108 protein-coding genes and 3 pseudogenes are annotated in these 110,641 nt (G+C 63.2%); 55 read left to right on the plus strand and 56 right to left on the minus strand.

Annotated elements, in window-relative coordinates:
• A pseudogene (locus NKH12_RS05460) lies at positions 1-100 on the plus strand (IS481 family transposase); the annotation flags it as partial.
• Here the strand turns inward: NKH12_RS05460 and NKH12_RS05465 are convergent.
• The 5 genes from NKH12_RS05465 to NKH12_RS05485 form a co-directional block, all read right to left on the minus strand.
• Positions 97-1,035: an ABC transporter substrate-binding protein gene (locus NKH12_RS05465; protein ID WP_352952189.1), complete on the minus strand. Its 939-nt coding sequence runs from the start codon at positions 1,033-1,035 to the stop codon at positions 97-99. The pseudogene NKH12_RS05460 and the gene NKH12_RS05465 sit on opposite strands and share 4 nt — an antisense overlap.
• 78 nt (positions 1,036-1,113) lie before the next feature.
• Positions 1,114-2,112: an ABC transporter permease subunit gene (locus NKH12_RS05470; RefSeq protein WP_352952289.1), complete on the minus strand. Its 999-nt coding sequence runs from the start codon at positions 2,110-2,112 to the stop codon at positions 1,114-1,116.
• A 20-nt stretch (positions 2,113-2,132) separates the two neighbouring features.
• Complete coding sequence (locus tag NKH12_RS05475; protein WP_352952190.1) at positions 2,133-3,677, minus strand: sugar ABC transporter ATP-binding protein; 1,545 nt, start codon at positions 3,675-3,677, stop codon at positions 2,133-2,135.
• Positions 3,674-5,053 (minus strand): FGGY-family carbohydrate kinase, encoded by a 1,380-nt coding sequence (locus NKH12_RS05480; RefSeq protein ID WP_352952191.1) that lies wholly within the window; start codon positions 5,051-5,053, stop codon positions 3,674-3,676. Before NKH12_RS05480 ends, NKH12_RS05475 begins: the two co-directional genes overlap by 4 nt.
• Complete coding sequence (locus NKH12_RS05485) at positions 5,050-5,832, minus strand: DeoR/GlpR family DNA-binding transcription regulator (RefSeq protein ID WP_352952192.1); 783 nt, start codon at positions 5,830-5,832, stop codon at positions 5,050-5,052. The genes NKH12_RS05480 and NKH12_RS05485 overlap by 4 nt, the downstream gene beginning before the upstream one ends.
• Positions 5,833-6,031: 199 nt before the next feature.
• On the opposite strand from NKH12_RS05485, the gene NKH12_RS05490 reads away from it, so the two are divergent.
• The 4 genes from NKH12_RS05490 (at position 6,032) to ggt (ending at position 10,931) form a co-directional block, all read left to right on the plus strand.
• Positions 6,032-7,075, plus strand: a complete 1,044-nt coding sequence (locus NKH12_RS05490; RefSeq protein ID WP_352952193.1) for a class II aldolase/adducin family protein — start codon at positions 6,032-6,034, stop codon at positions 7,073-7,075.
• Position 7,076: 1 nt separating this feature from the next.
• Positions 7,077-8,378, plus strand: coding sequence for an FGGY-family carbohydrate kinase (locus NKH12_RS05495; protein ID WP_352952194.1), 1,302 nt, complete (start codon positions 7,077-7,079; stop codon positions 8,376-8,378).
• Positions 8,375-9,229, plus strand: coding sequence for a TIGR01459 family HAD-type hydrolase (locus NKH12_RS05500; RefSeq protein ID WP_352952195.1), 855 nt, complete (start codon positions 8,375-8,377; stop codon positions 9,227-9,229). The genes NKH12_RS05495 and NKH12_RS05500 overlap by 4 nt, the downstream gene beginning before the upstream one ends.
• A 115-nt stretch (positions 9,230-9,344) precedes the next feature.
• Positions 9,345-10,931: a gamma-glutamyltransferase gene (ggt, locus tag NKH12_RS05505; RefSeq protein ID WP_352952196.1), complete on the plus strand. Its 1,587-nt coding sequence runs from the start codon at positions 9,345-9,347 to the stop codon at positions 10,929-10,931.
• Here ggt and NKH12_RS05510 read toward each other — a convergent pair.
• From NKH12_RS05510 to NKH12_RS05530, 5 genes are all read right to left on the minus strand, one after another.
• On the minus strand, positions 10,925-11,725 hold the full coding sequence (locus NKH12_RS05510) for an ATP-binding cassette domain-containing protein (protein ID WP_352952197.1): 801 nt from the start codon (positions 11,723-11,725) through the stop codon (positions 10,925-10,927). The two genes, ggt and NKH12_RS05510, sit on opposite strands and share 7 nt — an antisense overlap.
• Positions 11,722-12,732, minus strand: a complete 1,011-nt coding sequence (locus tag NKH12_RS05515; RefSeq protein WP_352952198.1) for an ABC transporter ATP-binding protein — start codon at positions 12,730-12,732, stop codon at positions 11,722-11,724. Before NKH12_RS05515 ends, NKH12_RS05510 begins: the two co-directional genes overlap by 4 nt.
• The gene (locus tag NKH12_RS05520; RefSeq protein WP_352952199.1) at positions 12,729-13,559 is read right to left on the minus strand and encodes an ABC transporter permease; all 831 of its coding nucleotides are present in this window, start codon (positions 13,557-13,559) and stop codon (positions 12,729-12,731) included. Before NKH12_RS05520 ends, NKH12_RS05515 begins: the two co-directional genes overlap by 4 nt.
• Positions 13,556-14,542, minus strand: coding sequence for an ABC transporter permease (locus tag NKH12_RS05525; RefSeq protein WP_352952200.1), 987 nt, complete (start codon positions 14,540-14,542; stop codon positions 13,556-13,558). Before NKH12_RS05525 ends, NKH12_RS05520 begins: the two co-directional genes overlap by 4 nt.
• A gap of 265 nt (positions 14,543-14,807) precedes the next feature.
• Entirely contained in the window at positions 14,808-16,418 is a 1,611-nt protein-coding gene (locus NKH12_RS05530) for an ABC transporter substrate-binding protein (RefSeq protein ID WP_352952201.1), read from the minus strand.
• Between the two features lie 280 nt (positions 16,419-16,698).
• On the opposite strand from NKH12_RS05530, the gene NKH12_RS05535 reads away from it, so the two are divergent.
• A complete protein-coding gene (locus NKH12_RS05535) occupies positions 16,699-17,889 on the plus strand; it encodes a M24 family metallopeptidase (RefSeq protein ID WP_352952202.1) in 1,191 nt (396 codons plus the stop codon).
• Between the two features lie 27 nt (positions 17,890-17,916).
• On the opposite strand, the gene NKH12_RS05540 is transcribed toward NKH12_RS05535, so the two are convergent.
• Genes NKH12_RS05540 through NKH12_RS05550 form a run of 3 tightly spaced genes read right to left on the minus strand, consistent with a single transcriptional unit; the run spans position 17,917 to position 20,415 of the window.
• On the minus strand, positions 17,917-18,336 hold the full coding sequence (locus tag NKH12_RS05540; protein WP_352952203.1) for a cupin domain-containing protein: 420 nt from the start codon (positions 18,334-18,336) through the stop codon (positions 17,917-17,919).
• Positions 18,337-18,352: 16 nt separating this feature from the next.
• Entirely contained in the window at positions 18,353-19,207 is an 855-nt protein-coding gene (locus NKH12_RS05545; RefSeq protein WP_352952204.1) for a phosphoenolpyruvate hydrolase family protein, read from the minus strand.
• An 11-nt stretch (positions 19,208-19,218) separates the two neighbouring features.
• A complete protein-coding gene (locus tag NKH12_RS05550; RefSeq protein WP_352952205.1) occupies positions 19,219-20,415 on the minus strand; it encodes a Tm-1-like ATP-binding domain-containing protein in 1,197 nt (398 codons plus the stop codon).
• A 115-nt stretch (positions 20,416-20,530) separates the two neighbouring features.
• Between NKH12_RS05550 and NKH12_RS05555 the strand changes: the two genes are divergently transcribed.
• The 7 genes from NKH12_RS05555 (at position 20,531) to NKH12_RS05585 (ending at position 27,216) form a co-directional block, all read left to right on the plus strand.
• Positions 20,531-21,214 carry a TetR/AcrR family transcriptional regulator gene (locus NKH12_RS05555; protein WP_352952206.1) on the plus strand — a complete coding sequence of 228 codons (684 nt, stop codon included), beginning with the start codon at positions 20,531-20,533 and terminating at the stop codon, positions 21,212-21,214.
• 355 nt (positions 21,215-21,569) lie between these two features.
• Positions 21,570-22,886 (plus strand): extracellular solute-binding protein, encoded by a 1,317-nt coding sequence (locus NKH12_RS05560; RefSeq protein WP_352952207.1) that lies wholly within the window; start codon positions 21,570-21,572, stop codon positions 22,884-22,886.
• Between the two features lie 66 nt (positions 22,887-22,952).
• Positions 22,953-23,858, plus strand: a complete 906-nt coding sequence (locus NKH12_RS05565) for a carbohydrate ABC transporter permease (RefSeq protein WP_023797334.1) — start codon at positions 22,953-22,955, stop codon at positions 23,856-23,858.
• A 1-nt stretch (position 23,859) separates the two neighbouring features.
• Entirely contained in the window at positions 23,860-24,819 is a 960-nt protein-coding gene (locus NKH12_RS05570) for a carbohydrate ABC transporter permease (RefSeq protein ID WP_352952208.1), read from the plus strand.
• Entirely contained in the window at positions 24,816-25,025 is a 210-nt protein-coding gene (locus NKH12_RS05575) for a hypothetical protein (RefSeq protein WP_352952209.1), read from the plus strand. The genes NKH12_RS05570 and NKH12_RS05575 overlap by 4 nt, the downstream gene beginning before the upstream one ends.
• A complete protein-coding gene (locus NKH12_RS05580; protein ID WP_352952210.1) occupies positions 25,022-26,131 on the plus strand; it encodes an ABC transporter ATP-binding protein in 1,110 nt (369 codons plus the stop codon). The genes NKH12_RS05575 and NKH12_RS05580 overlap by 4 nt, the downstream gene beginning before the upstream one ends.
• On the plus strand, positions 26,131-27,216 hold the full coding sequence (locus NKH12_RS05585) for an ABC transporter ATP-binding protein (protein ID WP_352952211.1): 1,086 nt from the start codon (positions 26,131-26,133) through the stop codon (positions 27,214-27,216). Before NKH12_RS05580 ends, NKH12_RS05585 begins: the two co-directional genes overlap by 1 nt.
• Before the next feature lie 52 nt (positions 27,217-27,268).
• Here NKH12_RS05585 and NKH12_RS05590 read toward each other — a convergent pair whose 3' ends face one another.
• Entirely contained in the window at positions 27,269-28,240 is a 972-nt protein-coding gene (locus NKH12_RS05590) for an AraC family transcriptional regulator (RefSeq protein WP_352952212.1), read from the minus strand.
• A 92-nt stretch (positions 28,241-28,332) separates the two neighbouring features.
• Between NKH12_RS05590 and NKH12_RS05595 the strand changes: the two genes are divergently transcribed.
• Complete coding sequence (locus tag NKH12_RS05595; protein WP_352952213.1) at positions 28,333-29,547, plus strand: MFS transporter; 1,215 nt, start codon at positions 28,333-28,335, stop codon at positions 29,545-29,547.
• Positions 29,548-29,554: 7 nt separating this feature from the next.
• On the opposite strand, the gene NKH12_RS05600 is transcribed toward NKH12_RS05595, so the two are convergent.
• Entirely contained in the window at positions 29,555-29,902 is a 348-nt protein-coding gene (locus NKH12_RS05600; protein ID WP_352952214.1) for a GFA family protein, read from the minus strand.
• Positions 29,903-30,018: 116 nt separating this feature from the next.
• On the opposite strand from NKH12_RS05600, the gene NKH12_RS05605 reads away from it, so the two are divergent.
• On the plus strand, positions 30,019-31,314 hold the full coding sequence (locus NKH12_RS05605) for an amidase (protein WP_352952215.1): 1,296 nt from the start codon (positions 30,019-30,021) through the stop codon (positions 31,312-31,314).
• Between the two features lie 7 nt (positions 31,315-31,321).
• On the opposite strand, the gene NKH12_RS05610 is transcribed toward NKH12_RS05605, so the two are convergent.
• From NKH12_RS05610 to NKH12_RS05625, 4 genes are all read right to left on the minus strand, one after another.
• On the minus strand, positions 31,322-32,302 hold the full coding sequence (locus NKH12_RS05610; protein ID WP_352952216.1) for a hydroxyacid dehydrogenase: 981 nt from the start codon (positions 32,300-32,302) through the stop codon (positions 31,322-31,324).
• A gap of 1 nt (position 32,303) precedes the next feature.
• The gene (locus NKH12_RS05615; RefSeq protein WP_352952217.1) at positions 32,304-33,020 is read right to left on the minus strand and encodes a FadR/GntR family transcriptional regulator; all 717 of its coding nucleotides are present in this window, start codon (positions 33,018-33,020) and stop codon (positions 32,304-32,306) included.
• A 2-nt stretch (positions 33,021-33,022) separates the two neighbouring features.
• Positions 33,023-34,192, minus strand: coding sequence for a mandelate racemase/muconate lactonizing enzyme family protein (locus NKH12_RS05620; RefSeq protein ID WP_352952218.1), 1,170 nt, complete (start codon positions 34,190-34,192; stop codon positions 33,023-33,025).
• Positions 34,193-34,255: 63 nt separating this feature from the next.
• On the minus strand, positions 34,256-35,143 hold the full coding sequence (locus NKH12_RS05625) for a sugar phosphate isomerase/epimerase family protein (protein ID WP_352952219.1): 888 nt from the start codon (positions 35,141-35,143) through the stop codon (positions 34,256-34,258).
• A 398-nt stretch (positions 35,144-35,541) separates the two neighbouring features.
• Between NKH12_RS05625 and NKH12_RS05630 the strand changes: the two genes are divergently transcribed.
• The 3 genes from NKH12_RS05630 (at position 35,542) to NKH12_RS05640 (ending at position 38,828) form a co-directional block, all read left to right on the plus strand.
• Positions 35,542-36,597, plus strand: a complete 1,056-nt coding sequence (locus tag NKH12_RS05630) for a sugar phosphate isomerase/epimerase family protein (RefSeq protein WP_352952220.1) — start codon at positions 35,542-35,544, stop codon at positions 36,595-36,597.
• 152 nt (positions 36,598-36,749) lie between these two features.
• Positions 36,750-37,937 carry a Gfo/Idh/MocA family protein gene (locus NKH12_RS05635; protein WP_352952221.1) on the plus strand — a complete coding sequence of 396 codons (1,188 nt, stop codon included), beginning with the start codon at positions 36,750-36,752 and terminating at the stop codon, positions 37,935-37,937.
• Positions 37,938-37,973: 36 nt separating this feature from the next.
• Positions 37,974-38,828: a sugar phosphate isomerase/epimerase family protein gene (locus NKH12_RS05640; protein WP_352952222.1), complete on the plus strand. Its 855-nt coding sequence runs from the start codon at positions 37,974-37,976 to the stop codon at positions 38,826-38,828.
• A gap of 19 nt (positions 38,829-38,847) precedes the next feature.
• On the opposite strand, the gene phnE (NKH12_RS05645) is transcribed toward NKH12_RS05640, so the two are convergent.
• The 11 genes from phnE (NKH12_RS05645) to phnG form a co-directional block, all read right to left on the minus strand.
• The gene (gene phnE / locus NKH12_RS05645) at positions 38,848-40,392 is read right to left on the minus strand and encodes a phosphonate ABC transporter, permease protein PhnE (RefSeq protein WP_352952223.1); all 1,545 of its coding nucleotides are present in this window, start codon (positions 40,390-40,392) and stop codon (positions 38,848-38,850) included.
• A 4-nt stretch (positions 40,393-40,396) separates the two neighbouring features.
• Complete coding sequence (gene phnE / locus NKH12_RS05650; protein ID WP_352952224.1) at positions 40,397-41,368, minus strand: phosphonate ABC transporter, permease protein PhnE; 972 nt, start codon at positions 41,366-41,368, stop codon at positions 40,397-40,399.
• 73 nt (positions 41,369-41,441) lie between these two features.
• Positions 41,442-42,350 carry a phosphonate ABC transporter substrate-binding protein gene (gene phnD / locus NKH12_RS05655; RefSeq protein WP_352952225.1) on the minus strand — a complete coding sequence of 303 codons (909 nt, stop codon included), beginning with the start codon at positions 42,348-42,350 and terminating at the stop codon, positions 41,442-41,444.
• Between the two features lie 142 nt (positions 42,351-42,492).
• Positions 42,493-43,350 carry a phosphonate ABC transporter ATP-binding protein gene (gene phnC / locus NKH12_RS05660; RefSeq protein ID WP_352952226.1) on the minus strand — a complete coding sequence of 286 codons (858 nt, stop codon included), beginning with the start codon at positions 43,348-43,350 and terminating at the stop codon, positions 42,493-42,495.
• A 130-nt stretch (positions 43,351-43,480) separates the two neighbouring features.
• Complete coding sequence (locus NKH12_RS05665) at positions 43,481-44,098, minus strand: DapH/DapD/GlmU-related protein (RefSeq protein WP_352952227.1); 618 nt, start codon at positions 44,096-44,098, stop codon at positions 43,481-43,483.
• Positions 44,095-44,802, minus strand: coding sequence for a phosphonate C-P lyase system protein PhnL (phnL, locus tag NKH12_RS05670; protein ID WP_352952228.1), 708 nt, complete (start codon positions 44,800-44,802; stop codon positions 44,095-44,097). The genes NKH12_RS05665 and phnL overlap by 4 nt, the downstream gene beginning before the upstream one ends.
• 226 nt (positions 44,803-45,028) lie before the next feature.
• Positions 45,029-45,805 (minus strand): phosphonate C-P lyase system protein PhnK, encoded by a 777-nt coding sequence (phnK, locus tag NKH12_RS05675; protein ID WP_352952229.1) that lies wholly within the window; start codon positions 45,803-45,805, stop codon positions 45,029-45,031.
• Complete coding sequence (locus NKH12_RS05680) at positions 45,802-46,701, minus strand: alpha-D-ribose 1-methylphosphonate 5-phosphate C-P-lyase PhnJ (RefSeq protein ID WP_292516435.1); 900 nt, start codon at positions 46,699-46,701, stop codon at positions 45,802-45,804. The genes phnK and NKH12_RS05680 overlap by 4 nt, the downstream gene beginning before the upstream one ends.
• Before the next feature lie 268 nt (positions 46,702-46,969).
• Positions 46,970-48,082 (minus strand): carbon-phosphorus lyase complex subunit, encoded by a 1,113-nt coding sequence (locus NKH12_RS05685; protein WP_352952230.1) that lies wholly within the window; start codon positions 48,080-48,082, stop codon positions 46,970-46,972.
• Between the two features lies 1 nt (position 48,083).
• A complete protein-coding gene (gene phnH, locus NKH12_RS05690; protein ID WP_352952231.1) occupies positions 48,084-48,695 on the minus strand; it encodes a phosphonate C-P lyase system protein PhnH in 612 nt (203 codons plus the stop codon).
• Positions 48,695-49,156: a phosphonate C-P lyase system protein PhnG gene (gene phnG / locus NKH12_RS05695; protein WP_352952232.1), complete on the minus strand. Its 462-nt coding sequence runs from the start codon at positions 49,154-49,156 to the stop codon at positions 48,695-48,697. Before phnG ends, phnH begins: the two co-directional genes overlap by 1 nt.
• A gap of 122 nt (positions 49,157-49,278) precedes the next feature.
• Between phnG and phnF the strand changes: the two genes are divergently transcribed.
• The gene (gene phnF, locus NKH12_RS05700; RefSeq protein WP_352952233.1) at positions 49,279-50,031 is read left to right on the plus strand and encodes a phosphonate metabolism transcriptional regulator PhnF; all 753 of its coding nucleotides are present in this window, start codon (positions 49,279-49,281) and stop codon (positions 50,029-50,031) included.
• 295 nt (positions 50,032-50,326) lie between these two features.
• Here phnF and NKH12_RS05705 read toward each other — a convergent pair whose 3' ends face one another.
• The 6 genes from NKH12_RS05705 to NKH12_RS05730 form a co-directional block, all read right to left on the minus strand.
• Complete coding sequence (locus NKH12_RS05705; protein WP_352952234.1) at positions 50,327-51,343, minus strand: zinc-binding alcohol dehydrogenase family protein; 1,017 nt, start codon at positions 51,341-51,343, stop codon at positions 50,327-50,329.
• Positions 51,344-51,411: 68 nt separating this feature from the next.
• Positions 51,412-52,377, minus strand: coding sequence for an ABC transporter permease (locus tag NKH12_RS05710; protein ID WP_352952235.1), 966 nt, complete (start codon positions 52,375-52,377; stop codon positions 51,412-51,414).
• Positions 52,374-53,927 (minus strand): sugar ABC transporter ATP-binding protein, encoded by a 1,554-nt coding sequence (locus NKH12_RS05715; RefSeq protein ID WP_352952236.1) that lies wholly within the window; start codon positions 53,925-53,927, stop codon positions 52,374-52,376. Before NKH12_RS05715 ends, NKH12_RS05710 begins: the two co-directional genes overlap by 4 nt.
• A gap of 91 nt (positions 53,928-54,018) precedes the next feature.
• On the minus strand, positions 54,019-55,014 hold the full coding sequence (locus tag NKH12_RS05720; protein WP_352952237.1) for an ABC transporter substrate-binding protein: 996 nt from the start codon (positions 55,012-55,014) through the stop codon (positions 54,019-54,021).
• Positions 55,015-55,356: 342 nt separating this feature from the next.
• The gene (locus tag NKH12_RS05725) at positions 55,357-56,355 is read right to left on the minus strand and encodes an aldo/keto reductase (RefSeq protein WP_352952238.1); all 999 of its coding nucleotides are present in this window, start codon (positions 56,353-56,355) and stop codon (positions 55,357-55,359) included.
• A gap of 57 nt (positions 56,356-56,412) precedes the next feature.
• Positions 56,413-57,918 (minus strand): UxaA family hydrolase, encoded by a 1,506-nt coding sequence (locus tag NKH12_RS05730; protein ID WP_352952239.1) that lies wholly within the window; start codon positions 57,916-57,918, stop codon positions 56,413-56,415.
• Positions 57,919-58,187: 269 nt separating this feature from the next.
• Between NKH12_RS05730 and NKH12_RS05735 the strand changes: the two genes are divergently transcribed.
• The 7 genes from NKH12_RS05735 to NKH12_RS05765 all read left to right on the plus strand — a co-directional run bounded on the left by NKH12_RS05735 (position 58,188) and on the right by NKH12_RS05765 (position 64,458).
• Complete coding sequence (locus NKH12_RS05735) at positions 58,188-59,090, plus strand: GntR family transcriptional regulator (protein WP_352952240.1); 903 nt, start codon at positions 58,188-58,190, stop codon at positions 59,088-59,090.
• A gap of 118 nt (positions 59,091-59,208) precedes the next feature.
• Positions 59,209-59,562, plus strand: a complete 354-nt coding sequence (locus NKH12_RS05740; RefSeq protein WP_352952241.1) for a DUF2946 family protein — start codon at positions 59,209-59,211, stop codon at positions 59,560-59,562.
• A 105-nt stretch (positions 59,563-59,667) separates the two neighbouring features.
• Entirely contained in the window at positions 59,668-60,207 is a 540-nt protein-coding gene (locus NKH12_RS05745; RefSeq protein ID WP_352952242.1) for a copper chaperone PCu(A)C, read from the plus strand.
• A gap of 40 nt (positions 60,208-60,247) precedes the next feature.
• Positions 60,248-60,766, plus strand: a complete 519-nt coding sequence (locus NKH12_RS05750) for a YcnI family copper-binding membrane protein (protein ID WP_352952243.1) — start codon at positions 60,248-60,250, stop codon at positions 60,764-60,766.
• Between the two features lie 56 nt (positions 60,767-60,822).
• Positions 60,823-62,448 carry a copper resistance CopC/CopD family protein gene (locus tag NKH12_RS05755; RefSeq protein ID WP_352952244.1) on the plus strand — a complete coding sequence of 542 codons (1,626 nt, stop codon included), beginning with the start codon at positions 60,823-60,825 and terminating at the stop codon, positions 62,446-62,448.
• A 164-nt stretch (positions 62,449-62,612) separates the two neighbouring features.
• Positions 62,613-64,040 (plus strand): NADP-dependent phosphogluconate dehydrogenase, encoded by a 1,428-nt coding sequence (gene gnd, locus NKH12_RS05760; protein WP_352952245.1) that lies wholly within the window; start codon positions 62,613-62,615, stop codon positions 64,038-64,040.
• 187 nt (positions 64,041-64,227) lie between these two features.
• Entirely contained in the window at positions 64,228-64,458 is a 231-nt protein-coding gene (locus NKH12_RS05765; RefSeq protein ID WP_095488311.1) for a hypothetical protein, read from the plus strand.
• A 266-nt stretch (positions 64,459-64,724) separates the two neighbouring features.
• Here the strand turns inward: NKH12_RS05765 and NKH12_RS05770 are convergent.
• The 3 genes and pseudogenes from NKH12_RS05770 to NKH12_RS05780 form a co-directional block, all read right to left on the minus strand.
• A pseudogene (locus NKH12_RS05770) lies at positions 64,725-64,934 on the minus strand (IS3 family transposase); the annotation flags it as partial.
• A gap of 71 nt (positions 64,935-65,005) precedes the next feature.
• Complete coding sequence (locus NKH12_RS05775) at positions 65,006-65,323, minus strand: ATP-binding protein (protein ID WP_352952246.1); 318 nt, start codon at positions 65,321-65,323, stop codon at positions 65,006-65,008.
• Positions 65,220-65,867, minus strand: coding sequence for a TetR/AcrR family transcriptional regulator (locus NKH12_RS05780; protein WP_352952247.1), 648 nt, complete (start codon positions 65,865-65,867; stop codon positions 65,220-65,222). Before NKH12_RS05780 ends, NKH12_RS05775 begins: the two co-directional genes overlap by 104 nt.
• Positions 65,868-65,944: 77 nt before the next feature.
• Between NKH12_RS05780 and NKH12_RS05785 the strand changes: the two genes are divergently transcribed.
• From NKH12_RS05785 to NKH12_RS05805, 5 genes are all read left to right on the plus strand, one after another.
• Positions 65,945-66,163 carry a hypothetical protein gene (locus tag NKH12_RS05785; protein ID WP_352952248.1) on the plus strand — a complete coding sequence of 73 codons (219 nt, stop codon included), beginning with the start codon at positions 65,945-65,947 and terminating at the stop codon, positions 66,161-66,163.
• Positions 66,156-67,049 carry an NAD(P)/FAD-dependent oxidoreductase gene (locus NKH12_RS05790; protein ID WP_352952249.1) on the plus strand — a complete coding sequence of 298 codons (894 nt, stop codon included), beginning with the start codon at positions 66,156-66,158 and terminating at the stop codon, positions 67,047-67,049. Before NKH12_RS05785 ends, NKH12_RS05790 begins: the two co-directional genes overlap by 8 nt.
• A gap of 21 nt (positions 67,050-67,070) precedes the next feature.
• Positions 67,071-67,544 (plus strand): methyltransferase family protein, encoded by a 474-nt coding sequence (locus NKH12_RS05795; RefSeq protein ID WP_352952250.1) that lies wholly within the window; start codon positions 67,071-67,073, stop codon positions 67,542-67,544.
• Positions 67,545-67,771: 227 nt separating this feature from the next.
• Positions 67,772-68,167 (plus strand): alpha/beta fold hydrolase, encoded by a 396-nt coding sequence (locus tag NKH12_RS05800; protein ID WP_352952251.1) that lies wholly within the window; start codon positions 67,772-67,774, stop codon positions 68,165-68,167.
• Between the two features lie 38 nt (positions 68,168-68,205).
• Positions 68,206-68,460, plus strand: a complete 255-nt coding sequence (locus tag NKH12_RS05805; RefSeq protein ID WP_352952252.1) for a hypothetical protein — start codon at positions 68,206-68,208, stop codon at positions 68,458-68,460.
• Between the two features lie 144 nt (positions 68,461-68,604).
• Here the strand turns inward: NKH12_RS05805 and NKH12_RS05810 are convergent, their stop codons facing one another.
• A complete protein-coding gene (locus NKH12_RS05810; protein ID WP_352952253.1) occupies positions 68,605-69,654 on the minus strand; it encodes a LacI family transcriptional regulator in 1,050 nt (349 codons plus the stop codon).
• Positions 69,655-70,069: 415 nt separating this feature from the next.
• Here NKH12_RS05810 and NKH12_RS05815 point away from each other — a divergent pair, with 415 nt between their 5' ends.
• The 8 genes from NKH12_RS05815 (at position 70,070) to NKH12_RS05850 (ending at position 78,147) form a co-directional block, all read left to right on the plus strand.
• Entirely contained in the window at positions 70,070-71,302 is a 1,233-nt protein-coding gene (locus NKH12_RS05815) for an ABC transporter substrate-binding protein (protein ID WP_352952254.1), read from the plus strand.
• 111 nt (positions 71,303-71,413) lie between these two features.
• Positions 71,414-72,307: a carbohydrate ABC transporter permease gene (locus NKH12_RS05820; protein WP_023797405.1), complete on the plus strand. Its 894-nt coding sequence runs from the start codon at positions 71,414-71,416 to the stop codon at positions 72,305-72,307.
• Positions 72,300-73,235, plus strand: coding sequence for a carbohydrate ABC transporter permease (locus NKH12_RS05825; RefSeq protein WP_352952255.1), 936 nt, complete (start codon positions 72,300-72,302; stop codon positions 73,233-73,235). Before NKH12_RS05820 ends, NKH12_RS05825 begins: the two co-directional genes overlap by 8 nt.
• Positions 73,236-73,237: 2 nt before the next feature.
• Positions 73,238-74,335, plus strand: coding sequence for an ABC transporter ATP-binding protein (locus NKH12_RS05830; RefSeq protein WP_352952290.1), 1,098 nt, complete (start codon positions 73,238-73,240; stop codon positions 74,333-74,335).
• Positions 74,336-74,403: 68 nt separating this feature from the next.
• Positions 74,404-75,150 carry a sugar phosphate isomerase/epimerase family protein gene (locus NKH12_RS05835; RefSeq protein ID WP_352952257.1) on the plus strand — a complete coding sequence of 249 codons (747 nt, stop codon included), beginning with the start codon at positions 74,404-74,406 and terminating at the stop codon, positions 75,148-75,150.
• Between the two features lie 12 nt (positions 75,151-75,162).
• Positions 75,163-76,323, plus strand: a complete 1,161-nt coding sequence (locus NKH12_RS05840) for a Gfo/Idh/MocA family protein (protein WP_352952258.1) — start codon at positions 75,163-75,165, stop codon at positions 76,321-76,323.
• Between the two features lie 137 nt (positions 76,324-76,460).
• On the plus strand, positions 76,461-77,507 hold the full coding sequence (mgrA, locus tag NKH12_RS05845; protein WP_352952259.1) for an L-glyceraldehyde 3-phosphate reductase: 1,047 nt from the start codon (positions 76,461-76,463) through the stop codon (positions 77,505-77,507).
• Between the two features lie 235 nt (positions 77,508-77,742).
• On the plus strand, positions 77,743-78,147 hold the full coding sequence (locus tag NKH12_RS05850; RefSeq protein ID WP_023797411.1) for a Fur family transcriptional regulator: 405 nt from the start codon (positions 77,743-77,745) through the stop codon (positions 78,145-78,147).
• Between the two features lie 154 nt (positions 78,148-78,301).
• On the opposite strand, the gene polA is transcribed toward NKH12_RS05850, so the two are convergent.
• Positions 78,302-81,265, minus strand: a complete 2,964-nt coding sequence (gene polA / locus NKH12_RS05855; protein ID WP_352952260.1) for a DNA polymerase I — start codon at positions 81,263-81,265, stop codon at positions 78,302-78,304.
• Between the two features lie 401 nt (positions 81,266-81,666).
• On the opposite strand from polA, the gene NKH12_RS05860 reads away from it, so the two are divergent.
• The 6 genes from NKH12_RS05860 (at position 81,667) to NKH12_RS05885 (ending at position 85,299) form a co-directional block, all read left to right on the plus strand.
• Complete coding sequence (locus NKH12_RS05860) at positions 81,667-83,052, plus strand: M20/M25/M40 family metallo-hydrolase (protein WP_352952261.1); 1,386 nt, start codon at positions 81,667-81,669, stop codon at positions 83,050-83,052.
• A 197-nt stretch (positions 83,053-83,249) separates the two neighbouring features.
• Positions 83,250-83,870: a ribonuclease D gene (locus tag NKH12_RS05865; RefSeq protein ID WP_352952262.1), complete on the plus strand. Its 621-nt coding sequence runs from the start codon at positions 83,250-83,252 to the stop codon at positions 83,868-83,870.
• Positions 83,871-83,921: 51 nt separating this feature from the next.
• Positions 83,922-84,170 (plus strand): hypothetical protein, encoded by a 249-nt coding sequence (locus tag NKH12_RS05870; RefSeq protein WP_352952263.1) that lies wholly within the window; start codon positions 83,922-83,924, stop codon positions 84,168-84,170.
• Positions 84,171-84,271: 101 nt separating this feature from the next.
• Complete coding sequence (locus NKH12_RS05875; protein WP_292516377.1) at positions 84,272-84,526, plus strand: GlsB/YeaQ/YmgE family stress response membrane protein; 255 nt, start codon at positions 84,272-84,274, stop codon at positions 84,524-84,526.
• A 25-nt stretch (positions 84,527-84,551) separates the two neighbouring features.
• Positions 84,552-84,701: a hypothetical protein gene (locus NKH12_RS05880; protein WP_352952264.1), complete on the plus strand. Its 150-nt coding sequence runs from the start codon at positions 84,552-84,554 to the stop codon at positions 84,699-84,701.
• A gap of 208 nt (positions 84,702-84,909) precedes the next feature.
• The gene (locus NKH12_RS05885) at positions 84,910-85,299 is read left to right on the plus strand and encodes a hypothetical protein (protein ID WP_352952265.1); all 390 of its coding nucleotides are present in this window, start codon (positions 84,910-84,912) and stop codon (positions 85,297-85,299) included.
• 194 nt (positions 85,300-85,493) lie between these two features.
• Here NKH12_RS05885 and NKH12_RS05890 read toward each other — a convergent pair whose 3' ends face one another.
• On the minus strand, positions 85,494-86,129 hold the full coding sequence (locus NKH12_RS05890) for a GDSL-type esterase/lipase family protein (protein ID WP_352952266.1): 636 nt from the start codon (positions 86,127-86,129) through the stop codon (positions 85,494-85,496).
• 52 nt (positions 86,130-86,181) lie between these two features.
• The gene (locus NKH12_RS05895) at positions 86,182-86,430 is read right to left on the minus strand and encodes a hypothetical protein (RefSeq protein WP_352952267.1); all 249 of its coding nucleotides are present in this window, start codon (positions 86,428-86,430) and stop codon (positions 86,182-86,184) included.
• 175 nt (positions 86,431-86,605) lie between these two features.
• Between NKH12_RS05895 and NKH12_RS05900 the strand changes: the two genes are divergently transcribed.
• A complete protein-coding gene (locus NKH12_RS05900) occupies positions 86,606-88,861 on the plus strand; it encodes a transglycosylase domain-containing protein (protein ID WP_352952268.1) in 2,256 nt (751 codons plus the stop codon).
• Positions 88,862-88,918: 57 nt separating this feature from the next.
• Positions 88,919-89,671: an SDR family NAD(P)-dependent oxidoreductase gene (locus NKH12_RS05905; RefSeq protein WP_352952269.1), complete on the plus strand. Its 753-nt coding sequence runs from the start codon at positions 88,919-88,921 to the stop codon at positions 89,669-89,671.
• Between the two features lie 22 nt (positions 89,672-89,693).
• Here the strand turns inward: NKH12_RS05905 and NKH12_RS05910 are convergent, their stop codons facing one another.
• Positions 89,694-91,484, minus strand: a complete 1,791-nt coding sequence (locus NKH12_RS05910) for a cation:proton antiporter domain-containing protein (RefSeq protein ID WP_352952270.1) — start codon at positions 91,482-91,484, stop codon at positions 89,694-89,696.
• Positions 91,485-91,674: 190 nt separating this feature from the next.
• The gene (locus tag NKH12_RS05915; RefSeq protein ID WP_352952271.1) at positions 91,675-92,124 is read right to left on the minus strand and encodes a baeRF12 domain-containing protein; all 450 of its coding nucleotides are present in this window, start codon (positions 92,122-92,124) and stop codon (positions 91,675-91,677) included.
• 436 nt (positions 92,125-92,560) lie between these two features.
• Between NKH12_RS05915 and cysG the strand changes: the two genes are divergently transcribed.
• The 6 genes from cysG to NKH12_RS05945 all read left to right on the plus strand — a co-directional run bounded on the left by cysG (position 92,561) and on the right by NKH12_RS05945 (position 98,089).
• Positions 92,561-94,012, plus strand: coding sequence for a siroheme synthase CysG (cysG, locus tag NKH12_RS05920; RefSeq protein ID WP_352952272.1), 1,452 nt, complete (start codon positions 92,561-92,563; stop codon positions 94,010-94,012).
• Complete coding sequence (locus tag NKH12_RS05925; RefSeq protein WP_352952273.1) at positions 94,009-94,314, plus strand: DUF2849 domain-containing protein; 306 nt, start codon at positions 94,009-94,011, stop codon at positions 94,312-94,314. The genes cysG and NKH12_RS05925 overlap by 4 nt, the downstream gene beginning before the upstream one ends.
• Before the next feature lie 46 nt (positions 94,315-94,360).
• Positions 94,361-96,031, plus strand: coding sequence for a nitrite/sulfite reductase (locus NKH12_RS05930; protein WP_352952274.1), 1,671 nt, complete (start codon positions 94,361-94,363; stop codon positions 96,029-96,031).
• A complete protein-coding gene (locus NKH12_RS05935; RefSeq protein WP_352952275.1) occupies positions 96,006-96,770 on the plus strand; it encodes a phosphoadenylyl-sulfate reductase in 765 nt (254 codons plus the stop codon). Before NKH12_RS05930 ends, NKH12_RS05935 begins: the two co-directional genes overlap by 26 nt.
• Before the next feature lie 28 nt (positions 96,771-96,798).
• On the plus strand, positions 96,799-97,335 hold the full coding sequence (locus tag NKH12_RS05940; RefSeq protein ID WP_352952276.1) for a DUF934 domain-containing protein: 537 nt from the start codon (positions 96,799-96,801) through the stop codon (positions 97,333-97,335).
• A gap of 133 nt (positions 97,336-97,468) precedes the next feature.
• Positions 97,469-98,089, plus strand: coding sequence for a DJ-1/PfpI family protein (locus NKH12_RS05945; protein ID WP_352952277.1), 621 nt, complete (start codon positions 97,469-97,471; stop codon positions 98,087-98,089).
• 146 nt (positions 98,090-98,235) lie between these two features.
• Here NKH12_RS05945 and NKH12_RS05950 read toward each other — a convergent pair whose 3' ends face one another.
• The gene (locus tag NKH12_RS05950; RefSeq protein WP_352952278.1) at positions 98,236-99,258 is read right to left on the minus strand and encodes a fatty acid desaturase; all 1,023 of its coding nucleotides are present in this window, start codon (positions 99,256-99,258) and stop codon (positions 98,236-98,238) included.
• 148 nt (positions 99,259-99,406) lie between these two features.
• Positions 99,407-99,643 (minus strand): hypothetical protein, encoded by a 237-nt coding sequence (locus NKH12_RS05955; protein ID WP_352952279.1) that lies wholly within the window; start codon positions 99,641-99,643, stop codon positions 99,407-99,409.
• 239 nt (positions 99,644-99,882) lie between these two features.
• Between NKH12_RS05955 and grpE the strand changes: the two genes are divergently transcribed.
• Positions 99,883-100,518, plus strand: a complete 636-nt coding sequence (gene grpE / locus NKH12_RS05960) for a nucleotide exchange factor GrpE (protein WP_352952280.1) — start codon at positions 99,883-99,885, stop codon at positions 100,516-100,518.
• A gap of 133 nt (positions 100,519-100,651) precedes the next feature.
• On the opposite strand, the gene NKH12_RS05965 is transcribed toward grpE, so the two are convergent.
• Both NKH12_RS05965 and NKH12_RS05970 read right to left on the minus strand, forming a co-directional pair.
• Positions 100,652-101,431: a quercetin 2,3-dioxygenase gene (locus NKH12_RS05965; protein ID WP_352952281.1), complete on the minus strand. Its 780-nt coding sequence runs from the start codon at positions 101,429-101,431 to the stop codon at positions 100,652-100,654.
• A 52-nt stretch (positions 101,432-101,483) separates the two neighbouring features.
• Positions 101,484-102,095 (minus strand): TetR/AcrR family transcriptional regulator, encoded by a 612-nt coding sequence (locus tag NKH12_RS05970; RefSeq protein ID WP_352952282.1) that lies wholly within the window; start codon positions 102,093-102,095, stop codon positions 101,484-101,486.
• A 106-nt stretch (positions 102,096-102,201) separates the two neighbouring features.
• Here NKH12_RS05970 and NKH12_RS05975 point away from each other — a divergent pair, with 106 nt between their 5' ends.
• Positions 102,202-102,834, plus strand: a complete 633-nt coding sequence (locus NKH12_RS05975) for a trimeric intracellular cation channel family protein (protein WP_352952283.1) — start codon at positions 102,202-102,204, stop codon at positions 102,832-102,834.
• 106 nt (positions 102,835-102,940) lie between these two features.
• On the opposite strand, the gene olsB is transcribed toward NKH12_RS05975, so the two are convergent.
• The 7 genes and pseudogenes from olsB to NKH12_RS06010 all read right to left on the minus strand — a co-directional run bounded on the left by olsB (position 102,941) and on the right by NKH12_RS06010 (position 110,423).
• Positions 102,941-103,816, minus strand: coding sequence for a l-ornithine N(alpha)-acyltransferase (gene olsB, locus NKH12_RS05980; protein ID WP_352952291.1), 876 nt, complete (start codon positions 103,814-103,816; stop codon positions 102,941-102,943).
• A gap of 177 nt (positions 103,817-103,993) precedes the next feature.
• Positions 103,994-106,282, minus strand: coding sequence for a hybrid sensor histidine kinase/response regulator (locus NKH12_RS05985; protein WP_352952284.1), 2,289 nt, complete (start codon positions 106,280-106,282; stop codon positions 103,994-103,996).
• 112 nt (positions 106,283-106,394) lie between these two features.
• Positions 106,395-107,384: an acrylyl-CoA reductase (NADPH) gene (gene acuI, locus NKH12_RS05990; protein ID WP_352952285.1), complete on the minus strand. Its 990-nt coding sequence runs from the start codon at positions 107,382-107,384 to the stop codon at positions 106,395-106,397.
• Positions 107,385-107,436: 52 nt separating this feature from the next.
• Positions 107,437-107,937, minus strand: coding sequence for a signal peptidase II (gene lspA, locus NKH12_RS05995; protein WP_352952286.1), 501 nt, complete (start codon positions 107,935-107,937; stop codon positions 107,437-107,439).
• A gap of 8 nt (positions 107,938-107,945) precedes the next feature.
• Positions 107,946-108,803 (minus strand): TrmH family RNA methyltransferase, encoded by an 858-nt coding sequence (locus NKH12_RS06000; RefSeq protein WP_352952287.1) that lies wholly within the window; start codon positions 108,801-108,803, stop codon positions 107,946-107,948.
• A complete protein-coding gene (locus NKH12_RS06005; protein ID WP_352952288.1) occupies positions 108,803-109,849 on the minus strand; it encodes an RsmD family RNA methyltransferase in 1,047 nt (348 codons plus the stop codon). Before NKH12_RS06005 ends, NKH12_RS06000 begins: the two co-directional genes overlap by 1 nt.
• A gap of 89 nt (positions 109,850-109,938) precedes the next feature.
• Positions 109,939-110,423, minus strand: a pseudogene (locus NKH12_RS06010) (DUF1772 domain-containing protein).
• Positions 110,424-110,641: the final 218 nt, after the last annotated feature.

The raw sequence follows: 110,641 nt of genomic DNA on the forward strand, positions 1-110,641 counted from the left end.
CAGATACAATTGGCATCGTCCACACGGCAGCCTAAAGTCCAAACCACCCATCAGTCGCCTCGATATAACCCTGGACAACCTGTTGAGGCTCCACAGCTAGCGGGCCGCGGTCCAGCCCTTGTAGTCCTTCAGATTCTCTGCCGTGATCAGCTGCGGGTCGAGCAGCACCGTCGCCTCGGCCGGCTTTTTGCCGGCGAGCACTTCAGCTGCCATCTGCAGCGATTGGCCGGCCATGACGTAAGGATCCTGCGAGGCCGAGGCCTTGATCATCGAGGTGCCGGAAGAGAGTTCCTTCTCGATGTCGGGCGCGCCGTCGACCGCGGTGAAGACGAACTCCGAGCGGTTGAGCTGCTTGGCCGCAAGCTGGGCGCCGATCGCCGTCGGATCGTTGATGGCGAACACCGCGTCGATCTTGTCGAAGCGAGTAAGCAGCGACTGGAACACCTTCAGACCGCCGTCGCGCGAGCCTTCGGCATTCTGGTCGTCGGAGAGGATCTTGATGTCCGGGTGCTTCGCAAGCACGTCCTTGCAGCCCTTGACCCGCTCCAGGACCGACGACGATGCCGGGCCATTCAGGATGACATAGTCGCCCTTGCCGCCGGTATGGTCGACCAGATACTGGCAGGCCGCTTCGCCGGCCTTGACGTTGTTGGTCATCACGGTGACGTCGGCGCCCGGCGCCGAAACGTCGAACGCGGCAACCACGATGCCCGCCGCCTGCGCCTTCTTGACCGCCGGTGCGATCGCCTTGGCATCGACGGCGTTGAGCATGATCACGTCGACGCCGGCGGCGATGAAGGAGTCGACCTGCGAAACCTGCTTGTTGAGGTCGTAGTCGGCCGACACCGACGTCACCTCGACGTTGGGGTTGATCTTCTTGGCCGCATCTTCGATGCCCTTGATGGTGGCGACGAAGAAGGGGTTGCCGAGCAGGCCGACCGAGATGCCGACCTTGTTCAGATCCTTGGCCGAAGCCGGTGCGATGGCGACGGCCGCAAGGGCAACGCCGCAGAGCAGTTTAGCGATGGTCTTCATTCTTTTCCTCCTGATGCCCCGCGCCTCTCACGGTGCGTTACATGAAACCGGGTCTTTGACGCCGGCGACTAAGGTCAATCACGTTCTTGCTCCTGCCTGGAGCCTGTAGCGGTCGAGGGCGACCGCCACGATGATGACCAATCCCTTGATGATGTACTGCCAGATGTCCGAAACACCGGCCAAGATGAGCCCGTTAGAGAGCACCGCTATGATCAGGCCGCCGATCAGCGTGCCCCAGATCGAGCCGACGCCGCCGACGAAGCTGGTACCGCCGAGAATGACCGCGGCAATGGCGTCGAGCTCATAGGACTGCCCAAGCTGCAGCCCATTGGCAGCGTAAAGCCGGGCCGCCGACATGGCGCCGCCAAGGCCGGCCAGAAGGCCGGAAACGCCATAGACGAAGAGCAGCACCAGCGGCACCTTGATGCCGGTGAGGCGGGCGGCCTCGGCATTGCCGCCGACGGCGTAGATCCAGGTGCCGAGCACGGTGCGCTTGAGCACCAGCCAGGACAGCACCACGACCGACAGAGCGATGATGACCAGCCAGGGGATGCCGAACAGCGAACCGTTACCGATGAAGTCGAACGGCAGGTCCGAGTTGAACACCGTGGTGTCCTGGCCGAGCAGGCGGGCGACGCCGCGCACGGCGGTCAGCGAGCCCAGCGTGACGATAAAGGGCGGCAGCTTGATGTAGGCGACGAGCACCCCGTTGACGACGCCGAAGCCGAGTCCGACCAGAATGGCCGCCGGCCCGCCGAGCATGCCCCACTCCGGCACCAGCGATACCATCACCGCCACCATAGCCGAGGCGGCAAGGATGGAGCCGACGGACAGGTCGATGCCGCCGGTCAGGATGACGAAGGTCATGCCGGCCGCAAGCACGATGTTGATCGACGACTGCTGCGTGACGATCAACAGGTTGGTCTCGGTAAGGAAGCGCGGGTTCATGATCTGAAAGCCGGCAGCCAAAAGGATCAGGACCGGCAGCATGCCAAGCGCGGCGAAGGCGGTGCGCAGCCGCTGGCTCCTGCCAACAGCCCGGGCGCCCGCGCTGATCTCGGTTGCCTTGTCGGTCATCCCCAGGCCGCTCTTGTCGGTCATCCCTTGGCCGCTCCCGTTGCAAGTTCCATGATTGCCTCCTGACTGAGCGGCTGGCCTTCGGATGCCGTCACCTCGCCTGATATGGTGCCGTCGCGCATCACCAGAACGCGATCGGCGACGCCGATCACCTCCGGCAGTTCGCTGGAGATCATCAGGATGGCGATGCCCTTCTTGGCGAGATCGTCGATCAGCCGGTAGATTTCCGACTTCGCCCCGACGTCGACGCCGCGCGTCGGTTCGTCGAGGATGAGGACCCGCGGTTCGGTTTCGAGCAGGCGGGCGAGCAGCACCTTCTGCTGGTTGCCGCCCGACAGCGAGCCGGCATTGGCCTGCACCGACCTGGTGCGGATGGAGAGCTCGGAAACGGCCTTGGCGGCGCGCCTTTCGGCCTTGGCGAAGTCGCGCAAGCCGCCGGCCTGCGCGTCCCTTGCGAGCACGCCCATGCTGATATTGTCGGAAATCGACATGTCGAGAAACAGGCCGAGTTCCTTGCGGTCCTCAGTGAGATAGGCGATGCCGGCATCGAGTGCCTCGCGCGGCGAGCCGATGGCTATGGGCTTGCTGTCGAGTTCCAGCGTGCCGGATGTGTGCCTGTCGGCACCGAAGATCAGCCGCGCAAGCTCGGTTCGGCCCGAGCCGACCAGGCCCGCCAGTGCCAGCACTTCGCCCTTGTGCAGGTCGAAGGAACAGTCCTTCAAAAGATTGCCGTCCGACATGCCCTGCACCGATAGCGCGATCGCGCGCTTGCTGTCCGGCGGGCGGTGATCCTTCTTGTAGAAGGCGGACAGATCACGGCCAACCATCATCGAAACGAGGCGCGAGGCGTTCAGATCGGCGCGGTCGAGCGTGCCGACATAGCCGCTGTCGCGCAGCACGCTGACGCGGTCGGCAAGCTGGTAGACCTCTTCCATGCGGTGGCTGATGTAGATGATGGCGATGCCCTGCGACTTCAGCGTCGCGATGACCTCGAACAGCCTGTCCGTCTCGCGTGAGGTCAGCGAGGTGGTCGGCTCGTCCATGACGATGATGCGCGCGCTGGTCGACAGCGCGCGAGCGATCTCGACCATCTGGCGTTCGCCGAGCGACAGGCTGGAGACCGAGGCGCGCGCCGAGAAGGAAACGCCGAGCCGCGCGATGATTTCCTTGGAGCGCCGGTTGCACTGGTCGCGGTCGACGATGCCGAACCGTCTCGGCTCGTTGCCGAGGAAGATGTTCTGCGCGACCGTCAGGTTGGGCGCCAGCGACAGCTCCTGATAAATGACAGCAATGCCGTTGGCGCGTGCCTTGATCGGGTCGCCGGTCGCAACCGGTATGCCATCGATCAGGATATCGCCGCCTGGATCCGGTCGGTAGGCGCCGGACAGCACCTTCATCAGCGTCGACTTGCCGGCACCGTTTTCGCCCATCAGCGCGTGCAGTTCGCCGGCATGGACGGTCAGCGACACGTCCTGCAAGGCACGGATTGGCCCGAACGTCTTGGAGATGTGCCGCATTTCCAGCACTGGCTGGCGCACTGTTTCGATCCGGGCAGCGGCGGTCATCGTGCACCTCCCGCTGCAGCATCAGCGGCGCCGCGGTGGGCGGCAAGGCCGCGCCAGCTATCGCGATAGAAGGCAAGCCCGGTGAAGCTTGAAGCACAAACAGGCTCCGGCGCCTCGGCGGCAAATTCGCGTCCAACACTCTCGAAGGCAAGAGCCGCCGCTCCGGTGGCGCTGCCCTCCAGCGTGGCGCCCTGCATGAAGGCCTGGCCGGGACGCAGTTGCGCCAGCAAGCTAGCGAGCACGCCGCCACTGTTCAGTCCGCCATCGACGATTACGGTGTTGTTCGATTGGATCAGGTCGAGACACAGATCGACCATCAGCGCGACGTAGAGCAGCGCCACGGCCGCGCGCTCCTCCGCGGTGGGTGTGCGCCCGACCAGTTCGCCGGGATGGCCAGCCATCGGCCCACCTGGCGCGAAGCTGGGCAGCGCCATGATCCCGGCGTCGATCACCTGCTGTACTGTGGAGCGGTCGATTGCGCCCTGCCAGCCGGCGCTGATCGTCGCGAATTCACGGCCGCCCATGAAGCGGATGGTCGGCACCGGGCCGCCGTCGACGTCGACATTGACCAGCATGTCGCGATCGCGATCGAGCGCGTCGAGCGGGCAGTCCGGGTTGAGCACGACGACCCAGGTGCCGGTCGAAACGACAGTGACCGGGCCAAGCTCCTGGCGGCGATAGGCATAGAGCGCCGCATTGCTGTCATGGACACCGTTGTGGATGGCGATCGGCCGCGCCGCCTCGCCGAAGCGCTGCTCGCCGATGACCGCGCCGGCACGCTCGAAGACGGGCATTTGGCCGCGCCAGCCCTCGGCGTCGACCAGCGAACTGAAATCGCGTTTGCGCGGCGCCCACAGATGCGAGTGACAGCCGAGATAGGATACTTCGGAAACCGCCCGGCCGCCAAAGCGCCAGCTCCAGTACTGGGGATAACCGAAGATCGATTTCGCGGCAGCGAACACGCTTGGTTGCACCGCCTTCAGCCACAGCATGTGACGACCATAGTTGAAGCCGAGCGGCAGATGCGGCGAGAATGTTTCGGCGAAATTCGGAATGCGGCGATCGATCTGCGCGGCAATCTCAGCCGGCGGCTCCTGCTCGTAGTCGAGTATCGGATGAGTCAGCGCCGCATCGTCAACCAAGGCAAAGGTGCAGCCATGGCCCGAAATCATCAATCCCTCTATGCCATTGATATCGACGGCCTCGCCGACGGCGCGAGCCGCCCAATCGTGAAGCGCTGCCTCATCGAGCACGCTGAACCCGCCTTCGCGCACCCAGTTCGGCTGGGTCCGGCGCTCGTCGAGAATCTGCCCGTCCTGGCCGAAGACGAACAGCTTCGAGTTGGTCTTGCCGAAGTCGAGGACGGCCACTTTCACGGGACGGCTCCCGAGGCAGAGGCGATCCGCACCATGACGCCGGCATCTTCCAGCATGCGTGCGTCAGCGTCGGACAGCCCGTCATCGGTCACCAGCGTGCCGATGCGCGATAAGGGCATCGCGACGTTGCGCGCGTGGATCGACAGTTTGCGGCTGTCGGCCAGTACAACGATCTGGTCGGCGCATAGGCTGAGTTCGACGATGGAGCGGACCAGCAGCGGATGCGATTCCAGCAGGCCCTCCTGGCCGATGCCTTGCGCGCCAAGAAAGAACTTCGACGCATAGAAAGGTACCGACTGGGTGAGCGAATGGATGATGCCAGGCTCGCGATGAAGTTCACCGCCGGCAATGGTCAGGCTGCAATGGCCGTGGTCGCTCAAATAGGCGATGAGCGGCATCGAGTTGGTGTAGAGCCGGATGTTGCGGTCAGCGAGCTTGACGCCGAGATGGAAACAGGTCGAACCGCCATGCACGATGACCGCGTCGCCATCGCGCACCATGGTCGCCGCGAGAGCGGCGATCTGCCGCTTGGCTTCGACCGCGAGATCGCGGTTCTCGTCATAGGGCCTGGCAAAGGCGACGCCCGCCTGCGAAGCGCCATCGAGCGCCGAGATGCCGCCATAGACCTTCCGTGCCTCGCCGGCCTCGTCGATCTTGTCGATGTCGCGCCGCACCGTCGCCGCCGACACGCCGAGCCGCTCCTGCAGCTCGCGCACCGAGGCGAAGGGGCGATCCCGCAACAGCTCGACAATCTGACGCTGGCGGCCGGAGTCGCTCAACGGATACCTCCCGAAATGCCATTTTGCCACGGCAACTGGTGCAAGTTACTCAACGCGGATTAGATTGCAAGCTCGATTTGACGGGATAAGATCACCATTGACGAAACTTACTCGCATCTGCGATACCAGCATCACTCGTTATCCCTTCAGTGGGAATATTCGAAGCCGTGGCCACGCGGCCGGTTGTGAAGGAGTTTCGATGGCAATCAATGCGGATGCGCAGGAATTGGCTGCGTTGCGGTCGCTTTCGGCCAATATCGGGCGCGACCCGCATTTGACACAGGCCGCGGGCGGCAACACGTCGCTGAAAGCCGGCGACACGCTTTGGATCAAGGCTTCGGGTACCTGGTTGAAGGATGCGCTCGCCGAAGACATCATGGTTCCAGTGGCGATCCCCCCGCTGCTCAGGGCCGTCGAACAGCGCGACCCTGCCGCCGATCAGCCACAGGGTTTCGCCATCGAGGCGCTCAACACACGCAAGCTGCGCCCCTCGATCGAGACTACGGTTCACGCCCTGATGCCGCAGCGCGTCGTCCTGCATGTCCACTGCGTCGACACCATTTCGCTTGCCGTCCAGGCCGACTGCGAGGCTCAAATCGCCAAGCGCCTGGTTGGCTTCGAATGGGCGTATATTCCTTATCGCCGGCCCGGCCTGCCGCTTGCCCAAGGCATTGCCGAGCGTCTTCGGCCTGGGGTCGATGTGCTGATCCTTGCCAATCACGGCCTGGTCGTCGCAGCCGAAACCGTCGACGGCGCCGAGGCGCTGCTGCGTCGCGTCACAGGGCTGCTGGCGCGGCCGCCCCGCGAGGTGGCGGAGCCTAACATTGTCGCATTGACGGCGCTCATTGGACGCACCGGCTACAGGTTGTCGGCGGATGTCGAAGCGCACGCGGTCGCGATCGATCCTGAAAGCTGCCGCATGGCGTCGGGGGGCAGCCTCTATCCCGATCACGTCATCTTTCTCGGCCAGGGTTCAGTCGTGGCGAGACCCGGCGAGGAAGTGATGCGCGTCACCGAACGGTGCGGCACGGCACCCGTGGCAATCCTGTTTCCCGGGCTTGGCGTGCTGATGCGCGGCGACGCCGGCGCCGGCGCCGAAGCCATGCAACGCTGCCTCGCCGACGTGACGGCGCGGATCGACATTGCGGCGAAGCTGAACTATTTGACCGCGGCCGAGAACGACGAACTGATCAACTGGGACGCCGAGCAGTACCGCCAGAAACTCAATGCAGCCGGTAGCTGACATGGCGCGTTCGATTGGCCCGCTTTCGATCGGCCTCCTTTCGATCGGCATCGACATTGGCACATCAGGTGCGCGCGCCGTCGCCATGCGGCCGGACTTTTCGATTGCCGCGGGTTCCGCCGTTCCACTCGACAGATTTGGCCAGAACGCCCGCGACCCGTCCGTATGGTGGTCGGCGGTCGGTGCGGCGCTGACCGAACTGCTTTCCGGCATCGATCGCGCGGCGGTCCGGTCTATTGCCGTCGACGGCACTTCGGGCACGCTGCTGCCGGTCGATGGCACCGGGCAGCCGCTGGCCGAGCCGTTGATGTACAACGACAAGGTCAACGATGACGCCATCCTCGCCGTGATCGCGCGCGAGGCGCCGGCCGCGAGCGCGGCACTTGGGGCGACATCCGGTCTCGCCAAGGCGCTCTGGTTTCAGCGCCTGCCCGGCGCCGCCGCGGTGCTGCATCAGGCCGACTGGATCGCGGGACAGTTCTCCAGCCGCTTCGACACCAGCGACGAGAACAATGTCCTGAAAACCGGCTATGACGTCGAGGCCCGCCGCTGGCCGGACTGGATCGCGGCGACCGGTATGCGCATGGAATTCCTGCCTCGCGTCGTCAGGCCGGGCGATGTAACGGGAACGCTCACCGCGAGCGCTGCGGACCTGTTCGGCCTGGCGCGAGACGTCGCCGTGGTCGCCGGGACGACGGATGGCTGCGCGTCGTTCCTGGCGACAGGTGCTGCGGCAGTTGGTGACGGGGTCACCGCGCTGGGGTCCTCCCTGACCCTCAAAATCCTCTCCGACCGGCCGATCTCGGTGCCGCAGTTCGGCATCTATAGTCACCGGTTGGGAGATGCTTATCTTGCGGGTGGTGCGTCGAATTCGGGCGGCAAAGTGCTGGCGCAGCATTTCTCTCTCGCGCGCATCATCGAGCTGAGTGCGGCGATCGACCCCATGATGGAGACGGGCCTCGACTATTATCCGCTTCCCGCGGTCGGCGAACGCTTTCCGATCGCCGATCCTGCTCTGCCGCCACGTCTGACGCCGCGGCCGGCGGACGACGCCGACTATCTGAAAGCGATGTTGGAGGGCATTGCCGAGATCGAGGCGCTCGGCTATCGCCGGCTTGCCGAGTTCGGCGCGCCTCGGCTGATCTCGGTCAGAAGTGTCGGCGGCGGTGCGGCAAATCCCGCCTGGTCCGCGATCCGGCAGCGCAAGCTGGGCGTCGATTTTCTGCCGGCGCTTTCGGACGAGGCGGCCGCCGGCACGGCGCGGCTGGCGCTGATGGGCGCAACCGAAGCGGGGCTGTTGTGAGCACGAGAACAGTTGAACATCTCGAGGGTATCGGAGCGCTGGTTGAGCGCTATCAGGTGTTCCTGCTCGATCAGTTCGGCGTGCTGCACGACGGTACAAACCCCTATCCGGGCGCCGTGGAGGCGTTGTCGGCGCTGAAGCGCGCAGGCAAGACGATTGTGCTGGTCTCGAACTCCGGCAGGCGGGCGCGGCCCAATGAAGCCCGCTTGCTGAAGCTCGGCTTTGAGCCAGGAAGCTGGGATCAATTTGTCTCTTCCGGCGAGATCGCGTGGCGGTCCTTTCACGAAATGGCGATATCCGGAAAGCTGCGCCCAAACACAAAGTGCCTGCTGATCAGCCGGGAGGGCGATCGTTCGGCGATTGAAGGTCTGCCTTTTACCCTGACCAGCGACGGCGACGATGCCGAGCTGGTGTTGATCGCCGCCAGCGAGGGCGATCGCTTCGACATCGATCACTATCGCGGGCTTTTTGCACAGGCAGCAGCGCGGCAGGTGCCGTGCTTCTGCACCAACCCCGACAAGATCATGCTGACCGCCGTAGGACCCCGCTTTGGCGCCGGTCAGCTTGCGGATCTCTACGAGAGCCTCGGCGGCAACGTCACCCGCATCGGCAAGCCTTACGCGCCGATCTTCGACGCCGCGCTGGCGCTGGCGGGCAACCCGGACCGCAGCAGCGTCGTCTGTGTCGGCGACAGCGTTGAACACGATGTCGCCGGTGGAATTGGTGCCGGCGTTGCGACTGCGCTGGTGTTGTCCGGAATATTGGCGGACACCCCTGACCTGGCCGAGCTTTTCGACACTCTGGACGCCTACCCCGATTACACCACGGATGTTTTCAAATTCGCTGATTGAGGCCGGCAGCTTCCCGGGTCAGGCGCTGCCACGGTGATCATGGTGCTTCGGTGGCCCAGCCCTTTGGCTGCCGGAGCCAGTTCACATCTGGCTGGTCGGAGGCTATTGATCCTGCATGCGTGATTTTCAACTCCCCGGTCGGTCGCCGGTTCGTGCGACGGAAGCGATGGCCGCGACATCGCACCCGCTGGCTACGCTGGCGGCGGTCGAGATGCTGCGGGCCGGCGGCACCGCAATGGACGCGGCCGTCTGCGCGGCTGCGGTGCAAGCGGTCGTAGAGCCGCAATCGACGGGCATCGGCGGCGACTGTTTCGTCCTCTACTGTCCCAACGGCCAAGGCGAGGTTCTGGCCTTCAACGGCTCGGGCCGCGCACCGGCCGCGGCAGAGGCGCAATGGTATCTGGACAGGGGGCATGACGAACTGCCTGAGTCCGGTCCGCACGCGGTCACCGTCCCGGGCGCCATCGACGCCTGGTGCCGGCTGCTCGAGGATCACGGCAGAAAGGGCATCGACGCCGCGCTCGCACCCGCCATACGTTACGCCGAACAGGGCTACGTCGTCCAGGACCGTGTGGCCTTCGACTGGGCTGAAAGTGCTGCCTTGCTGGCCGCCGACGAGCATGCCGCGCGGATTTTTCTGCCGGATGGAAAGGCGCCGCAGGCCGGCGAGCTGCACTGGCAGCCGCAACTGGCCGATACCTTGCGCATCGTCTCGCGCCGCGGCCGTGCCGGCTTCTATGAAGGCGAGGTCGCCGACGACATGGTGTCGCGTCTGCGTGCTCTCGGCGGGCTGCATACGCTCGAGGATTTCGCGGCCACCAAGGGCGAATATGTCAGGCCGGTCGGCACATCCTACCGGGGCTGGGACATCCATCAGATGCCGCCGAACAACCAGGGGCTGACGGCACTGATCATGCTGAATGTGCTGTCGGGCTTCTCGCTCGGCTCGCTGGACCCAAACGGCGCCGAGCGCTTTCACCTCGAGATCGAGGCTGGGCGGCTTGCCTATCAGGATCGCGACAATTTCATCGGCGACCAGAACCACGTCCATGTTCCCGTGGAGCAGTTGTTGTCCAGATCCCATGCGGACCGGCTTCGCGCCGAGATCGATCCGGCGCGTGCGATGACGCATCTACCTCGGCTTGAGCTTCAGCCGAGCGATACCGTCTACGTCTCGGTCGTCGACCGCGACCGCAATGCGGTCAGCTTCATCAACTCAACCTTCGGTTCGTTCGGCAGCGGGGTGGTCGGCCCGAGGACCGGCGTCGTCCTGCAGAACCGCGGCAGCAGCTTCCGCCTGGCGGCAGACCATCCAAACCGCATCGCACCGGGAAAACGCCCGATGCACACCATCATGCCGGGCATGGTGACAGCCAAGGGCCGGGCGGTCATGCCGTTCGGCGTGATGGGCGGCGGCTACCAGCCGTTCGGCCATGTCCACCTGCTCACCAACATGATCGATTTCGGCCTGGACCCGCAGGAGGCGCTGGATGCGCCACGAGTGTTTTACAGACAGAACACTGTGGAGGCAGAGCGTGGCGTTCCGGCCGAGGCGATCGCCGGCCTGCGCGAACGAGGCCACGACGTGTCCATCCCAACCGAACCGCATGGCGGCGGCCAGCTGGTGCTGATCGACTGGGACAAGGGCACGCTTACCGGCGCGTCCGATCCACGCAAGGATGGTTGCGCGCTGGGTTACTGACCGGCCGCGCCCTGCGTGCTGGTCCTGTTCAGTTTCGGCGCTGCCGCCACCAGCGCCTTGCCGATCGCCGACTGCGGGGCTCCGATGACCGCACGGGCGTCGCCGCTCTCGGCGACGCGGCCGGCATCCAGAATGACGACACGATGGGCGATGGCGCTGATGACGCCGAGATCATGCGAAATGAACAGATAGGCGATCCGTTCCTCGCGCTGCAGATCGAGCAGCAATTGCAGGATCTGCCGGCGCACCGATACGTCGAGCGCTGACACCGCCTCATCGAGCACGATCAGCGACGGCTTTGTCGCGATGGCGCGGGCGATTGCGATGCGCTGGCGCTGGCCGCCCGAGACCTCGTGGATGGCGCGAGCGGCCAGATCAGCGCTCAGGCCGACGCGCTCCAGCAAAGCAGCGATGCGGCGCGGGCGCTCTTTTCGAGAGGCGATGCCATGGATGCGCAGGGGATCATCGATCAGGCGTGCGACGCTGGCGCGCGGGTTGAAGGCGGCTAGCGGGTCCTGGAACACCATTTGCAAGCGCGGGCGTCGGGCGCGCAAGGCGGCGCCGTTCAGGGCCAGGAAATCGCCGCCTTCGAACTCGATACGGCCGGCATCCGGTTCGATCAGCCGCAGCAGCAGTCGCGCGATCGTCGACTTGCCGCTGCCGGAAGGCCCGGCGAGCGCCAGCGTCTCGCCGGGCTCGATGTGGAAGGAAACGTCATCGACGGCGGCGATTGTCTTGTCGCCGCGACGATATCGTCTGGTGAGGCCGGAAACGGCCAGCAATGGACTGCTCACCTCGACGCTCCTGCCTGCTGCAGCAGTGGTTCGGCGTCGAGGCCGAGATGGGCGTCGAGCAGCGCTCTTGTGTAGGCATGGCGCGGGCTGGCGATGATCTGCGCCGTCGCACCGAACTCGACCAGCTCGCCGTGCCGGAACACGGCAATGCGCTCGGCCAGTTCGGCGGCCAGCGCGATGTCGTGGCTGACGAACAGAAGCGTCATGCCGTCCTCGGCCACCAATTGCCGGATCAACGCGACGATCTCGGCCTGCACGATGGTGTCGAGCGCGCTGGTCGCCTCGTCGGCGATCAGCAGCTTCGGACCGGCCGCGATCGCTGCGGCGATCGCCACGCGCTGTTTTTGGCCACCGGAAAGCTGGTGCGGGTAGGCGTGCAAAGCGGCGTCCGGGTCGGGCAGGCGGACGCGTTCAAGCAGAGTTTTTGCCTTGGCATAGGATTGCGACCAACTAAGGCCGAGATGCGTGTGCGCGACTTCCGCGATCTGCTCGCCGATCGCCATTACCGGATCGAGGCTGGCCGACGGATCCTGGAAGACGAAGCCGATATCGCGGCCACCGAGGGGGGTGTGGTCGCGAAGACTGGCAGGTTGGCGATCCGTCGCGCCCCCCTCTGTCCTGCCGGACATCTCCCCCACTTGGGGGGAGATCGGAAGTTCCACCGCCGGCTCTTTTCCTCCAACTCCGGCGATTGGCGAAAGCGGAGATGAGAGAGCAATCTCCCCCCTTGCGGGGGAGATGTCCGGCAGGACAGAGGGGGGTGCCTTGGCACCAAAGGATGGCGACGATGGCAAAAACCACTCGATCGAGCCTTCGATCCTGGCGGAGGCCGGCAGCAGCCCGGCAACGGCCAGCGCCAGCGTGCTCTTGCCCGAACCGCTCTCGCCGATGATGGCGAGGCGCTCGCCGGCGGCGACATCGAAGCTGATATGGTTCAGCGCCGCCACCTCGGTGCCATCGCGGCGATAGGTCACCGTCAGATCGCGGATCGAAAGCAGCGCCGTCACGACAGGCTCCTTCTCACCGCCGTCGTCTCGACGACGCCTTCGCCGGCGAGATAGACGCCGAGCACGGTCAGCACGAGCGCTACGCCGGGAATGATCGACAGGAAGGGCGCGGTGCGCAGCACGGCACGGCCTTCGGCGATCATGCCGCCCCAGGTCACGCGGTTGGGGTCGCCGAGGCCGAGGAAGGACAATGCCGCTTCAGTAAGGATCGCGGCGGCGACGATCACCGACGACAATGCCAGCGCCGGCGGCAATGCGTTGGGCAGCACTTCGCGAAAGGCGATCTCCAGCGGATGCATGCCGATGACGCGGGCGCCGGCGACAAAATCGCGCTCACGGATCGACAGCACTTCGGCGCGGGCGACGCGCGCCGGCCCCGTCCAAGCGCCAAGCGCGATCGCTGCGACAACGACGCCGAGCGACGGCCCGACGACACTGACGAAAGCCAGCGCCAGCAGGAAGCTCGGCACGGTCTGGAAGGCGTCGGTGATACGCATCAGCACTTCGTCGACGAGACCGCCGGCAAAGCCGGCCAGCGTGCCGACTATTGCGCCGACGGCAAGGGCTGCGGCTGCCGCCGCCAGCCCGATCGCCAAGGAGGTACGGGCGCCGTGGAGAAGCTCGGCCAGCACGTCACGGCCGAGCCGATCGGTGCCGAGCGGCAGCGACCAGTCCTGAAAGGGCGGCAGCAGCGCCGGCCCGGCAATAGCCTGCGGATCGCCGGGAAAGAATAGCGGTGCGGCAAGCGCCATGGCGAACAGCGCCGCCAGAATGATCGCGCCGGCGATCGCTTCCGGCGTGCGAAGAAAGCGGCGAAACGGGCTCACGCGCTGGTCTCGCTGGCGCCGACGCGCGGATCGAGGAAAGCGTAGGCGATATCGACGAGAAGGTTGATGATGATAACCATAACGGCGCTGACGAGAATGATGCCGAGCAACAGCGGCGTGTCGCGCGCGGCCACCGCTTCCTGCGCCAGCCGGCCAAGGCCGGGCACCGAAAAGACGCTTTCGATGACGACGCTGCCGCCGAGCATCTGCGCCGATTGCAGGCCGAGCATGGTGACCAGCGGCAACAGCGCGTTGCGGGCAACGTGAGCGAGCACGATGCGGCGGCGGGACAGGCCTTTGGCGCGAGCGGCGAGGACGAAATCCTGCCGCCAGACTTCGGCCATGCCGGCGCGCATCATGCGCAGATAGAGCGCCAGATAGATGAAGCCGAGGGCCGACACCGGCAGGACGAGATGGCGGGCAATATCCACCGCGCGGTCGAGGCCGGTCTTGCCCGACGCGATGCTCTCGATGCCGCCGATCGGAAACCAGCGCAGGTCGACGGCAAAGATGATGATCAGCACTAGGCCGAGCCAGAAGCCCGGTACTGCATAGAGCGCCAACGAGCCAATCGACAGGAAGCGGTCGCGAAAGCTAGCGGGCCTGGCGCCGGCATAGATGCCGAGTGCCGAGCCGAGCCCGAAGGAGAGCGCGGTGGCGCTGACCATCAACAGCAGCGTGTTGGGCAGGCGTTCGAGGATCACGTCGCGGATCGGCCGCGAAAAGGTGACGGACTGGCCAAGGTCGAGGTGCAGCAGCGCCCAGAGGTAGTTCGCCAGCCGCGTCAGCGCCGACTGGTCGAGGCCCCAGCGATGACGCAGCAATTCGATCATGCCGGCGTCACCGCCGGTCGAGGCGATATAGGCGTCGACAGCGTCACCGGGCGCTGCTTCCAGCAAAAGGAAGGTGCCGATGACGACAATCAGCAGCACGAAGACGCTGCCGACGAGGCGACGGCGAAGGAGAAGAAGCGCGCGGGTCATGGCGCGAAGCTGATAGGAGAGCCAAGTCTTCGGTGCCGCGCCCTACGGCGCCCCCCTCTGTCCTGCCGGACATCTCCCCCACTTGGGGGGAGATTGGCAGCTTTGGCGCCTCGCTCAGTCCGGCAACGTTGGAGATTGGCGAAAGGCCGGACGACAGCCGATCTCCCCCCTCGTGGGGGAGATGTCCGGCAGGACAGAGGGGGGCGCGAAGGAACTCTCATTGTCAAACCTGAGCACCCGGACAGTCGATCTGCAAGGCCGCAGTTCACCCCTCCAGCCAGGTGTCCGCCCAGTTCGACACCGCCCAGCGCGGGTTGTTGGCGATATTCCTGACCGAGTCACGCGCGACACTGATGAAGCTCCATTCGGCGACGTTGATCAGCGGCAGTTCGGCTGCGACCTTTTCTTGAAACTCCTTGTAAAGTTCCGTCCGCGCGGCGGGGTCGAGCGTCTCGGATGCCTTGGCGATGAGGGCGTCGAGTTCGTCGTTCTTGTAGCCGCCCTGGTTTGAGAAAGGCACGCCGTCCGGAATGCCGCTCTGCACCAGAATGGTGGTCGAGATCGCCGGGTCGCCGCGGAACACCGGCGGCCCGACAGCAAGGTCGAAGGCGTGGTCGGTGTAGACGGCCTTGATATGCGCGGCCGAGTCGTTGTTGACCAGTTGGGCGTCGATGCCAATGGCGGCGAGCGCCTGGCGCAGATAGTCGCCGAACTGCTTGGTTTCGTTGAAGTAGGGCGCCGGCAGCAGCTTCAGCGAAAAGCGCTTGCCGTCGTCTCCCTTGCTGTAGCCGGCTTCGTCGAGCAAGGCGTTGGCCTTGGCGACGTCGAAGGCATAGGTCGGCACGTCGGCGGTATAGAACTGCGGATCGTTTTTCGGCACCGGGCCGGTGGCTGTGGCGGCATAGCCGAGGAACACCGTCTTGACGACGAAATCCTTGTCGATGGCGTGGGCGATCGCCTGGCGCACCTTCAGGTCGGCCAGCTCCTTGCGGCGATGGTTGATCTCGACGACGAGCTGATAGGTCAGCCCCTCATAGCCCTTGGTGATCACCTTGAGGCCAGGCACCTTGGAGATGCGGTCGAGGTCGGCCAACGGCACCGCGGAAAACGCGGCGAGCTGGATTTCTTCCGCCTCAAGCGCGCTTGCCGCCGAGGTGCGGTCGGGCAGCACTTGATAGATGATCTCGTCGAGGTAAGGTTGGTCCTTGCCCCAATAGTCGGCATTCTTCTCCAGCCGATAATATTCGCCGGGTTTGTGTTCGGCGAATTTAAACGGGCCGGTACCAACAGGCGCGTTGTTGGCCGGATTCTCTTCGATCTTTCCTGTCTCATAGATGTGCTTGGGCACCACGCTGCTCAGCGCCGGCAAGGCGTTTCGGATCAGCTGGAACGGCGTCGGCTTGGCGAACTTGAACACCGCCGTCAGTTCGTCCGGCGTGTCGACGGTCTCCAGATCCTTGAACACGGTCCGGCCGAGATTCTGCAGCGGCTTCCAGATTTGCAGCGCCGAGAAGGCGACGTCGGCGGAGGTGAAGGGTTTGCCGTCGTGCCATTTGACGCCGTCGCGCAATTTGAACGTTACCGACAGGCCGTCGGCGGCGCCCTCCCAGCCTATCGCCAGACGCGGGTCGAGCCCGTCCTTGCCGTCGAAGGAAGCCTCGGCCAGAGTTTCCACGATTTTGCTCGAGATAAAGAACACACCGTTGGAAGCGACGATCGCCGGGTTGAGATTGCGCGGCTCGGAATCGGCGGCGACGACCAGCCGCCCGCCTTTCTTCGGCGTCTGTGCCAGAGCGATGGTCGGCAGCGCCGTCGAAGCCAGCAGGAGTGCCGAACCGGCAAGTACGGTGCGTCTGGAAATCGTGACATCTGACATGATCGAACTCCGTCCCTCTCAGCCACCCGGCCGGGTGGGCCAGTACCCTCGGACGCCGGACGGCATCCTTGCAAGGATGATTATGAGCCTTGCCGAGGGTTTCGCCAGAGACGGATTTGGCGCATCCTCGTGTGGCTTTGAAAATTTCGTCCGCTGGACCAGTTACAGGGAAGCGGTTCAACCCGACCTTATCTGGTAGGACCAGACTTATCTAGTAGGACCAGATTGGACACCGCCGGAGATCCGAGCGGCCGGCCAGGGAATTCAGGGAGAGAGAAAGATGAACGTCGCCCCGGGCAAGAATGCCGTCAGCACCATCCCGTTCGATCATGCAAGGGTCGATCAGCTGATGGAGGAGGCCAGCATCGATGTACTGCTCGCCACCTCCAAGCACAACACGCAATATCTGCTTGGTGGCTATAAGTTCATCTTCTTCGCCGGCATGGATGCGATCGGCCACAGCCGCTATCTGCCTATCGTGGTTTACGAGAAGGGTGGGCCGGACCACGCCGCCTATATCGGCAACCGCATGGAGGGCGCCGAGCACCAGAACAACCCGTTCTGGACGCCGACCTTGCACGCCGCCTGCTGGGGCACGCTCGACGCCGCCAATCTCGCGGTCGAGCACCTGGCGAAAATCGGCAAGGGCGACGCCCGCATCGGCATCGAGCCAGCTTTCCTGCCGTCGGATGCCTACACACTGATCCGCAAGGCATTGCCGGACGCCAAGCTGATCGATGCGACTGATATGCTGGAGCGGATGCGGGCGATCAAGACGGAAGCTGAGCTGGAGAAGCTGCGCACCGCCTCTGAACGGATCACCGATTCCATGCTGGCAACCATTGCCTGGGCACGCGAAGGCACGACGAAGGCCGAGATCATCGAGCAGCTGCGGCGCGAGGAGACCAATCGCGGCGCGCATTTCGAATATTGCCTGCTGACGCTGGGCTCCAGCCACAACCGCGCCGCCTCGCCGCAGGCATGGAAGAAGGGCGAGGTGATGTCGATCGACTCAGGCGGCAATTATCACGGCTATATCGGCGACCTCTGCCGCATGGGCATTCTGGGTGAGCCGGATGCCGAACTCGAGGATCTATTGGCCGAAGTCGAGGCGGTGCAGCAGGCGGCCTTTTCCAAGGTACGCGCCGGTACGCTGGGTGGGGACATGATCTCCCACGCGCAGAGCGTGCTGAAGAAATCCAAGGTTGCGCCCTATACCGATTTCTTCGCCCACGGCATGGGACTGATCACGCATGAAGCGCCATTCCTGATGACCAACCATCCGGTGACCTATGAAGGCACCTATGCCGAAAAGCCGCTGGAGAAAAACATGGTGCTCTCGGTCGAGACGACGATGCTTCACCCGACGCGCGGCTTCATCAAGCTGGAGGACACCGTGGCGGTCACCGACACCGGCTACGTCATGTTCGGCGACCGGGGCAGGGGCTGGAACAGAGGTGGAGCTTCATAATCAGACGGCAGCGCTGCCCAGAGGAAATTATTCCCCACCCGCCGGCACCAGCCTGAAATCGGGTAACTCCCGCAGCGCCCGTTCCGGCCCGGCCGGCGAATAGACGACGAAGAGCTGCATCGGCCCATCGCCGGTGTTCAGCGTCGAGTGGAAGCGGCTTTCCGGCACATAGATGGTGCAACCGGGCCCGACCTTCTCAACCACCGGATTGCCGTTCTCGTCCTCGACCATCTGCTCGCCATTGCCTGATATGACGAAGATGATCTCTTCAGCACCTGGATGGTTGTGGCGCGTGTGACCCTTGCCGGACGGTAGGTCGACGACGCCGCCGGAAAAGCGCGCAGCACCATTCACTTCGGGCGCCACCGTCAGCGACAGCCTGCCCCAGTCGAAGCCGAAGGCGCTGACATCCTTCGGATACACGAACACCTTGCTCTTGTCGGTCATCGTCTCGCTCCTTTCCTTATTTCGCGATGGCGTTCGGGGCGCCGATCGTGACGGCCTTGAAATCCGCAGTCTGCCTGGCGATCGCCGCTTCTGCCGGCAGCCGCTCCATCGAGCTGGCGCCGTAGAAGCCGTGCAGACCCTTGCAGCGTTCGAGAATGTACCGGGCGTCGTCCGGCATCGAGATCGGCCCGCCATGGCAAAGCAGGATGACGTCCTTGCGCACGACACGCGCCGCTTCAGCGATGCCGTCGATCTCCGTCACGCAGTCGTCGAGCGACTTGGCCGACGTCGCGCCGATCGAGCCGCCGGTGGTTACCCCCATATGAGCGACGACGATGTCAGCGCCCGCCTTAGTCATGGCGCGCGCTTCATCGGGGTTGAACACGTAGGGCGTGGTCAGGAGATCGAGCTCGTGTGCCGCGGCGATCATGTCGACCTCGAGCCCAAAGCCCATGCCGGTTTCCTCGAAACTTTGCCGCATCTGGCCGTCGAACAGGCCGATGGTCGGAAAGTTCTGCACGCCGGAAAAACCCATCGTCTTCAGCTCGGTCAGCAGCAGCGGTATGATGACGAAGGGATCGGTGCCGTTGACGCCGGCCAGCACCGGCGTCTTCTTGACCACCGGCAGCACCTCGTAGGCCATTTCCTTGACGATCTCGTTGGCGTTGCCATAGGCGAGCAGGCCGGCAGCCGAGCCGCGCCCGGCCATGCGGTAGCGGCCGGAATTGTAGATGATGATCAGGTCGAGGCCGCCGGCCTCCTCGGCCTTGGCCGAAAGGCCGGTGCCGGCGCCGCCGCCGACGATCGGCACGCCGCCGGCAATCATCTTGCGGAATTTTTCCAGGATCTTTTTGCGCGGTATCGCGGGCATGGCTTCGTCTCTCACTGTCTGGCGATGTCGAGAAAAGCCGCAACCGCAGCCTTGGCGAATTCGGGATCGTTGATGTGCAGTGGCAGGCGCGTCACTCGGCGCGTGTTGTCCGGTATGATCGTACGTTCGATAGCCTCGAAGAGTGCTGCATCGGCTTCAGGGTCGAAGAAGGCGCCGCCGTCAATGTCGAGCGCCGAGACGCCTTTTTCGGGAATGAGGAACCGGACCGGGCCGTCGCAGAAGCTCAGTTTGGTGCCGATCCATTCGCCGATCTTGCGGCTTTCGTCAGGTGTCGTGCGCATCAGCGTCACGTTAGGATTGTGCTCGTAAAACAGCCGCCCGCGATAGCGTTGTGGAACAGTCGGTGGCGCCCAGAAATTCACCATATCGAGCGCGCCGACCGAGCCGACATAGGGCAGTTTCGTGCGGGCGATCGCGCCGAAGCGGTCTTCGGTCGCCGGCAGAACGCCGCCGAGCAGGAGGTCACAGACCTCTGTCGTCGTGATATCGATGACGCCGGACAGCAAGCCGCTATCGGCCAGCTTTTCCATGCTGCGGCCGCCGGTACCGGTGGCGTGAAAGACCATGCAGTCATAGCTCGAACGAAGCTGCTCGGCGATGGAAGTCACGCATGGCGTGGTGACGCCGAACATGGTGAGGCCGATCGACGGTTTGCCGTCGGGCGGCGGCGCTGGTTTCGCAGCCATGCCCGATATCGCCTGGGCGGCGTTGTGCAGCACGACACGAGACAGCCGGTTCAGGCCGGCCATGTCGGTCACTGACGGCATCATGACGATGTCGGAGATATCGACATAGGGCGCCGTGTCGCCCGAGGCGAGCGTCGAGACCATGATCTTGGGCAGGCCGAGCGGCAGCGCGCGCATGCCTGATGTGATGATCGAAGTGCCGCCGCCACCGCCGATACCGATCATGCCGGATATATTGGTGCGCGACTGGACAAATCGGGTGAAGGCGATGGCCATTGCCGCCACCGCGGTGCCGCGGTCGTCGACGCCCAGCACGGCAGTGCTGCCGTCGGGATGGTGGCCGGCGATCTCTTCGGCCGAGACATCGACCGGCACGGTCGCGTTGCGCGTTCCGACGTCGACGCGGGCGACAGCAGCACCGGTGGCGGCGACCGCATCGGCCAGAAAGGCGAGTTCCTCACCCTTGGTGTCGGCAGTGCCCACCACATAGATGCGTTTCATTGCGTTTCCCCGGTTCGAGGCGCACTCGGCGTTGCCGCCGGCCGCTCTTTTGCCTCGGTCGTTCGACAGCGCGAAAGGCCATTGCAATTTTTTGAGACGTGCGTATCATATTGACATGAATGTCTCACGTCAACCAGCGGCAGTGCCCGACGATGCCGGTTCTGAAGCGGCGCGCGGGCCGCGCGCCCGCACAAGGCGGTTGATGCTGGAGACGGCGACAAGGCTGATGCAGGCGGGCGCCACGCCCTCGGTCAGCGAGGTCGCCGAAGCAGCGCAAGTCTCCCGCGCCACCGCCTATCGGTATTTTCCAAGCCAGGCGGCGCTGGTGCAGGCGGTGGTCGACGAGGGGCTTGGGCCGATTCTCAGCTGGAAATCGGCCTCGGCCGATCCCGAGCGCCGCGTCATCGAACTGTTCGACACGGCCATGCCGCGCATCGAAGCCTTTGAGGCGACGTTCAAGGCGGCGCTGAAGCTGTCGCTCGACCAGTGGGCGCGGCGGCAGGCCGGCACGCTGGGCAGCGAGCCGGCCTTCACGCGCGGCCATCGCGTCGATCTGCTCAAGGACGCGATCGCACCGCTCAAGAACCGGCTGCCGCCACGCGAATTCAAGCGCCTGGCGCAGGCCCTGTCGTTGATCTTCGGTGTCGAAGTGCTCATCATACTAAAGGATATATGGGGGCTGGATAGCCGCAAGATGATGTCGGTAGCGCAATGGGCAGCCGGCGCCCTAGTACGGGCTGCGGTGATGGAATCGGCAACCGAAGGAGGCAGAAGCGCGCCGGCAACAGCTGCGGAATAGTATCGATCTGGTTCGACCAGATGGGGATGCTGATTACTCACAATAGTCGACGTGCCGTAGCGCGAACAAGGCCCTTGCGTATCAAGGAGTAGGAAAATTTAAGAAAAACAGACAGATGTTGCTGGAATCCGCTTGTCTGAGGGGCTGCCATCGTCCAAGAAAGAGCTTGACGTGTGTCCGAAATTGGTAATACCAGATCAGGACAATACAGCAGGTTAAAAGTGAGGGCTGCGATCCATTCCGGCCGGGCGAGGAGGCTCGGAACCGGAACGCTGCCACCACGGAGGAACTACCAGGGTCGGCTCACCGCCGGCTCGCGTGATACGGTAGAATGCGCACAAGGGAGGAAATCATTATGCGCAAGACAATGACCAGCATGCTTGCTGGTATCGGCTTAGTGCTCGCCTGCGGAACGTCCGTCTACGCGCAGGATAAGGAACTCACCATATTCTGGGCTGAATGGGATCCGGCGAACTATTTGCAGGAGCTCGTCAACCTTTACGAGGCCGAGAGCGGCGTGAAGGTCACGGTCGAGACGACGCCGTGGCCGGATTTCCAGACCAAGGCGTTCACCGAGTTCAACGCCAAGGGCAGCGCCTACGACATGGTCGTCGGCGATTCCCAGTGGATCGGCGCGGCCTCCGAGGCAGGTCACTATGTCGACCTCACCGACTTCTTCAACAAGCACAATCTGAAGGAAGTGATGGCGCCGGCGACGGTGAAATACTACGCCGAATATCCGTCCAACTCCGGCAAATACTGGTCGATACCGGCCGAGGGCGATGCGGTCGGCTGGTCCTATCGCAAGGACTGGTTCGAAGACCCGAAGGAGATGGAAGCCTTCAAAGCGAAGTACGGCTACGATCTCGGCGTGCCGAAGGACTGGAAGCAGCTGCGCGACATCGCTGAATTCTTCCACCGTCCCGACGAGAAGCGCTACGGCGTCGCCATCTACACCGATAATTCGTACGACGCTCTGGTGATGGGCGTCGAGAACGCCATCTTCTCCTTCGGCGGCGAACTTGGCGACTATTCCACTTACAAGGTCGACGGGATCATCAACTCTGAGCAGAACGTGAAGGCGCTCGAGGCCTACAAGGAGCTCTATTCCTTCACCCCTCCTGGTTGGGCCAAGAGCTTCTTCATCGAGGACAACCAAGCGATCACCGAGAACCTGGCGGCGATGAGCATGAACTACTTCGCCTTCTTCCCGGCGCTCATCAACGAAGCCTCGAACCCGAACGCCAAGGCCACCGGCTTCTTCGCCAACCCTCCAGGACCGAACGGCGACCAGTTCGCGGCGCTCGGCGGCCAGGGCATCTCCGTCATCTCCTATTCGCAGAATCAGGAAGAGGCGATGAAGTTCCTGGAATGGTTCATCAAGGATGAGACGCAGAAGAAATGGGCGGAACTCGGCGGTTACACGGCAAGTGCCAAGGTGCTCGAGTCGCCTGAATTCCAGAACGCCACGCCTTACAACAAGGCCTTCTACGAAACCATGTTCAAGGTGAAGGACTTCTGGGCGACGCCGGAATATGCCGAGCTGCTTATCCAGATGAACCAACGCGTCTATCCGTACATCACCGGCAATCAGGGCACGGCCAAGGAAGTGCTCGATGCGCTCGCCGCGGACTGGAACGCGACGTTCAAGAAATACAACCGCGTGAAGTAAACGGCACTAACGCTCGGAGGGGGCGGGAGCCCGCCCCTTCCGTTTTCTTTTCCGGAGGAACGGGCCTTGGCCACTGCAGTCATGACCACGCTGGATCCCAAGTCGCGCTCCGCCGCCCGCGGTATGAGCGACCTTACGATCCGCAATCTCTTCATCATTCCGACGATCGTTTTCCTGATCGTCTTCAACATCTTTCCATTGCTCTATTCGCTCGGCTATTCGTTCACCGACTTTCGCGCATCGAGCGCGGCACCGGCAACTTTCGTCGGACTGCAGAATTACCGCGAGCTGCTCAACGACCCGTTCATCTGGTCGAATTTCGCCATCACCGCCAAATACGTCATCGTCTCAGTGGTCGGCCAGGTCATCGTCGGCTTCGGCGTGGCGTTGCTGCTCAACCGGGATATCCCGTTGAAGGGCCTGCTGACGACACTGCTGCTGTTGCCGATGATGCTGTCGATGGCTGTTGTCGGCCTGTTCTGGAAACTGCTCTACGATCCGTCCTTCGGCATCATCAACTATACGCTCGGCCTCGGCTCCTTCGAGTGGCTGTCCAACCCCGACATGGCGCTCTACGCGGTTGCCATCACCGACATCTGGATGTGGTCGCCCTTCGTCATGCTGCTGTCGCTCGCCGGCCTGTCGGCGGTGCCGAAGCACCTCTACGAGGCGGCCGCGATCGACCGCGCCGGCTCGTTCTATACGTTCTTTCGCATTACGCTGCCCTTGGTCGCGCCGATCCTGATGATCGCGATCATCTTTCGCACCATGGAGGCGTTCAAGACCTTCGATCTTGCCTACATCCTGACCAGCCAGCCAACCACCGAGGTGATCTCGATCCGGCTCTACAAGATGGCGTTCCAGGAATGGCAGACCGGGCGCTCCTGCGCGCTGGCCTACATCGTGCTGATCATGATCCTGGCGATCACCAACATCTACGTCAAATACCTGAACAAGGTGAAGGAGCGCTAGAATGGCCGCTGTCACCACCTCTACCGAGCGTTCGCTCAACAAGCTGGCCATCGTCGGTGTGCTGATCATCACAATGATCTTCCTGGCGCCGATCTACTGGATAGCTTCGACGGCGTTCAAGCCGCGCAACCTTGCCACCACCATTCCACCGACTGTGGTGTTCCAGCCTGAGATATCGCCCTTCGTCAAGCTGTTCACCAAGCGCTCGCAGTTGCGCACTGCGCCGACGCCGGAACAATATGCCGCCGCCCCGTGGTGGGAGCGGCTGGTGTTTGATGGCGGCGAGAAGGTGGTGCGCTCGGGCCGGGGTGACGTGCAGTGGTCCGGCTATCCGAACCGCTTCATGAATTCGCTGATCGTAGCTATCACCTCGACGATCCTCGCCGTCGGCATGGGCACCTTCACGGCTTACGGGTTCTCGCGCTTCAAGATAAAGGGGGAACAGGACCTGCTCTTCTTCATCCTGTCGACGCGCATGCTGCCGCCAGTCGTGGTGGCGATCCCGATGTTCCTGATGTACCGGGTCGTCGGCCTCAACGACACGCATTGGGGCCTGATCATCCTCTACACCGCCTTCAACCTCAGCTTCTCTGTATGGCTGATGAAGGGGTTCATGGACGAAATTCCGAAGGAGTACGAGGAGGCGGCCCTCGTCGACGGCTATACGCGCATGGAAGCCTTCTTCAAGATCGTACTGCCAGAGGCGGCCACCGGCATCGCCGCCACCGCCGTGTTCTGCTTCATCACCGCATGGAACGAATATGCCTTCGCGCTGATCATGACCAACCGACGCGCCCAGACGGCACCGCCCTTCATTCCAAGCCAGGTCGGTTCCGGCCTGTCGGATTGGACGGTGATTGCCGCCGGAACCTTCCTGTTCCTGCTGCCTGTCGCCATCTTCACCTTCCTGTTGCGCAACCATCTCCTGCGCGGCATGTCCTTCGGAGCGATCCGTAAATGATCCGCCATGCTACAATCCAGCGCACGGCCGAGATCGTGATGGTGTGCGGCATCATCGCGCTCTGTCAGCCGTGGAATCTCTTCCTGCACCGCTACGGGCTGACGATCATCATCGTCGGGCTGCTGACGTTCATGATCACCGGCTGGGTCGGTCCAAGGCAGAAGCCGCAGGCGACCGGCACGCCGGAAAAAGAAGGTCACCCATGACCCAGATCGAGCTTCGTGGCGTCCAGAAATTCTTTGGCGCCGTCCAGGTCATCAAGGACCTCAATCTCAAGATCGACGACAACGAGTTCATCGTGCTGCTCGGCCAGTCGGGCTGCGGCAAGACGACGACGCTTCGCGCCATCGCCGGGCTGGAGACGATCGACGGCGGCGATGTCCTCATCGACGGCAAGCCGGTCCAGCATCTCAAGGCTGCCGACCGCGACATCGCCATGGTGTTCCAATCGTTCTCGCTCTATCCGCATATGAGCGTCTACGAGAACATCGCCTTTCCGTTGCGCGCCATGCGCAAGAGCAAGGCGGAGATCGACGGCGAGGTTCGCTCGGTCGCCAAAGTGCTGCAGATCACCGACCTGCTCGGCAAGAAGCCGTCGGCGCTGTCGGGTGGCGACATGCAGCGCGTGGCGATCGGCCGGGCGCTGGTGCGGCGGCCGAAGGCGATGCTGATGGACGAGCCGATCGGCGCGCTCGACGCCAAGCTGCGCGAGGAGATGCGCGCCGAGATCAAGCGGCTGCACATCAAGCAGGGCTCGACCACCATCTACGTCACCCACGACCAGATCGAGGCGATGAGCCTTGCCGACCGCATCGTCATTATGCACGAGGGCGTTCTGCAACAGGTAGGCAGCCCATCGGAAGTGTATACGCACCCGGCCAATTTGTTTGTCGCGCAATTCGTTGGCTCGCCTGTGATGAACGTCGCCAACGCGGCGGTGACGATGAACGGCTCCGGCGCCAGGGTCACCGTCGACGGGGCCGCGGAAGGGTTCCTTTTCCGGGCCGACCTTGTCGGCCAGCGCGCCGCCGCGCGCGGCGAGCAGGGCCGCCTTGCACTCGGCATCCGCCCCGAAGGAGTGATGGTCTCGCGCGAGCCGGCGGACGGTTATCTGCCGGTCGAGGCGCGCATCATCGAACCGCTCGGCTCCTACGATATCGTCGACCTCAAGGTCGGGGCACAGATGTTGCGCGCCCGCACCCGTTCCGGTTTCGTGGGCAAGCCGGGGGCCCAGGTCTTCGCCAAGCTCGACCCGGCGCAGGCGCACTTCTTCGACACGACAAGCGGCAATTCGCTGGGGGTGAGACTCTGATGGCCCATATCCAGCTCAAGAACATTTCGAAGACATTCGGCAATCACACCGCGTTGACCGGGCTCAATCTCGACATTGCCGACGGCGAGTTCTTCGTGCTGCTCGGCGAGACCGGCGCCGGCAAGACGACGACGCTGCGCATGATCGCCGGCCTGGAAAAGCCGGACGAGGGGCAGATATTCATCGACGGCGCTGACGTCGCTGACTGGGGCGCGGCCGAGCGCGACGTGGCGCTGGTTCTGCAGCAATACTCGCTTTATCCGCGCTATACGGTGCGCGAGAATCTCGAATTCCCGCTGAAGCCCAAAATCCGCCGTATCGAGCCCGACGAGATCAAGACGCGCGTCGACCGCGTTGCCAGGACCTTGCGCATCGAGCATCTGCTCGACCGCAAGACGGATCGCCTTTCTGGTGGTGAGATGCAGCGCGTCTCGATTGGTCGCGCCATCGTCAGGAAGCCCCGCGTGTTCCTGATGGATGAGCCGCTGTCGGCGCTCGATGCCAAGCTGCGCGAGGCGCTGCGCACCGAGCTGAAGAACATCCAAATGAACCTTGGTCAGACCTTTCTGTTTGTCACGCACGATCAGATCGAGGCGATGTCGATGGGCGACAAGGTTGGCGTGCTCAATCATGGACGCATCGTCCAGACCGGCACGCCGTATGAGATCTACAACAATCCGCGCGACACCTATGTGGCGAGCTTCGTCGGCTCGCCGCCGATGAACCTCATCGACGGCAAGCTCGTCGACGGCCGCGCGGTGATGGCACCGCTGAATTTCGAGCTGCCTTTTACGGGGGGTGCCAAGACGAGCGGTGCGACCGTCGGTCGCCCGCGCGTCTTCGGTATTCGTCCCGAGGATGTCTATCTCGAGAGCGGGGCGCCGGTGGAAGCGCGCGTCCACGATGTCGAGAACCATGGCGTCGAAAAGATCCTGACCCTGCGGGTCGGCGACGCCATGCTGCGGGCCACGGTGCCGGCCAGAACCGATGTCGAGATCGAGCAGCCGGTGCGCTTTGCCTGGGATCCGGACAAGGTGGTGCTGTTCGACAAGGGTAGCGGGATTAGTCTCCGCCACGCGGGCTAAGCGCACTCCTTGGGCGGGAGGATGCTAAGCGGCTTGAAGCCTCTGTCCAGGTTTAGCCGGCTTGGCGGGTCTCAGCCTGTTCCTCGGCCCGAAAATGGCTGGGAGCCGATCCGATGACGCGCTTGAACGCCCGACTGAACGACGCGTCGGATTCATAACCGAGGCGAGCGGCGACGACGGAAATCTTCAGCCGGTCGCGGACCAACCATTGCCGTGCCTGGTGCATTCTCACCTGGGTGACATACCTGGCCGGGGTTTCGCCGACGATCGTCGCGAAGCGTTCCGCGAAACCCGATCGCGAGGCGCCCATCATCCTGGCGAGCGTTTCCACGGTCCAATCGCGGTCCGGTTCGAGGTGGATCGCGGCCAGCACGCGCCCAATCTCCCGATCTCTCACCGCCGCGATCCATCCGGACGAGTCGCCGCAGCCGCGCTCGACCCATGACCGGATGACGGTGGCGGCCAGCACATCGGCAAGCCGTGCCAGAATGCCGCCGGAGCCGACGCGTTCCATCGTCACCTCGCGCGCCATCGCCTCCAGCAGATGCGGGATACCGGGTTCATAGGCTTCCAACTCGTGCGCGCGCATCACGTCCGGCATCATGCCGAGCAACGGGTGCAAACCGTCGAGATTGAAATACATGCTGCCGAAAAACAGCAGCGTCCCCGGCCGGCAGCCTTCGTTGGACATGCAGTAAACGTTCTTGCAGACCTCGGCGACGTCGTAGCCCTGGATCGGCGAAGCCTCGGCGCCCGGCTCGCTCGCCAGGACGTGTGCCGCACCGCGCGGCAGCAGCACCGCGTCGCCCACCTTGAGCTCGACCCATTCGCCGGAGGGCTGCTGCAACCAGCATCCCTTGCGGCCGATGAAATGAAACCGCGCCGCCGTCTGGGCCGGAAACTGGAGGCCCCACGGCTCCTGCATTTCACAGCGGCCATATTCGACGCCGTCGAGCCGCAACCCGCGCAATATGTCCGTCAGCGGATCGCCGGTAACCGGAACTTTGGACGAATGGTCAAGCATGATGGTGTTTCTAGCATGGAAACTCCAGACGGTCACTCCCTATGTTGCACTGCAGCCAAATGCTGCGCTGCAACCAGATCGGAGATCCCACCATGACCGAACCCGCGACAGGCGTCATCGACGCCGTTCTCGATCCCGCGGAAACCGACGAACGAGCCGAGCCGGCGTGGGGGGCGGTCGTATCCCTCGCGCTCGGTGTCTTTGGGCTGGTGACCGCAGAATTCCTGCCTGCCAGCCTGCTGACGCCGCTGGCGCAGGACCTCGGTGTCACGGAGGGCACTGCCGGCCAAGCGGTGACAGCGACGGCCGTTGTCGGCGCGATCGCCGCCCCGACCATGGCTATCATCACCAAACGGCTGGACCGCAGGCTAGTCATGTGGGGACTGACCGTGCTCCTGATCCTGTCGAACCTCCTGGCGGCGTTTGCGTCCTCGCTTCCCGTTCTTCTGATCGCCCGCATCATGCTCGGGATCAGCCTCGGCGGCTTCTGGTCGATGTCGGCGGCGATGGCGTTGCGGCTCGTGCCGATGCGGCTGATGCCGCGCGCCATGTCGATCATCCTCACCGGCGTTTCGGTCGCCACCGTCACTGCGGCCCCGGTTGGCGCCTATGTCGGCGACATCTGGGGATGGCGCACCGCCTTCATGATCGCAGCTGTCGTCGGCGCCCTGGCGCTGCTGGTGCAGATCGCCACCATTCCGAGGTTGCCGCCGGCGGGCGTTGCCAGTTTTCGCACCTTGTTGGAGGTGATGAAGCGGTCGACGATCAGGGCAGCACTTCTGGTGGTGCTGCTGGTGGCCTCGGGACACTTTGCCGGCTTCACCTATGTCCGGCCATTTCTCGAGAACGTTCCGGCACTGGATATCGAAACGATCTCGCTGGTGCTGCTCGCTTACGGCATTGGTGGGTTCTTCGGCAATTTCGCCGGCGGCTTCATGGCCGAGCGCAACCTCAAGGCAGCCGTCGGCCTGGCGCCTCTGCTGATTGCATTGTCAGCGCTCATGCTGCTCGTTCTCGGTGCCTCACCCGTGGTGGCGGCAATGGCGGTTGCCGCTTGGGGCTTTGCCTTCGGTGCGGTGCCGGTCGGGCTGCAAACCTGGCTGGTGCGAGCCGCTCCCGACCAGGCCGAAAGCGCCGGCGGGCTGATGGTCGCCACGTTCCAGGTGGCCATCGCACTGGGTGCTGTTTTCGGCGGCCTGCTGGTCGACAATGCCGGGGTTGCCAGTGCTTTCGCCTATTGCGGAATCGCGACGGTGCTGGCGGCCTTGGCGGCGTTCTTTCTCGGCCCAAAGGCAGCCGACAGGTGAGGAACAGTCAAACCGCGCGGCCGTCGAAGTCGAAAACCGGCACAGCGGCAAAGTCCAATCCGTCTATGCAATGGAGATTGACGTAGGCGCTTCGTTCGCCCCCTTCGCTGACGTCCTCGGCGAAGGGATGGATGCCGCAAGTCCGGCAGAACCGGTGGGCGATGACATGGTTGCCGAAGGTGTATTTGCCAAGATCGTCGCCCCAGGCAAGCACCCGCAATGCCTCGTGCGGCACGGCCCATAGCAGCGCGCCCTTGCGCGAGCAGATCGAGCAATTGCATCGCACGGCTCCGGTCAGATCGCCTTCGACCTCGAAGGCGATCTTCCCGCAGTGGCAGCTGCCTTTGTAGAGCATCAGGTCTCCTTCCGTTCGACAGGGTGCAAATGTGCTTGTGCCGGGTTATGTCTCTGCAGGTCACGCACCAGTCGTTGCCTGTAAGACGTTGCAGGCGTCCGGAGTCCGACACCGAAATGCAATCTGCCCGCGACCGCCTCGAAGTCGTCCTTTCGCGTCTCGCCGTCCGCGCCGACAATGAAAGCGTATTCGTAAAACTCTATCCGGAAGCCGCACGGGCAGCAGCCGATGCCGCCGATACCAGGCGTAAGGCCGGAGTCACACTTGGACCGCTCGATGGAGCGATCGTATCGATCAAGGATCTGTTCGATGTCGCCGGCGAGCCGACCACAGCCGGTTCATTGTTGCTCAGCACCGCGGCGCCGGCATTGCGAGACGCTGCTGTCGTGCGGCGGCTGCGGCAAGCCGGCGCCGTCATCCTCGGCAAGACCAACATGACCGAATTCGCCTTCACCGCGATCGGCGTCAACCCGCATCACGGCACGCCCGGCAATGCGACCGACGCCAGCCGGATTGCGGGCGGCTCATCTTCCGGCGCCGGTGTATCCGTCGGCGAAGGCACGAGCGAGATCTCGATCGGTTCTGACACCGGCGGTTCGGTGCGCATTCCGGCATCGCTGAACGGTGTCGTCGGGTTCAAGCCGACGGCGCGCCGGGTGCCGCGTGATGGCGTTCTCCCGTTGTCGGCCACGCTGGACTCTATTGGCCCGCTTGCCCGCACCGTCGCCGAATGTGCCGCAGCCGACGCGGTGATGGCGGGCGAGGAGACTGTGGCTCTGGTTCCGCTTCCGTTTGCCGGACTGCGCATCGGCATTCCGCGCGGCGCGCTCTTCGAGGATACGGAAGAAGAGGTCTCGGCGGCGTTCGACCGGTGTGCTCGCAAGATAGAGCTTGCGGGTGCACGCCTCGCTGATCTGTCCATCGATGACCTCCTTGCCGATTTGCGCGCGGTAACCAAGCGGGCCTCGATCGCGGCAATGGAGGGTGCCGAGGTCCACGCCGATTGGTTGGCCGCAGGTGCGAGGACGCCGGTCGATCCGCGGGTGAGCGAGCCGTTGTCGCGCGCCGCCGCCGTTCCGGCCACGGCCTATATAAGGGCAATCCGCCGCCGCACGGCGCTTGTCGCCGCCATGGACGATCGGCTGGCGTCGGTCGATGTGCTGGCCCTGCCGACCACACCGATCACCGCGCCGACCATCGTTTCGATGACCAGCGACGAAGCTCTATGCGAGCGTACGGAAGGCCTTCTGCTGCGCAACACGCAGATCGCCAACCAGTTCGACCTCTGCGCGATCTCGCTGCCGATGCCGGGAATGGCGCGCCCGGCCGGGCTGATGCTGGTGGCGCGTAACGGCCACGACCACCGTCTCCTGCGCATCGCGGCGGAAATCGAGGCACTGCTTGGCCGTTGAGGTGCCGTCAGGCGTCGGCTGGAAACCTCCGTCTGTAGTGCTTGACCACTTCGGGATTGCGCAGATTGACCGGCAATTTGTTGGCCAGCACCAGCAAGGTTTCATCAGCCGAACCGACGCCCATGCGCATCATCGACTGCTCGGTGATGCCGGCCATGTGCGGCGTGACGATGACATTGTCGAAGCCGAAATAGGGGTGATTGGGCGGTAGCGGCTGCGTCGCAAAGACATCGAGCGCGGCACCGCCGATACGGTCATTCTGCAGCGCTTCGATCAGCGCCTCGTCGTCGATCACCGGCCCGCGCGAAATATTGATCAGCAGCGCGTGCGGCTTCATTCGGCCGATGCGCCCGCGGTTGATCAGGCCGCGCGTCTCCGCTGTCAGCGGGCAGCACAGAACGATGATGTCGCTCTGCTCGACCAGCGCATCGATCGACAGGAACCCGACCCTGTCCGGCGCCGGCCTCATGCTGCGCGTCGTCGCCACCACGTTCAGGTCGAAACCATGCGCCGCGATGTGGCCGACTGCCTGTCCGATGGCGCCGAAGCCGACAATGCCGATCGTCTTGCCGGCGAGCTCGCTGGCGAGAATGGTGTGATCGCGGCCGGCCAGCCAGCCCTTCGCCCGCAAGTCGCGGTCGACCATGCGGAAGCGCCGCAGCAGCGCCAGCGCCGCGAGCATCACGTATTCGGCGACCGAGCGCGCATTGACCGCCGGCACGTTTGCCACCAGCACGCCGGCTGCCGTGGCCGCTTCCATGGGAACCATGTCGAGCCCGGCGCCATGGCGGATTGCGGCCCGGAGCTTCGTCGCCCCTTCGAAAAGCGCTGATGGCAGCGGGGCGCGAACGATGATGATGTCGGCATTCCCAGCTTCAGACGCCAGCGTCTCCGCATCGAGGGCGGAGGCGACGACGAGTTCGCCGGCGCCGGTCAGCATGGCGGAGGCGCGCGGGTGCAGCGTGTGTGTCGTCAGGATCTTAGGCATGTCAGACCGGTTCGAGCGCTGGGCTGTGAGGTTCTGCCCCACCACCCTCGATCAGGCCTTTCCAGTAGCTTTCCGCGCCTTGCAGATGGGCGCTCATCAGCGCCTGGGCGAGATTGCCGTCGCGGCGCAGCAGCGCCTCGTAGATCTGGATGTGCTCGGCATGCGAGCGCATGCTGCGTTCGGGATCGTTGAAGTAGATCGGCAGGCGTTGCTCGCCCATCAGGTAATAGAGGCTGCATATGTTGTGAAAAACGCTGTTCTTGGTTGCGCGCACGATCTCAAGGTGAAATTCGCGGTCCTCCTTGGCGAGGCCCTCGCCCGCCGCAATGCGGTCTTCCGAAGCCTTCAGGATTTCGCGCAGCCGCTCGAAATTTTCCTCGGTGGCGCGCGAGCAGGCAAGCTCGGCCGCCTTGATCTCATGGATCTTGCGCAACTCGACCGTCTCGTAGATCTGGATCGGATCGATCGGCAGGCCGGCCCGCGCAAACAGCGCCATCGCCTCGACGCTGGCCTGCTTGGTGTCGATGTAGATGCCGGACTTGGCTCGGCGCTCGACGATGCGCATGGCTTCAAGAATGGCCAGCGCCTCGCGGATCTGGCCGCGGCTGACGGCGAAATGCTCCGCCAGTTCACGCTCCGACGGCGTTCGGCCGGTTGCCTTGTCGGAGTGCGAGAACAGATAGGCGGCGAGTTCCGCGAGAAGGTTCTTTTCTTTCATGATCAGCCGCGTATCGCGTGCGCCTCCAGGAACCGTTCCGAAAGGGTGAATCCCAGTCCAGGCTTCTCGGGGATCGCTATCATACCGTCCTTTGCTTCGACAGTCTCCTCGATCAGATCGTGGATCATCGGATTGGCGCCGAGCGAATATTCGACGGTAAAGCTGGCCGGCGAAGCAGCGCAGACATGCAGCCCGGCAAAGAAGCAAGGCGCGCCGGCCCACAGATGCGGCGCGAAGCGCAGATTGAAGGCACTGGCGATGGTGCCGATCTTCATCGCCTCGCTGATGCCGCCGCAGAAGGCGGGGTCAGGCTGGAAGATGTCAGCAGCCTTGAGCGTGGCGAGGTCGCGGAAGGCGTAGCGCGTCGCTTCACTTTCGCCGGTGGCGATCGGGATGGAGCCGGACGCCCGCACTTCGGCCATGCCGGATTTGTCGTCGGCGATGACCGGCTCCTCGAACCAGGCCAGATCGAGATCGCCGGCGAGATGGATGAAGCGCTTGGCTTCCGCCACCGTATAGGTGCCGTGCGCATCGACCATAAGGTCGACTTCGGGGCCGAGCGCCTGTCTTGCGGCGCGGACGCGGGCGGCGGAATTGTGCGGAGCGCCGTCCATCGCGCCGATCCGCATCTTCAGCGCCTTGAAGCCGCCCCTGGCGATATAGGATTTCAACTGCTCGCCGATCGCCTCGGTGGAGGCCCAGCCGCCGGACGCATAGGCCGGCATGCGGTCAAGCTTGCGGCCGCCGAGCAACCGCCAGACCGGAAGCCCCAACGACTTGCCCAGAATATCCCACAATGCGATATCGACGGCGCTGATCGCGGCGACGCTGATGCCGCGCCGCGCCAATTGCGGCATGGCGTGGCCGTTTTGCGCGGCGCTGTCGTAGCGCACGCCATTGTAGAGCATCTCCCAGATCACCCCGATGTCGGCCGGATCGCAGCCGATCAGCTGCGGGCCGACCTCGTGGTTCAGCATGTGGACGAGGGCGCCATAGCTGCCGGTGCTGCCGGCGGCATTCTTGCCTTCGCCCCAGCCGACCAGCCCATCGGCGGTCTCGATACGCAGGATTGCGGCGTCGAACGTCGTCACCTGACCGAAGTCGCTGCGGTGCTGCCGCGCGGCTTCGATCGGTATGCGGACCCACCAGGCTTGGACCGTCTTGATGCGCATGTTCATCCTCTGCCTTGCCGCCGTTAGGGGCCGCCGTCGGAAAGGCTCGTTTCCAGAGATCGATTACTTGATCAGCGGCAGCAGCGTTTCGGCGGTGATGCGCATCTGGTCGGTATAGAATTTTTCCGTGAGCACGCTGGAACCGTGGTCCTGGATGAATTTGAGCTGCTCCGGCGAGATGTCGACCGGGTTGCGTTCGACCATGTCGGGATAGGGAGCAGCCGGCGTGCGGTCGACAGGGGCGACGAACTCGTTGGTCAACGCGCCGTCGTAACCGGCCTCTTTTAGGGTGTCGACGATCTTCGGCCAGTCGATCTGTCCGAGACCGGCGGCGAAGCGGTTGTTGTCAGCGACGTGGAAATCGAACAGGCGGTTTCCGACCTGCCGGATGGCATCGTAGACGTTGAACTCCTCCATGTGGATGTGGTAGGCGTCGAGGCAGACACCGCATTCGGGGCTGACCGCATCGGCCAGCGCCAGCGCCTGGGCGCCGCGGTTGAACAGATAGGTCTCGAAGCGGTTGAGCGGCTCGACCGCGATCTTGACGCCGACCTTCTTGGCATGGGTGAAGCATTCCCTGGTGGCGTCGACCACCCATTTCCATTCTTCATCCTCGGTGCCGTCCGGCACCACCTTGCCGACAGTGGCGGGAACGAGCGTGATGATCTCGCCGTCGAGCTCGCTCACCATCGTCAGCACGTCCTTGACATACTGCACCGAGCGCTCGCGCTGGCCCTGATCCTTGGCGGCGAGATTGCGCTCGCCCAGCATCAGCGTCACCGCTCCCCAGCAGCGAATGCCGTGCTCCTTCAGGAGCGCGCGCGTCTCATTGGTCTTGTATTGCTCGGGCTCGCCGGAAATTTCGATCGACTCATAGCCGAATTTCTTGATGCGCTTGAGCGTCGTCTCCAACGGTTCAGCCCGCATCCAGTTGTGCGTCGAAAGATGCATGGTCTGTCCTTCCCAGAATTCGCCTGTAACAATTCGCCTGCAACGCACTCCACCAGATTGCGTTGCAGGGTTCCTCCCCAAGGTGCTCCAGCATTTCTCGTGAACTGGTTCGACCAATTGGGCGTAAAAAGAGGTCTACAGCAATTTCATCTGGACGGCAAGAAATCCTGCAACGCAGCACCGGGCCATGATTATTTCGTTGATTGAACTAGCGTATTTGCCCGCTGTCCCGCAATTTTCGCAGCGCTGTTTGCGAGCGGCGTCGCTTGACCAAATGACCATATTTGGTAATACCAGAATGGCGGTGCGTACTAGCGCCTGTCGAGAAAAGACCAAAGAGGCTGGCTCTGCTTTCAATCGGCGCTATGCTTGGTCGTGGATAATTAGGGAGGATGCCGATGCCGTCGACAATGAAGGGTCCTGGGCTGTTTCTGGCGCAGTTCGCGGGCGATGCCGCACCGTTCCATTCGCTGCCGTCGATCACCAGATGGGCGGCCGGGCTGGGCTACAAGGGCGTGCAGATCCCGACCTGGGACAGCCGGCTGTTCGACATCGAGAAAGCGGCGTCTTCCCAGGCCTATTGCGACGAGGTGAAGGGCATCTGCGCTGACGCCGGCGTCGAGATTACCGAACTGTCGACGCATCTGCAGGGGCAGTTGGTGGCGGTGCATCCGGCCTATGACGCACAGTTCGACGGTTTCGCGCCGGCTGCGGTGCACAACAATCCGAAGGCCAGGCAGCAATGGGCGGTCGAACAGATGAAGTTCGGTGCCAAGGCTTCGAAGAATCTCGGGCTCAAGGTGTCGGTGTCGTTTTGCGGAGCGTTGGCCTTCCCCTACCTTTATCCTTGGCCGCAACGGCCGGCGGGATTGATCGAGGAAGCATTTTCTGAACTGGGAAAACGCTGGAAGCCGATCCTCGACGTCTATGAGGACAATGGCGTCGACGTCGGTTACGAAATCCATCCAGGCGAGGACGTGTTCGACGGCGCGACCTTCGAGATGTTCCTTGAGGCGGTGGGCGGCCACAAGCGCTGCAACATCAATTACGACCCGTCGCATTTCCTGCTGCAGCAGCTCGATTATCTCGAATTCATCGACATCTATCACGAGCGGATCAAGGCGTTCCACGCCAAGGATGCCGAGTTCAATCCGACCGGCCGGCAAGGCGTCTATTCCGGTTATCAGAGCTGGACGAACCGGGCCGGGCGTTTCCGCTCGCTCGGCGACGGACAGGTGGATTTCGGCGGCATCTTTTCCAAACTCGCCCAATATGACTACGATTCATGGGCGGTGCTGGAATGGGAGTGCTGCCTGAAGCATCCGGAGGACGGCGCGGCCGAAGGCGCTCCCTTCATCCAGCATCACATCATCAGGGTGACGGAAAAAGCATTCGACGATTTCGCCGGCGGCACGACCGACAAAAAGGTGCTGCGCGCCATGATGGGAATCTAGCTTTTTCCCCTCCCCCTCGAGGGGAGGGTGGCCCGAAGGGCCGGGTGGGGTCGGTTCATGCCGAGCTCCACGCCCGGCGACCCCACCCCGACGCTACGCGTCGACCCTCCCCGCAAGGGGGAGGGATATCTCAGACAACGAGGGAGAAAATCATGGTCGGCGCATCGAAGTCGGAAACGGGAGGCGGCCCGATCCGCTACGGCATGGTCGGCGGCGGGCAAGGCGCCTTCATCGGCGCTGTCCACCGGATCGCGGCGCGCATGGACAATGAGTTCGTGCTGGTGGCAGGTGCCCTGTCGGCCGACCCGGCGCGTGCCAAGGCATCGGCCGAGGAGCTCGGGCTCGATCCGGCGCGGAGCTACAGCTCCTTCGCCGAGATGGCCAAGGCCGAGGCCAAGCGGCCGGACGGCATCGAGGCGGTGGCGATCGTCACGCCCAACAATGTGCATGTGCCGGCGGCAAAGGCGTTTCTCGAAGCCGGCATCCACGTCATTTGCGACAAGCCGCTGGCGACGACATTGGCGGAAGCGAAGAAGCTGGCGGCATTGGTCGAAAAGACCGGCAAGGTCTTTGTCCTCACCCACAACTACACCGCTTATCCGATGGTGCGGCAGGCGCGCGAGATGGTGGCCAAGGGGCAACTCGGCGACATCCGGATCGTGCAGTCGGAATATCCGCAGGACTGGCTGACCGAGGACCTTGCCGCCACCGGCCAGAAGCAGGCAGCCTGGCGCTCCGACCCCAAACAGGCCGGCGCCGGCGGGGCGCTGGGCGATATCGGCACGCATTCCTACAATCTGGCACGCTTCGTCTCAGGGCTGGAGCTCGATTCGCTTTCCGCCGATCTCGATGCCTTCGTGCCAGGGCGGCAGCTCGATGACAATGTCAATGTGATGCTGCGCTTCAAGCCGGTCGGCAAGTCGCACCCAGCCAAGGGCATGTTGTGGGCGAGCCAGGTGGCGCCCGGCCACGAGAACGGGCTGAAGCTGCGCATATACGGCTCGAAGGGTGGACTTGAATGGGTGCAGGCCGACCCGAACTATCTCTGGTACACGCCATTCGGCCAGTCGAAGCAGTTGATCACCCGAAATGGCGCCGGCGCGCTGCCCGTCGCCGGGCGCGTCAGCCGGGTTCCGTCAGGCCATCCGGAAGGCTATCTCGAAGGTTTCGCCAACATCTATCAGGAGGCGGCCCGCGCCATCCGCGCAGCGCGCCGCAAAGGCGGCAAGCCGGCAAAGGATGTTGTCTTTCCGACCATCGAGGATGGCGTCGAAGGCATGGCCTTCATCGAGGCCTGCGTGAAGTCGTCGAAGAAGAATGGGGCGTGGACGAAGCTCTAAAGAAAAACAACCGGAACTCAGGGCGAGGGGGCGTCGATGAAAATCGGCATGTGCATGTTTTTGTGGACGACGGCCGTGTCGAAGAAACACGAGCCGCTGCTCAGGGATATCAAGGCGACCGGCTTCGATGGCGTCGAGATACCGGTCTTTTCAGGCACCCCGGACGATTACAACAAGCTCGGCGCACTGCTCGATCGCATCGGACTGGAGCGCACGGCGGTTTCGGCAATGGGCGATCCGGCGATGAATTTGATCTCGGCCGATGGCGCAACGCGCAAGGCCGGCATCGACTATATGAAATGGGCGATCGACTGCACACAAGCGCTTGGCGCTAAAGCGTTGAGCGGCCCGCTGCATTCGACGCTCGGCGCCTTCTCCGGTAGCGGGCCGACGGCGGCCGAGAAAAAGCGCTCGGTCGCCTCGCAACGCGCCATCGGCGACTATGCCGGCAAGAAGAACGTCACCATCGGGCTGGAGGCGCTCAATCGCTTCGAATGCTATCTGCTCAACACGATGGACGATCTGTCGGAGCATATCGACGCAATAGACCGACCGCACATCAAGGCGATGTACGACACGTTCCACGCCAATATCGAGGAGGCCGACCCGATCGGCGCCTATACGCGCAACCGCAGGAATATCGTCCATATCCATATTTCGGAGAACGATCGCGGCGTGCCGGGGCGCGGCCATATTCCGTGGCAAGAGACGTTTTCGGCCATCCGCAAGAGCGGCTATGACGACTGGCTGACGATCGAGGCCTTCGGCCGCTCGCTGAAGGATTTGGCGGCGGCCACCAAGGTGTGGCGCGATTTTTCGGAAAGCCCGGAAGCCGTCTACCGCGACGGCTACAAACACATCAGGAGTGGTTGGACGAAGGCGGGTGCCTAGGCCGAGCCGAGCCTTCTTTTCAGGCGATCTGAGCTGCCGCCGAACGGGCGGAAACGCGCCGCTCATCGTTGCCGACACTCCCCATCAGTTTGCGGCGGAGATAGCTGGAGATGTTGTCGAAGATGAAGACGACGAGCAGAATCAGCAGAACCATGTAGAAAACATTGGCCCAATTGGTATTGGTGCGCATGGCCTCCCACAGTTTCAGGCCGATGCCGCCGGCGCCGACAGCACCTATGATCGTCGCTGACCGCGTGTTCGATTCCCAGAAATAGAGGGATTGGCTGAGGAATACCGGCAGAACCTGGGGCAGCACGCCGTAGCGCTGCACCATTGCCGGCGTGGCGCCAACCGAGCGGATGCCCTCGCGCTGCTTGTCGTCGATGTTCTCCAGCGCCTCGGAATAAAGTTTGCCCAGGGTTCCGGTGTCGGTGAAGAAGATAGCCGACATGCCGGCCAGCGGCCCCGGGCCGAAGCCGCGCGTGAAGAACAGCGCCCAGATCAGCATGTCGACCGAGCGCAGGAAATCGAAGAAGCGTTTTGTCACCTGGTTGGCTATCCGGCTCGGCGTGACGTTGCGCGCCGCCAGGAAGGCGAGCGGAAAGGCGACGATCGAGGCCAGCACCGTGCCGACAAAAGCCATGACGATGGTTTGCAGAAGTTTCAGCCAGACGTCGCCGTGCTGCCACTCGGCGTTGTTGAGGACGTTGTCCCAGGCGAGCGCTGCGTTTGAACGCGACGGGTCGATGCGTGCCCCGGAGACGATCAGTGAAGCGACCTCGCCGAACGGTTTTCCCCAGAATGGCGAATTCGTATCAAACACGAAATTGGCCCAACCGAAGAAACGTCTCCAGGCGACCACTTCGTCATTTTGCACCTCAGCGCGACCGCGAAATCCGAACGAAACATAGGCTGTCGAGCCCAGTCTGAGTTGCTCGATCCAGTCGGGCAGCGGTGTGCGCGGCGTTACAGAACTGTCCTTGGCAATATCGAAGATGACGCTTTCCGCGCCGCGCGTCACGGTGACGAGGTTTGGCGTGATGGCGATCCGGCCATTGCCAAGGGTGACGGTCGCCGCCACCACGGCGTTTTCGCGCATCGTTTCAGGCACAGCCGGAGCGGATTGGTCCGACGGCGCGGCCGGGTTCTCGGCGGTCGGCGCGCCGGGCGCCATGAACGAATCCTGCGACGATTTGTTGGTGGCGATCGCCGGTGCCGGCGCTGCCTCGACCCGCCGCTCGATGACGCCCATCTGCTTGGCCACCCAGTCGGGATTTGGATTGGATCCCAATTTGGAAAAGCGGGAGTAGTCGATCGTCAGATAGTTATCTTTGAACTCGATGTCGGGCCGGATTTCGTAAGACACCCAGTCGGCGAGATAAGCGCCGGCAAGGTTCCAGTTCGCCTTTTCGAGAACGCTGGCGACCGAGAAGAACCACGAGCAATAGAAGGTATAGAGAATGCACAGAAGGATGCCGATCGGGGTGGCGTAGCGCTTCCACAGCGAGCGCCGGAACGCGTCCGGGTGGCGAGCGGCGATGTCGTTGATGGCGTCAGCGTTCATCGCGTTACTCTCTGCCGTATGCGAACGCCTGCCGGCCGACCAGACGGTGTCTCAGCCATGCCGAAAACTGGTCGACGGCGACAATCGTGCAGAACAGCAGAAAGACGATGGCAATGGTCTTGGCCTCATGGCCTCGGCCGATCGAAAGACGCAGTGATTCGCCGATGCCGCCGGCGCCGACAGCGCCGAGAATGGTCGAAGCGCGCACATTGATTTCGAAGCGGAGCAGGAAATAGCTCATGAAGTTGGGCAGGACCTGAGGCACGATGCCGAACCACACCCGTTCGACCCAGTTGGCGCCAACGGCTCGCAAGCCTTCTTCAGGCTTCATGTCGGCATTCTCGACCGCTTCGAAGAACATTTTTCCGAGCGCGCCGACGGTGTGGATGCTGACCGCGAGGATCGCCGGAATCGGTCCGAGCGAGAAGACCGCCAGAAAGAAGCCGGCGATGACGATTTCCGGAAAGGCGCGGACAATCTCAAGGAAGCGGCGCGTGGCGAAACGGAGCCAGCGGCTGGCCGTGATATTGCCTGCAGCGAGGAAGCAGAGCAGGAATCCGAATGTGGAGCCCACCAGCGTCGAAAACAGGGCAATGTTCAGCGTCTCGATCATCCGGTAGAAATATTCCGGAACGTAGATGCTTTGGGTCAGGAAGACCCGGCCTTCGGGGTAGTCGAACTTGAGGCTGCCATCGTCATAGGGGGACGGCAGGTCGAACAGCGCTCGCACCGGGTCGAACCAGTCGCGCGGCTTCAATTCGGTGAAAAAATCGGCGATGTAGGGAAGGCGGTCGAAGAACTTTCCGGCGTTGGTTTCGTTGGCGAACCAGAGCGAGCCAGAGAGTGCAAGAAACAGGAAAGCCAGGCCACCGATCGTGTAAAGGCGCCGGCGAGCGGCGAGGTCGCGCCAGTGCCGCTCGACAGTGGCTCCCTCCGGTGAAAGCGCAGGCGCGCGGTAAACGTCGGTCGCATTCATCGATAGATTCCCGGCCCCTGATGGGGCAACGCCGCCGGCGGCACATGGCCCCGGCGGCGTTGTGACAGTTTGCTTACGAGCCGATTTTCGCCTTACGGGCGTCGATGATCGGCTGATAGAACTCCGGGGTGACCGGTGAATAGCCCTTGTAGTCGCCGCCCTGAATTGCCGAGAAACAGGCCGGATCGGTTTCCGGAAGCTTGCTCAAGAAATCGGTGATCTTCTGCCTGGCGCCGGCGTCGATCGACGTACGCACGACCAGCGGGCCGTTTGGGATCATCGGCGACTGCCACAATTCGACGAGGTCGTCCATTTTGAGCACGCCCTTGTCGACCATCTTGCGCAGATTGCCCGAGCTGTAGCCGTCCTTGAAGTCGCCGACGCCGGAGGCCCAGGTGGTGCCGGCATCGAACGTGCCTTTCAGAACTTCAAGGACAAGCTGTTCGTGGCCGCCGCCGAAACCGGTCGACGCGAAGTAGCTCTTCACATCCATGCCGATGTCCTTGGGCAGCGACGTGACCGGGATCAGGTAACCAGAAGTCGAATCGGGAGCGGCAAAACCGAGTTTCTTGCCCTTCATGTCGGCGAGCGTCTTGATGCCGGAATCAGCACGGGCAACCATGACCGAATGGTATCCGGTCGAACCGTCGGTCTGGACCGTCGTCAGGATCGGCTGAACCGCGTCCTTGTTTTCGAGATAGATCTTGGCATAGCCGGAGGCGCCCAGTTCGGCAAAGTCGAGCGTGCCGCCAAGCAGGCCCTGGATGACGCCGTCGTAGTCGGCGGCGGGGAACAGCGAAACTTTCTCGACACCGAGGACTTCCTTGATGTGGTCGGCGAAGCACTGGTAGTTGCGCAGACGGTCGGCTTCGTTCTCGCCGCCCAGAATGCCGACGCGGAACTCCTTCAGCTCCTGTGCATGGACCGCGCCCACCGCCATGGCGAGGATGGAAACGGCGCCGAAAAGTATCTTTCTGAACATTTCGTCTCTCCTGTTGGTTCCGGCGTCGCGCCGGCAGCGTTCGAATTTTGACAGCGCCCATGACGCGGGCTGGCGATCCAGGCGCTCTTTTGCCTGTCCATGACCTTCCGTATACCGGTATCCACTTGTCGGGATCATGGAGCTAGTAGCCAAGAAATGCAGGCTCGAGCGGTCCGGCGGATGCGGCGATTTTTTGCTTGATGGTGACGCTGGTCGAAGTGATGGCCTCGGAGATTTCGCCGCCATTGCTGTCGGCGCCATAGACCATGCGCACGGCCTCCCGGTTGAGCTCTTCGGGCGGGCCGTCGAACACCACCTTGCCGGCGGCCATGCCGATGATGCGCTTGCAATAGGTGCGCGCGGTGTCCAGCGTGTGCAGATTGGTGACGACGGTGAGGCCCTCGCGCAGATTGATGTCCTGCAGCGAATCCATCACCACCTTGGCGTTGAGCGGATCGAGCGAGGCGATCGGCTCGTCGGCGAGGATGACCTTCGGCTGCTGCATCATGGCGCGGGCAATCGCAACGCGCTGCTGCTGGCCGCCGGACAAGGTACCGGCCGGCTGCAGTGCCGTGCGGGCAATGTCGAGACGCTCGAGCGCGGCGATCGCCTCGGCCCGTTCCTCGCGGGAGAAGACGCCGAGTAGATTGACGACGGTCGAGCGGTGATTGAGCCGGCCGAGCAGCACGTTGGTCAGCACGTCGAGACGCGGCACCAGGTTGAACTGCTGGAAGATCATGGCGCAGTCGCGCTGCCAGCGCCTGAGCAGCGAACCGCGCAGGCCGGAGACTTCGGCGCCGTCAAAGAAAATCGACCCCTGGCTCGGATCGATGAGGCGGTTGATCATGCGCAAAAGCGTCGACTTGCCGGCGCCCGAACGGCCGATAATGCCGACCATCTGGCCGTGCGGGATCGAGATGTCGACGTTGCTGACGGCGGTGTTCCTGCCAAACCGGCGGGTGACGCCGCGGATTTCGAGCGTGGCTGAGGTTGCTGACATAGGCAAGTTCCAGTCCAGTCGCATTTCGAAGGTCGGTTAACCTTCGCTAGCGCAGCCGCATGAAACTGCGGTGTCGGATTGATGTCAGTTTTGTTACCGCCCACAGGCCAGAGACGGCGCGCCACCCCCTTCAGCCGCCGTACTTCTCCAGAAACGCTTCCGCCGAAAGCGCGCGAAAATCGCCCAGCGCGGCGCGCAGGCGGCCATGGTCCCAATCCCACCAGGCAAGTGCCTGATAGCGTTCCGCCGTGCGGTGGTCGAAGCGTTCGCGGATCGGCTTCGCCGGCACGCCGCCGACGATGGTGAAGGGCGCGACATCTTTCGATACTACGGCGCCGGCACCGACCGCCGCGCCGTCGCCCACGGTGACGCCAGGCAGGATGGTCGAGCCGTGGCCGAGCCAGGTGTCATGGCCGATGGTGACGCGTTTGGCGCGTCGCTGGGCGAAGAATTCGCTCTCGTGCTCGGCGTCGTCCCAATAGTCCGAGGCGCGATAGGTGAAATGGTGCAGCGTCGGCCGCCAGGTGGGATGATTGGTGGCGTTGATGCGCACATTGGCGGCGATGTTGGCGAATTTGCCGATCGTCGCGCACCAGACGCCGCAGTCCTGCATCATGTAGGAATAGTCGCCGAGCGTACTTTCGGAAACCCGGCAGCGGTCGGCGATCTCGGTCCAGCGGCCCAGCGTCGAGTTCTCGACTTCCGCCGTCTCGTGGACCAGCGGCGCTTCCGACAGTTTTCTGGTCATGCGGCGATTTTTCCGGCGGCAAAAGCGGTCACGTCGATGACGCGGTCGGCCACCGCCTCGCGCACGTCGTGGTCGTGGAAGATGCCAAGCAGGGCGACGCCTGCCGCCTTCTTGGCCGCGATCAGCGCAATCACCACGTCGCGGTTTCTGGCGTCGAGCGAAGCGGTCGGTTCGTCGAGCAGCAGGATCGGATGCTCGGTGATGAAGCCACGCGCGATATTGACGCGCTGCTGCTCGCCGCCTGAAAAGGTTGCCGGCGGCAGTGCCCAGAGCTTTTCCGGCAGGTTGAGCTGCGTCAGCAAGGCGCCCGCCTTGCCGCGCGCGACCTCACGGTCCCCGCCGCGCTCGACCAGCGGCTCGGCGACGACATCCAGCGCCGAGACGCGCGGCACGGTGCGCAGGAACTGGCTGACATAGCCGATCGTGAGCCGGCGCACGGCAAGCACCGTGCGCGGGCCGGCCGTCGCGAGATCGATGAGCCCGTCCTCATGCTGGACGATGATCTGGCCTTCGTCGACCGCATAGTTGCCGTAGAGCATCTTCAGGATCGAGCTCTTGCCGGCGCCGGAGGGGCCGCCGAGCACTGCACATTCGCCGCTCCTGATCGAGAACGATACGCCGGCGACGACAGGCAGTTTGATGCCGTCGCGCAGATGCATGGTGAAGCTCTTGGCGACATCGGAGACGACGAGGCGGGCGGGCATCAGTAGGTGCTCCATTCGCCATTCGTTTGCGGGCCAACACCCCCCTCTGGCCTGCCGGCCATCTCCCCCTCAAGGGGGGAGATTGGATGTCGCGCACGGTTTCGCCACTCTTCAAGGTTGCAGAACAAGCGAGACGGAGAGACAGCCGATCTCCCCCCTTGAGGGGGAGATGCCAAGTTTTGGCAAAGAGGGCAGGCCAGAGGGGGGTACGCCGGAACTATCATCGTCACACCTGCAACATCGAAGAAACAAGCAATTGCGTGTAGGGCGCGCGCGGATCGTCGAGCACGCGGTCGGTGAGGCCGCTTTCGACGACGCGGCCGTCCTTCATCACCATCATGCGTTGCGACAGCAGACGCGCCACTGCGAGGTCGTGGGTGACGACGATTGCCGCAAGGCCGAGATCGGTGACCAGGCCCCGCAGCAGGTCGAGCAGGCGCGCCTGCACCGAGACGTCGAGGCCGCCGGTCGGCTCGTCCAGGAACACCAGCCGCGGCCCGGTGACGAGGTTGCGGGCGATCTGCAGGCGCTGGCTCATGCCGCCGGAGAAGGCGCGCGGTTCGTCGTCGATGCGGTCCTCGTCGATCTCGACGCGCGACAGCCAGTCGACGGCGCAAGCGCGGATTTTTCCATAGTGGCGGTCGCCCACCGCCATCAGCCGCTCGCCGACATTGGCGCCGGCCGAAACCGTCATGCGCAGCCCGTCGGCGGGGTTCTGGTGGACGAAGCCCCAGTCGGTGCGCATCAGGAAACGGCGCTCGGCCTCGCTCATGCGGTAGAGCTCGCGGAACTGACCGTCGCGCATGCGGTAGCTGGCGGTGCCGGAACTCGGCAGCAATCTGGTCGAGAGGCAGTTGAGCAGCGTCGTCTTGCCGGACCCGGATTCGCCGACCACCGCCAGCACCTCGCCCGGCCACAGGTCGAAGGTGACGTTCTCGCAGCCGACGCGCGAGCCGTAGAATTTGGACAGCGCGCTGACGCGCAGCAGCGGTTCGTCGGTCATTGCGCCGGCTCCGTTTTTTCCAGGGCAAGAGGGGTTTCAGGCGCAAGGTGGCCGCGATGGCCCTGTTCGCGCCGCTTCTCGCAATGGTCGGTGTCGGAACACACGAACATGTGACCGCCATGGTCGTCGAGGATGACCTCGTCGAGATAGACGTTCTCGGCCGCGCATAGCGCGCAGGGCTGGTCGAAGGTCTGAACCTCGAACGGATGGTCCTCGAAATCGAGGCTGACCACGTCGGTGAAGGGCGGCAGTGCGTAGATGCGCTTTTCGCGGCCGGCGCCGAACAGTTGCAGAGCCGGCGAACGGTGCATCTTCGGATTGTCGAATTTCGGCGTCGGCGAGGGGTCCATCACGTAGCGACCCTCGACCTTGACCGGATAGGCGTAGGTGGTGGCGATGCGGCCATGCCTGGCGATGTCCTCGTAGAGCTTCACATGCATGAGGCCGTATTCCTCCAGCGCATGCATCTTGCGCGTTTCGGTCTCGCGCGGCTCGAGAAAGCGCAGCGGCTCGGGGATCGGCACCTGATAGACCAGCACCTGGCCTGATGTCAGCGGATGTTCGGGGATGCGGTGGCGGGTCTGGATGATGGTCGCCTTCGCCGTCTCGGTGGTGACGGCGACATTGGCGACCTTCTTGAAGAAGGCGCGGATCGAAACCGCATTGGTGGTATCGTCGGCGCCCTGGTCGATGACCTTCAGCACATCGTCCGGGCCGATGATCGAAGCCGTTACCTGGACGCCTCCGGTACCCCAGCCATAAGGCATCGGCATCTCGCGCGAGGCGAACGGCACCTGATAGCCGGGAATGGCGATACCCTTGAGGATCGCGCGGCGGATCATCCGCTTGGTCTGCTCGTCGAGATAGGCGAAGTTGTAAGTGGCGATGTCGGTCATGGCGATCGCTTCCGCTTTGTGCTACCGAATTGACTTCCAAGACGCGGAGAAAGGGCCAAACTCAGATGACCCCAACCGGATGGATGCACATCGGAATCCTGTTGCTGGTGTTCGTCGGCGTGGTTGCCTTTGTCCTTCGAAGAATGGTTCTTCCTTCGCCGAAGGAAGGCGCGAATGGCGAAACCGTTGGCGGCAGTAGCGGCTACGGCGGATCCGGAGGGGTGTAGCGGCCATTTCCACGAGATCATGGTGGTGGAGCTAACTGAAGTCATTCTGCGGCTTGCCTCTTCTCCTCGACCTTGCCGGCATTCTCGCGGGCGTCGTGCTCGGCCCGCATGCGGCGCACCAGGTCGAGCTCGGCCTGGAAATCGACATAGTGCGGCAGCTTCAGATGCTCGACGAAGCCGGTCGCCTGGACATTGTCGGAATGCGAGATGACGAACTCTTCGTCCTGGGCGGCGGCGACGACGTCCTCGCCGAATTCGGTTGCACGAAGAGCGCGGTCGCAGAGCGCCATGGCCATCGCCTTGCGCTCGCTCTGGCCGAAGACGAGGCCGTAGCCGCGGGTGAATTGCGGCGGCGCCTTGGCTGAGCCCTTGAACTGGTTGACCATCTGGCACTCGGTGACACGCACCGAGCCGAGCGGTACTGGGAATGGCAGCTCCGGCACCTCGAGTTCCAGCTCGACCTCGCCGATGCGAACCTCGCCGACAAAGGGATGGTTGCGCGCATAGCCGCGCTGGGTGGAGTAGCCGAGCGCCAGCAAAAAACCCTCATCGCCGCGTGACAGCGCCTGCAGGCGGATGTCGCGCGCCATCGGGAATTCCAGTGACTCGCGGGTGATGTCGCCGGGAACATGGTCCTGTGGCATGTCGCCATCAGGCTCGATGAGGCCTTCGCGGGCGAGGATGGCGGAGACGCGCGGCATGGCTTCCGCCTCGCTGGCGCGCTGCAGCGGCTCGGCGACATCGCCGCCCGCGGCGAGTTCGGGATCGAGCAGCCGGTGGGTGTAGTCGAAGGTCGGGCCGAGCAACTGACCGCCGGGAAGGTCCTTGTAGGTCGCCGAAACGCGCCGCTCGACCAGCATCGCGCCGGTGTCGATCGCCTTGGTGTAGCCGAAGCGCGGCAGCGTCGTGCGATAGGCGCGGACCAGGAAGATCGCCTCGATCATGTCGCCGCGCGCCTGAACGATGGCCAGTGCCGCCAATTCCCTGTCGTGGAGCGAGCCTTCGCTCATCACCCGATCGACGCCGAGCGCCAGTTGCTCGACGATCTGGTCGAGGCGAAGCGCCGGTACCGAGCGGTCGCCGCGCCGGCGGTCGGCGAGCAAGGAGTGGGCGTTGGCAATGGCGGCTTCACCGCCTTTTACCGCGACATACATATCACGCCTCCATCGTCTTGATACGCGTCGTGCGCGGCAGGCAGGCAATGCCGTCCGGGGTGGCGAGGACGATGTCGACGCCACGCGGAAAGCGCTGGTTGTTCTGCTTCCACTGTTCGACGAAATGGCGCGGCATCTGCGCCGGCGCGATGGTTGCAGTCTTTTCGATGCCGGGACCTTCGAGCAGCAGAGGGGTGCCTGAAACGAGATCGCTCACCTGCAGGATCAGCGTCGTGGAGCGGTCGGGATAGTCCTGGGTGCCTTGTGAAAAGCCGTCGAGCGCCATCATTTCGGCCGGCGTGGCAATCAGCGCGAAATGCGCATCGGCTGGCGTGTTGGCGAGTGGCGCGCCGGTGTGGAAGCCGAGCCAGGATTTCACCGCTGCTGGGGCCTGCAAAACGAGGTCGAGCCAGAGCGGTGTGTCGTTGTCGCACAGCGCCAGCGCGATGGCGCCTGCGATAGCCGACAGCGGCGCTGGCGGGCGGGCAAAGACCGGCAGGGGCTGCAGGGTGCCCGGCCGCGCCATCGCATCCATCACGGCGCGGAACACCGTCTGGGCGTCGAACACCGGATCGGCAAAGCCGCCCTCGATCGCTTGCGTTGCGATGTCCATCAGTCTTCTCCGCGTACCATGGTGAAGAAATCGACCTTCGTTGCCGCCGTCTCGGCGCACCGCCGTTCACGTGCGCTGGCCAGTGCGGCCTGCAGCGGCGCGATGAGTTTGGTCTCGACCTCGCGGCGCAGGGCAGGGTCCTGCCAGAGCGCGTCGGCGATCGCCGCCAGTTTTGCCTTCTGCTTGTCACGGCCCAGCGCATAGCAGTGGCCGACCTGTCCGGATGCGAGCCGGACGGTGGCGCGGGTGACCGTCGCCTCGCCAACGTTGAACGGCGCGCCGCCGCCGCCGATGCGGCCGCGCACGGTAACCAAGCCGGTTTCGGGGCCGCGCAGGAGTTCCGCCTCGGAAGGCAAGCCGGCTTCGTTCCAGAGCCGGACGATATCATCGCCGGTCGATTGCGCCAGCGTTGCCATAACGGTCTTGCGCTCGGCCTGATCGCGCGCTTCCTGTCCTCGCATGGTTAACATTCCCTTGCATCGAAAATTTATCTATTGATATAGACAACTATACAAATTATATCTATTTTCTAATGCGTGTCCATGACGTGTGCGTGACATGGACAAAAAGATTGGGGCGAGAAATGATCGGGCAGCAGATTGCCGGCAGTATAGAGCGGCGCAGCGGCGTCTCGCTGTGGCGGCAGATCGCCGACCAGATCCTGCATTCGATCGCCGTCGGCGACTTTGCCGAGAATGCCGCGTTGCCACCGGAAGTTGCACTGGCCGAGCGCTATGGCGTCAACCGCCATACGGTGCGCAGCGCCATCGCCGCACTGGTGCAGGATGGCGTGCTCAGGGCCGAACAGGGGCGCGGCACCTTCGTGCTGTCGCGCAAGCGCCTGTCCTATCCGATCGGCGCCCGCACCCGTTTTTCGGAAGGTTTGCAAGGGCAGGCGTCCGAGCGCCGCAGCGTGCTGCTCGAATCGGCGGTCGAGCCGGCCAGCCGGCGCGTCGCCGAAGGGCTGGGGCTTGCCAAGGGTTCCAGCGTCATCCGCCTCGAAACGCGCGGCGAAGCCGATGGGCAACCGGTCTCGCGTGCCACCGGCTGGTTTGATGCGGTACGCTTCGCCGGCATCGATGCCGCCATGGCCGAAACCGGATCGGTGACGGCGTCATTCCAGCGTTTCGGCATCGGTGACTATCTCAGACAGTCGACGGTGCTGTCGGCCCGCCACGCGGACGCCGCCGACCTTGCCGATCTCGATCTGCAGCCCGGCGCTATCGTGTTGGTCACGGTCGCCGTCAACGTTACCCCGGACGGCGAGCCGATCCAGTTCGCCGAAACGCGGTTTCCGGCGGAGCGTGTGGAGCTGAGGCTGTCGGTGAACGATTAGCCTTCAACGTCGTCATCCTTGGGCGAAGCAGGAGCGTAGCTCCGTCGCGAAGACCCAAGGATCCATGCCGTGACCTCGCGCGAAGAGTAAAGACGGCGCAAGACAGAGGTCGTTCTGTACTGCTGCAACGCTCGTATGTAACGGCATGGATCCTATGGTCCTCGCCGCGTCGCTTCGCTCCTTTGCTCCGCCATAGGATGACGAAGTGATGGATGTTTCGGCTAATCGCCAAGGCATGCGCTCTGCCAATCCTGCAATATCGCCCGCCGAATTTTTCATGCCAGACCGACATATATCATCCGACCTGGATGACGGCCTTGATCAGGCCGGATTTCTCATGCGCCCAGCGGGCGAGGTCGCGCGGCGTCTCGCCTAGCATCGTGCGGTGGGTGACGAGCTTTGCCAGCGGCACAGCACCGTCGCGGATCGAAGCGGCGACACGGTCGAAATCGGCGCGCAGCGCGTTGCGGCTGCCGATCAGCGTCATCTCCCGCTTGTGGAATTCGGGGTCGGAAAAGACGATGTCATCCTTGACCACGCTGACCAAAACGAGCGTCCCGCCATGCGCGACATGGGCGAAGGCCGACTGGACGGACTGGATGTTGCCGGTGGCATCGAAAACGACATCGAACCCTTCGCCGCCGGTCGCCTCCCGCACCAGATCGCTCGCAGACTGCTGCGAACCGTCGAGGGTCGCGAAGCCGAGTTCACTTGCAGCAAAACCCAGCCTCTCCGCACTCATGTCGAGCAGTGTCACGTCGAGACCGGCGATGCGGGCAAACAGTGCCGTGCCGAGCCCGATCGGCCCGGCGCCGATGACCAGCGTGCGTGCGCCGGGATCAGCCAGCGAACGCCGCACGGCATGTGCTCCGATCGCCAGGAATTCGACGGCGGCGGCATCCGCCAGTGACAGGCCGTTGGCCGGATAGAGATTTTGCGCCGGCACCAGGATCCGTTCGCACATGGCGCCGTCGCGGTGGACGCCGAGCACCTCGATCCTGACGCAGCAGTTCGGCTTGCCTTGCCGGCAGGCGACGCATTTGCCGCAAGCGAGATAGGGATTGATGATCACCGACTCGCCGATTGCGAGGTCGATACCTTCTCCAACCTCGATCACAGTGCCGGAAACCTCGTGGCCCATGATGCGGGGATAGGCGAGGAACGGATGCTTGCCCTCGAAGATGTGATAGTCGGTGCCGCAGATACCGACATGACTGACAGCAACCAATGCCCAGCCAGAGGGCGGAGTGCCTGGCGCCGGGCGGTCTTCCAGAACAAGCTCACCGGGCGAACGGCAGACGACGGCTTTCATGCTTTTATCCAGTCTGTTCATGGAACCGCCGGCCCCGCTAGCGCCAGGCCGGCGGTTGTTACGATAGTCTACTTGCCGCGGCGGCGCAGGCCGTCGAAATAGACGATGACGATGATCAGCACGCCGGTAATGATGCGCTGCCAGAAGGCATTGACGTTCAAGAGATTGGCGCCGTTGTTGATGGTGGCGAGGATGAAGGCGCCAAGCAGCGGTCCGTGCACCGAGCCTACGGCGCCAAATAGCGAGGTGCCGCCGATCACCGAGGAGGCGATCGCCTGCAATTCCCAGCCCTCGGCCTGTGTCGGATTGCCGATGCCAATGCGCGAGGCAAGCAGCACGCCGACAAAAGCCGCACAGAGGCCCGACAGCGTATAGGCCATGTAGATGGTGCGCTGGACGTTGACACCGGACAGACGCGATGCCTCGGCGTTGGAGCCGACCGAGAACAGATACCGGCCCCAGCGGCTGTGATGCAGGAAGATGTAGGCGGGGATGCCGACCAGGATCACCATCCAGAACAGATTGGGAACGCCGAGGAAGGAGCTGCGCGAAAACAGCTGGAAGGCGTCGTTGTTGATCGAGATCGAGTTGCCGTTGGTCATCAAAAGGCCGATGCCGCGCAGCGAGGTCAGTGTCGCCAGCGTGATGATGAAGGGCGGCAGGCCCATCTTGACGATGCCAAAGCCATGGAACATGCCGATGGCGACGCCGACCAGCAAGGTGATCAGGATGGCGAGGAAAACCGGTATGCCGGCGTTGATCAGCATCGCGACGATCACGGTGGCGAAGCCAACGACGGCGCCGACGGAAAGGTCGATGCCGCCGGTGATGATGACGAAGGTCTGGCCGACCGCCAGGATGGCGATCATCGAACCTTGCCGCAGCAGGTTCGAGATGTTGTTGGCGGAGGCGAAGCTCGGCGTCGCCACCGACAGGATGATCCACAAAAGCACCAGCAGCGCCAGCAGTGTCAGCCCGAACAGGGCGTTGTAGTTGCGTTTCGGCCTTTCGGCCGGGATCGCCTCAGTGCTCATATCTGTCCTCCCGGGTTTTCTTGTTTCTCGGCCAGCGCTTGGGTGAGGATCTCCTCATGGTCGGCAGTGTGGAAACCATGAGTGGCCACCAGTTTGCCGCGCCGGAACACATGCAGTGTGTCGGCCAGTTCATAGACCTCGGGCAAATAGGACGAGATCAGGATGATGCCGGCGCCATTGGACAAAAGCGCACTGAACAGGCGGTAGATCTCGGCCTTGGTGCCGACATCGACACCAACTGTTGGCTCGTCGAAGATGAACAGCTTGGCGCCGTGCGCCAGCCACCTGCCGATGACGATCTTCTGCTGGTTGCCGCCGGACAGGCTAGAGGCGAGCGCATTGCGCGTCGGCGTCTTGATCCTGAGATTGGCGATCTGGCGATCCGCTTCGGCCTTCTCCTGGGCGCTGGAGATCAGCAGATTGCTGGAGATGCGCTTGTAGATCGGCAGATTGAGATTGAGGCCGACCGGCAGGTTGAGGCAGAGGCCCTGGTCACGGCGGCTTTCCGGCGCCAGCGCTATGCCGAGCCTGATAGCGTCATGCTCGGAGTTGACCTGAACCTCCTTGCCCTCCCAGAGGATCTGGCCGGCCGACTTGCGGTGACGGCCGTAGAGCGTGGTGACGAACTCGCTGCGCCCGGCGCCGATCAGGCCGTAGAGCCCGACGATTTCTCCGGCACGGACCGTCATCGAGACATTTTCGAAGCCCTTGCCGGAAAGATTTCGGGCTTCGAGGAGCGTCGCGCCCGGGGTAAAATGCTCCTTGTGATAGACTTGCTCGATCGAGCGGTTGATCATCATCTTGACCAGCTCGGCGTCGTTGGTCTCGGCGATGTTCCTGGTGCCGACAAGCGTGCCGTCGCGCAGCACCGAGACGCGGTCGGCGAGTTCGAACACCTCTTCCATGCGGTGGCTGATGTAGATGATGGTGACGCCTTCTCCCTTCAGCCGGCGGATCAGCGTGAACAGCTGGTCGGCTTCCTTGCGGGTGAGATAGGCAGTCGGTTCGTCGAAGATCAGGAACTTGGTGCCGCGCACGGTGGCGCGGGCGGCGGCGATCAGCTGCTGCTGGCCTATGGTCAGGTCACCCAGCACGACATGCGCCGGCAGATCGAAGCCGAGATCGTCGATGATCTTCTGCGCTTCCCTGACCATGGCCCGCTGCTGCAGGATGCCGAAGCGGGAATCCTCCTCGCCGAGGAACATGTTGGCCGCGACAGTGAGATGGCGGCACAGAACGACCTCCTGATGCACGGCATTGATGCCGAGCGCCATCGCCTCATGCGGCGTCGCCAGCGCTGCCGGCTTGCCCTCCCAGATGACGTCGCCGGAGGTGCGCGGCATGACGCCGGTCAGCAGCTTGATCAGGGTGGATTTGCCGGCACCGTTCTCGCCGACAATGGCGTGAATTTCGCTGGCCTTGAAGGCGAGGTTAACCGGCTTCAGTGCGTGCGTGCCGGGATATCGCTTTTCCAGTCCCTTGAGTTCGAGGATCGTCCTGCCCGGTTCCAGCGTTGGGGCCGGATGCAGTTCCTGCGCCGTCGACGTCATGACAATCCTCCCAGATTGGCCTCACGAGTGGCACGAGTGTAGGTCGTTTCCGGGGCAAAAAGCCCCGGAAACGGTGCGCCAATGCCGATGCTCAGTCGAGCTTCGGGTTGAGCAGCGCGTCGATCTTCGGATCTTTCATGTTGGCCTTGGTCACCAGGTTGGCGCCGGTGTCGACATTGGCCTCAACCTTCTCGCCCTTCGAGGCAGCGAGCGCTGTCTTGATGCCGTCGTAACCCATCCGGTACGGGTCCTGGACAACGAGGCCGGAAATGACGCCGTCATTGAGGAACTTGACCAGCTTCTCGTCGCTGTCGAAGCCGATCAGCCCGACCTTGCCGGCAAGGCTGTTCTCGGCGATCGCCTGACCGACGCCCTGCGCCATGATCAGGTTGGAGGCGAAGATGCCCTTGAGGTTCGGGTTGGCGGTGATCAGGTCGGTCGCGATGTTGAGGCCGGTCGTGGCCTGGCCGTCGGCGTATTTGTCGGCAATGAGCTTGAGGCCGGGATATTTGGCGGCAAGCTGTTCCTTGAAGCCCTGGGCGCGCTGTTCGAGCGAGCCTGCGCCGGGAAGCGCGGTGATCAGGGCGACGTCGCCCTCGATTTTGCCGCCATTGGCTTCGCCGATCGCGGCCGCCAACCCGTCAGCGGCGACGCGGCCGCCCTGAATATTGTCTGTGGTCAGGAACGAGGTGAAGGCCTTGGAGTCGGCGCCGGAGTCGATGCCGATGATCTTGACGTTGGTGGCTGCCTCATCGATCGGCTTGCCGAGCGCCTTGGCCTCGGTCGGTGCGATAACGACGGCAGCCGGGTTGCCGGCGACGGCGTTCTCAAGGATTGAGATCTGGCCGTTGACGTCGGTCTCCGCCTGGGCGCCGAGTTCCGGCACGTTGACGCCGAGGTCCTTGCCGGCCTTGCGGGCGCCAGCCAGGACGATCTGCCAGTAGAAAGAGGTGGTGTCCTTGACGATGATCGGAATGGTTACGTCCGCCGCCGAAGCCGGCGCCGAATGCATCACGCCGGCAAGCATCGAGGCGGCGGTGAGCGCCACGAATGCGCGGCGGTTGAGAATGCTTGTCACGAATTTCATTATGCTTCCTCCCTAGGTCGCCCGGTGAATGTTGCGGAAGTCGGTTTGGATAGGCGCTGCCCCAAACAGAACTTTATCAATAAAAAACATTTACGGCATTTTGATAGTCCATAGGTTAGGTCGACGCAAGTGGTGTTTCGTATCGGTCTCCTTATGGCTTGACCGGGAGGGGAGCCTTCTTGCCAAACCTCCACCGATATCTCTCCGAAGGTAATGGAATATTAATTCCACAACCAGTCAAGATGGAATATTCATTCTTTTTGCGCGTACGATTATGACGCCTCCTGATCGCACCGTCCGCCGTTTAACCGGCGAACGGCGAACGGCGAAAGCCGCAGCGCATCAGCCGAGTTTCTGTACGACCGTGTAGGGATCATATTTGGCGAATTCTGTTTCGGGCACCTGGATGTCGAGCAGTTGGAGATTTCGCGCCAGATTGGCCGGTTTGGCGGTGCCCGTCAGCACAGAAGCTACCACAGGCTCGTGTAGCGGGAACTGGAACGCCGCCGCGGCAAGCGGATAGCCGCCCTCGGTGGCGATTTTTTCCATGGCGCCGACGCGGTCGAGAATGTTCTGGGTAGCCGGCAGATAGTCGAAATGCGCACCAGGCACCGGGCCGGTCGCCAAGATGCCGGAATTGAAGACGCCGCCGATGATCAGCGAGGTCTGCCGTTGGCGGCAAAGCGGCAGCAATTCGGCTTCGGCGGTGCGGTCGAGCAGCGAATAGCGGCTGGCGAGCAGGATGCAGTCGAGCGGGGCCTGGCGCAGCACATCGAGACAGATCTGCACCTCGTTGACGCCAAGGCCGTAGGCGGAAATGACTCTGGACGACTTCAGCTCTTCCAGCGCCTTCAGCCCGCCATCCATCAGCTGGCGGAAATGCAGCTTCGTTTTCTCGACGCCATGGGTGTAGACGCCGATGTCGTGGACAAACAGGATGTCGATTCGATTGAGGCCAAGCCGCGCGTAGCTGAACTCGACCGAACGCATGATGCCGTCGTAGGAATAGTCATAGTCGGGCGCAAAGGGGAGCGGATCGACATAGGAATGGTCCGGAATCCGGTCTTCCGGCACCGGCCGGAACAGGCGCCCAACCTTGGTCGACAACACGTAGGAGTCCCGCGGCTTGTCGCGCAGGAAATCGCCGAAGCGGCGTTCCGAGAGGCCGAAGCCGTAGAAGGGCGCGGTATCGAAATAGCGCAAGCCGGCATCCCAGGCGACCTCCAGCGTCTGCATCGCCGCCTCGCGCGGGCAAGCTCGGTAGAGGCCGCCGACCGCCGCGCCGCCGAAGCTGACCTCGGTTATTTCCAGCGCGGTGCTGCCGACACGGCGTTTCTTCATGCAAGCCTCCCACCGGCCATTTGCCCGGCCCGCGTCTTGTGTCAGTTAGTGGCTGTTTTAGAGGGTCGCTCCGAGGTGCCAGGGCACGAACTCGTTGTCGCCGTAGCCGAACTCCTCACTCTTGGTCTTGCGGCCGGAAGCCGTCTCGACGATCAGTTCGAAGATCTCGCGGCCCATGCCGGCGATGGTCTTTTCGCCCGAGGCGATGACGCCGCAATTTACGTCCATGTCCTCTTCCATCGTGTGGTACATGGTCGAGTTGCTGGCGACCTTGATCGACGGCGTCGGCCGGCAGCCGAAGCAGGAACCGCGTCCGGTGGTGAAGACGATGACATTGGCGCCGCCTGCCACCTGGCCGGTGGCGGAAACCGGGTCGTAGCCGGGCGTGTCCATGAACACCAGCCCGCGCCCGGTGACCTTCTCGGCATAACCGAAGACGCCGTTAAGCGGTGTCTGGCCGCCCTTAGCGACCGCGCCAAGCGACTTCTCCAGGATGGTGGTCAGGCCGCCGCGCTTATTGCCGGGCGACGGGTTGTTGTCGATGGAAGCGCCGTGCTTGGCGACATGGTCTTCCCACCACTTCACATAGCCATCCAGCTTGGCGGCGATCTCCGGGCTCGCCGCACGGTAGGCGAGCAGATGCTCGGCGCCGTAGATTTCCGTCGTCTCGGAGAGGATGCCGATACCGCCGACGCCGGCCAGGATGTCGACGGCGGCGCCCAGCGCCGGATTGGCGGTGATGCCGGACATGCCGTCCGAGCCGCCGCATTGCAGGCCGACGACGATCTCGCTGACCGGGATCGGCTCACGCTCCAGCTTGCCGACCTCTTCGGCGATCTCTCCCAGCACGACCATCGCCTTCTCGACCGATTTGCGCGAGCCGCCGGCTTCCTGGATGTTGAAATGGCGTTTTCCCGCGGCGACGCCCTTCTGGCCATAGAGGGTGAGCTGGTTGACCTCGCAGCCGAGGCCGACCATCAGCACGCCGCCGAAATTCGGATGGCGGGCATAGCCGGCCAGCGTACGGTGCAGCACCATCATGCCGTCGCCGGTGGCGCTCATGCCGCAGCCCTGGCCGTGGACGATGGGAACGAAGCCGTCGATCCCCGGATATCCGGGCAGGAGCGTGCGGTTCGCCTCGTCGGCGATGGCGTGGCAAACGGTGGCCGAGCAATTGACACTGGCGAGAATGCCGATGAAGTTGCGCGTGCCGGCACGGCCGTCGGCGCGACGGTAGCCCATGAAGGTGCGGGTGCGGTCGGCCTCGGTCGCGTGCACGGCTTCGCTCGGCGGCACCACCGGCAAACGCCCGGATTCGAAAACCAGATTGTGCGAATGGACATGCTCGCCGGGCGCGATGTCCTGGGTGGCGCGGCCGATCGCCTGAGCGTATTTGACCACGGCCTCGCCGGCGGCGATCGGCTTGATGGCTACCTTGTGGCCGGGTTCGATCAACGCAGCGGCAACGGCGCCGCCCGGCAGCACCGCGCCGATCTCGATGCGGCCATTGGCGACCGCGACATTGTCGGCGGGAGACAGAAGAATGCTGTTTGCGGCGTTCACGGGCAGTTTCCTGGGTGTTCCTGGGATCGGCAAGCGGATTGACACGCGTCTGTTAACAGTTAATGTCTTTTATCGTGAAAAAACAGTTTTGCGTCAATTGTTTTTTCGTGACAGCGCCGCGCGTTGTCATGGACATGCGGAGGACCGGATACGTGAACCAGGGCTGATTTCCGAAAAGCGATTCCGCTTTTTTGGGGCCTGCGCTAGGAACATTTGTCATATCGCGCTTCAAGCCGGCCGCCGCAAGCGCCGGCGCAACGGGGCAGGGGATGTCGAAGAGCAACAACGTCTACAAGGACGCCTACAATCGCGGTCTGCGGCTGCTCGACGAAACGAAAAGCCTGCCGTCGGAGCCCGAATTGGGTGCGCTGCTCGGCGTCAGCCGCACGACGATCCGCTCCATCCTTGCGCGTATGGAAGAGACGGGGCTGATCGCCTGGAACAAGCGCAGCAAGATGGTTTTGCGCGTGCCGCGGGCGGACGATTTTTTTCCTGAGGACGAGACCGACACGCTGTCGCAGATCATCGAGCGCTCCTTCATGCGGCGGCTGCTTGCCGGCGGTGCCGAGCCCGGCATGCAGATCAACGAACTCGAGTTGGCGCGCGAGATCGGCGTCGGCACCACCAGCGTGCGCGAGTTCCTGATCCGCTTTTCCCGCTTCGGGCTGATCGAGAAGCGCCGCAACAGCCATTGGGTGCTGAAAGGTTTTACCCGCGCTTTCGCGCTGGAATTGACTGAAATCCGCGAGATGTTCGAATTGCGCTCGGCCGCCGCCTTTGCCGCCCTGCCGGAAGGAAGTCCGGTCTGGGCCGACCTCGACCTGCTGGAAGACGAGCATCGCCTGCTGGCGCGCGAGATCGCCACGCGCTTCAACGAATTCTCGGAACTCGACGAGCGCTTTCACCGGCTGATCCACCGCGCGTCGCACAATCGCTTCATCGTCGATTTCTACGACGTCATCGCCATGATCTTTCACTACCACTACCAGTGGAACAAGGCGCAGGAGCGCGAGCGCAACGAAGTGGCAGTCGCGGAACACCTGGCCTATATCGCCGCGCTCAAATCGCGCGATCTCGGCAAGGTCGACGCCGCCTGCCGCAAGCATCTGAAGTCGGCGCGTCACACGCTGCTGACATCGATTCCGGAAGCCCAGCAGCCGCAACGGGGTTAGAGCGCCGCGTTGCCGCAGCAGTGATTTGGCGATTTTCCACCCGCCGGCCACGTGGTAGGTATTTGCCGTTGCTGCGTGAAGAGGCAGGTCTTTGAATATCCGGCGGAGAAGATGGAGCATGCCGGCCGCGTTCGCCGCGGCCTATTTGCTCGTGCTCCAGTCGGCGCTTGGCGCGTTCGCCTTCGGCTTGAGCCCAAATGCTTCGCAACTCGACGCTTTCGGCAATGTCATCTGCACCCAGGAGGGTGCGGCCGAGCTTCCAGGCGGCGATTCACGCCAGCACATGCCGGCTTGCTGCATGCTTGGCTGCGGCGTGGCCTCGGCTGCCTATGCGCCGCCGCTTGCTGCCGGCACGGTGGCCGGCAATTTTTCCGTCGAAACCGTGGCTTTTGTGCTGCCGGCGTTCAGGCATCTCGACTTTGCCCGCGACCGCTCTCCATCGAATCCGCGCGCCCCACCGGCGACGGCCTGATCCGTTTTCGGTTGGCCTCGCGGAACCTTCCGGGGGCGCGTCCGTCCACAATCGAAACTGTTCGCGACCGGCCACCGGCGCTATCTCTCAATTCTTGGAGCTACCATGTCTCATTCTTTCCGCGCGCGGTTCGGCCGCAACAGGTCCTTCCTGCACAGCTTCGAGGAGCGGCTCGGCATCACCGTGTTCCTCCTCGCCCTCCTGTTCGTCAGCGCCCAGGCCGTTTTCGCGCATGAGTTTAGGGTTGGCGACCTCGAGATCGGGCATCCCTGGTCGCGGGCCACGCCGCCCGGCGCCAAAGTGGCCGGCGGCTATTTCACCGTCACTAACACCGGCAGTTCGCCGGACCGGCTGCTGTCGATCTCCTCGGAAATTTCGGCCAAGGCCGAACTGCATGAAATGGGCGTGAGCGATGGCGTCATGACCATGCGGCCGGTCACCCGCGGCCTTGAAATTCCGGCCGGCGGCAAGGTGGCACTGGCACCCGGCGGCTATCATCTGATGTTCGTCGGGCTGAAACGGCAACCGAAGCAAGGCGAGACGTTTCCAGCCACGCTGACCTTCGAGAAGGCCGGCACCGTCACCGTCGACTTCGCCGTGGAAGGCATGGGCGAAACCGGCGGCATGGACAATCACGCCAACTGACCCGGCCAGATCCGCACAATCCGAAATTTGAGGGACCATCATGAACAAGTATCTTTTATCCGCGGGCGCGTTTTTCGTCTTGGGGACAAGCGCGGCCTTTGCCCGTGTCACGCTCGAAACGCAGGAGGCGGCGGTCGGTTCGACCTACAAGGCTGTCCTGCGCGTGCCGCATGGCTGTGAGGGCAAGGCGACGACCGCCGTGCGCGTGCAGATCCCGGAAGGGATGATTTCGGTGAAGCCGATGCCGAAGCCGGGCTGGACGCTGCAGGTCAAGAAAGGCAGGTACGAGAAATCCTACCAGCTCCACGGCCAGGCGGTGACATCAGGTGCCAAGCAAATCGACTGGAGCGGCGGCAGCCTGCCGGACGAATTCTACGACGAATTCGTCTTCCGTGGGACACTAGCGGCGGATCTGCCGGCAGGCCAAACGCTCTACTTCCCGGTGGTGCAGGAATGCGACGGCGCCGCCGAACGCTGGATCGAGATACCAGCGGCCGGCCAGAATGAGGACGCGCTGGAATATCCGGCGCCCGGCCTCAAGCTTTCGCCGAAGCAATGATTATTTGGCGGCGCGCTTCGTTCGAAAGAGCGCGCCGCTGTTTTTGTGACCGTGACATGAGTGCTGCATCCCTCCTGCGAACGGTCTGCACAGCCGGCCGACCTGCGATCTGCCTGCTGGCTGCAATAGTGCTGCTTGCCGCCATTGCCGCGCCAAGTCAGGCCTTCGCCCATGCGGCGCTGGTCACAACCGAGCCGACGGACGGCGCCGTGCTGGCGCAAAGCCCCGCGCAGTTCTCGCTGACTTTCAGCGAGCCGGCCTCGCCGCTGGTGCTGACCCTGGTGCAGCCTGACGGGACGCCGGTTCCGCTGGCGTCTTTTCGGCTCAATGGCCAGACGGTCGAGATCGACAATCCGCAGGCGCTTGGATCCGGCACACATGTGCTGAGCTGGCGGGTGATTTCCGCCGACGGCCATCCGGTCGGCGGCTCGGTGCTGTTTTCCATCGGCGCGCCGAGTGCTGCGCCGGCCGTCTCCGAAGCTGTCGACCGGGGCCTGAGGTCGGCGATCTGGATCGGCAAGGTCTTTCTCTATGTCGGCCTCTTTCTCGGCGTTGGCGGCGCCTTTGCCATTGCCTGGCTGGCGCCAGGCGGGCGTTCCGGCCAGCGCTTCGTCATCGCCGCGATCCTCTGCGGCCTTGTCGCTGCGGCCTTGTCGCTTGGCTTTCAGGGACTGGACGCGCTCGGTGCACCGCTCGCCCGGCTGGCGCAGCCGGGCGTCTGGCAGGCCGGGCTCGGCACCAGCTTTGGCTGGACGGTGCTGGTCGCGCTGGTGGCGCTCGGGCTTGGCCTGCTGTCGCTGGTCGGGCCGCGCGGCGGTGCAAAGCTGTCTGCCCTTGCCGGCTTGGCCGGTGTCGGGGCCGCCCTTGCCGCCAGCGGACACGCAAGTGCTGCCGAACCGCAATGGCTGACAAGGCCAATGGTGTTTCTGCACGGAGCCGGCATTGCCTTCTGGACCGGGGCACTGGCGCCGCTCGGTCTCGCCATGAGGTGGAAACCGGTTCAGGCGGCGCCTTTCCTGCGCCGGTTTTCCCGGGCGATTCTGCCCGTCGTGGCCGTGCTTGCTGTCACCGGAATCGTGCTGGCTGTCATCCAGGTGCAGGCGCCCGCAGCTTTGCTCGAGACCGCCTATGGCCGGCTGCTGCTGGTCAAGCTGGCGCTGCTGTTCTTTCTGTTCACGCTCGCCGCGACCAACCGCTGGAAGCTGACCGGTCCGGCCGAAGCGGGAGAGACGGAAGTGCAGAGGAGGCTGGTCCGCTCGATCGGGATTGAAATGCTGATCGTTCTGGTGATCTTCGGCATTGCCGCCGGCTGGCGCTTCACGCCGCCGCCACGCGCCCTGGCGATCGCGGCAGCGCAGCCGGCATCGGTGCATATCCACACGCCGAAGGCGATGGCCGACCTCAGCATCACGCCCGGCCATGTTGGGCCGGTTGCCGCGTCGATCGTCATCATGACCGGCGATTTCGGCCCGCTCGACGCCGAACAAATGACGTTGGTGCTGTCAAAACCCGATGCCGGCATCGAGCCGATCAAACGCGCGGCGACAAAGCCAGGCGACGGCACCTGGCGCGTCGACGACCTCGTCGTCCCGGTTCCCGGCCGATGGACGGCACGGCTCGATATTCTTGTCTCGGATTTCGAGATGGTGAAGATAGAGGCCCCGATCGACATCAGACCTTGAGGACAAGCTGCAACACAATTCGGCGAGTGCGGTTGACGCGGCCCTGCAGGCCCGTCATTCATTTCGGCAAGAATGGCATCCCGGGAAGGATGGGCGTCTCGGTAGATCGGTCGTCGCCGCAAAATCGCGGCGTCAACAAAAGATCCGAAAGTAGGGAAGAAACGATGGAAAAAGCCGAAATCGGCCTGATCGGCCTTGGCACGATGGGCTCCAACCTGGCGCTCAATATCGCCGAGAAGGGGCACCGCATAGCCGTCTTCAACCGCACCGCGGCACGCACCGACGCCTTCGTCGAGAATGCCGGCGCGCTGAAGAACATGGTCGTGCCCTGCTACAGCCTGGAGGAACTCGCCGCTGCCATCCGGCCGCCGCGCCCGATCATCATCATGGTGCTGGCCGGCAAGCCGGTCGATGAGCAGATCGCGGCGCTGAGCGGCGTGCTGTCGGCCAACGACATTGTCATCGATGCCGGCAACGCCAATTTCCGCGACACGATGCGGCGCTTTTCCGAGCTTTCCGATTCGGGTCTCACCTTCATCGGCATGGGCGTGTCCGGCGGCGAAGAGGGCGCGCGCCATGGACCGTCGATCATGGTCGGCGGCACGGAAGAGTCCTGGAAACGCGTCGAAAAGGTGCTGACCGCCATTTCGGCCAAATTCAGGGATGAGCCCTGCGCGGCATGGCTTGGCACCGATGGCGCCGGGCATTTCGTCAAGACCATCCACAACGGCATCGAATATGCCGATATGCAGATGATCGCCGAGATCTACGGCATCTTGCGCGACGGCTTGGGCATGGGGCCGAAGGAGATCGCACAAGTGTTTGCCGGCTGGAACAAGGGCCGGCTCAACTCCTATCTGATCGAGATCACCGCCAAGGTGCTGGCCGCCGACGATCCGAAGACCGGCAAGCCGATGGTCGACATCATCCTCGACCGCGCTGGCCAGAAGGGCACCGGCAAATGGTCGGTCATCGAGGCGCAGCAGCTCGGCATTCCGGCCACCGCGATCGAGGCCGCGGTGGCGGCGCGCGTGCTGTCGTCGATCAAGGACGAGCGCCTGGCCGCCGAAAAGGCCTATGGCAATGGCGGCGTGACCAAGATTTCCGGAGACAAGGACGCGCTTCTTGGCGATCTCGAACTGGCGCTGTTCGCCGGCAAGATATCAGCCTATGCGCAAGGCTTCGCGGTGATGAGCGGCGCGTCGAAGGAATTCGACTGGAACCTGCCGATGCCGACCATCGCCAAAATCTGGCGAGCCGGCTGCATCATCCGCTCGCAATTGCTGGACACGATGGCGGAAGCCTTCGGCAAGGGCGGGGCGGCCACCAATCTGCTGATGGCACCGGCCTTCATTGCGATGATGCAGGAGGCGCATCCGTCGCTGCGGCGCATCGTGGCAAGGGCGTCGGAGGCTGGCTCGCCCGTGCCGGCACTGTCGTCCGCGCTGGCCTATTTCGACAGCTACCGCCAGGGCCGCGGCACCTCGAACCTGATCCAGGCGCAACGCGATTTCTTCGGTGCGCATGGCTTCGAGCGTATCGACGGGCAGGGCGCGTTCCATGGCCCGTGGGGGAGCGGAGCGGGCGGCTAGCGCCCAAACTTTGACCTAGAGTTCAATTTTGCGGTTGCCAGAAAGCAGACATCTCCAGCGACCAACTGGGGGTCTGGTCGCGCCAGGAACCTGCTATGCCGGTAGAGACGATTGACGGTCTCATCGGTATCGGCGGAGCCGCGAATCTGTGGTAAGCCGCCGCTCAACCAACCAAAGGACGACACCTGTGAGCGAACCGACCGTGGCCCAGGCGACCGAAAGTATCTATGCCTCCCTCCGGGCGGACAATGCCGACATTGACGCACATATCGCGACGCTTAAAGCGGCGCTGACACGAGAAGGGATAAAACAGGCGGTGTTCGATCCGACCAAGTTGGCGCAGAATAACCGCTCGGGGCGCAAGTTGATGCAGGCCTATTTTCGGCAGCGCGGCGTGAGCGTGAGGTTTTCGGACTAGTAGAGCCGCGCTCTGGTAATCTCAAGCGCGCCGTTGGGAGTTCTCGGGCCGGTCCGGCGGTTCGCCATCTGGACGTCGGGACTGCGCCGCATTTCCGCCATTCAGACCACTGTTGCAGCTTCCCGCAAGCTGACGGTCTACTAAGCCGGCACTAAGGCCTCGAATGGGGTGGTAGCGGTTGCGCCGGTCACAGGTCCTGGAACACCGCCCAAGGCGTAGAGGTTTGGACTGAACTGCTGCCGGTTCGGACACGAGGTTAAGCTAGGTTAGCTTTGCTCTTCGTATTCCACGGGGCTCAGATAGCCGAGTGTCGAGTGTCGGCGCCTCGGGTTGTAGAAGCGCTCGATATAGTCGAACACATCGGCCTTGGCATCGTCTCTGGTGCGATAGAACTTGCGGGCGGTGCGTTCGGTCTTGAGCGATGAGAAGAAGCTCCCCATCGCCGCGTTGTCCCAGACATTGCAGGACCGGCTCAAGGTGAGTTCGAGTTTTTCCGAGGCCGGCCCATTCGTGCGTGCGATCGCAAAGGCGATCTCATCGACCTCGTTTACGCCCCGCTTTCGCAGGGGCATTGACTGGCCTCCAGCGAGAATTGATGGGCCCGCTGGACCAAACGATCCATAATTGCATCTGCAATCAGTGGACTATCAAGCCAGTCATGCCATTCACTTACAGCCCGCTGTCCACCGATAATAGTCGCGTTGATGTCAATGCGAGCATCCAAAATATCAAGCAAGTACTCCTTCGCGGCCTCGTCTAGGCTATCCGCCCGCGTGGTCGTTGCCACCGTGCGCGGCGATGAACATGGCGACAGCCGACCGGCAATAGGATTCGATTTCGTTGTCGTCCTCTGCTCTCGCCTCATCGAAGCGTGCGATAATCAGGAGATCGGATCCTTTGATAAGCGCGGCAAACAAGCGGGCGGACCGGAGAGGATCGGGCACGTTCAGAACCGCCTTCGCGTGCAACTGACGCAACAGGGCCTCGATTTGGGCGATGACATGGGCGGGGCCGGCTTCGTAATGGAGCTTGCTTAACGACTTTTGATTCGTCTTGTCGGCCATGACCATGGCTTCGACACTGCGGACGTCCGGGCTCAACAGCGTGCGAAGCAGGGATGATCCCACCGTCATGAGCTGATCTTCGGCCGAACCGTCGACGCCTTCAAAAAGGGCCTGTGGTGCAAACTGATGGCAGCGGGCCGCCATGGCCGCGCCGAACAGCGCCTCCTTGTTCTCGAAGTGCCGATAGATGCTGAGCTTGGATATCTTCGCTCGCTGGGCGACCTTGTCCAATGTCGTCGCTTGAAAACCCAATTCCACAAAGAGTTCGAACGCGGCGTCGACTATCGTTTGGCCAAGCGCCTCGTTGGCGGGCCGGCCGCGCCGGCCCTGGCTGTTTTCGGTCACGACAATTCTAGTCCTTGACAGTATCCTAATTCTTGCATTACGATACCATGTAGTATCTGAAATGTGCAAGAGAATGGGTGGATTTTACCCTGTCCTCCAAATCAAGTTTCCCCGGACCGCCCGGCGATATCGAATGCGGCATTGGCCGGCCGGCCAAAACAGTGATGGGCGACTTTCTCGCCGATTCCGAAGCCCTGCTCGCTGCCCGTCTCGAGCGCGTATCGCTGGACGATATTTCGCGCCAGGCCCAGCCCAGCCCCCTCCATTCACAACACGGAGCTTATCACCATGGATGACGTCATCATCATCGGCGGCAGCTTTGCCGGTCTCGCCGCCGCGCTGCAGCTCGGCCGGGCCCGCCGCAAGGTCACCGTTCTCGATACCGGCCTGCCGCGCAACCGCTTCGCCGGCCATTCGCATGGGCTGCTCGGCCACGATCACAAGCCACCGCTGGACATCTTGGCCGAAGCGCGGCAGCAGCTGGCGCGCTATCCCACGATCAGGCTGGTCAATGTCCGGGCCGACAGCATCTCCGGCGCCATCGACGATTTCTCCGTCCTCACTGGCGATGGCGAAAGCCTTGCGGCGCGCCGGCTGATCCTGAGCTATGGCGTCGCCGACCAGATGCCTGATGTTCCGGGCTTTGCCGAAAGCTGGGGCACATCCATCGTGCCCTGCCCCTATTGCGACGGCTTTGAAGTCGCCGGCCAGCATTGGGGCCTCGTCTGGTCCGGCCGGCAGTCGCACAATCATGTCAGGCTGTTCCACGACTGGACCGACACGTTGACGCTCTTCACCGATGGTCACGACATTCCGCCCGATATCCGGGCCGATCTGGCGCGTCGCAACATACCTGTCGTCGATGGCCGGATCACCGAGATCGCCCATCACGGGGGCCATACCGCCACCGTCAAGCTCGATACCGGCCCCAATGTCGCGGTCGACATCCTCTTCGCCCATCCGCGCAACAAGCCGTCCGCAAGCCTGCATGAATCACTGGGCCTCGCCACGGTCGATACGCCCCTCGGCATCGCCCTCAAGGTCGACGAGCGCCGCGAAACCAGCATGCCCGGCATCTACGCCGCCGGCGACCTCGCCAACCCCCTCATGGCCTCGGTCACCACGGCATCATCGCACGGCGCGCTGGCGGGTATCTCCGCCCAGCAGTCGATGCTGGTTTGAGAGCACAGATTGGAGATGAGCATGGCCGTCGAACCGGACAGCGCGGGTGTGCGCTTCCCTCCGCCCTTCGTCTATCTGGGAGCGCTGCTGTTGGGGCTGGCGGCGGAGCGGTTCGTCACCCTGCGCTCTTTCGGCATCGACTGGCGGTTGCTGGTCGCGACGGGCGCGCTGCTGTTCGTTGCCGGCGCGGCGATGATGCTTGCGGCGGCGGGGCTGTTCCGGCGGCTGGGCACCAACGTTCCGCCGTCGCAGCCAACGACTCTCATCGCAACGACCGGTCCTTATCGGTGGACCCGCAATCCCATGTATCTCGGCATAGCGCTTATCTATGCCGGCCTTGCGATCGGCTTCGACGGGCCGATCGCCTTCGCCTTGCTCCCGTTGGTGCTGATCGCGATCCAGACGCAGGTGATTGCCCGCGAGGAGCGCTATCTCGAAGCGAAGTTCGGCGACGACTACCGCCGCTACAAGGCCGAGGTTCGCCGCTGGCTCTGACTATTCCGCCGCTGCCGCCTGCGGGGCCTTCTGATAAACCAGCACCGGCTTCCTTGCTGCGAGCTATCATATTCTGAAGGTTGCGGGCCGGTGTCACGGAAAACCGACTGGCCGGCTGACCCCGCATTACACCCGGCGCCTGAGGAGACGCACATGTCCAAAACCAGAGACGCCGAAGCCAGCATCAGCATCTCTCGTCCGACCGCTCTTGGAAAAGCCTGACACACATGAAGTTCGAACACGTCACCTTCGACCTGCCACACGGCACCTTTCACGCGCTGCAGGGTGGTGATCCCGATGGTCAACCGACGCTCGTCTTGCACGGCTTCCCGGACCATCCGCCGACCGCGATGCCCTTCCTTGCCGAGCTCGGCCGCCGCGGACGTCACGTCGTCGCACCCTGGCTTCGCGGTTACGCGCCGTCCCCGACCGCGGGGCCGTTCGATTTCGCAGCCCTCACCAGCGACGTGCTCGCGCTGATCGACCGCTGGTCTCCCGGGCGAGCCGTGGAGTTGGTTGGCCACGACTGGGGCGGCGCGATCACATTCGATGCCTGCGTCACCGCGCCGGAGCGGATCGAACGCGCGGTCACGCTCTCTTTCCCCACTCACTCACGTTCCTGAGCCGGCCGCGCCTCGCTCAGCTACGCCCGAGCTGGTACATGGGGCTCTTTCAACTGCCGGGTAGCGGCTGGATGGTCACCGCCCGCGATCTCGCCCTCATCGACCGCCTCTGGCGTCAGTGGTCGCCGAGCCTCTCGCTCGATCCAGCTCTCCAGGCGGAGCTACACGAGCACCTGCGGGCGAGCATGCCCGCGCCCTTAAAGTACTACCGGGGGCTGCTGCGACCCGGCATGCTTGGGGCGATGCGCCGCCTGTCGGCCCGCACGCCGATGTCTGCATTCGAGAAGCGGTAACCAAGAGCGGACAGACCGCCACCAGCCCCAAGGCTGCTGCCAGTCAGCAGCGCGCATTTTCCAGCCAAGTGGAACACTTGGCGTCGCAGAAATGCGGCTAAGACAAATAGATGGAGCGGGATGCCCAGTTCAACGTATCCCGCTCTAGTCGGGACGGCGGTAGGCCAGAACCTCGGTCGGCACGCTCAGGCTCTGCAGGGAGCCAGGTGCAGCGCCGCCGATCCAGCCCAGCACGGAGCGGGCGAGCTCTGCGCCGGCCAGCCGGAAGTTCTCGTTGACCACCAGCAATTCCCTGCGGAACAGGTGCAGCAGGTCGGACGACTGCTTGGACACCACGTCGACGTCCCGGCCGAGCTTGAGCCCGGCGTCCTCGATGCCGGCGACGATGGCGAGTGTCGCGGCAGCGGCACTGCTGACGAAACCGTCCGGCCTGACGTCGCGGCGCATCAGCTGCGCGGTCCTCATCCTGATCTGCTCGATCGAATGGTCGACCGAAACGGTGTTGAACGGGATCTCGTTGGCGCCAACCTCGCTCAGCGCATCGGTGAAGCCGTTCAGCGTATGACTGTGGTAGGTCAGCTCGACTGGGGGCGCCAGCAGAGCCAGCCTGCGGCGGCCGATGCCGGTCAGATGGCGCACAGCCTCGGTCGCGAACGCGTAATTGTCGAAATCATGATAGGGATGGATCAGCCCCATATCGGTGCGGCCGTGCGTGGCAAAGGGGATGCCGCGCTCCAGCAGGTAACGGGCCCTGGGGTCATTCGGCTGAGTCCGCGAAATGATGACGCCGTCGGCGGAGCCGGTCTCCACCAGATAACGTATCGGATCCAGGGGATCCTGAGAGCGTGAATAGGGCGTGACGATCAGGTGGTAGGGTGTGTCGGCGATGACTTCCGAGACGCCGTAAATGATATCAGAGACAAAGCTCATGATCTCGCGCTCGGTGTTGAGCACGAGGCTGATGACGTTGGTCTTGCCGGTCCGCAGGCGCACACCGGCACGGTTGGGGCGGTAACCGATCTGCCTGGCGACGAGCTGGACGCGCCGCCTGGTCTCGGCGCCGATCTCGGGCGCGTCCTTCAGCGCCCGCGACACTGTGGTGACGCCCAGCCCGGTCATGAACGCAAGCGTCTTCAGCGTCGGCCGGCCCTGTCCTGACGCCTCGTCGTCTTTTTCCGTCTGATGTCTGTCCATTCATCCCGCCCGTCAGGCGCATAGCAGTTGCCGTGCAGACCGGCAATCGTCGGATCGCGGCTCGCCTGCGACTCCGCCTGATGAGCACTCTATATACTGAAACGTTACAAATTGTCACTTGCCATCGCGCAGCGGCCAGTAAAGGCTAGCCTGGACGAGCGGCGCTCCCGTTCCACGCAAAGTCGTTGGGCGTCGGGAAGGACTTGCCCGTGGAACAAGGTTTTGCCGAATTCCACGCGTTGCGGCATCCTTCTTGCGATGCAGCCTGTCTTGCGGCGGTGCAGTGGACGGACCTTGCGCGGCGAGTTTGTTCGCGGCTCGAAAAAATGCCCAACTGCTCCACTTCGGGGTTGCGCGCTTCCAGCAATTGCCGTATCGAAAATCTGTAACGTTTCAGATTCTGGGAGGAGCCGAAATGCGATATCAATTGATGACCGCTGCGTTGGCGGTGACAACCGCGCTCGCCGCCCCGGCGGCAGCGACGGATCTGGAAGTGACCCATTGGTGGACTTCGGGCGGCGAGGCGGCGGCTGTCGCCGAATTCGCCAAGGCGTTCGACGCGACAGGCAATCATTGGGTCGACGGCGCCATCGCCGGCTCCGGCGGCACGGCGCGGCCGATCATGATCAGCCGCATCACTGGCGGCGACCCCATGGGCGCCACCCAGTTCAACCACGGAAGGCAAGCGGAAGAATTGGTGCAGGCCGGTCTGATGCGCGATTTGACCGAGCTGGCCACCAGGGACAAGTGGGCGGAAATCGTGCAGCCGAAGAGCCTGCTCGACGGCTGTACCCTCGACGGCAAGATCTATTGCGTGCCGGTCAACATCCACTCCTGGCAGTGGCTGTGGCTGTCGAACGCGGCCTTCGAAAAGGCCGGTGTGCCGGTGCCGAAGAATTGGAATGAATATGTCGCGGCCGCCCCGGCGCTGGAGAAGGCAGGCATTATACCGCTGGCGGTCGGCGGGCAGCCCTGGCAATCCTCCGGCGCCTTCGACGTGCTGCTTACGGCGGTCGGCGGCACGGACGCTTTCTTGAAGGTCTATCGCGACAAGGATGCGGAATTCGCCGCCGGGCCTGAAGTCGCCAAGGTGTTCAAGGCCGCGGACGATGCCCGCAAGATGGCGAAGAACACCAATGTGCAGGACTGGAACCAGGCCACCAATCTCGTCATCTCCGGCAAGGCCGGCGGCCAGATCATGGGCGATTGGGCGCAGGGCGAGTTCCAGGTTGCCGGGCAGACCGCCGGCAAGGACTATACGTGCCTTCCCGGCCTTGGCCTGAACGAGGTCATCGCCACCGGCGGCGATGCCTTCTACTTCCCGCTGCTGCAGGACGCTGAAAAGTCCAAGGCGCAGGAAGCACTGGCCGAAACGCTGCTCGATCCCAAGACGCAGGTCGCCTTCAACCTCAAGAAGGGCTCGCTCCCGGTGCGCGGCGATATCGACCTCAAGGCGGCGAACGACTGCATGAAGAAAGGGCTCGACATCCTGGCCAAGGGCAGCGTCATGCCCTGGACGGACCAGCTGCTGTCGCAGGACACCCAAAAGCAGAAGGAGGACCTTTTCTCCGAGTTCTTCGCCAAGCCGGACATGACCGTGGAAGAGGCGCAAAAGCGCTTCGCCGACATCGTCGCCTCAGCGGACTGACGATCGACGAACCGCTCGCTCCCGGCCCGCCGCGGGGCCGGGAGCTCCGGGTCAAGTCTTGACCCTTGGCCCTGAGCCTTCGGCCTTACCCGATCCAGCCCGGCTGTGCAGATGAGCAAGAGCGAACGTCCCAACCAACTCTTCCGCAACCTTAACGCCAAGGTCGCCTCTATTCCGATGGTCCTCACCGCACTGGTGATCTTCGTCGGCGGCAGCGCCTGGACGGTGCTTTATTCCTTCACCAATTCAAAACTGCTGCCGCGGCTGAATTTCGTCGGGCTCGACCAATATTATCGACTGTGGTCGACGCCGCGTTGGCTGGTCTCGATCGAGAATCTGCTGGTCTACGGCGTGCTGTCGCTGGTGTTCTCTCTGGTCATCGGCTTCATATTGGCGGCGCTGCTCGACCAGAAGATCCGCTTCGAGGACACTTTCCGCACCATCTTCCTCTACCCCTTCGCGCTCTCCTTCATCGTCACCGGTCTTGTCTGGCAGTGGCTGCTCAACCCGGAGTTCGGAATCCAGGGGGTGGTGCGCGGCCTCGGCTGGGAAAGCTTCAGCTTCGATCCGCTCTACAATTCCGACATCGTCATCTACGGCATCCTGATCGCCGCGCTTTGGCAAGGCACCGGGCTCATCATGTGCCTGATGCTGGCGGGCCTGCGCGGCATCGATGAGGATATCTGGAAGGCCGCGCGGGTGGATGGGATACCCACCCTAAAGACCTATCTGTTCATCATCATCCCGATGATGCGGCCGGTCTTCATCACCGCGCTGGTCATCATCGCCGCCGGCATCGTCAAGGTCTATGACCTGGTTGTCGCCCAGACCAGCGGCGGTCCCGGCATCGCCTCCGAAGTGCCGGCCAAATATGTCTATGACTACATGTTTTTCGCCCAGAACCTCGGCCAGGGTTTTGCTGCCTCGACGATGATGCTGCTGTCGGTGGTGGTCGTCATTGTTCCCTGGGCCTATCTCGAATTCGGAGGCAAGAAGCGTGGCTGACCTTGCCGTTTCCCTGCCTGCCGGTACGGGCTCTATCGGGCTTGAGGCATCCGGGCCGCGAGGGCCCAAGCCGCGGCATGTGTTCTCGCGTCGCAACATCTTCCTCTACGGCACGCTCATCGTGGTGGCGCTGTATTATCTGCTGCCGCTCTATGTGATGGTGGTGACGTCGCTCAAGGGCATGCCGGAGATACGCCTCGGCAATATCTTCTCGCCGCCGCTCGAGATCACCTTCGAGCCTTGGGTAAAGGCCTGGTCCAGCGCCTGCACCGGCCTCAACTGCGACGGGCTCTCGCGCGGTTTCTGGAATTCGGTGCGCATCACCATTCCTTCGGTCATCCTGTCAATCGCGATCGCTTCCGTGAACGGCTATGCGCTTGCCAACTGGCGCTTCAAGGGGGCCGACACCTTCTTCGTGATCCTGATTGTCGGCGCCTTCATTCCCTATCAGGTGATGATCTATCCGATCGTCATCATCCTGCGCGAAATCGGCCTCTACGGCAGCCTAAGCGGCCTGGTGATCGTCCATTCCATCTTCGGCATGCCCATCCTGACACTGTTGTTCCGCAACTATTTCACTTCGATGCCGGAGGAACTATTCCGGGCGGCGCGCGTCGACGGCGCCGGCTTCTGGGGCATCTATTTCCGCATCATGCTGCCGATGTCGCTGCCGATCTTCGTCGTCGCCATCATCCTGCAGGTGACCGGCATCTGGAACGACTTCCTGTTCGGCGTCGTCTACACGCGCCCCGACACCTATCCGATGACGGTGCAGCTCAACAACATCGTCAACTCGGTGCAAGGCGTGAAGGAATACAACGTTAACATGGCCGCCACCATCCTGACCGGCCTGGTACCGCTCGTCGTCTACTTCGTTTCCGGCAAGCTTTTCGTGCGTGGCATCGCCGCCGGCGCGGTGAAAGGATGATGATGACTAGACTCGAAAATCCCAGCGTCTCAATCCAGGACCTGTCGCTGAATTTCGGCGCAATTTCGGTGCTGGAAACGCTCAACATCGATGTCGCCGAGGGTGAGTTCATCGTGCTGCTCGGGCCGTCCGGCTGCGGCAAGTCGACCTTGCTCAACTGCATCGCCGGCCTGCTCGACGTTTCGGACGGCCGCATCTTCATCAAGGGCAAGAACGTCACCTGGGAGGAACCCAAGGACCGTGGCATCGGCATGGTGTTCCAGTCCTATGCGCTCTATCCGCAGATGACGGTGGAGAAGAACCTGTCCTTCGGGCTGCGCGTCGCCGGCATCCCCAGGGACGAGATCGCCAAGCGCATTGCACGGGCTGCAGAAATCCTCCAGATCGAGCCACTGCTGCAGCGCAAGCCGTCGGCGCTTTCGGGCGGCCAGCGCCAGCGTGTCGCGATCGGGCGGGCGCTGGTGCGCGACGTCGACGTGTTCCTGTTCGATGAACCGCTCTCCAATCTCGACGCCAAGCTGCGCGCCGAGCTGCGTGTCGAAATCAAACTGCTGCACAGCAAGCTGCAGAACACCATGATCTATGTCACCCACGACCAGATCGAGGCGATGACGCTGGCCGACCGCATCGCGGTGATGAAGGGCGGCGTCATCCAGCAGCTCGACGCACCGCAGAAGATCTACAATCGCCCGGTCAACCGTTTCGTCGCCGGATTCCTCGGCTCGCCGGCGATGAATTTCCTCGACGGCAGGCTGGAGAAGGACGATGGCAACTGGCACTTCGTCGTCGCGGATGTGCGGATCCCGCTCGCCACCTACGCATTCGAAAAGGAGCCCGTGCCGGGAGCGGCCGTGTTCGGTATCCGGCCCGAGCATGTCGCGTTCAACAGCGGCGCTGGATGGCCGTTCACAGCTACGGCCAATGTCGTGGTCGTCGAGCCCATGGGTTCCGACACGCTGGTCTGGCTGAAGCTCGGAAATCAGAATTTCACGGTGCGAGTGACATCCGAGCGCACGCCAAACAACGCCGACACCGTGAGCATCGGTTTTGACCCGATCCGCGCTTCGCTGTTCAACGCCGCAACCGGCAACCGCCTGTAACTCCCCAAAACCTCATTCCCAAGAATTTTACCTCAAGCCCATCCATCCCCAGACAACGGACAGAGACGATGAACTGGTCATTCCAACTTTACAGCGCCCGCAATTTCCAACCGTGGGAAGGGGTGCTCAAGATGCTGGGCGAGCTCGGCTACGCGCAAGTCGAAGGGTTCGGCGGCGTCTATGACGATCCCAAGGCGTTTCGTGCCGAACTCGACAAGAACGGGCTCGCCATGCCGACCGGCCATTTCTCGATCGATGCGCTCGAGAACGATTTCGACGGCGTGCGCAAAATCGCCGACGCGCTCGGCATCACGCTGCTCATCTGCCCCTATCTGGTCGCCGAGAGCAGGCCGACCGACACGGCCGGCTGGCGCGACTTCGGCGCACGCCTGGCCAAGGTCGGCGAGACGGCTGAGAAAGCCGGCTACGGCTTTGCCTGGCACAACCATGATTTCGAGTTCAAGACGCTTGCCGACGGCTCGGTGCCGCAGGACCATATCCTGGCGGTGGCACCCGACATCGGCTGGGAGATGGACGTGGCCTGGGTGGTGCGCGGCGGTGACGATCCGCTGCCCTGGATCGAGAAGTATGGCAAACGCATTACCGCCGTCCATGTCAAGGACATTGCCAAGCCCGGCGAGGGTCGCGACGAGGACGGCTGGTCGGATGTCGGCCACGGCACGATCGACTGGGCCGGTCTGATCAAGGCGCTGCGCGCCAAGAGCGCCGCGAAGCACTACGTCATGGAACAGGACAACCCCAACGACATCGAGCGCTTCGCCCGCCGCTCGATCGCAGCCGCCAAGACCTATTAGGAGCAAACCAGCATGGCAAAAAAACTTGGGGTCGGCGTCATCGGCTGCGGCAACATCTCGAAGGCGTATTTTTCACTGGCGCCGCTGTTTCGCGGCATCGAGATGCGCGCCTGCGCGGATATCAACATGGATGCAGCCAAGGCGCGGGCGAAGGAGTTCAAGCTGCGCGCCGAGACAGTCGAAGGGCTGCTCAAGGCTGACGATATCGACATCATCGTCAACCTCACGGTTCCGGCGGTGCACTACGAGGTGTCGAAGCAGATCCTCGATGCCGGCAAGCATGTCTATTCGGAAAAGCCGTTCGTGCTGTCGGTCAAGGAAGGGCTCGACCTGAAGAAGCTGGCGGAAAGAGACGGACTGCGCATCGGCTCGGCGCCCGACACTTTCCTCGGTGGCGCGCACCAGCTTGTCCGCAACCTGATCGACACTGGCAAGCTCGGCAAGATCACCAGCGGCACATGCCACGTGATGAGCCATGGGATGGAGCACTGGCACCCCAATCCGGACTTCTTCTTCCAGCCTGGCGCCGGTCCGGTGCTCGATATCGGACCCTATTACATAACCAACCTGATCCAGCTGATCGGACCGGTGAAGCAGGTGGCGGCGTTCGCTTCGATCCCCTCGACAGAACGCACGATCTCGTCCAAGCCTCGCGCCGGCGAAAAAATCCTGGTCGCCACGCCGACGACGATCCACGGCGTGATGGAGTTCGAAAATGGCGCCGTGGTGACGCTCAATACCAGCTGGGACGTGTGGAGCCATGGCCATGCGCCGATGGAACTCTACGGCGAATTGGGCACGGTGTTTTTGCCGGATCCGAATTTCTTCGGCGGCGACGTTCGCTTCACCAATGCCGCCAAGCCGGTCAAGAAGCTGCCGAAATGGAAGCATCCGTTCGGCGTGGCCAACCAGATGCATTCGCACGGCATGATGGCCAACTACCGCACCGCCGGTCTCGCCGACATGGCGCTGGCGATCGCGGAAGGCCGGCCGCATCGCTGCTCGATGGAACTGGCGCTGCATGCCGTCGATGTGATGACCGGCATGCTGCGGTCGGGCGCGAGCGGAAAGTTCGTTGCCATGCAGACCACCTGCGAACGGCCTGCGGCACTGGGCGTCAAGGACGCGGAAGGGCTGTTGGCGAAGAAGAAACCTTTGGCGAAGAAGAAATAGGTGCGGGCTTCAGTGATTGCGACACGTCGAACCCTCTCCCCATAGAAACCGGGAGAAGCTAAGGGTGAGGGCAGAGCCGACTCACCCTGTTTTCGCGGTGGCAACTGCCGGGCTCGCTTTTGATTTGAGGATCTCGCATGCCCTATGTGCCCGCTGAAAACCGCTACGAGAAAATGGTCTACAATCGCTGCGGGCGATCCGGCCTGAAATTGCCGGCGATCTCGCTCGGGCTCTGGCACAATTTCGGTGACGACACACCGCACCGAACCAAGCAGGCGATCGCGCGCAAGGCCTTCGATCTCGGCATCACGCATTTCGACCTCGCCAACAATTACGGCCCGCCGCCCGGTTCGGCGGAGACGGCTTTTGGCGAAATCCTGCGGACGGATTTCTCCTCCTATCGTGACGAGCTGATCATCTCGACCAAGGCCGGTTATGAGATGTGGGCCGGACCCTATGGCGAATGGGGCGGGCGCAAATATGTGCTGGCCAGCCTCGACCAGAGCCTGAAGCGGATGGGGCTCGACTATGTCGACATCTTCTATTCGCACCGCTTCGATCCTGATACTCCGCTGGAAGAAACGATGGGTGCGCTCGATCACGCGGTGCGCTCGGGCAAGGCGCTTTATGCCGGCATCTCCTCCTACAATTCGCAGCGCACGCGCGAGGTCGCCGACATATTGAAGCAGCTCGGCACGCCTTGCGTCATCCATCAGCCGAGCTATTCGATGCTCAACCGCTGGGTCGAAGACGACGGTTTGCTCGACACGCTGGAGGGGCTCGGCGTCGGCTCAATCGTGTTCACGCCGCTGGCGCAAGGCATGCTGACCGACAAATATCTCGGCGGCATCCCTGAGGGCAGCCGCGCCAGCCAAGGCAAGTCGCTGAGGCCGGCCTTCATCAACGACAAGACCATCGCCAACATCAAGGCGCTGAACGCGATTGCCGGCCGACGCGGGCAGACGCTGGCGCAGATGGCGCTAGCCTGGGTGCTGCGCAAGGGCAGGGTGACCTCGGCGCTGATCGGCGCCAGCCGGCCGGAACAGGTCGAGGATTGCGTCGGCGCGCTGAAGGTGCTCGACTTCAGCGATGCCGAGCTCGCCGAGATCGATACCTACGCGCGCGAAGCCGACATCAATCTGTGGGCCGCCTCCGCCGAGCGCAAGGGTCCCCCGCGGAAGTGATGGGCAACGCATAGCCGAACAGGTGCGGCGGGAACTACTCCCGTCGTTTTCATTTACGGGGCCCGCCAATAATACCTGCTCGAAGTTTGGGCCTGCTCGGTTTGGCCGGCTTCTGGGCCGTGCCGGCACAGAAACAGTAGCAAAAATGCCCGTCCGTCGCTATCTGGATAGAATTGAAGCCGCTTGCATGCGGATATGACGCGCGAGCGGCGCAAAACAGGTTGGAAACAGGACCATGGCGGCGAGGGATGTGCTGACGAAAAACCAGTTGTGCGTGCTCGAGAAACTCGAGGCCGCCAGCGGGCCGCTCAGCGCCTATACATTGCTCGACCAGCTTCGCGATCGGGGTTTTCGCGCACCGCTGCAGGTCTATCGCGCGCTCGATACGCTGGTGAAGTCCGGTTTCGTGCACAGGCTCGAAAGCCTCAATTCCTTTGTCGCCTGTGCCGAGCCGCACGACCACAGCCATTCGATGACCGCCTTTGCCATCTGCGACACATGCGGACAGGTGACCGAATTTTCCGACCATGATGTCGGACACCGGCTCGACGAATGGGTGCGCTCGACCGGTTTTGCCGCCAAGAAGGCGGTGATCGAGTTCCGCGGTACCTGTGCGAAATGCCTGGCCGAGGCGGCTTAAGGTGTATCGATATTCAGGTGATGCCGGCCTGCAAACGGCGGCTTCCTGCGCTTCCGGTGCTCACGTACCCAAAAGTACGCTCCGCTCCGGTTCTCGGAAGCCACCATTTTCGACTCGGCCTGACCTGAATCTCAACACACCTTGGCTTGGCGCATCAATGCGCCTCTTCCCAATTGTTGGCGGCGCGGGCGTCGACATGTAGCGGCACCGACATCGACACCGCCGGCATCGCAGCGTTCTCCATCACGTGGCGCACGACGGGGATCGTCGCCTCGACCTCCGCTTCCACCGTCTCGAAGACCAGCTCGTCATGCACTTGCAGCAGCATGCGGGCGGAAAGCTTCGCCCTTTCCAGCGCATCGTCCATGCGGATCATGGCGCGACGGATGATGTCGGCGGCGGTGCCCTGCAGGCGTGCGTTGATCGAGGCGCGCTCGTTGAAGGCGCGGACCGAAGGATTGGAAGAGCGTATCTCCGGATAGTGGATGCGGCGGCCGAAGATCGTTTCGACATAGCCGTGTTCGCGGGCATAGGCCTTGGTCGCGTCGATGTAGTCGCGAATGCCCGGGAAGCGTTCGAAATATTTCTTGATATAGGCGCCGGCCTCTTCGCGCGGGATCGATAGCTGGTTGGCAAGGCCAAAGGCGGAAATGCCGTAGATGATGCCAAAATTGATCGCCTTGGCGCGGCGGCGTATCTCCGAGGGCATGCCCTCGACCGGCACGTTGAACATCTCCGACGCGGTAATGGTGTGGATATCGGCGCCGTCGGCAAAGGCCTGTTTGAGCTGCGGGATCTCGGCGACATGGGCGAGCACGCGCAGCTCGATCTGGCTGTAGTCGGCGGAAACCAGCTTGTTGCCCTTGTCGGCGATGAAGGCCGTCCTGATCTTCCGCCCCTCGACGGTGCGGACCGGAATGTTCTGCAAATTGGGATCGGAGGACGACAGCCGTCCCGTCGTCGTCGCGGCAAGGGCGTATGAGGTGTGGACGCGCTTCGTAGAGGGATGGACGAAACCGGGCAGCGCATCGGTATAGGTCGATTTCAATTTGGTCAGTTGGCGCCAGTCGACGATTTTGCGCGGCAGCTCGTGGCCTTCGGCGGCGAGGTCTTCCAGCAGCTGCGCCGAGGTCGACCACTGGCCGGTCTTGGTTTTGGAGCCGCCGGGCAGGCCCATCCTGCCGAACAAGATGTCGCCGAGCTGCTTTGGCGAGCCGATATTGATGCGCTCGCCGACGAGCTGGTAGATTTCATCCTCCAGCCGCGCGGCGCCCTGCGCCAGCTCACCGGAGAGCCGCGACAAGATCTGCCGATCGACGGAGATGCCGCGCTGCTCCATCCTCGCCAGCACCGGCACCAGCGGCCGTTCCAGCCGCTCGTAGACCGAGACCAGGCCCTTGGCGGCAAGCCGTGGCTTCAGCACCCGCCAGAGGCTGAGCGTCACATCGGCGTGCTCCGCGGCATAGGCCGTTGCCTTGTCAATGTCGACCTGGTCGAAACCGACGAAGCTTCTTCCAGAGCCGGCCAGATCCTTGAGGGCAATGGTCGAGTGGCCGAGCCACTTTTCGGACAGAGCCGCCATGCTGTGGCCGCCGGACGTGCCGGCGTCGAGTACGTAAGAAATCAGCATGGTGTCGTCGAAGGGGGCGACATCGATGCCGTGGCGGCTCATGACGACGAGGTCGTATTTCAGGTCCTGCACGATCTTGAGAACCGACTTGTCCTCCAGCAACGGCTTCAGGATGCCAAGCGCCTCACGGATCGGGATCTGGTTTTCGACCACTCCGCCGCCGAGCAGGTCGCCGTTGCCGCTTTTGTGGGCGAACGGCACATAGGCGGCGCGACCGGGCGCCGTGGCTATGGACAGGCCGATCAGTTCGGCCTGCATCGGATCGGCTGACGTGGTCTCGGCGTCGAAGGCGACGATGCCGGTCTCCATCGCCTCGGCCACCCATGCCTTCAGCACTTTAGTGTCGCGGATGGAGACGTAGGCGCTGGTGTCGATCTTGCTGGCGGTGGCGTCCTCGAAGCGAAGCGCCGAGAGAAGCGAAGGGGTGTCGCCTTCCTTGGGTTCCACCTTGATGGTGGCCGGCACCGCTTCCCCGGCCTCGTCTGTCACTGCGCCTGCCGCGCTTTCGGCTGCCGGCACTCCAAACCCGACATCGGGACCATGCGCGGTGTCGGCGCGCTCGATAATGACGGGAACGGCCTTGACATCAGCCGCTTCCGTTCCGGTCGCTTCCGCCACGCGGCGGGTCAGCGAGGAGAATTCCATCGTCTTGAGAAAGCCGATCAGCCTCGGTCCGTCGGGCGGGTGCAACACGAAATCGTCGAGCCCGCCGATCCCCGGCACGTCGTTCTTCAGCGTCACCAGTTCACGCGAAATGCGCGCCTTGTCGGCGTTGGCAATGATCGATTCGCGCCGTTTGTCCTGCTTGATCTCGGCGGCACGGGCGAGCAGCGTATCGAGATCGCCGAACTGTTCCAGCAATTGCGCCGCCGTCTTCGGCCCGATGCCGGGCACGCCCGGCACATTGTCGACCGAATCGCCGGTCAGCGCCTGCAGGTCGATCATCTTTTCCGGCGGCACGCCCCATTTCTCGATCACCTCGGGAACGCCGATCTGGCGGTCCTTCATCGGGTCGTACATGGCGACCGAAGGGCCGACCAGTTGCATCAAATCCTTGTCGGAGGAAATGATGGTGGTGTCGCCGCCGGCTTCGCAGGCAAGCCGGCAATAGGTGGCGATCAGGTCGTCGGCCTCATAGCCTTCTGTCTCGAGGCAGGGCAGGTTGAAGGCCCTGGTCGCCTGGCGGATCAGGCCGAACTGCGGGATCAGATCTTCCGGCGGTGCCGAGCGGTTGGCCTTGTATTCGGGGTAGAGGTCGTTGCGGAAGGTTTTCGACGAATAGTCGAAGATGACGGCGAAATGCGTCGGCACGATGCCGACATCGGTGTTGCGGGCGTCCTGCGTCAGCTTCCACACCATGTTGCAGAAGCCGAGCACGGCACTGGTCGGCAGCCCGTCGGATTTGCGGGTCAGCGGCGGTAGCGCGTGATAGGCACGGAAGATGTAGCCGGAGCCGTCGACAAGGAAGAGATGATCGCCTTTTTTCATGGGACGAAGGGATAGCGCGGCGCAGCGTCGTGGTCCATGCCAAAGGCGGCCTCAACCACCGGTTCCGGCAACAGCCTGACAAGTCGATCCGATCACGGGTATGTTACGAAAGTGTAATCTTCGTGCCCTTGAATCGCCACGTTCGGAGACACAGATAAACGCCATCGGCATTTTTCGCCGACGTTCGGAGCAAGGCCCGTCCCCCGCCTATCCCGGACACTTGCGGCAGCCTATCCCCCCTCTCCGGGCTGCCGCATCGTTTCGAGTAAAGGCCGCCGTGGTTCCCCCTCCACCACGGCGGCATTTTTTTGCTTCGAAACCCGTGGTCCAACGACCGCCGGCTTTTCGTTTCTGCCTCGCAGCTTTAGGGTTGCCGCTCAGAATCGAAAGGCCTGATAAGAATGTCCAGAGTTTCTCCCGTCCTCGACCGCCTCGACAACAACCTCGACGAGAGCCTGGAGCGCCTGTTCGGCCTGCTCAGGATCAAGTCGATCTCGACCGACCCGACCTATGCCGCAGACTGCCGCAAGGCGGCGGAATGGCTGGTGGCGGAACTCAAGCTGATCGGCTTCGACGCCGGCGTGCGTGACACGCCTGGCCATCCGATGGTGGTGGCGCACCATGACGGGCCGGCGGGCGCGCCGCATGTCCTGTTCTATGGCCATTACGACGTGCAGCCGGTCGACCCGATCGAGCTTTGGGAAAGCGATCCGTTCACACCTTCGGTGAAGCAGATCGAGGCCGGCCATCAGGTGATCACGGGACGTGGTTCGGCCGACGACAAGGGGCAGCTGATGACCTTCGTTGAGGCTTGCCGCGCCTGGAAGCAAGTGCATGGCGGGCTGCCGTGCCGCATCACAATCCTGTTTGAAGGCGAGGAGGAGTCCGGCTCGCCATCGCTGAAGCCGTTCCTCGAGGCAAATGCGGCCGAACTCAAGGCCGACTTCGCCCTTGTCTGCGACACCGGCATGTGGGACCGCGATACGCCGTCCATCTGCGTCGCGCTGCGCGGGCTGGTCGGCGAAGAGATCACGGTGAAGGCCGCCGACCGCGACCTGCATTCTGGTCTCTATGGCGGTGCTGCCGCCAATCCAATCCGCATCCTGGCCAGAATCCTGGCCGACATCCACGACAAGAACGGCCATGTCACCATTCCGGGATTCTATGACGGTGTCGAGGAGACGCCTTCGCAGATCCTGAAGTCATGGGAGACGCTCGGCGAGACCGCCGAGACATTCCTTGAGCCTGTCGGGCTGTTGATCCCTTCCGGCGAAAAGGGCCGCTCGGTGCTCGAACTCACCTGGGCGCGGCCGACGGCCGAGTTCAACGGCATTATCGGCGGCTATACCGGCAAGGGGTTCAAGACGGTGATCGCGGCGGAAGCCTCGGCAAAAGTGTCTTTCCGCCTCGTCCACAAGCAGAATCCCCAGAAGATTCGCGCCGCTTTCCAGGCCTTCGTCAGGGAGCGCATCCCGGCCGACTGCTCAGTCGATTTCCATCCGCATGGCGGCTCGCCGGCGATCCAGCTTTCCTACGACTCGCCGTTTCTCGCCAAGGCCAAGGACGCGCTGTCCGACGAATGGCCGAAACCGGCGGTGACGACGGGAAGCGGCGGCTCGATCCCGGTGGTCGGCGATTTCCAGACCTATCTCGGCATCGAATCCTTGCTGGTCGGTTTCGGGCTCGACGATGACCGCATCCATTCGCCGAACGAGAAATATGAGATGAGTTCCTTCCACAAGGGCCAACGCTCCTGGGCGCGCATTCTCGACGCGCTGACACGCTGACAGGGTCAAGATGTCAACTTTCTGTTGATTTTTCATCGGATCGCGGCAAGGACGGGCTAAAGCGCGTCGCGTTTGATCTGCCTGATGCGACGCGCTTTAGGTTGTTGTTTTATGCATGTCGTTATCGCAAAACCGCTGCACACTTTTGCGCGACATGCATTAGAGCGACGTGCGTCCCGTCGCGACCGGAGAAGACGATGAGCGATATCCGCTTCCATAAGAACGATCTGCCGGGGCTCTTGCACTACGACGTCGGGGCGGTCGCCATCGACACGGAGACGCTGGGGCTCAATCCGCATCGCGACCGGCTTTGCGTGGTGCAGATATCGCCTGGCGACGGTTCCGCCGACATCATCCAGATCGCGCCCGGCCAGAAGAAGGCGCCGAACCTCGTCAGCCTGCTCAAGAACCGCAGCATAACCAAGCTGTTCCATTTCGGTCGTTTCGATCTCGCCGTGCTCTACAACGCCTTTGGCGTCATGCCGGAGCCGGTGTTTTGCACCAAGATCGCCTCGCGGCTTACCCGAACCTATACCGACCGGCACGGGCTGAAGGACATCTGCTTTGAGCTTCTCGGCGTCAGTCTGTCGAAGGCGCAGCAATCGTCGGACTGGGCGGCGGAAACGCTGTCGCCCGAACAACTCGAATACGCCGCCTCCGACGTGCTCTATCTGCACCAGCTGCGCGATGTGCTGACAGCGCGGCTGGCGCGCGACAACCGAACCAAGGAGGCCGAGGCCTGCTTCCGCTTCCTGCCGACGCGTGCGAAACTCGACCTGATGGGCTGGGATGAGGCAGACATCTTCGCCCACAGCTAAGGCGGAACCAGGTGTTCGCCGCGACGTTCTGTCGGTCCACGGAGGGATGAAATGGCTGCCAGAAAACCAATCGAAACAGCGCCCAAGGACGGCTCCAAGGTCACCGTCTACTGGAAGGACAGCGACGGCGTGATGAACGAATCCATCGCGCAGTACCGGTCGCTCGACCGGCTGAAAGCGGCCGGCGGCGACTGGGACGAGAACGACACCGGCTGGTGGGCCTATACGGACGGTCATACGCAAAGGAAGGTCGAACCGATCAGCTGGCGGCCGGCATCCGAGGATGCCGACGACGAATGACGCCGCTGGCGGGGCCGGCGCCTTTCCAATAGATTGGACCTGTTGCGGAGGTCGATTCGGAGCTTTCCGCTCCGCGACAATTCGCTCTGGAGGGATCTGCAATGGGTACTGAGAGCCTGCTTGTCTTCATCATCATCGGTGCCATCGCCGGCTGGCTCGCCGGCCTTATCGTCAAGGGTTTCGGCCTCGGCCTGGTCGGCAACATCGCCGTCGGCATCGTCGGTGCCTTCATCGCCGGCTGGCTCTTCCCACGGATGGGGTTCGCCATAGGCGGTGGCATATTCGCCTCCATTATCCACGCCACGATCGGCGCGGTCATCCTGCTCGTGCTGATCAAGCTGGTTAAGCAGGCCTGATCCATCAAAGGACATCAAGCGCGCCATGAAACAACAGAACATGCTCTATCTCGTTATCGGTGCGCTCGCCGTCGTGGTCATCGCGCTCGGCATCTATGTCTATCGCCAGCAAACCAGGCCGGAGGGCGTGGAACTCAAGATCGACGACAAGGGTATATCGATCCAGCAAAACTGAACGGCGTTAGGTTGGCGTGGCAAAAGTGCCGATGACCTACCCCAATCAGGCCGAAAATTGACGCAAAGGCAGGGCCGGTCCATCCTTCGATGCGTCCGGAGACAGAAGCCAAGCTGGATATGGAATGAGAGTGACGTATCGGCGCATCCGCGGTATGATCTTGGTACAGGGAGTTTGGGGCCAACCCACCTACTATTAGGAGGTTGCCATGAGGCACCAAACACTGCACCAACTGCATACGGTGGCAAAGGTACACAGAGACCCAACACCTCCTGGAATGGACCGAACCCAGCGTCTCGAACGTTGGTCAAAACGTCTTGAACGGCAGCCCAATCGACTCCTTACCGCACTTATCGGGACCGAATATCAATCGTCACCCGAGCGCGACGTCATGCGTGGCGACGGCTCGCCAATATCGGTTGCCTTCGAGGATCCGATCCTGCGCGATGAAGGGCTGAAAGACGACACTTATGGCGAAGCAAAGCGTTTCTTCGAATTGACTGACGATGAGCTCCACGAAATTGTCTGCTACTGCCATGTGGGCGAGACGATGCAATCATCCTGGGCAGCGCTTTCCGTTCGTGCTGCGATTGGCTAACGAATGATCCGCCAGGGTTGAATGACTTTGATGATGAGGTCATGCGCCAATTCAATGGTTTAGAGCGCGATCGGACGCAAAACCTACTTTACCGGTCGCGCTCTAATGACGAGCATAGACTGCGGCTATCTTCCTAGACGCGCGGCCAGGTTCGCACCCACCAGAGGGGGTGCGGGGTGAGAAATCGCCTGGATCTAGCGCTTCAGGGATGCAGCCATAATTGGGCGAATCTGGTTCTCCCAGACCCGGTAGCCGTCGCCGTTAAGATGGACCCCATCGGTCGTGAACTCCGGCCGGAGGCTATCGTTTCGGGAGAGGGATGCGTTGAGGTCCAGAAACCGGCAGTTGGCGGCGTTTGAGCAAAGAGCCATGAGTGCGCTGTTCAACCGCTTTATTGCTGCGTTGTGAACCTCGCTGCTCGTAAACAACGTTGACTGGACAACGATGCTATCCAGATCCGCCAAGCGTTCAATGATCTTGCCGTAGGATGTAGCGACGTCGTCAGGGCCAGCTGACCTGCTAATATCGTTTACCCCTAGCATGATGAAAACGAGCCGGGGCTCTGCTGCCGTAATCTGGTCGAGCCTTAGGAGCGCGCTGTCGACGCGTTCACCAGATATGCCGCGATTGATTATTGACAGTCTGGGAAACATCTCCTGCCAATGGCCACTCGCAGTGAGAGAATCACCAAACATGACGATGTCGGTATGTCCTTTGAATTGACGGAATTCGTCGACTTTCTCTTGCCAGTGAGCGTTATCGGAGTGTGTTGCAAAGAGGGTCACTAGCAGCATCGCTAGCACTGTGCTGAAGATCAGCATCTTCTTCATGTCAACCTACCAAGGTAGGTAGTCATAGCTCGCTCCGTAACAGCTCGGTGGTCTAATGGATCTTGCCATCGATCTTCATGGGCTTGTAGATCATCAGCCGCTTCATCTGACGCCAGCCTGAATAACGCCCAAGGTCGTCGGCCACTCCGACATCAGCACGACAGAGAAATATGACCGCGCCGCGCTTGAGGCCGCGGACCGTTTTGCCGATGCCAGAATCAGGCGACGCGAACAGAGCGGTGACGGGCGGTAACAGATTTAGAAATTCGTATGGAATTTCAAAGGCCTGCTGAACGGTCATTTTAACCTGCCCTTAAATCGCCGCAACTACTCTTCACCCCGAACGCCATGGAGCGACGTGCGTCCGTTCGGAGGCACAATACGCTCTAGACTTTGAAGCTTCGCATCGTGCTTTCCGAAAATCGATTCCGATTTTCGGGCCGATGCGATAGGCATCGGGACAGACAGCACAGCGCATGGCGAACCGCAGAGACAGCCGCATCGAACCGAGCTTCGAGGGACCGCCACGGGCGAAATCCTCGGCCGGTTTTTCGGTGAGCGAGGAGGATCGCGTCGTGCCGAGCAACCGCAAGACCTCTGCAAAGCGCCAATCGGCCAGGACAAAAGCGTCGCGTCGCGGGCGCGGCAAAAGCCGGCGCGGCCTGTTCGGCGTGCTCGGCCGGTTGGCCTACTGGTGCTTCGTGCTGGCCATCTGGGGCGGCATCGCCGCCGCCGGCATCGTCGTCTATTACGGCGCGAAAATGCCGGCAGCCACCACCTGGGCCATCCCCGACCGCGCGCCCAATATCAGGATCGTCTCCGTCGACGGAAAACTGCTCGCTAACCGCGGCATGAGCGGCGGCGAAGCCGTCGGCCTGCATGAAATGTCGACCTATATTCCCGAGGCCGTCATCGCGATCGAAGATCGCCGCTTCTATTCGCATCTGGGCATCGACCCGATCGGCCTGTCCAGAGCCATGGTGGCCAACGTTGCCGGCGGGCGTTTTTCGCAAGGCGGCTCGACGCTGACCCAGCAATTGGCGAAAAACCTGTTCCTGACGCCCGATCGCACGCTGGAACGCAAGGTGCAGGAAGTGCTTCTGGCGCTGTGGCTCGAGCACAAGCACACCAAGGACCAGATCCTCGAAATGTATCTCAACCGGGTCTATTTCGGCTCCGGCGCCTATGGTGTCGAAGCGGCCTCGCGCCGCTATTTCGGCAAGAGCGCGCGCGACGTCACGCTGCCCGAAGCCGCACTCCTCGCAGGCCTGTTGAAAGCGCCGTCGCGACTGTCTCCGGCGCGTGACCCGAAGGCCGCCGAGCGGCGCTCGCAGCTTGTTCTCGCCGCCATGCGCGACGAAGGCAGGATCAGCGCCAAGGAACTGACCACGGCGATGAGCGCGCCGGCGTTGCGGGTGGCATCCTACTGGACGGGCTCGGAAAACTACGTCGCCGACGCCATCGTGGAAGAGCTGCCCGCCCTGATAGGTGATGTGCGCGGCGACATCGTCGTCGACACCACCGTCGACCTGACGCTGCAGAAGCTCGCCGAAGAATCGATCCGCCGGCTGATCGACGGCAGCGGCAAAAAACTCAATGCCAGCCAGGGCGTGCTGGTGTCGATCGACAATTCCGGCGCGGTACGCGCCATGGTCGGCGGCTATGATTATTCGACCAGCCAGTTCGACCGCGCCTCGGAGGCGCGCCGCCAGCCGGGCTCGGCGTTCAAGCCCTTTGTTTACATGGCGGCGCTGGAAGCCGGCCGCACGCCCGACAGCGTGCGCAATGACGCGCCGATCAAAATTGGCAAATGGACGCCAACCAATTACGGCGGCAAGTATTTCGGCAAGGTGACGCTGGCGACGGCGCTGGCGAAATCGCTGAACTCGGTGGCCGCCCAGTTGACCATGGAAGTCGGACCTGACGCGGTGGTCGAGGCGGCGCATCGCATGGGCATCCAGTCCGACCTCACGGCCAACACCTCGATCGCGCTCGGCACCTCTGAAGTGACACCGCTGGAACTGACGTCGGCCTATGTCCCCTTCGCCAATGGCGGCTACCGGCCGGAAGTCCATTTCATCCGCCGCGTGACGACAGCCAGCGGCAAGGTGCTCTACGACAACAATGGCGGCGGCGCCCCGCGCGTCATCAAGCCCGAGATCGTCGGCATGATGAATTCGATGATGACCGGTACTGTCGAAATCGGCACTGCCAGGAAGGCGGCCTTTGCCTGGCCGGCCGCCGGCAAGACCGGCACCAGTCAGAATTCGCGCGACGCCTGGTTCATCGGCTATACCGCCAATCTCACCACCGGCGTCTGGTTCGGCAATGACGATGGCGGTCCGATGAAGAAGGTACCCGGCGGCGCGCTGCCGGAGCAGGCAGGGCACGAGTTCATGGTCGCCGCGCACGACGGCGTGCCGGTGCGGCCGCGGCCTGGAACATGGAGGGCGACGCCTGCCGATACGATCGTGCAGGACGAATTGCCGCCCAACGCGGCGCAACCGGCGCCGGTGCCGTCCGCTTCGGTCAGCCAGTCCGCGCCGTCCGCCCAAAAAGCGTCGCCGCGTCGCGCCGCGCGTCCCGCCGAAACGGTCGATGCCGGCGGCTTCGGCATGCCGGGCGGTGGCGGCACAACCGCATCGATCAAGCGCCCGGTGCCGCCCGGCGATGTCGGCGGCCCGGTCAAGAAGCGGCAGACCTCGATCCTCGACATCCTCACCGGCGGCTGACCCCCTCGTCATCGTTGCCGTGTTCCGCTACATCTGCGGGTTAAAGAGAGATCGCGAATGGCCGAAACCGACACCAGAAAGACCATCGTGCTGACCGGCGCCAGCCGCGGCATCGGCCACGCCACGGTCAAGCGCTTTTCACGAGAAGGCTGGCGCGTCATCACCTGCTCGCGCCAGGCCTTTGCCGAGGACTGCCCGTGGCCGGCCGGTCCGGAAGACCACATCAAGGTCGATCTCGCCGACCAGGAGGATGTCGGCATCGCGACCTCGGAAATCCGCCACCGGCTGGAGGCGCATGGCGGCCAGCTTCATGCGCTGGTCAACAATGCCGGCATCTCGCCGAAGCTCAAGGACGGCAACAGTCGCATGAATTCGATCGACACGCCGATGCATGTCTGGCGCGACGTGTTCCAGGTCAATTTCTTCGCGCCGATCATGCTGGCGCGGGGATTGTTTAGGGAATTGGCGTCGGCCAAAGGCTCGATCGTCAATGTGACCTCGATCGCCGGCACCCGCGTGCATCCCTTCGCCGGCACCGCCTATGCGACGTCGAAGGCCGCGCTCGGCTCGCTGACGCGCGAAATGGCGCATGATTTCGGTCCGCACGGCATCCGCGTGAACGCGATCGCACCTGGCGAGATCGACACGGCGATCCTGTCGCCGGGCACGGAAAAGATCGTCGAGACGATTCCGCTGCGACGACTGGGCACCACGGCGGAAGTCGCCGACATCATCTTCTTCCTGTGCTCGCAGCAGGCGTCCTATGTGACGGGCTCGGAAATCCACATCAATGGCGGCCAGCACGTGTGAGCGAACGCTGGCGATCGGAGGGCTAAGCAATCGGTGCTTTCGGCTCTTTGGCCGCCTCTGCCTTGCCTTCTATCACCTCCTCCACAATCCCCCGCGCGATCTCGCGCTCGCCCATGATGACTGTATCGGCACCGAGACCTTTGAGGTGCTCGACCTCCGCGTCGGAATGGGCACGGGCAATGACGTTGATCCTCGGGTTGGCGGCGCGGGCGCGCAGCACGATCTGTCCCGCCTCGAAGGCGTTGGGGATGGCAAGGATCAGCCGGCTCGCGCCCTCGGGATTGGCTGCGGCGAACACCTCGCTGTTCGCGGCATTGCCGGACACGGTTTCGATGCCGTCGTCCCTGAGCTTCGCCAGCGTCTTGTCGGCATCCTCGATGACGAGGAACGGCAGGGCGGCCTCCGTCAATGACGCGCCGACAAGGCTGCCGACACGGCCATAGCCGACCAGGATGGAATGGCCGGTAAGCGCTGTCCTGGGCGGCGGGCCGTCCTCTTTCACCGGCGCCGCAACCGAAGCCAGCTGGCCTGGCTCCGTGGCGGGGCCGATCGGCTTTGCCTCGTCGAGCGAAGCCGCCTTGCCGGCGCGCCTTTCCAGCCATGGTTTCATCCAGTCGACGGCAAGGAACATCAGCGGGTTGAGGACGATCGACAGGATAGCACCGGCGAGGATGAGGTCGCGTCCTTGTTCGGGCAGCAGCTTCAGCCCGACGCCGAGCTCGGCCAGAATGAACGAGAATTCGCCGATCTGGGCAAGGCTTGCCGAAATCATCAATGCGGTGGCGACCGGATAGCGGAAGGCGACGACGATAGCGAAGGCCGCCAGCGATTTGCCGATGACGATGATGGCCAGTGTCGCCAGGATCGGCCAGCCATTGCTGATCAGGCTGAACGGGTCGAACAGCATGCCGACCGAAACGAAGAACAGCACGGAAAAGGCGTCGCGCAGCGGCAGCGATTCCTCGGCGGCTCGATGGCTGAGCGCGGATTCGCTCATGATCATGCCGGCGAAGAAAGCGCCCAGCGCCAGCGAGACGCCGAATAGCTTGGCCGCGCCGAAGGCGACGCCGAGAGCAATGGCCAGCACCGCCAGCCGGAACAATTCACGCGACCCGGTATGGGCGACGTAGTGCAGGATCCAGGGGATGACCCGGCGGCCGACCACCAGCATGACGACGACAAAGGCGGCGACCTTGGCCAGCGTGATGCCGACGACACCCCAAACGCCGTAGCTCGCCGGCAGCGACAGCAGGCCGCTGCTGTGGACCTCCACCGGCTCCTGACCGCCCAGCACGCCGGCCAGCGCAGGCAGCAAGACCAGCGCCAGCACCATGGCCAGATCTTCGACGATCAGCCAACCGACGGCGATGCGGCCGCGCTCGGTCTCGATCAGCCGCCGTTCCTGCAAGGCACGCAGCAGCACCACGGTCGAGGCGACGGAAAGCGCCAGCCCGAAGACCAGCCCCGCGCCCATCGACCAGCCCACCCACCACGCCAGCCCGCCCCCGCGCGCTGTCGCAAAGCCGATCTGCACGATGGCGCCGGGCACGGCGATGGCGCGGACCGACAACAAGTCCTTCAGCGAGAAATGCAGGCCGACGCCGAACATCAGCAGGATCACGCCGATTTCGGCCAGCTCATTGGCAAGACCGGCATCGGCGACGAAGCCAGGCGTGTTCGGCCCGACAAGCACGCCGGCGATGAGGTAACCGACCAGCGGCGGGATGCGGAAGCGATTGGCAATTGCGCCGAAGACGAAAGCCAGCCCCAGACCGGCGACGATTGTGGCGATAAGGGGCGTGTCATGCGGCATGGTCTATGGAGCGCCTTTCAAAAATCACGATGTCGGATATGCACCGCCGAGGCAGCCGCGTTTGCAATATGGCGGCTCGGATGGCCGCGAGGCAACCCGCAAATGCCGTGAAGTCTACGACAGAGATGACAGAAGGCGAGCCGCCTCGGGGGGCTGCAAAAGGAAGGGCCTGAGCGCCTTGATGCCGCGATCAGGCCGCCTGCAGCAGGTTTTCGATGTCGACGATGGTGTGGTTGGTCAGCGTCTTCGGAATTTCCACTGTGATTTTCCCGGCAACTTCCTTATGCAGTTTTCGCCTCATCTCGCCCAGCACCTGCGGCGGTGCGATCAGCACCATCTCCTTGAAGGCGCCGCGATGCGCGAGCTTGTACAGCCGCTCGGCTATTTCGTCGGCGAAACGCTCCTTGCCGAGACGATGCCAGTCAGTGTCCTCGACTGCGCTGCGGTGGACGGAAGGGCCGTCGCTGTAGCGGCCGGGACGGTCCGAACCTTGCTCTCGCGTCGCCGGATTTGCCTGTTCCATCTCCTGCACGACCTGAAGGTCGGGATATTGGGTGTCGCCACGGTTTTCGAGGAACAGCGCCTTCTCGCCGTCGGCCACCACGACCCACAGTCCGCGTTTCAGCTTGAGATTGTTCACGGAGCGCTCCTTTTTTCTGTTTTTCATGGTTTTCAAGGCCCGTCTCTGGAGCCATTGCCGCAGCTGAACAGCCAGGCTCGGATTCGCAGGGCAAACGCGCGCCGAGGCAGGAATGTTCCGGCGATTACAAAGACGGCGAGCAGGCTATCAACCGACGAGATACGGTGTTCAGCGCATCGCGGCTTTAATCTACTGGATTTGTAGAATTTAGAAAAAGTGTTTTGTGATACACCTCGTTTGCCGCTAGAACGGCCGCAGATCAAGGCTCGCAACAGCGGTTTGGATCCGCTCCACTCGTGGGTGTGGAATTTTTTTCTCCTGCCTCCGGTGCTTGCGGAAAAGCGATTGCTTCGCACGAAGCGATGCGCGAGTGCGTTCCTTCTGCTTTTTCGCGCTCGCGCGTAGAACTGACAGCGTATTCAGGATTCCGCTCGCCATGCCGCAGGCCACCGCCAAGCTCAACGCCTTTCCCCTATTCATGCGGGTCGAGGGCGAAGCTGTGGCCATCGTCGGTGGCGGCGAGGAGGCTCTGGCCAAGGCGCGGCTGATCGGCCAGTCGAGCGCCGTCTTGCGCATCATAGCCGATGCCCCCGAGGCCGAGCTTCTGGCCTTCATTGCCGCGAATGGCGCCGTCCACATCGCTGCCGCCTACGAGGCCGCGCATCTCGAAGGCGCGGTGATGGTGTTTGCCGCCAGCGGCAATGAGGCGCTCGACCGGCGCGTTGCCGAGGATGCGCGCCGGCTGGGCATTCCGGTCAATGCCGTCGACCGGCCGGAGCTGTGCGATTTCTTCACCCCGGCGCTGGTCAACCGCGCGCCGGTCGCCATTGCCATCGGCACCGAAGGGGCGGGCCCGGTGCTTGCCCAGATGCTGCGCAGCCGCATCGACCGCATGCTGTCGCCGTCGCTCGGGCCGCTTGCTTCGCTTGCTGCCTCGTTGCGCGGCACCGCTGAGAGATTGCTGCCGAAAGGCAATGCCCGCCGACGCTTCTGGAGCGACTTTTTCGGCGGCGCACCGGCTCGCGCCATGGACGCCGGCCAGCTTTTGCAGGCGCATGACGCCGCCGTCGATCTGTTGCTTTCGAATGCGCCGGCATCGGGCCACATCGCCCTGGTTGGCGCCGGCCCCGGCGCCGAAGACCTGCTGACGCTGCGCGCTCACCGCCTGCTGATGGAAGCCGATGTGATCGTCCATGATGCGCTGGTGCCGGAGGCGATCGTCGCCATGGGCCGTCGCGACGCCGAGCGTCTGCCGGTGGGCAAACGCAAGGGCTGCCACACCAAGAGCCAGGCCGAGATCAACGCGCTGCTGATCGAACTCGGCCGCGACGGCAAGCGCGTCGTGCGGCTGAAATCCGGTGATCCGCTGGTGTTCGGCCGGGCGGGCGAGGAAATGGCGGCGCTGCGCGATGCCGGTATCGCCTATGAGGTGGTTCCGGGCGTCACCGCGGCCTTCGCCGCCGCCGCCGATTTCGAGCTGCCGCTGACGCTGCGCGGCGTGTCGTCGTCGATGGTGTTCACCACCGGCCACGACCTCAAGGGAAATTCGCTGCCCGACTGGGCCAAGCTCGCCATTTCCGGCGCCACGGTCGCCGTCTATATGGGCCGCTCGGTCGCGGCCGAGGTTGCCGGCCGGCTGATCGAGGCCGGCCTGTCGCCGGATACGGCGGTCGCCGTGGTCGAGAATGCCAGCCTTGCCAACCGCCGCCGGTTCCACGGCACGCTCGCCGATCTGCCGTCGCTGGAGGTCCGCGCCGACCTTACCGGCCCGGTCATGACGATCATCGGCGATGCAGTCGCCGGCGCCAACTTTGAACGTTCCGAACCGCTCGCTGCACACAGCCATGAAGGCGCGGCCCAAACAGCCGCCGAAGGAGCTGAACGATGAAAGTTCTGACCGCAAACCGCCTGACCGACGGCGAAGCCGTCTGGTACGCCAATGGCGGCTGGGCCGAGATCATCGACCACGCCGACGTCGCCCATGACAAGGCGGCTGAAGACCGGCTGGAGGCGATCGGCGCCACGGCCTATGCCAACAACGAAGTGGTCGATGTCAATCTGATCGACGTGACCGTCGCCAATGGTGTGGTCGAGCCGGTCCGGCTGCGCGAAAAGATCCGCGCCGCCGGCCCGACCAACCGCAACGATCTGGGCAAGCAGGCCCGCCCGGAAGCCGCCCGGGCGGCGTAAACGACCATATTGATGAAACGGGCGGACGCGCCCGGAAAGACTAGACATGTACCGTTACGATGAGTTCGATCACGATTTCGTCCAGGCCCGCGTCGCCGAGTTCAGCGATCAGGTCGCGCGGCGGCTTGCCGGTGAGATCACCGAGGATCAGTTCCGGCCGCTGAGGCTGATGAACGGCGTCTACCTGCAATTGCACGCCTACATGCTGCGCATCGCGGTGCCCTACGGCACGCTGAACAGCAAGCAGCTGCGCATGCTCGGCCACATCGCCCGCAAATACGACAAGGGCTACGGCCATTTCACGACGCGCCAGAACATCCAGTTCAACTGGCCGGCGCTGTCGGACATTCCGGCGATCCTGGCCGATCTGGCGAGTGTGGAGATGCACGCCATCCAGACCAGCGGCAATTGCATCCGCAACGTCACCGCCGACCACTTTGCCGGTGCCGCCGCCGACGAGGTGGCCGATCCGCGTCCCTATGCGGAAATCCTGCGCCAATGGTCGTCGGTGCATCCGGAATTCTCGTTCCTGCCGAGAAAATTCAAGATCGCGGTGACCGGCGCCGAGCGCGACCGCGCCGCCATCCAGACGCATGACATCGGCCTGCATTTGAAGAAGAACGCTGCCGGCGAACTCGGTTTCGCCGTCTATGTCGGCGGCGGCCAGGGCCGTACACCGATGATCGCCAAGAAGATCCGCGACTTCCTGCCCGAGGCCGACCTTCTGTCCTACTGCACGGCGATCCTGCGCGTTTACAACCTCTACGGCCGCCGCGACAACAAATACAAGGCGCGCATCAAGATCCTCGTCCACGAGACCGGCGTCGAGGAGATCACCCGTCAGGTCGAGGCCGAATGGCAGGAGCTGAAGGATGCGGATCTGAAGCTGCCGGAACCCGACATCCGCGCCATCGATGCCTATTTCGCGCCACCGGCGCTGGCCGACCGGCCGGAAGGCGACGAGGCGGTCAAGCTTGCCCGCCTCGATTCCAAGAGCTTTTCGGAATGGCTCGATCAGAACGTGGTGACCCATCGTCATCCCGATTATGCCGCGGTGACCATCTCGCTCAAGGGCATCGGCGAAGCGCCGGGCGATGCCTCCGACAGCCAGATGGAAGCGGTCGCCGAGCTTGCTGAGAAATATGCGTTCGACGAGCTGCGCGTCAGCCATGAGCAGAACCTGATCCTGCCGCATGTCGCGCGCGCCGACCTCAAGGCGGTCTATGACGCTCTGGTCGACATCGGACTGGCGACGGCCAATTCCAACCTGATATCAGACATCATCTCGTGCCCTGGCCTCGATTATTGCGCGCTGGCCACGGCGCGCTCCATTCCGGTGGCGCAGGAAATCTCGCTTCGTTTCGCTTCGCTCGAGCGGCAGCGCGAGATCGGCGAATTGAAGCTGAAGATTTCCGGCTGCATCAACGCCTGCGGCCATCACCATGTCGGCCATATCGGCATCCTCGGAGTCGAGAAGAAGGGCGCCGAGCTCTATCAGGTCACGCTCGGCGGCTCGGCCGACGAGAACACCTCGGTCGGCGAGATCATCGGCCGCGGCTTCAGCTCGGCAGAGATCACCGACGCCATCGAACAGATCGTCGAGACCTATCTCGGGCTTCGACTGGACAGAACCGAAAAATTCATCGACGCCTACCGCCGTGTCGGTCCCGCGCCGTTCAAGGAGGCGCTTTATGCTGGCGAAGCCAAGGCCGCTTGATCGTATCGTCGACGTCGAGGCCGGCATCGCCGCCGAAGCGGCGGGGCTCGATGCGCTCTATGGTCATCTGAAGCCGCTTGAGATCATCGAGCGGTCGGCCCGGGAGTTCTTTCGCGGCGAAATCGCCGCGGTTTCATCCTTTGGCGCGGATTCGGCGGTGCTGCTGCACATGATCGCTAAGATCGACCGGACTTTGCCGGTGATCTTCCTCGACACCGGCAAGCATTTCGAGGAGACGCTCGGCTATCGCGACGCGCTCGTTGCCGATTTCGGGCTGACCGATATCCGGGTGATCAAGCCCGAGGAAGCGGCGCTCGAACGGATCGATCCGACCGGCAATCTGAACGAAACCGACACCGACGCCTGCTGCGGTGTTCGCAAGGTCGAGCCGTTGGCGCGCGGCGTCGAACCGTTCCGCGCCTGGTTCACCGGCCGCAAGCGTTTTCAGGCGACGACGCGAGCAGCCCTTCCGGTGTTCGAAGCGGTCGGCTCGCGCATCCGCATCAATCCGCTGGCGCATTGGACGACCGCCGACCAGGCAAATTATATGCGCGCGCATGCGCTGCGTGAAAATCCGTTGGTTGCCTATGGCTATCTGTCGATAGGCTGCTTCCCATGCACGCAGCCGGTGCAACCGGGCGAGGACGCGCGCAGCGGCCGCTGGGCAGGGCACGCCAAGACCGAGTGCGGCATCCATTTGTCGGGGCTGGAAAAGTCGCTGACCGACGCATCGCTTTAGGATCTTTTTTGAGCTTTGGGAATTTTTGATGACCGAACTGACGCCGGAGACCGTTACCCGCCTCTGGACCCCGACGGGTTTTAGCGAGGACGAGTGGACTTATGCCGAGAGTGCCGACGCGCTGTCCGGCAATGGCCGCTTCATCCTGCCGCTGCATGCGTTTCTCAACCTCGACACAGCGGTGCGCCGGTCGGCGAAGGAACGTCTGGGCGTGCTGCTTCAGCCCGGCGACCAGCTCGAAAAAATCGCCGACCTGCTCGACCAGATATCGCTGGTGGCGTTGGCTTTCCCGGCTTTCAGTGACGGCCGTTCCTTCTCCAAGGGAGAACTGCTGCGCAGCCGCTACCATTTCGAGGGCGCGGTTCGCGCCACCGGGCAGGTTCTGGTCGACCAGCTTCCGCACATGCTGCGCCTTGGCTTCGACGAGTTCGAAGTGTCAAATCCAGTGTTGCTGAAGCGGCTCGATGAAGGCCGCACCGGCGGTCTGCCGCTCTCCTATCAGCCAACCGTGAAGCCGGAGGCGAAAGGTCCCAAATATTCCTGGCGGCGGGTGCGCGCCAGCTGATCGCCTCCAGGGGCAGGTCGCATCTGGTCGGACCACATGCAAATTCAGTCTTTTGTTTTCGATGCTCTGCCCTTAGGATAGGCCTATTATTTCGCGATCCGAAATAAATATCGCCACCAAGGGAGGAACCGGAATGGCTGGTAAGAAGATACTGATGCTCGTTGGCGAGTTCAGCGAGGAATACGAGATTTTCGTCTTTGAGCAGGCCATGCATGCGGTCGGCCACACTGTCCATGTCGTCTGCCCCGACAAGAAGGCGGGCGATATCCTGAAGACGTCGCTGCACGACTTCGAGGGCCACCAGACCTATACGGAAAAGCTCGGCCACGACTACATCCTCAACAAGACCTTTTCCGAGGTGAACCCGGCCGAATACGACGCCGTCTATGCGGCGGGCGGGCGCGGCCCGGAATATATCCGTATCGACAAGCGCGTGCAGGCGCTGGTGCGGCATTTCCACGACACCGGCAAGCCGATCTTCACCATCTGCCATGGCGCGCAGATCCTGATGGCGGTCGACGGCGTGCTGCGTGGCAGGGAAGTCGCGGCGCTGCAGTATTGCGAGCCGGAAGTCACGCTCGCCGGCGGCACCTACATCGATGTCGCGCCGACCGGCGCCCATGTCGACGGCAATCTGGTATCGGCCAAGGGCTGGCCGGGCCTCGCCGCCTTCATGCGCGAATGCCTGAAGGTGCTCGGCACCGAGATCCGCCACGGCGAGATCCTGATGCGCGACGAACGCAAGGCGGCTTGAGCCAGGTCTTGGAAAACCGCCCCCCCGGGGGGGCGGCGGTTCTACAGCGCCGCGCGTCCTTTCTGGACGCGCAAAGGACGCTGTAGCACATTGATTCTACGCATGATCCTTGCCGAAAATCGATTTCGATTTTCGGGGTCATGCGTTTACGCAGTCATCCGCGCTTCGCGAAATGACACCAGCTTGCTGCGGCTCTCATCCCACAGCGCCAGCTTGACGCAGCGCAGGCTGTCGAGAAGCGTGACGCGACCGATTTCGCGCAGTTCCGGATAGTCCCTCAGGACCTCCTGGAGTCGATAGCACGGCACCTTGGCGGAGAGGTGGTGCACGTGATGGACACCGATATTGCCGGTGAACCAGTTCAGCACCGGCGGCAGGTCATAATAGGACGAGCCGTGCAGGGCGGCGTGCTGAAACTCCCATTCGGAGTCCTTTGCCCACTCAGTCTCTTCGAACTGGTGCTGGACATAGAACAGCCAGATGCCGGCGGAACCGGCGAGAACGACGATGGGTAAATGGACGACCAGGAACGCTTCGAGGCCGACGAACCAGACGAGGGCGGCGGCGGCGACCGCGATGGCCACGTTGGTGGCCATAGACGACACCCAGGGCGTGAGTCCGCCTCGCATCATGCCGACCGGCAGTCTCTGCTCAAAGATGAAAAGCCAAATGGGGCCGAGGCCGAACATGACGAGCGGATGGCGATAGAGACGATAGGCAAGGCGGCCCCGCCAGGACATTTGCCGATATTCCGCGACGGTCAGCGTCTTGATATCGCCCGTGCCACGCTCATCGAGATTGCCGGCGCTTGCGTGATGGGTTGCGTGGGCACGTCGCCAGCAATCGTAGGGCGTCAAGGTCAGGACGCCCAGCCCGCGGCCGATCCAGTCGTCGGCGGTGCGGTTGGCGAAGAAGGAACCGTGGCCGCAATCGTGCTGGATCATGAAGATCCGCACGAGAAAGCCGGCGGCCGGAAGGATGAGAACCAGACCCCACCAATGGCCATAGGCATAGGCAGCCGAAGACAGTGCCCACAGCGTGGCAAAGGGGATGAGAGTGATGGCAAGTTCGACGGCGCTGCGCCGCCTGTCAGGCGTCTTGTAGCGAGCCAGGATTTTCAACCAGGCACGTTTGCTGTTCGCCACAGCTTCGGGGGAAATCATGTTCATCAGGAAGCATAGACGGACCAGTCCGTCGCTGCAAGGCAGCATCACGCAAAGTTACTGCGCGTAATTGCCGCGCGACGCGCAAGGTACTGCAATGTGGAAGGGCATGCTTGGGTTCCGGCGGCCCGCAACGACAGCCGAATGTGTTGGTCTACCGCCTGTGGCCACCGGCGGCTACGCTGCTCTCGATGCCGTCTAGGCGGTCGAGCAATTCCCTGAAGCGATCGGGAATATCGTTCTCCGTCCGGAACGCCGGCAGCGCACGCAGAAAGCGCGTCGTCGCCTCGGTGCCGAACTGGCGCCTGATGCCGGCCGCGAGCCTTTCACGTCTTTCGTCATTGGCGCGGGCGCTATTCTTGTTATGGTCGCCGTTGTTGCGGGTCATCATTTCAAAAATCCTGTGTCGGCTTCGAAACTCTTCCAGCAGACGAATGGTTCCCCGATCGCAGCATCTTGGCAAGCAAAGTCGGCGGTTACAGTAAAATTTGAATTAATATCGAAAGGTCTTCATGATGCGCCGTCAGAGCGCCAGCGGCCTCTTCAGTATCGCTTGCCCCTTGATTTTTGGCCGCCAAACCTCGATATCGGGCACAAAATCCACATCATTCGAAATGACGGGAAACGGCGATGAGCGACCAGGCAAAAGACGAACGCGCGCCCGATGAAGCCGAGACGACCGCAGCTGCCACCGAACACAGGGAAGGCAGCGTCGACGGCGACTATGAAGCGCTTGTGCGGCTGCTGAAGGAAAACGACGAGTTGAAGGACCGCGCGCTCCGCGTCGCAGCCGAGATGGAGAATCTGCGCCGCCGTACCGCCCGTGACGTGCACGATGCGCGTGCTTATGCGGTTGCCAATTTCGCCCGTGACATGCTGTCGGTATCTGACAATCTGCGCCGTGCGCTGGATGCGATCCCGGCTGAGGCCAAGGCGTCGGGCGATGCCGGTTTCAAGGCGTTGATCGAAGGCGTCGAGCTCACCGAGCGCGCCATGCTATCGGCGCTGGAGCGACACGGGGTGAAGAAACTCGAGCCGGAAGGCGAGAAATTCGACCCCAATTTCCACCAGGCAATGTTCGAGGTGCCCAATCCGGAGGTGCCGGCCAACACGGTGGTCCAGGTCGTGCAGCCAGGCTATTCGATCGGCGAGCGGGTGTTGCGGCCGGCCATGGTCGGCGTTGCCAAAGGCGGTCCCAAGCATGTGGCTGGAGAAGCGCCGGTCGAGCCAGGACCGGTGAATGAGCAAGCCGAGAAGGATGCGTGAACGGGGAATAGTGCGCCATTCGGTAGCAAGGGGCCACCAAAGGCTCAAGGCATGATCGTCCCCGAAACCTGCCCGGCGTCAGGGACGATCAACGGTCCACCGCCACTTTTGCGGTGCAGCGCTTGCCACGCCTTCAGCCAAGCAGTTCACACCCATAGCGCCTGACCACATCGGGAAATATCTCCATGTCCGGCATTCCTTCGCCGGCCGGAGGGATGCGCCAGTCATCGGCAGGCACACTGGTCGCCCTCACAAGCTCCTCGAAACCAGCGGGCGTGAAGAGGAACAGCATCCGTGCCGGCCCACGCTTGACCGTATAGCGGTGCGGCACATCGCGTGGCGCAAAGAGAAACGAACCGGGCCCAGCCATGATCTTGCTGCCCCCGATCTCGAACTCGATCTCACCTTCCATCACCTGGAATGACTCGTCCTCGCGATGGTGGACATGCAGCGGCGCCTCGCCTTCGTTCTCAAGCACTTCGACCAGCGTGAACTGGCCCGCCGTCTGGGTTGCTGTCGCCTTGATCACCGCCAGCGAACCAAGCCACCAGCGCGCCTCTCCTTCCAAGGCGTGACTGCAAAAGGCGTGGGGGATGCTCCTGCCAGCTTCGCCGCCAGCCACGGCCGCCACAGAATGGTAGCCGACCTTGATCGAGGCGGAATTCACCATCGAGCAATAGTTTTTGATGCCGGGCAGGGTGGACCAGACCTCGCCAGCCGCCTTGGCGCTGTCCATGTCCGCCCATTCGAACATCTCCGTCCAGCCTCCCTCGGATTTGAGGAGGCGACGATTGATGAAACCCTTAAGCTTCCGCACCTCGCCATTCACTTCATCCCTGGTCTGCAGGAACATCTGCTCGGTGAATTCGGGCTTCAATGCAAATTCGGTGACTTCAACGACATTCGTGTTCATGACTTCCTCCTTCGCTATCTGGCCTTTGTTTCGCCCCCCGCATTCTGTTCGTTCAAGACGTGCTCGTCCGGCCTTTGCCCTTGAGCCAGCATAGCGCCATTCCCGTTGCCGTTTCGGCGGCTAGATCCACCGTCGTGCCGCGTATCCGCATGGCGTTGAACGTCGGAAAGTCGAACAGGAAGCTGATTGCCTGAACGACGTCATCGCCGGGATCGACCTTCGCCAGCGCCTCTCGCACGAATCCGGCCACCATGTTCCGCAGGTATTCTTCCCATTCCCGCATGGCCGGAAGCTCGCGCTCGCGCAGGTCGCTTTCGAGATGCCGTCCGCCACGGTGGTAGAAGGCGAATAGCTCGTTGGCGACTCGGCGCAACCGTTCTTTAGGGTCCGTCGCCCCGCCGATTATCTCCGTCACCGATTCGGGCGACGGAGGACGCAGACGCTCCATCAGCACTTCGCCGCACGCCGGCACCAGGTCATCCAGGGTAGGAAAATGCTTGTAGACGGTGCCAACGGCGACATCGGCTTCCGTTGCGATGTCCTTCCAAGTCGTGCCGAAGATGCCGTTCTGGGTGTGCAGCTTGATTGTCGCGTCGAGAATGCGCTGCCTCGTCTTGGCGAAGGCGGCAGTCCGGGAACCCATGCTGTAGCGGCGAGGGGACATACTCGCTCACAAAATTGAATGAACTATTCAATCATTTAATTTGCTTCAAGTCAATCCAGGTCGCGACCCACTCGCTATTCACCGCTCACTATTTCATTATTCACTCATGAACCCGATCGAGCTTCTCGACTATGCCGGCGTCGCCGTCTTTGCCGCGACAGGGGCGCTTGCCGCCTCGCGCAAGCAGCTCGACATCATCGGCTTCCTGTTCCTGGCCAGCGTCACCGGCATCGGCGGCGGCACGTTTCGCGACGTCATCCTCAATGTGCCGGTGTTCTGGGTGGGAAATCGCGACTATGTGCTGATCTGCGCGGCGGTGGCGGTCGTGGTCTTCTTCAGCGCGCACCGCGTCGAATCGCGCTACAGATTGCTGCTCTGGCTCGATGCCGTCGGTCTTGCCGCCTTTTCGGTGATGGGTGCGGCCAAGGGGCTGACGATTACCGGTTCGCCGGCCGTTTCGATCGTCACCGGCATGCTCACCGCCACCCTTGGCGGCATTCTTCGCGATCTCTTGACCGGTGAGCCGTCGGTGCTGCTCAGACCGGAAATCTACGTCACCGCGGCCCTTGCAGGCGCAGCTCTTTTTACGCTCGGCGATATTGCCGGACTGCCGCCGCTTGCCTCGGGCCTGCTGGGCTTCGCGGCGGCTTTCTGTGTGCGCGGCGGCGCGCTCAAATTCGGCTGGGCTTTTCCGTCCTACAAGAGCAGGCCTGGTCGGCGGCCGGAAGATATTCCGTGAAATGAGAAGGAGTAGCAATAGTGAGTAGCAAATAGGGACAACAATCCGCAGCGAGTTGGCGGAACTCCCGCTACACGCTACTTCCTATTCGCTACTCCCTGGAATCTCACGCCGCGAAACGCTGGGCTTCCCCACCATAATAGTTGACGTAGCGGGCGCCGATCTCCTGGACCGGCATCACCACGAACACGTCGACCGTCGAGAATTCGCGGTCGATGACGCAGCCGTCGCCGATGCGCGCGCCGACGCGCAGATAGCCCTTGACCAGTGGCGGCATCGCCGAGATCGCGGCCTTGGCGTTGACCGCCTCGATCGGCATCAAATCCATGGAACAGTAGCGCCCGGCGACCGCGCGCACGTCCCAGGCCGAATTCGTCCGGCAGTGATGGGCGAGATAGGTCAGCGCTTCGGCGTGCGCCGCCGGAACAGTGCCGGGGAACGAGGCGCAACCGGTCATCACGCCGATCCCGTAATGGTTAATATAGGCCCAAATACCTTGCCAGAGCGCCTCAATGGTGCGCTTCGAGCGGTATTCCGGCAAGACGCAGGAGCGGCCGAGCTCGAGGAAACGCTGGCCGGGGTGGCGGGCGATGAGGTTGGTCAGCTCGAACTCGCCCTCGGAATAGAAGCCGCCGGCGGCTGCCGCGATTTCCTGCCGCAACAGGCGATAGGTGCCGACAATGCGGCGATGCTCGGGACCGGACAGCGAGGTGTCGAAGACGAGCAAATGATCACAAAGCGGATCAAAATGGTCGGCGTCGCGGCGGTCCTGCACCTGGAACAGGTTCTTCCTGGCGCCGAGCTCGTCATAGAACACCCGGTAGCGCACTTCCTGCGCGGCGGCGATCTCGGCCTCGTTGCGGGCGAGCCGCACTTCGAGATTGCCGATACGGCCGAGCGCTTCGCCTTTTATGACGGCATCGACGTTCCGCCCGGTGAGCAAAGCACCGCTGGCGTTCGGCCGAGCGTCACATTCCGGCATAACTGTATGCACGAGTGATTCTCCTTCGAGCCATCCCTCTTGGCACGGGGATACGGTGTAGGTGCAACAGGATTGTGACAGTACCGTGATACGGTGCTGCGGGCAATACTTCGTCGGCTGGGTAATCCTTTCAACCGGCTATGTTACGCAGGGAAGCCAGGAGGGACAGCCGGCGGATCACGCGGCGACGTGGCCCTCGATCGCATGGACAAGCGCGTCGGGGTCGAGCGGCTTGGTGACGAAGCCGCTGGCGCCATGGGCGAGCACGGCGTGGCGGGTCGTTTCCTGACTGTCCGCCGAAAGCACCATGATCGGAACCGGCGGCACGGCGGTTTCCTCCTCATGCCGGCGGATGGCGGCGATGGCGTCCAGCCCGTCCATGACAGGCATGTGCAGGTCCATCAGCACCACGTCGAAGCGGTGCTTGCGGCCGGTGCCAGTGACGGCCTCGACGGCGGCCTTGCCGTTGCCGACCACTTTCACTCGATGCCCGGCCTTTAGCAGCGTGGCGCGGGCAAGCATGGCGTTGATGTCGTTATCCTCGGCGATCAGCACGGACAGGCCCTGCTGGCGGCTGCTAATGGCGCGGACGGATGGTGCGCCGCGCTTTTCCGGCTGTGGCTGGAGGAGGGCGGGTACGCTGCTCGTCAAAAGGACGCGCAGCAGAGTCTCGCCACGCACCGGCCTTGCCAGGAAGGTGGCGTAGCCGCTGGCGCGGAACTCGCCCAGCATGCCGCGGTCGGTCGGCGCGATCAGCGTGATCGCCTCGCAGTCGGCAAAGCCGCTCTGGCGAAGGCGCTTGAGCAACCTGCCGTCGCCCTCCTCCATGGCCGCATCAACCAGAAGCACGTCGCAGCCTTCTGCGAAGGACGCTGCCTGGGCGGCGGTCGCAGCCAGATCGACCATGCCGCCATTGGCACGGATGGTGCGGGCGATGGCGTCGGCCTCGATGGCGTTCTTCGACAGGATCACCGCGCGCCGCCCTGACAGCGCATTCTGGCGGGTCTGCGGCGGCTCGGTGGCCGATATTGCAGGGATTTCGAAGACGAACTCGGAGCCTTGGCCGAGCCGGCTCGATACCGAAATCGTGCCGCCCATGGCGATCACCAGGCGCTTGGAGATGGCAAGACCGAGCCCGGCGCCGCCATGCGCGCGGGTCGACGTGCCATCAGCCTGTTCGAATTCCTCGAAGATGCGCTCCATATCGTCCTCGTGCAGGCCGGGACCGGTGTCGGCGACGGTGAAGCATATGCGGTCGGTGGTTTCGGTGCAGGCACGAGCGATGCTCACCAATACGCCGCCGCTGTCGGTGAACTTGATCGCGTTGCCGATCAGGTTGAGCAGCACCTGCCTGACCCTTCCCGGATCGGCTGATATCATCTGCGGCACGTCGGGTTCGACATGGCAGCCAAGGCCGATATTCTTGGCGAAGGCGCGCGCGGCCAAGAGTTCGACGATGTTGTCGGCGATCTCGCGCACCGACATTGGCTGCGGTTCGGGATCGAAGCGGCCGGCTTCGATCTTGGAATAGTCGAGCAGATCCTCGATCAGCGCCAGCAGCGCGCTGGCCGAGGTCGAGACGGCGCCGACATAGGTCCGTTGTTCGGGCGAGAGATTGGTGTCCGCCAGCAGCCTGGCCATGCCCATGATGCCGTTCATCGGCGTGCGGATCTCGTGGCTGACGGTGGCGAGGAAGCGCGATTTGGCCTGGCTTGCATATTCGGCTCGCTCACGGGCGGTGATCAGCGACGATTCGGCGTGCTTGCGGGCGGTGATGTCGCGGGCGATGGCGCGATGCGAGGCGCCGCCGTTCTCCTTGTCGCGCACGGACAGTTCGATCCATGAGAACCAGCGCGGGCCAGCCGGCGTACGAATGGCGACGTCGGTGGAGCTCAGGCATTCGTGGTCGGAAAAAGCGGCATCGGGAACGATGCCGACGTCGATGCCGAGTTCGGCAAGGGTCCTGCCGGCAAGGTCGCGCTGATCGGCTCCGACAAGATCGGCGAAAACCTTGTTGGCATAGACGATGTGGCCGTCACGATCGCGGTGGACGACGAGATCGCCAAGCGCGTCGATCAGCCCGCGAAAGCGTTCCTCGCTCTCCTGCATCTCCCACATGCGGTCGGCCAGGGTCTCGACCTCGGCGCGGCTGCGAGCTGCGGTCTCGCCAAGGATGGCAACCGTACGACGCTCCTTGCGCCTGGCACGCAGATGCACGGCGAGACCGGCCATGCCAGTCGCCAAAAGGCCGAAAGTGATGAAGATCGGCGCTCCGGTCAGATGCGATAGCCCTGCCAGCACGACTATGGCGACGAGCGTCAGGAACGGCAGGCCTTCGCGATTGGCGGAGGACAGTTCGGGCGCCAGTGGCGGCGCTGCGATATGCTGCCGTCTTGGCGCCTCCGGGCCGATCTCGTCGACGCTTTCGGCGCTCTCCGTTTCTCTGATGCCGGATTCCGTGACCATGCGGAAACCCTTGCCAGACAGAGATTATGGAAAATTGCGGCCGATCGTTCGAATTTTATCGGTCGCGCGGTTTTTTGCCTTTCTTTCGTGCAAGAAAGGCAGACAACCGAACTCACATATCCACCACTACGCGGCCACGGATCTTGCCCTCGACGATGTTGTGCGCGGCGTCGATGATGCCGTCGAAGCCGATGGTCGTGGACAGGCTGGCCAGCTTCTGGAGATCGAGGTCCGTGCCGATGCGGCGCCACGCCTCCATGCGGACCGGCTTTGGCGCCATCACCGAATCGATGCCGAGCAGGCAAACGCCGCGCAGGATGAACGGGGCGACGCTCGCCGGCAGATCCATGCCGCCTGCTAGGCCGCAGGCGGCGACGGCGCCGCCGTAGGAGGTCATCGAAAGGACGTTGGCCAGCGTGTGACTGCCGACCGCATCGACGCCGCCGGCCCAGCGTTCCTTGGCGAGCGGCTTTGCCGGCTGGGCAAGCTCGTCGCGCGAAATCACTTCCGCAGCACCCAGGTCGATCAGGTAGGGGCTTTCAGCGCTGCGGCCGGTCGAGGCGATGACATGATAGCCGAGGCTGGACAGGATCGAGACCGCGACCGAGCCGACGCCGCCGGCCGCGCCAGTCACCACCACCGGGCCGCGATCGGGCACGATGCCGTGCCGTTCCAGCGCGATGACGCAAAGCATGGCGGTGTAGCCGGCGGTGCCGATCGCCATGGAATCATGCGCGCTCATGCCCTGAGGCAGCGGCACCAGCCAGTCGCCGTTGACACGGGCACGCTCGGCATAGGCGCCAAAATGCGTTTCGCCGACGCCCCAGCCGTTCAATATGACCTTGTCTCCCTTGCGCCAGTCGGCATGGGAAGACGAGATGACGGTGCCGGCGAAATCAATGCCCGGTACCAGCGGCCAGCGGCGGATCACCGGCGCCTTGCCTGATATGGCGAGGCCGTCCTTGTAGTTCACCGTCGTCGCCTCGACGGCGACGGTGACATCGCCTTCCATCAGGTCGGCCTCGGTGAGGTCGGCCACCGCGACCGACTGCTTCTTCTCGGCGTCGCGTGAAACGAGGATGGCTTTGAAGGTTTCGGGCATGTCTTCTCCTCGGACTTCTCGAATGGCCACTGTATGGCGGCAGAGGGCCAGGTCAATCGCTTGAGGGCTTGGCCTCGCGCCGCCAACCGATGAGTTCGTCGAAGACGACCACCACCGCGCCGACCGCTATGAAGGCATCGGCGAGGTTGAAGATGGCAAAGGACCATACCGGGGTGTGGAACAGGATGTAGTCGATCACGTGACCATAGGTAACGCGGTCGAACAGATTGCCGAGCGCGCCGCCGACGATCAGCGCAAAGCCGATGCGGGTAAGCACATGGCTGGGCGGAGTGCGGGCCGCGAGATAGAGCACGAAAGCGACGACGAAAGCGGCGATAACCACCAGGCCGGTGTCGCCGAAGGACGAAAACATCGAGAAGGCAATGCCGGTGTTGTAGGTGCGATACAGTGCCAGAAACGGCACAAGATCGACCTTTTCCTGAAAGGCGAGGCCAGTCTCGACCAGATATTTCACCCACTGGTCGAGCGCTATCGCGGCGGCGACCAGCAGGGCGTAGGGGAACCATGATTTTGCCGTTTGCGATTTCACCATTTGGGATATCACGGTCTGGCGTCCTCCGGGGCAAGTTTCAGCGCGCCGCGCCGGATCTCGAACAGCATAATGCCGGTGGCCACCGCGAGATTGAGCGAATCGGCCCGGCCGGCCTGTGGGATCCGCAGCAACCTGTCGCAGCTTTCGGCCAGGCTGTCGGGCAGGCCCTGCTGTTCGTTGCCCATCATCAGCAGCACCGGGGCTTTGGAAAAGTCGACCGAACGGTAATCAACCGCACCTTTCAGATGTGTGCCGGCAACGAGGCCAGGAAAGCTTTTTCGCCACGCGAGGAAGGCGTCCGGCGTCGCCTTGGCGACCGGCACGGCGAAGATCGAGCCCATGGTGGCGCGCACGGTCTCGACGGAAAAAGGATCGGTGGTCTCGCCGACCAGTATGACGCCCTTGGCGCCAACGGCATCGACGGTGCGGATGACGGTGCCGAGATTGCCTGGGTCGCGCACGCGGTCGAGCGCCACCCAGACGTCGCCGTATCGAGCGCGGATGTCCTTCAGCGGTAGGAACTTCTGCGAAAAGACGCCGACCACCATTTGCGGGTTATCGCGGCGAGTGATGGCGACGAGCACTTTTTCCGAAACTTCGAGCACTGTGCCGCCGGCGGCAACCGTGCGCGCCGCGACCTTTTCGACCGCTGCATTGCCGCGTCCGGCCTTGGCGAAGACCAGTGTCCGGATCGACCAGCCGAGGTCGAGCGCATCGATGACCAGCTTCAGCCCCTCGGCCATGAAGGCGTTCTGCTGATCACGGAATTTCTTCAGGGCGAGAGCCTTGATGTCCTTGATCAACGGATTGGCGAGGCTGGTGACCTCTTTCACCTGCCCTGGCGCGCCGGCGTGCCGCTCGCTCATCAGGCCACCCAGCGCGAGAACAGCGACGTCGACAGCGCCCGGCCGGCGGATTTCTCGCGGATGATCAGTTCGCCGGATTCGACCGTGCCGCCCATGCCTGCGAAAGTGTCGCGCATTAAGGCATGGATGGCGAAGAAGGAGGCGCGGATCGAATACGCGGTCAGCACGACAGCAAGCGGCTTCGGCGTCAGGATCGAGCGGCAGAGGTCGGTCAGATCAGGCAGGTCCTCGAACAATTGCCAGACCTCGCCCTTGGGGCCACGGCCATAGGCGGGCGGATCGAACAGGATGATGTCGTAGCGGCTGCCGCGGCGCTCCTCGCGCTCGGCGAATTTCAAGGCGTCGTCGATGATCCAGCGGATCGGCTTTTGCGACAAGCCCGCCATCTCCTGGTTCTCCCTGGCCCAGCCGATCGCCTTCTTGGACGCATCGACATGGGTGACCTCGGCGCCGGCGCGCGCCGCCACCAGCGAGGCAAGGCCGGTATAGCCGAACAGATTCAGTACCTTGACCGGTCGCTTCGCCGCCGCGATCAGCCCGGCCATGTGGTCCCAGTGCGAGGCCTGCTCGGGGAAGACGCCGACATGGCGAAACGAGGTGAAGCGGCCGAGATAGTCGATGCCGTCATGCTTCATCGGCCAGGTCTCGCCGAGTGGCGCCTTGGGGAAGCGCCAGCGGCCGATGCCTTCCTCGTCGATGTCGCCGGTGAAAATGGCGTCGGCGCGGTCCCAGTCTTTGGCCGGCAACGCTTTTTGCCAGATCGCCTGGCCTTCGGGCCGGACGATGCGATAGGGCCCGTACTGCTCGAGCTTTTGACCGGCGCCGCTGTCGAGCAGCGCATAATCGGCGTTGGGCGCCACTTCGAGGATCAGCGGCAGGTGTTCGGCGGGCAGGGCGCCGTCGCGGCGGGAAAGGACGTGCGGCGCGCCTTTCGGCTCGGTGCGGTTGCCCGATGCTGTGCCGGTCCCGCGCTGCGCCTGTTCCGCCCCGCCCTTTGCGAGCTGGTGCGAGCGGCTGTCGCGGCGTTTGTCGCGAAAAGGTTTCAAGAAGAGCATCTCCGGGGCGACTTGGCCCGCTTCTGCCACAGCACATTCACCGGTGCAACAAACGCGGTCGCCGGAGATTTCCGAAACGGTCAGCCTCGCCTGATCCAAAGCAGGGCGGCAACCAGCGATACGAAACCGACTGCCTTGAAGCCGGCGACGATCATATGGCCGGTTTCCCAGCGCAGCCGGATCGCTTCGAAATTTTCCGGAATCGGTCCAGGCACCCAGATGGCCAGAACATCGTTCGCCGGCTTGACGAGAGCAAACCACGTCGCAAGAGATACCGCATGAGCACGGCAGCGGCCAACGCGTACCAGAACGCCGGACGGTCATTGCGCAGCATCCATGCGAGAAGTCCCGGACAGCCGATCGCGGCCACGTCCAGTGGCGCGCCAATGACGGCAAACAGCTGGAACTGGGCGTTGAAGACGGTCGTCTCGCGCCAGAGAGAAGGTGACCACTTCGTCAGCCGAGGAGCCGATTCCAGGACATGGGCGAAGGATGGTCCAAGGCTGAGCGCTGCGACGACGGCGGCCAAGATGGACCAGAACAACAGGAACCCGCGTATCTCCATAACGCCCGAACAACGGCGTGACGTCGGAGACGTTCCCAGCGGAAGGGAGTAGGGCAGTAGGGGAATAGGGAGTAAGTGAATAGGGAAAATATGACTTGCAGGAAGCCGCACGATTGGTAGAGCTCCCTACTCCCCTACTCCCCTACTCCCCTACTCCCCTACTCCCCTACTCCCCTACTCCCCTACTCCCCTACTCCCCTACTCCCCTACTCCCCTAC

It is taken from the genome of Mesorhizobium sp. M1322 (genome assembly GCF_040318085.1).
Lineage (GTDB): Bacteria > Pseudomonadota > Alphaproteobacteria > Rhizobiales > Rhizobiaceae > Mesorhizobium.

What these genes read in the sequence shown, in the direction of transcription:
- phnG (WP_352952232.1), bottom strand. Translation starts at nt 49,156, where the DNA reads ATGCGAGGACAGGAAGCGCGCGATCAGGCCGAGCGCAAGACCGTTATG.
- NKH12_RS05950 (WP_352952278.1), bottom strand. Translation starts at nt 99,258, where the DNA reads ATGAACATGATTTCCCCCGAAGCTGTGGCGAACAGCAAACGTGCCTGG.
- NKH12_RS05560 (WP_352952207.1), top strand. Translation starts at nt 21,570, where the DNA reads ATGCGCAAGACAATGACCAGCATGCTTGCTGGTATCGGCTTAGTGCTC.
- NKH12_RS05625 (WP_352952219.1), bottom strand. Translation starts at nt 35,143, where the DNA reads ATGCATCTTTCGACGCACAACTGGATGCGGGCTGAACCGTTGGAGACG.
- NKH12_RS05540 (WP_352952203.1), bottom strand. Translation starts at nt 18,336, where the DNA reads ATGACCGACAAGAGCAAGGTGTTCGTGTATCCGAAGGATGTCAGCGCC.
- NKH12_RS05860 (WP_352952261.1), top strand. Translation starts at nt 81,667, where the DNA reads ATGTCCAGAGTTTCTCCCGTCCTCGACCGCCTCGACAACAACCTCGAC.
- NKH12_RS05725 (WP_352952238.1), bottom strand. Translation starts at nt 56,355, where the DNA reads ATGAAGAAACGCCGTGTCGGCAGCACCGCGCTGGAAATAACCGAGGTC.
- NKH12_RS05955 (WP_352952279.1), bottom strand. Translation starts at nt 99,643, where the DNA reads ATGATGACCCGCAACAACGGCGACCATAACAAGAATAGCGCCCGCGCC.
- NKH12_RS05875 (WP_292516377.1), top strand. Translation starts at nt 84,272, where the DNA reads ATGGGTACTGAGAGCCTGCTTGTCTTCATCATCATCGGTGCCATCGCC.
- NKH12_RS05775 (WP_352952246.1), bottom strand. Translation starts at nt 65,323, where the DNA reads ATGAGGCGAGAGCAGAGGACGACAACGAAATCGAATCCTATTGCCGGT.
- NKH12_RS05555 (WP_352952206.1), top strand. Translation starts at nt 20,531, where the DNA reads ATGAATGTCTCACGTCAACCAGCGGCAGTGCCCGACGATGCCGGTTCT.
- NKH12_RS05895 (WP_352952267.1), bottom strand. Translation starts at nt 86,430, where the DNA reads ATGACCGTTCAGCAGGCCTTTGAAATTCCATACGAATTTCTAAATCTG.
- NKH12_RS05575 (WP_352952209.1), top strand. Translation starts at nt 24,816, where the DNA reads ATGATCCGCCATGCTACAATCCAGCGCACGGCCGAGATCGTGATGGTG.
- NKH12_RS05830 (WP_352952290.1), top strand. Translation starts at nt 73,238, where the DNA reads ATGACTAGACTCGAAAATCCCAGCGTCTCAATCCAGGACCTGTCGCTG.
- NKH12_RS05535 (WP_352952202.1), top strand. Translation starts at nt 16,699, where the DNA reads ATGAACGTCGCCCCGGGCAAGAATGCCGTCAGCACCATCCCGTTCGAT.
- NKH12_RS05735 (WP_352952240.1), top strand. Translation starts at nt 58,188, where the DNA reads ATGTCGAAGAGCAACAACGTCTACAAGGACGCCTACAATCGCGGTCTG.
- NKH12_RS05885 (WP_352952265.1), top strand. Translation starts at nt 84,910, where the DNA reads ATGAGGCACCAAACACTGCACCAACTGCATACGGTGGCAAAGGTACAC.
- NKH12_RS05910 (WP_352952270.1), bottom strand. Translation starts at nt 91,484, where the DNA reads ATGCCGCATGACACGCCCCTTATCGCCACAATCGTCGCCGGTCTGGGG.
- NKH12_RS05640 (WP_352952222.1), top strand. Translation starts at nt 37,974, where the DNA reads ATGAAAATCGGCATGTGCATGTTTTTGTGGACGACGGCCGTGTCGAAG.
- NKH12_RS05590 (WP_352952212.1), bottom strand. Translation starts at nt 28,240, where the DNA reads ATGCTTGACCATTCGTCCAAAGTTCCGGTTACCGGCGATCCGCTGACG.
- NKH12_RS05595 (WP_352952213.1), top strand. Translation starts at nt 28,333, where the DNA reads ATGACCGAACCCGCGACAGGCGTCATCGACGCCGTTCTCGATCCCGCG.
- gnd (WP_352952245.1), top strand. Translation starts at nt 62,613, where the DNA reads ATGGAAAAAGCCGAAATCGGCCTGATCGGCCTTGGCACGATGGGCTCC.
- mgrA (WP_352952259.1), top strand. Translation starts at nt 76,461, where the DNA reads ATGCCCTATGTGCCCGCTGAAAACCGCTACGAGAAAATGGTCTACAAT.
- phnD (WP_352952225.1), bottom strand. Translation starts at nt 42,350, where the DNA reads ATGTTCAGAAAGATACTTTTCGGCGCCGTTTCCATCCTCGCCATGGCG.
- NKH12_RS05585 (WP_352952211.1), top strand. Translation starts at nt 26,131, where the DNA reads ATGGCCCATATCCAGCTCAAGAACATTTCGAAGACATTCGGCAATCAC.
- NKH12_RS05840 (WP_352952258.1), top strand. Translation starts at nt 75,163, where the DNA reads ATGGCAAAAAAACTTGGGGTCGGCGTCATCGGCTGCGGCAACATCTCG.
- NKH12_RS05465 (WP_352952189.1), bottom strand. Translation starts at nt 1,035, where the DNA reads ATGAAGACCATCGCTAAACTGCTCTGCGGCGTTGCCCTTGCGGCCGTC.
- NKH12_RS05545 (WP_352952204.1), bottom strand. Translation starts at nt 19,207, where the DNA reads ATGCCCGCGATACCGCGCAAAAAGATCCTGGAAAAATTCCGCAAGATG.
- NKH12_RS05755 (WP_352952244.1), top strand. Translation starts at nt 60,823, where the DNA reads ATGAGTGCTGCATCCCTCCTGCGAACGGTCTGCACAGCCGGCCGACCT.
- NKH12_RS05930 (WP_352952274.1), top strand. Translation starts at nt 94,361, where the DNA reads ATGTACCGTTACGATGAGTTCGATCACGATTTCGTCCAGGCCCGCGTC.
- NKH12_RS05530 (WP_352952201.1), bottom strand. Translation starts at nt 16,418, where the DNA reads ATGTCAGATGTCACGATTTCCAGACGCACCGTACTTGCCGGTTCGGCA.
- NKH12_RS05600 (WP_352952214.1), bottom strand. Translation starts at nt 29,902, where the DNA reads ATGCTCTACAAAGGCAGCTGCCACTGCGGGAAGATCGCCTTCGAGGTC.
- NKH12_RS05790 (WP_352952249.1), top strand. Translation starts at nt 66,156, where the DNA reads ATGGATGACGTCATCATCATCGGCGGCAGCTTTGCCGGTCTCGCCGCC.
- NKH12_RS05805 (WP_352952252.1), top strand. Translation starts at nt 68,206, where the DNA reads ATGGGGCTCTTTCAACTGCCGGGTAGCGGCTGGATGGTCACCGCCCGC.
- phnE (WP_352952223.1), bottom strand. Translation starts at nt 40,392, where the DNA reads ATGAACGCTGACGCCATCAACGACATCGCCGCTCGCCACCCGGACGCG.
- NKH12_RS05880 (WP_352952264.1), top strand. Translation starts at nt 84,552, where the DNA reads ATGAAACAACAGAACATGCTCTATCTCGTTATCGGTGCGCTCGCCGTC.
- NKH12_RS05495 (WP_352952194.1), top strand. Translation starts at nt 7,077, where the DNA reads ATGGCGCGTTCGATTGGCCCGCTTTCGATCGGCCTCCTTTCGATCGGC.
- NKH12_RS05525 (WP_352952200.1), bottom strand. Translation starts at nt 14,542, where the DNA reads ATGACCCGCGCGCTTCTTCTCCTTCGCCGTCGCCTCGTCGGCAGCGTC.
- NKH12_RS05665 (WP_352952227.1), bottom strand. Translation starts at nt 44,098, where the DNA reads ATGACCAGAAAACTGTCGGAAGCGCCGCTGGTCCACGAGACGGCGGAA.
- NKH12_RS05935 (WP_352952275.1), top strand. Translation starts at nt 96,006, where the DNA reads ATGCTGGCGAAGCCAAGGCCGCTTGATCGTATCGTCGACGTCGAGGCC.
- acuI (WP_352952285.1), bottom strand. Translation starts at nt 107,384, where the DNA reads ATGCCCGAAACCTTCAAAGCCATCCTCGTTTCACGCGACGCCGAGAAG.
- phnF (WP_352952233.1), top strand. Translation starts at nt 49,279, where the DNA reads ATGATCGGGCAGCAGATTGCCGGCAGTATAGAGCGGCGCAGCGGCGTC.
- NKH12_RS05605 (WP_352952215.1), top strand. Translation starts at nt 30,019, where the DNA reads ATGCAATCTGCCCGCGACCGCCTCGAAGTCGTCCTTTCGCGTCTCGCC.
- NKH12_RS05850 (WP_023797411.1), top strand. Translation starts at nt 77,743, where the DNA reads ATGGCGGCGAGGGATGTGCTGACGAAAAACCAGTTGTGCGTGCTCGAG.
- NKH12_RS05740 (WP_352952241.1), top strand. Translation starts at nt 59,209, where the DNA reads ATGCCGGCCGCGTTCGCCGCGGCCTATTTGCTCGTGCTCCAGTCGGCG.
- cysG (WP_352952272.1), top strand. Translation starts at nt 92,561, where the DNA reads ATGCCGCAGGCCACCGCCAAGCTCAACGCCTTTCCCCTATTCATGCGG.
- NKH12_RS05635 (WP_352952221.1), top strand. Translation starts at nt 36,750, where the DNA reads ATGGTCGGCGCATCGAAGTCGGAAACGGGAGGCGGCCCGATCCGCTAC.
- NKH12_RS05925 (WP_352952273.1), top strand. Translation starts at nt 94,009, where the DNA reads ATGAAAGTTCTGACCGCAAACCGCCTGACCGACGGCGAAGCCGTCTGG.
- NKH12_RS05975 (WP_352952283.1), top strand. Translation starts at nt 102,202, where the DNA reads ATGAACCCGATCGAGCTTCTCGACTATGCCGGCGTCGCCGTCTTTGCC.
- phnC (WP_352952226.1), bottom strand. Translation starts at nt 43,350, where the DNA reads ATGTCAGCAACCTCAGCCACGCTCGAAATCCGCGGCGTCACCCGCCGG.
- NKH12_RS05475 (WP_352952190.1), bottom strand. Translation starts at nt 3,677, where the DNA reads ATGACCGCCGCTGCCCGGATCGAAACAGTGCGCCAGCCAGTGCTGGAA.
- olsB (WP_352952291.1), bottom strand. Translation starts at nt 103,816, where the DNA reads ATGCCGGAATGTGACGCTCGGCCGAACGCCAGCGGTGCTTTGCTCACC.
- NKH12_RS05710 (WP_352952235.1), bottom strand. Translation starts at nt 52,377, where the DNA reads ATGAGCACTGAGGCGATCCCGGCCGAAAGGCCGAAACGCAACTACAAC.
- NKH12_RS05970 (WP_352952282.1), bottom strand. Translation starts at nt 102,095, where the DNA reads ATGTCCCCTCGCCGCTACAGCATGGGTTCCCGGACTGCCGCCTTCGCC.
- phnL (WP_352952228.1), bottom strand. Translation starts at nt 44,802, where the DNA reads ATGCCCGCCCGCCTCGTCGTCTCCGATGTCGCCAAGAGCTTCACCATG.
- NKH12_RS06000 (WP_352952287.1), bottom strand. Translation starts at nt 108,803, where the DNA reads ATGAGCGAGCGGCACGCCGGCGCGCCAGGGCAGGTGAAAGAGGTCACC.
- NKH12_RS05610 (WP_352952216.1), bottom strand. Translation starts at nt 32,302, where the DNA reads ATGCCTAAGATCCTGACGACACACACGCTGCACCCGCGCGCCTCCGCC.
- phnK (WP_352952229.1), bottom strand. Translation starts at nt 45,805, where the DNA reads ATGACCGACGAACCGCTGCTGCGCGTCAGCGCGCTGTCCAAATTCTAC.
- NKH12_RS05965 (WP_352952281.1), bottom strand. Translation starts at nt 101,431, where the DNA reads ATGAACACGAATGTCGTTGAAGTCACCGAATTTGCATTGAAGCCCGAA.
- NKH12_RS05865 (WP_352952262.1), top strand. Translation starts at nt 83,250, where the DNA reads ATGAGCGATATCCGCTTCCATAAGAACGATCTGCCGGGGCTCTTGCAC.
- phnE (WP_352952224.1), bottom strand. Translation starts at nt 41,368, where the DNA reads ATGAATGCGACCGACGTTTACCGCGCGCCTGCGCTTTCACCGGAGGGA.
- NKH12_RS05615 (WP_352952217.1), bottom strand. Translation starts at nt 33,020, where the DNA reads ATGAAAGAAAAGAACCTTCTCGCGGAACTCGCCGCCTATCTGTTCTCG.
- NKH12_RS05570 (WP_352952208.1), top strand. Translation starts at nt 23,860, where the DNA reads ATGGCCGCTGTCACCACCTCTACCGAGCGTTCGCTCAACAAGCTGGCC.
- NKH12_RS05835 (WP_352952257.1), top strand. Translation starts at nt 74,404, where the DNA reads ATGAACTGGTCATTCCAACTTTACAGCGCCCGCAATTTCCAACCGTGG.
- polA (WP_352952260.1), bottom strand. Translation starts at nt 81,265, where the DNA reads ATGAAAAAAGGCGATCATCTCTTCCTTGTCGACGGCTCCGGCTACATC.
- grpE (WP_352952280.1), top strand. Translation starts at nt 99,883, where the DNA reads ATGAGCGACCAGGCAAAAGACGAACGCGCGCCCGATGAAGCCGAGACG.
- phnH (WP_352952231.1), bottom strand. Translation starts at nt 48,695, where the DNA reads ATGGACATCGCAACGCAAGCGATCGAGGGCGGCTTTGCCGATCCGGTG.
- NKH12_RS05940 (WP_352952276.1), top strand. Translation starts at nt 96,799, where the DNA reads ATGACCGAACTGACGCCGGAGACCGTTACCCGCCTCTGGACCCCGACG.
- NKH12_RS05820 (WP_023797405.1), top strand. Translation starts at nt 71,414, where the DNA reads ATGAGCAAGAGCGAACGTCCCAACCAACTCTTCCGCAACCTTAACGCC.
- NKH12_RS05800 (WP_352952251.1), top strand. Translation starts at nt 67,772, where the DNA reads ATGAAGTTCGAACACGTCACCTTCGACCTGCCACACGGCACCTTTCAC.
- NKH12_RS05715 (WP_352952236.1), bottom strand. Translation starts at nt 53,927, where the DNA reads ATGACGTCGACGGCGCAGGAACTGCATCCGGCCCCAACGCTGGAACCG.
- NKH12_RS05890 (WP_352952266.1), bottom strand. Translation starts at nt 86,129, where the DNA reads ATGAAGAAGATGCTGATCTTCAGCACAGTGCTAGCGATGCTGCTAGTG.
- NKH12_RS05720 (WP_352952237.1), bottom strand. Translation starts at nt 55,014, where the DNA reads ATGAAATTCGTGACAAGCATTCTCAACCGCCGCGCATTCGTGGCGCTC.
- NKH12_RS05745 (WP_352952242.1), top strand. Translation starts at nt 59,668, where the DNA reads ATGTCTCATTCTTTCCGCGCGCGGTTCGGCCGCAACAGGTCCTTCCTG.
- NKH12_RS05795 (WP_352952250.1), top strand. Translation starts at nt 67,071, where the DNA reads ATGGCCGTCGAACCGGACAGCGCGGGTGTGCGCTTCCCTCCGCCCTTC.
- NKH12_RS05550 (WP_352952205.1), bottom strand. Translation starts at nt 20,415, where the DNA reads ATGAAACGCATCTATGTGGTGGGCACTGCCGACACCAAGGGTGAGGAA.
- NKH12_RS05810 (WP_352952253.1), bottom strand. Translation starts at nt 69,654, where the DNA reads ATGGACAGACATCAGACGGAAAAAGACGACGAGGCGTCAGGACAGGGC.
- lspA (WP_352952286.1), bottom strand. Translation starts at nt 107,937, where the DNA reads ATGGTGAAATCGCAAACGGCAAAATCATGGTTCCCCTACGCCCTGCTG.
- NKH12_RS05580 (WP_352952210.1), top strand. Translation starts at nt 25,022, where the DNA reads ATGACCCAGATCGAGCTTCGTGGCGTCCAGAAATTCTTTGGCGCCGTC.
- NKH12_RS05680 (WP_292516435.1), bottom strand. Translation starts at nt 46,701, where the DNA reads ATGACCGACATCGCCACTTACAACTTCGCCTATCTCGACGAGCAGACC.
- ggt (WP_352952196.1), top strand. Translation starts at nt 9,345, where the DNA reads ATGCGTGATTTTCAACTCCCCGGTCGGTCGCCGGTTCGTGCGACGGAA.
- NKH12_RS05630 (WP_352952220.1), top strand. Translation starts at nt 35,542, where the DNA reads ATGCCGTCGACAATGAAGGGTCCTGGGCTGTTTCTGGCGCAGTTCGCG.
- NKH12_RS05750 (WP_352952243.1), top strand. Translation starts at nt 60,248, where the DNA reads ATGAACAAGTATCTTTTATCCGCGGGCGCGTTTTTCGTCTTGGGGACA.
- NKH12_RS05985 (WP_352952284.1), bottom strand. Translation starts at nt 106,282, where the DNA reads ATGGTCACGGAATCCGGCATCAGAGAAACGGAGAGCGCCGAAAGCGTC.
- NKH12_RS05490 (WP_352952193.1), top strand. Translation starts at nt 6,032, where the DNA reads ATGGCAATCAATGCGGATGCGCAGGAATTGGCTGCGTTGCGGTCGCTT.
- NKH12_RS05815 (WP_352952254.1), top strand. Translation starts at nt 70,070, where the DNA reads ATGCGATATCAATTGATGACCGCTGCGTTGGCGGTGACAACCGCGCTC.
- NKH12_RS05905 (WP_352952269.1), top strand. Translation starts at nt 88,919, where the DNA reads ATGGCCGAAACCGACACCAGAAAGACCATCGTGCTGACCGGCGCCAGC.
- NKH12_RS05870 (WP_352952263.1), top strand. Translation starts at nt 83,922, where the DNA reads ATGGCTGCCAGAAAACCAATCGAAACAGCGCCCAAGGACGGCTCCAAG.
- NKH12_RS05945 (WP_352952277.1), top strand. Translation starts at nt 97,469, where the DNA reads ATGGCTGGTAAGAAGATACTGATGCTCGTTGGCGAGTTCAGCGAGGAA.
- NKH12_RS05705 (WP_352952234.1), bottom strand. Translation starts at nt 51,343, where the DNA reads ATGAAAGCCGTCGTCTGCCGTTCGCCCGGTGAGCTTGTTCTGGAAGAC.
- NKH12_RS05900 (WP_352952268.1), top strand. Translation starts at nt 86,606, where the DNA reads ATGGCGAACCGCAGAGACAGCCGCATCGAACCGAGCTTCGAGGGACCG.
- NKH12_RS05620 (WP_352952218.1), bottom strand. Translation starts at nt 34,192, where the DNA reads ATGCGCATCAAGACGGTCCAAGCCTGGTGGGTCCGCATACCGATCGAA.
- NKH12_RS05685 (WP_352952230.1), bottom strand. Translation starts at nt 48,082, where the DNA reads ATGTATGTCGCGGTAAAAGGCGGTGAAGCCGCCATTGCCAACGCCCAC.
- NKH12_RS05470 (WP_352952289.1), bottom strand. Translation starts at nt 2,112, where the DNA reads ATGACCGACAAGGCAACCGAGATCAGCGCGGGCGCCCGGGCTGTTGGC.